The following is a 115343-nucleotide window of genomic DNA, read 5'->3' on the forward strand; positions in this document are numbered from 1 at the left end:
GGTGCCCGATGCCGGGCATATCGCATCGCTGGAGAACCCGGCCTTCGTCAATGCGCAGTTGCTTGGGTGGTTCAAACGCACCTTGTCGTGAGGTCGGAGCGGGGAGGGGGTGCGTGGAATGACGCGTGTGCCTTTACCCCCAAGGCCTCTTCGATAAGGTGAGATGGCTTATCGCTGCTTTGCGTCTCCCGTCGGGAGCTTCAGATGTGTTTCCTTCTCCCGTCGGGAGAAAGTGCCGGTAGGGCGGATGAGGGTAGGGTTTCGGCGGGATTTTTGGGTGGCCGTACCCTCACCCCAACCCCTCTCCCGGGGGAGAGGGGCTTATAAGCGCTGCAGCCGTCTACGCGCTGGGGTCGTCTAAGCGCTGCAGTCGTCTGGACGTTGCGTCGCTACGGTTGCGCGCCTAGCCAGGCTTCCAGTGCCGGGGCCGGGAGGGGCCGCGAGAACAGGTAGCCCTGCAGGACTTCGCAGCCCAGGTCGGCCAGGAACAGGCGCTGTGCTTCGTTCTCGACGCCTTCGGCGACGACGTGCTTGCGCAGGTGCTCGCCGATGCGCAGCACCGAGGTAGTGAGGGCGCGTGCGTCTTCGCTGTGTTCGATATCGCGTACGAAGCTCATGTCCAGTTTGAGTTCGTCGATCGGCAGACGGTGCAGATGGCTCAGGCTGGAATAGCCGGTGCCGAAATCGTCCAGCGATAACGAGATGCCGGCTTCGCGGATGGCATGCAGGTTTTCCAACACGCCCGGTTGCCCGGACAGCATCACGCTTTCGGTCAATTCCAGGGTGAGGTCGGAGGCTTGCACGCCGGTGTCGGCGATCAGCCCAAGCAGGTCGGGGAGCATGCGCGGGCTTTCGAAGCCGCTGGCCGACAGATTCACCGACACGCGTGTGACCGGCACGCCGCGCAGACGCCAGTCGGCCACTTGTTCGCAGGCGCGCCGCAGAACCCAGGCGTTGAGCTGGGGCATCATGCCTTGCTCTTCGGCGACCGGCAGAAACCGTGCCGGCGAAATGGCGCCGAGTTGCGGATGATTCCAGCGCAGCAACGCTTCCACGCCGTACAGCGCGTGCGGAGCGGCGCTATGTAGTTGCGGCTGGTAATGCAGCTGCAATTGATCGCGACCGATGGCCTGACGCAGTTCCGCTTCCAGCGCCACGCGCTCCTGCGCCATGCGATTCATGTCGGAGCTGAAGAAACGGAAGCGTCCGCCGCCCTCCTTCTTGGCGCGATTCATCGCCAGATCGGCATGCCGCAGCAGGATGTTGATGTCGCGCCCGTCTTCCGGAAACATCGCCACGCCGATGCTGGCCGATGGGTGCACGGTCATGTGGCCTACCGACAGCGGGCCGGCGATGGTGCCCAGCACGCGTTCGGCCGCGGCGCTGGCCTGCTCGGCGCTGCATTGCGGCAGGGCCAGTGCGAATTCGTCGCCGGCCACGCGTGCCAGCATGGCGGTGGCGGCAAGTTGGTCGCCGACGCGCAGCGCGATGTCGCGCAACAGCCCATCGCCGGCAGAATGCCCTTGACTGTCGTTGATCAGCTTGAAACGGTCGATGTTGATGAACATCAACGCGACCGGCTCGGCAGCGTATTCGGCCTGGGTCAGCGCCTGCTCGGCGCGTGCGCTGAACATGATGCGGTTGGGCAGGCCGGTCAGCGCGTCGTAGAACGCGAGCTGATGTACGCGTTGACGGATCTGCTCGCGCTCCAGTGCCAGCGTGCACAGCTGCTGGCACAGTTCGGTCAGCCGTACGTGCCAGGCATCGGCACGTTGCGGCTTGCGGTAGTACAGCGCAAAGGTGCCGAGCACGCGCGAGCTATTGGCGCGGATCGGGGTGCTCCAGCAGGCGCGCAGACCCATCGGCATCAACTGGTCGCGATAGGCGGTAAACAACGGGTCGGTGGCGATATCTTCCACCATCACCGCACGGCCGCGCCAGGCAGCGGTGCCGCAGGCACCTGCACCGGGGCCGATCTTCAGGCCGCTGACGGCGTCGGCATACTCGGGCGGCAGACTCGGCGCGGCCAGCGAATGCAGGCAGCCCTGGTTGTCGGCGCTCATGACGGTCGCCAACACTTCCGGTGCGATGCGTTCGACCTCGGTGCAGATCAGCGTCATCACCTCGATCAGCGGGCGCTCCTGCACCAGCGCTTCCAGCACGCGGTGCTGCAGCACCTCGTGCATCTTGGTGTCGGTGATGTCGGTCAGCACCGCCACGTAATGCGACGGATTGTGTTTGGCGTCGTAGATCGGATTGAAGTTGAGCGAGATCCACAACGGCGAGCCGTCCTTGCGATAGACCAGCAAGTCGGCACGGGTTTGCTGCAGGGCATCGGCGCGATCGCGGATGCGCGCAACCTCGCCCTGGTCGCTCTGCGCACGGGTCAACACATCCGACGGGCGCTGGCCGACCAGCTCGGCTTCGGTGTAGCCGAACATGCGCTGGAAGCCATCGTTGGCGTAGAGCAGGCGCGATTGCAGATCGCAGATGAGGATGGCACTACTGCTGCCATCCAGCGCTTCGGCCAGCAAGCGCGAACGACGGTCATCCGGCGCTTCGCCGGGCTTGGCCATGCCGGCCGTGAGCGGGCCGTGCTTGATCGGCGTGCGCGCATGATCGAATGCGGTAACCGAAGACGTATCGCCGACCAGTTCCGCTGTCGCCCACGCATCCGTCGCCGTGTTGGCGTCGGTGTCCGGTGCGCCGTCGTGCGGCGGCAGATCGGTCGGATGCGGGGGCAGGGCGCGCATGGGCGATCAGCGCGCTTGTGCCGACAATGCGATCAGGCGTTCGGCAACACGGTCCAGCGGTACCACTTCCTGCGCGGCGCCCAGCTTGTAGGCGGCGCCGGGCATGCCCCACACCACGCTGCTGGCTTCGTCCTGTACCAGTGTGGGGGCGCCGGCCTGCAGCATTTCCAGCAGGCCGCGCGCACCGTCGTCGCCCATGCCGGTGAGGATGGCGCCGACCGCATTCGGCCCGGCGTTGGCGGCGACCGAGCGGAACAGCACGTCCACCGCCGGCTTGTGGCGATTGACCGGCGGGCCGTCGTCGATACGGCAGCGCCAACGCGCACCGTCGCGAATGATGCGCAGGTGCTGGCCGCCCGGCGGCAGATAAGCGTGGCCGGGCAGAATGGCTTCGCCGTCGCTGGCTTCGCGCACCGACATCGCCGAGTGGCGATTGAGGCGCTCGGCGAATGCGGTGCTGAAGCTGGCCGGCAGATGCTGGGTCATCACCACCGCCGGTGCATCGGCGGGCATGTGTTCGAGCACCACGCGCAGCGCTTCGGTGCCGCCGGCAGAAGCGCCGATGGCGATCAGGCGGTCGGTGGTGCGGAAGCGCAGCGCGCTGCCCGGCACCGGTGCCGATTGCATGTCCAGGGTGAGCTTGGGCGTGCTGGGGCGATGCAGTGCACTGACCTTGGCCTTGGCGGCCATCTTGACCTTGCTGACGATTTCTTCGGCATAGCCTTCCAGTCCACGCACGACGTCGATCTTGGGCTTGGACACGAAGTCCACCGCACCCAGCGACAAGGCCTGCAAGGTGGTGTCGGCACCGCGCTCGGTGAGCGAGGAAATCATCACCACCGGCGTCGGGCGCAGGCGCATCAGGTTTTCCAGAAACACCAGGCCGTCCATGCGCGGCATTTCCACGTCCAGCGTGATCACGTCCGGATTGAGGCGTTTGATCTTTTCGCGCGCCAGGATCGGGTCGGCGGCCGAGCCGATGACTTCGATGCCCGGATCGCGCGAGAGGATTTCGGTGAGCATCTGACGGACCACCGCCGAGTCGTCGACGATGAGTACACGTACGGGAGTTTCCAGCGTCATTCGAACAACTCCACTCCACCGGTGACCGGTGCTTTGGACAGACGGGCGCGCACGGCCGATTCTGTGGCGGCGACTTCGGCTTCGTGCGCATGCGGCAAACGCTGCACGACTACCCGGCCGGTCGTCGGAAAGAACCACACCTTGCGCGGATGGATGCCGCACAGATCTTCGGCAATGATGGGGATGTGTTCGGCTTGCAGGTACTGGCGCACGAACTCGGCGTTGCGGGTGCCGACCGGGTTGCTGGTGAAGCCCTTGAGCACGTTGGCGCCGCCGAAGACCTTGGCTTCGATGCGTTTGCGATGCGCGCCGCGCTTGAGCATGTCGTTGATCAGCAACTCCATCGCATAACTGCCGTAGCGCGCCGGTGCACCGTCGCCGACCTGTCCTTCGGGCAGCAGGAAGTGATTCATGCCGCCGATCTTGAGCACCGGGTCGCGCAAGCAGGCCGCAACGCACGATCCCAAGGTGGTCGTCAACGCGGTGTCGTCGTCCACCACCAGATATTGAGTGGGCAGCAGCTTGGCGGTAATGGTCTGGAACCGCGAATCGCGGTAGCGCATCACGTCGTCGACTTGCACGGCGGTACTCATGCAGAGGCTCCCGAACGCGGAGCGCGCCGATACAGCGTGCGCCCGCACGGCTGGATCAGATCGGCTGCGTGCAGGTAATTCTCCGAGTGCCCGGTGTAGAGCAGACCGTCGTCGCCCATGTGGCTGACCAGACGTGACAGGATGCCGCGCTGGGTCGGTTTGTCGAAATAGATCATCACGTTGCGGCAAAATAGCGCCGCATACGGGCCGCCGACGTCGTAACGCGGCGACAGCAAATTCAACTGGCGGTATTCGATGAGTTGGCGCAGGGCAGGAATCACCCGGCACTTGCCTTCGTTGGGACCGCTGCCGCGCTGAAAATACTTGCGCTTGATCGCCGCATCCAGCGAGGCGACGCGGTCGATGGCGTAGATGCCGCGCGAGGCGGTTTCCAGCACCTGGGTGTCGACGTCGGTAGCGACGATGCTCACCGGCGGGGTCAGTGTGCCGAACGCCTCGCAGGCGGTGATGGCGATGGAGTAGGGCTCCTCACCGGTGGATGCGGCGCACGACCAGATCTTCAGTGGCGCCTGCGAGGCGCGCTTCTGCAGTTCTTCGCGCAATTTGTCGAAGTGATGCGGCTCGCGGAAGAACGAGGTCAGGTTGGTGGTCAGGGCGTTGGTGAACGCCTGCCATTCTTCTTCGTCGTTGCCGGCTTCCAGCTGGTCGATGTACTCGCGAAACGAGCGCAGCCCGAGCACGCGCAGGCGGCGCGACAGGCGGCCATACACCATGTCGCGCTTGGCCGGCGCCAGCGAGATACCGACGCGTTGGTAAATCAGGTCGCAAACGCGCTTGAAGTCGCGGTCGCCAAAATCGAATTCGCGCGTGTCTGAAGCGGGAGTCGTAGTCGTCATATCCATACACGTCGGGAGCTATAACGTGGTATCGGCCATGTAGCCGTGCAACTGAAGCACCAATCCATCGATCACTGCGGTTGGGCTAGGTATCGCAGTAATGCTGCGGTGCGGCGGCGTGCAGCGACGACGCGGCGGGGTGGAGGCTGCCTGTCGTTGCGAGAGGCAGAAACACAGCGCCCCGGCAGTGCCGGGGCGTTGTGGGTGACAGCGGTGACTTGGAGCGGTTACCAGAACGTAGCGAGCAGTCGTCAGGTGGGTGCGGACGGCGCGGAAGAAGCGGAGTGTACGCGTGGTACCTGCCGCATCGGCCGCGCCCACCTGGCGCCTGCACAGCCCTTACTGTTGGCTGCTCTTAGAACTCTTGCCAGTTACCGTCGGCCAGTGCGGCCTGTGGCTTGGCAGATCGCGCCGACGGCGCTGCGGCTGTCCGCGCGGCCGGCTTGGCCGCGGTCTTGACCGCAACCGGACGCGAGGCCACCGGGCGCACACGCGCTTGTGCAACCGCGGCCGATTCGTCCAGCTTGAACACCGACACCGCTTCGGCCAGATGACCGGCCTGCTCTTCCATCGAGCGGGCGGCGGCAGTGGCTTCTTCCACCAGTGCTGCGTTCTGCTGGGTGGTTTCGTCCATCTGGGTGATGGTCTGGTTGACCTGCTCGATGCCGGCCGACTGTTCCTGCGAGGCGGCAGAAATTTCGCCCATGATGTCGGTGACGCGCTGCACGCTGGCAACGATCTCGGCCATCGTCGCACCGGCCTTGCGCACCAATGCAGAGCCTTCGGCGACCTTATGCACGGAGTCGTCGATCAAGCCCTTGATCTCCTTGGCGGCGCCGGCCGAACGCTGTGCCAACGTGCGCACTTCCGAGGCGACCACCGCAAACCCGCGGCCTTGCTCACCGGCACGTGCCGCTTCCACCGCTGCATTCAAGGCCAGGATATTGGTCTGGAAGGCGATGCCGTCGATGACGCTGATGATGTCGGCGATCTTCTTGGACGAGGCTTCTATGCCGGACATGGTGGTGACCACCTGCGACACCACGTCGCCGCCCTGCGAGGCCACACCGGTGGCGCCGATGGCCAGCTGATTGGCCTGACGTGCGCTTTCGGCGTTCTGCTTGACGGTGGAGGTGAGCTCTTCCATCGAGGCAGCGGTCTCTTCCAGGTTGGCGGCCTGCTGTTCGGTGCGGTGCGATAGATCGCTGTTGCCCGAGGCGATTTCGCCAGCTGCCGAGTTGATCGCACTGGAGGAGAGCTTGATGCGACCGACGATATCGGCCAGTTGCTCGGCGGTGGCGTTGGCATCGTCACGCATCTGCGCGAACACGCCGCTGAACTGCCCTTGCATGCGCACGGTCAGGTCGCCGCGCGACAGCGCAGACAACAGCGCAGAGATCTGCTCCAGGCTGCCGGCATTGGCATCCAGCAAGCCGTTGAGCTGCTGCGCCAACTGCAGGAAGAAGCCCTGCTTGCCGTCGGTTTCGACGCGGCCACTCATGTCGCCGCTGGCAGCGGCACGCACGATGCGGGCGACTTCTTCTTCGACCTGGACTTCGATGGTGCGGTCGCGCCATTCGCAGACTTCGCCGGTGGTTTCGCCTTGCTCGTTCTTGATGCCGGTGACGGTCTGCGCCAGCACGACTTCGCCGAAGCGCTCTTCGAAGCTGGTGACACCATCGCGTTCGAGCGCAGCAACGGCCTTGCGCACGGTCGCATCGGACAGGCCCAGGTAGCTGATGTGCTGACCGATGACCTTGCTCGCATCGAACTCGGGCGATGCCAGACGGATGCTGCTTTCGTACTGCGTCACGATCTTCTTGAAGGCATCGTTGGCGTAGATCATGACGCGGTCGGGATCGGTGATGAAGGTGCCGGTGGACGACTTGTCCAGCGCGGTGCGGATGCGCAGGTTCTCGTCGGCGACTTTCTGATCGCGTTCGATACGCTCTTTCAGATCGCGCTGCATGCGCTGCATGGAGCGCATCAGTTCGCCCACTTCGTCCTTGCCGTGCGCATTGATCTGGCCATCCAGCTTGCCGCCGGCGATTTCGGTGGCGGTGCTCACTGCGCCGCGCATGCTGCGCACGATGGAGCGGGCGAACAGGAATGCCAGGCCCAGGCCACCGGCAATGCCGATCAGCAACACCACCATGGTCAGCGAGACCGAGGTTGCGTGGACCTTTTCGGCCTTGGTCTTGGCGGCCTGTGCCAGCAGATTGTCCTCGGCGATCAACGCAGCCAGCGAATCCTTGGCCTTGTTGTGCAGGGTGCGGGTCTCGCCGACAAAGGTGTCGATGGCATCGTCGGGGAGATTGAGCTCGATCATTTCATCGACGCTGGCGTACGAGGCCGAGGCCTTCTTCCAGTCGGCCACGAACACGTTGAAGAGTTTTTTCTGTTGCGGGCTTTCGATCAGGCGGGGATAGCCCTTGATCGTTGCCTCGATTTCGCCGTTGAGCTTCTTGGCGCGGACCCTGGCTTCCTGCTTGACCGCATCGCTGGCGCGCACCAGATTTTGATAAGACGCATTCCGGTATTCGCCGAGCATGCCGCGCAGATCGCCGGCTTCGCGGACGCTGGACATGGTGTTGCCGGCCAGATCGCGCGTCACGTTGTTGAGCGATGCCAGGCCCGAATACGCGATGATTCCCTGCACCAGCATGATCAGCAGCACGATGCCGAACGCCAGCATCAGCCGCGGCATCAATTTCAGATTATTAATCCATTGCATTGACACGATTCCCCCGTAGAAGTCAGTCCGCATAATCCAGATAGCAGATCGCCACGCATGGGCGTGGCGATGTGCGATGCGATTACTTGATGGTGGCGAGCTTCAGGCTTGCCGGGGAGCTGACTTCGATTTCGGCGCGCGAGCTGTCGCGCTGAATCTTGCCGAGGACGCAGACGTCCTTGCCTTCCAACGATTCCGGGGCAAAGCTGAACTTGCCGCGGTTGGCGCCGTCGATGCGGGCCGAGAAGGTGTGACGCGGGAACATGCCGCCCATGTACAGGAAGGTGGGTTCGCCTTCCGAGCTCTGCGCGTACTTGGCCTTTTCGACCTTGCCGCACACCATGCCGTCCTTGCCGACGAAGCGGGTGGCCATCTCCGGCGGAATCATTTCCTGCGACTGAGCAGACAACGTGGGGGCAACGATCACGAGAGCAGCGACGGGGAGGAGCGAGAGCAGGAACTTCATTGGGGATTCTCCAGAATCGAAAGTCGAACGGTGACCCGCTTATGAACGCGGGCTTCTATTCAGCTATCGGCTAACTGGGATTCAACTTGAAGTAAAAAAATGTGAGTTACATCGCACTTCTATCTAGCAGTGCGTCTCGTGTCGGGAAGCTCCCGACACCTGATGGTGGTATGCGCATTAGGCATAAACCACTGCGGCCGTCAGAGGGCTGCCGGGTGTTCAAACGCGGCGATGCACACCTGCTGCATCGTCGCGCTTGCCAACCACTGCATCCCTCTGACGACCGCAGGTCGCCGCACTCAACCACTGTGAATCAGGCGGCTTCTTCAGCCAGCTGCTGCTGACCCAGCTCGGTGCTGTCCAGCAGGGTTTCGATATCCAGCAGGATCAGCATGCGATCGTCCTGGGTACCGATGCCGGAGATGAAGCGGGTATCCACTGCGGCGCCGAACTCGGGCGTCGGGCGGATCTGGTCATCATTGAGCGGGATGACGTCGGAGACGCTGTCCACCACGATGCCGACCACGCGGTCTTCGACGTTGAGCACGATCATCACGGTGAACGCGTCGTAGCGCGCTTCCTTGAGGCGCAGCTTCAGGCGCAGGTCGATCACCGGCACGATGGTGCCGCGCAGGTTGATCACACCCTTGATGTAGTCGGGCGCGTCAGGCAGACGGGTGACCGAATCGTAGCCACGGATTTCCTGCACTTTCAGGATGTCCACGCCGTAGTGTTCTTCGCCCAATGCGAAGCTGAGGAATTCACCACCGGTGCCGGTGGCAGTGCTTTTGTCGTTCATGAAAACTCCGGGCGTTGCGGCTGAGTGTCAGGTTGCGGCACTAGGTTGAGAAGGCTGCCATAGCAACATCGGCGCAGCGCTCGGCAACTTTAGGTGCGTGGACCAAGTGGTACGTGCGGGTTCAGAACACGCCGCTCTTGCGCGCGTTGCGCTGGCGGTCGACCCGAAAGATGTAGCGCTGGATGGTTTCGTCGGCGCCACGCGGCAGATCGCTGAACTGCAGGCCGACGCGGAAGCCTTCGCTGCCATTGGGCAGGGTCTGCTTGTATTGGCTGCACACCGTGAGCGGCAGGGCGATCGGTGCGACGTCGGGCAGGTGCAGCGTGCAGTCGCGATAGGTGCGTTGCGGCTCCAGCAAGGGCATGCCGGCGGTGAGCGACACCGCCAGGCCGCCGCTGCTGATGTCGATCACGCGCAGCTGCAGATTGAGGTTGCCGCCCTGGGCTTCGTCCTGGCGGATGATGCACATGGGCGAGTCGGTGATCGGCGTTTCCAGCCGGTACGATTCGCGGCGTTGCATGTGGTACATCGCGTCCGGCAGCTCGGCGCGGAAGGCGACGTGGATGTCGCGCTCGATGCGCTCGGCCTTTTCCAGCCGGAAACGCACGTTGACCCGCTCCAGTTGCGCATAGCAGAGCAGGTACTTGGCATCTTCGATGGCGCGGTTGGAGGTGTCGTTGTGGCTGCCGTCCAGAATCACGCAATCGTCGTCTTCATCGATTTCGAGCACGGCGGTGGGCACGGCCATGTCGCGGCCGGCCACATGCATGGTCACCACGGCGCGTTGGTCTAGCAGCTGACGCAGCAAGCCACGGATCTGCCGCTTGTTGCGCAGCAGATAGCGTTCGTCACCTTCTGCAAGGTGATCGTCGTGGTCCAGCTCTGACTCTGAGGTATCGCCTTGGGACATGGGCACAAGCACAGTGGTAGCGGGAAGAAGCCCGGAGGGTTGTCCCGGCGTCGCCTTGATATCGGCGGCAAAGCGAAATCTTTAAGTGCTGCTGATAAAACTCGTACGCCTGGCGCTGCTCATGACCCGTCGCGATGGGCGGTGTGCAGAGCTTTTAACGCAACAACCATGACGCCAAGGGTCCTGCGACGGTGAGCGGGCAAGGGCCAGTGAAGGTGGTCGGCGCGCTGGTGCAAGCGACAGGCGACGTTCGCCCGCAGTGCCGTCGTATCACTGGCTGCTTTGGTAAAACAGCCAACCAACGTTCTGGTGCGGGGCCCTTGCCGCTGGCGGCATGGATACTGCCAACGAGCCCGCATGGAAGGGTTCATGGTGTGTCCCGCGAGCGGCGAGGGCACCGCGCGCTCGAGATCTTTGTGTTTGCTGCAGGGCCCTTGCCCGCTCACCATCGCAGGACACGCTGCAAGTACGTCCTTGTAAGCTCCGTGGCGGCATCCATGCCGCCAAGGGTCCTGCGACGGTGAGCGGACAAGGGCCAGTGAAGGTGGTCGGCGCGTTGGTGCAAGCGACAGGCGACGTTCGCCCGCGGTGCCGTCATATCACTGGCTGCTTTCATCAAACAGCCAACCAACGTTCTGGTGCGGGGCCCTGGCCGCTTGCGGGACCGTTAGCGGCATGGATGCTGCCAACTAGCCCCCAGGGACGGGTTCACGGCCTGTCCCGCGAGCGGCGAGGGCGCCGCGCCCTCGAGGTCTCTGCGTTTGCTGCAGGGCCCTTGCCCGCTCACCATCGCAGGACACGCTGCAAGTACGTCCGTGTAAGCTCCGTGGCGGCATCCATGCCGCCAAGGGTCCTGCGACGGTGAGCGGGCAAGGGCCAGTGAAGGTGGTCGGCGCGCAGTGTTTGAGCACGGCAACCAACAACGCCTGGACATCTCTCGACTCACCCAGCGTTTGCCGCATCAGTGATAGGCGTGGCGTGCGTTGGCCAGCAAGGTGCTCAGGCTGTCCTGCTGTTCGAGGCGGAACACCGCCACTGCGTCCACCAGCTGCGTGGCCTGTTCTTCCATCGAGCGCGCGGCTGCCGTGGCTTCTTCCACCAGGGCGGCGTTCTGCTGGGTGGTTTCGTCCATCTGGGTGACGGTCTGGTTGACCTGGGTGATGCCGGCGGCCTGCTCGCGCGAGGCGCTGGTGATCTCGCCCATGATCTCGGTGACGCGCTGCACCGAGCTGACGACCTGCTGCATGGTGCTGCCCGCTTCCGACGCCAGTGCGGCGCCGTTGCCGATGCGGGTCACCGAGTCTTCGATCAGGTGCTTGATCTCCTTGGCCGCACCGGCCGAGCGCTGGGCGAGGGTGCGCACTTCCGAGGCCACCACGGCAAAGCCGCGGCCCTGTTCGCCGGCACGCGCGGCTTCTACCGCAGCGTTCAAGGCCAGGATGTTGGTCTGGAAGGCGATGCCGTCGATGACGCTGATGATGTCGGCGATCTTCTTGGACGAGGCGTCGATATCGGACATGGTGGTGACCACGCGGGAAACCACGTCGCCGCCCTTGGCGGCCACGCCGGCCGCATCCAGCACCAGGCGGTTGGCCTGGTCGGCGTTGTCGGCGTTTTGCTTGACGGTGGCGGTGAGTTCTTCCATCGACGCGGCGGTTTCTTCGAGTGCGGCGGCTTGCTGTTCGGTACGACGCGACAGGTCGCCGTTACCGGTGGCGATTTCGCTGGCGGCCGAGTTGATCGCCAGCGACGCATCCTTGATGCGACGCACGATGCCGGCCAGCTGGTCGGCGGTGGCGTTGGCGTCGTCGCGGATGGTGGCGAACACGCCTCGCAGATCGCCGTCCATGCGCGCAGTGAGGTCGCCCTGCGACAACGACGACAGCAGCGCGGAGACGCGCGAGAGGCCATCGGCGTTGTTGTCCAGCAGCATGTTCAATTGCTGGGCGAGCTGCAGCAGGAAGCCCTGCTTGCCGGCGGTGTCCACGCGGCCGCTCAGGTCGCCGGCTGCGGCGGCCTGCACGATCCGGGCGACTTCTTCTTCCACCTGCACTTCCTGGGTGCGGTCGGCCCACTCGATGACAAAGCCCATGCGCTCGCCGTTGGCGTCTAAGACCGGGCTGACCACCTGGCGCACGATGCGGTCGCCAACGGTGATCTGGGCGACGTTGGTGCCGGTGAGCTGTTCAAGCATGCGCTCGTGCTCCTTCGGCGCGGCATGGAACTGATTGATGCTGGTGTCGATCAGCTTGTCCGCATCGAAGCCGGGCGCAACGCCACGCAGCTGTTCCTGCACGCCCTTGAGCAGGCGTTGCAGCGGCCGGTTGACGTAGATGATGCGCTGATGGATGTCGGCGATCATCACGTTGGTGCTGACATCGTCCAGCGCGGTACGCACACGCAGTGCTTCGCTGGCGATCAGGTGATCGCGCTCCAGCCGCGCGCGCAGGTCGTCGCGCATGGTGCGGGCGCTGAGCAGCAGACGGCCGAGTTCATCGTGTCGATCGATCTCGATGGGGTTGTCCAGACGGCCGGCGGCGACATCGCCGAGCACGCGTTCCACTGCAATCAATGGCCGGGTGACCATCTTGCGTGCGGCGATGAACACCACCGCGATGCACAGCGCCAGTACCACCAGCGAGAACAACAGCATGCTGCCCATTAGTTGGTCGAGCGGGCCATCGATGGCGCTGCGCGGCTGGGTGCCGATTACCGCCCACTGCCAAGGCGCATAGCGCTGTGCGGTGACTTCGAACGCCTGCGCGTTGCCCTTGGCATCGCGTAGCTGCAGGCTGGCGCTGGGCTGCTTGCCGTCCAGCACCGACTGCAATGCCGCTTGCTGTTCGGCCGGCACCAGTGCCGACAACGTCGCCGGAGCACCAGGCGGTGCGGCGATGATCTGGCCCTGGTGCTCGCCAGGCGCCATGTCGGCGATGACGAAATAGCCGTCCTGTCCCAGTTTGGTCGTGCTGACCTGGGCCTTGAGCGCGGCCAGGCCCTGGGTGTAGTTGCGACCGACGAACAGCGCGCCGATCACCTCGCCAGCAGCGTTACGCAGTGGCGCGTAGTACGTCATGTACTGGTCGCCGAACAACTGCGCCTGGCCGGTGAAGGGCTTGCCTTCGGACAGCGCGGCGTAGGCTTTGCCCTTGCGATCGAGCAGGGTGCCGATCACGCGCTCGTTCTGCTTGTTGCGCAGCGAGGTGGTGATGCGCACGAAGTCGTCGCCGGTGCGCGCGAAGATGGTCGCAACGCCGCCGGTGGTCTGCGCGAAGCGATCCACCGCGTCGAAGTTGAGATTCAGGGCCTGCTTGCCGGAGCGCAGCGTGGGCGTGTTCTGCTCGCCGATGCTCACGGTACTGGCGGTATCCAGCTCGCGTGCGCCGCGCGGCAGCATGTCGTCGAAGACGCTGCCCAGGCGCTCGGTGCCTTCGGTCAGGGTGACGTCGTACATCGCCACTGACTGCTGCATCAGCCGCGTGCTCGAACGCAGTTCGGCCTTGACCTGCGATTCGATGTCGCCGGCCGATTGCCGGTAGATGGTGAGGGCGAGCAGCCCCAGCGACATCGCGATGACCAGGGTCAGCAATGCGGACAACCGCGTACCAACGGAAAGTCGGTTGAAGAAATGCATGAGAGTGCCTTGCCCGGGGGAGGGCGTTACGGATGCGTGAATGCGATAACGGCCGTCTATGCGCGAAATTGATCATTTTTGTAGAAATCAGCACAACAGGGTGCGCTGTATTCAGTTTCTGCTCATTGGAAGCGTTTTCAGCTGCGCCGCCGGACATTGGCATATGTAAGGGCTATGTGAAGTTGGAGGGATGGGCGTAAAGGACGCCATCGACCCCACCTGCGCGTGCCGACGACGCGGACATAAAAACGCGGACATAAAAAAGGCCGCATCCCCTTGCACGGGATGCGGCCCACAAGATCCGCGAAGCGCGGACTCGAACGACTCTCGAACTTTCTGTAGTGCTGATGGTGGTGGTGCGCAACGCGTAGATCACTCACCGCGCAGTTACCTGCTGCAACGGTGGTACATGGCTGCATCGGTGCATGCGCTGACGGGTATCAGCGCCCTCCTTGCTGCGGCTGAATTTAGAACTCCTGCCAGCCGCTGGCGTTGGCTGTCGACGCAGACGCGCTCACTGCAGGGCGGCGCGCCATCGCTGGCGTGGCGGTGGTGCGTGCCGCCGGACGCGCTGGCAGGCGCGCATTGCGTGGCGCGCTGGCGATGGCAGATAGGTGACGCGCGACCGGCGCCTGTGCCTCGACCTTGAACACGGCCACGGCTGCAGTGAGTTGCTGCGCTTGTTCTTCCATGGCGCGCGCAGCGGCGGTGGCTTCTTCCACCAACGCTGCGTTTTGCTGGGTGGCTTCGTCCATCTGCGTCACGGTGAGATTGACCTGCTCGATGCCGGCCGACTGCTCCTGCGAGGCGGCAGAGATCTCGCTCATGATGTCGGTGACACGCTGCACCGAGGAGACGATCTCCGCCATGGTCTTGCCGGCCTGATCCACCAGTTGCGAGCCATCGGCCACGCGCTGTACCGAATCGCCGATCAGGTCCTTGATCTCCTTGGCGGCCGCCGACGAACGCTGCGCCAGCGTGCGCACTTCAGAAGCAACGACCGCAAAACCACGGCCTTGGTCGCCGGCGCGAGCGGCTTCCACCGCCGCATTCAAGGCCAGGATATTGGTCTGGAACGCGATCCCGTCGATCACGCTGATGATGTCGGAAATCTTTTTCGATGAGGCCTCGATGCCGGCCATGGTGTCGACCACTTTGCCGACCACTTCGCCACCTTGCGAGGCCACGGTGGCGGCACCGATGGCGAGCTGGTTGGCTTGGCGTGCGCCCTCCGCGTTCTGTTTGACGGTGGAGGTGAGCTCTTCCATCGATGCGGCGGTTTCTTCCAGATTGGCCGCCTGTTGCTCGGTGCGCTGCGATAGATCGTTGTTGCCGGTGGCAATCTCGCTGGCCGCGGCGTTGATCGACAACGCAGAGGTCTGGATGCGTCTGACGATGTCGGCCAACTGGCTGGCGGTGGCGTTGGCGTCGTCGCGCATCTGTGCGAACACACCCTTGAAGTCGCCATCCATGCGTGCGGTGAGATCACCCGCTGCAATGGCCTGCAACATGCCCGACAGCGATTGCAGGCTGCCATCGGCGGTGGCCATCAATTGATTGAGGCTTTCGACCATGATGCGGAAGTCGTACTGAAACTGCGCCGCATCGCCGCGTGCACTGAAGTCGCCATTGGCAGCGGCGTTTGCCAGGTGCTTGATCTGTTGGTTCATCGCAGCCAGGTTGGCCTTGACCTGCGCCATGGTGTTGGTGAGTGCGGCCTTTTCGCCGGGGAGCTGCTGCATGTCTTCGCTGAGGTCGCCGATTGCATAGCGGCCCATGATCTGCGCCAGACGTGTGGTGACCTGGATGTGGCTGTCGACCAGCGCATTGGTATCGCCTGCCATGCGGCCAAAATCGCCAGGAAATGCGCCGCCATCCATGCGGAAGCTGATCTGGCCGGCATCGTGGCGTTTGGCCATGTCCAGCTGCGCGGTGATCAGGTTGCGTACCTGCGTTTGCATCTTGTCCATCGCCTGCAACAGGCGGCCGGTCTCGTCGCCGGCATCGGTATGCACGGCATTATCCAGCTTGCCGTCTGCAATCGCTTCGGCAGCGCGGGTGGCACGGCTCAGCGGCCGAGTGAGGCTACGGGTGATCAGCAAGCCCAGCGTGCTGCTGAGCAGCACCACCAGCAGCGAACCGCCCACCAGCAGCTTGCGCGAATCGTTCATCGATTGCAGCGCAACTGCAGCGGCTTCGGCGGCGAGTTTGTCCTGCAAAACGATGTTGTCGCCGATCTTGTCCTGCCACTGCTGCAGCGCGGGCGCTGCCTTGGTGAGCAGCAGCGGCAGCGCTTCGTCGCTGTGGCCGGACGTCACCAGATCGATGACGTGGTTGTTCAAGTCGCGCACCGTGGGGGTGAGCTGATCGATGTCGTTGCGAATGGCCTTGCCTTGTTCCGAGACGGGCATGGCGTACAAGGCGTCGCGCGCTTTGGCGTAGTCGGCGCGTGCGCGTTTGATCTTTTCGATGAACGTCAGATTGTCGGCATCGCTGGTGGGCAGCACCAGGTTGCGCAGTTCCGCGGCGATGATGTAGTTCGCATTCATCATGTCGTTGGACAGGCGGATCTTGGTCATGTTCTGGCTCACCAGGTCATCGACCAACCCACGTGCCGAGGTCAGGCCGCGATAGCCGATAAAGGCAATGAAGCCCGATAGCAGGATCAACACGGCAAAGGCGCCCGCCAGGCGTGGCCCGACATTGAAACGCAGCAAAAAAGAGTTCATGGAGTCGCTCGGCTCGATAGGGATGGGGTGCATGACATCGACCGGGTGGCACGTCGCCGTGCGCTCGTGTCCGCTTTGCGGCATGCCCAGTGGTAACGGCTGCAACTGCCTCGAATTGACCGGATGCGCGGTGCCTGTACAGCGCTGGATCACACTGGTGAACAGCACGTGTGGGTCGGGTTGGCGCTGGTGAAAAACTGTGCTGAGTTGTTCGATTTCGGCGTTGGAATGTGCTGTTTATGCGCATGTGCAGCGAAGTGGCATCTGGCTGTCATCGTTGGGTTTCACGTGCGCTGCACGGGTTTTGGCGACGTGGGCTTGGTTGGAGTGAGTGCAGTTGGGGCGGTCATGGTGGTGTTGACTTGGTCGCTTGGCCGTACCCTCACCCCAACCCCTCTCCCGGGGGAGAGGGGCTTTAGCGTTGGGCGTTGGGGCTTCGTTACTACATGCGCTGCTTGGCTGATCGTTGGTGACGGGCGGTGCGATTCTGCGAGGCGTGTGGGCGCTGCTGCGATCTCTGCCAGTTGTTGCTGCGTGTCTGTCTAGCTTCCTGCACGCGAGCAAGTTGCCTGCTTGCCAAAACGCACAAAGCCGACCCGCTGAGCGGGCCGGCCTTATGTTCGATGCGGTGCGGTGTCTCGTCTGCTGCTATTGGTGCGTATAACTATCGGTGCGCGCAGAGTTGATCTTGCACATGCGCCATGTGTTGCGCGACCAGTTCGTTTACCCAGGTCGCGCGTTCCGCACGGTGTTACTGCGCTTAGAACTCCTGCCAATCACCAGTGTCGTTCGCCGACGCCGATGCCGTGGTCTGCATCGCGCCACGTCGCGGCGCTGTTGCCGCATTGGGGCGTACAACCGGACGCGGCGCGGTGCGTGCATTGGCAGGTGCGCTGGCAATGGCCGACAGACGGCGTGCAATCGGCGCGTGTTCGGCCACCTTGAACACTGCGACGGCTTCGGTGAGCTGCTGCGCTTGTTCTTCCATGGCGCGTGCGGCGGCGGTGGCTTCTTCCACCAGTGCTGCATTCTGCTGGGTGGTTTCGTCCATTTGGGTCACGGTCTGGTTGACCTGTTCGATGCCGGCGTACTGCTCCTGCGAGGCCGACGAAATTTCGCTCATGATGTTGGTGACGCGCTGCACGCTGGCCACGATGTCGGCCATGGTGGTACCGGCCTGGTCGACCAGCGTTGCACCTTGCGCCACCTTTTCCACCGAGTCGTCGATGAGGTGCTTGATCTCTTTCGCTGCGCCGGCCGACCGCTGTGCCAGCGTGCGCACCTCGGAGGCCACCACCGCAAAACCACGGCCCTGTTCGCCAGCACGTGCCGCTTCCACCGCCGCATTCAAAGCAAGAATGTTGGTCTGGAAAGCGATGCCGTCGATGACGCTGATGATCTCGGCGATCTTCTTCGAAGACGCCTGGATGTCGGACATGGTGGTGACCACGCTCGCCACCACAGCGCCACCCTGGGATGCCACTGCAGCGGCGCCGATGGCGAGCTGATTGGCCTGGCTGGCGTGTTCGGCATTCTGCTTGACGGTGGAGGTGAGTTCTTCCATCGAGGCGGCGGTTTCTTCGAGATTGGCGGCCTGTTGTTCGGTGCGCTGCGACAGATCCTGATTACCGGTGGCAATTTCGCCGGAGGCCAGGCCGATCGCGCCGGCTGCTTCCTGGATGCGGCCCACGATGTTGGCCAGCTGCTCAGCAGTGGCATTGGCGTCGTCGCGCATCTGTGCGAACACGCCCTGGTACTGGCCGGTCATGCGTGCGGTGAGGTCGCCGGCGGCGATCGACTGCAACAGGCCCGACAGCGATTGCAGGTTGCCATCGGCAGTGGCCATCAAGGTGTTGAGGCTTTCCACCATCACGCGGAAGTCGAACTGGAACTGCTCGGCATTGCCGCGTGCGGTGAAGTCGCCATTGGCTGCCGCCTGGGCAAGGTGCTTGATCTCGTGATTCATCGTGGACAGGTTGTGCTTGACCTGATTCATCGCCGTGGTGATCGCGGCTTTTTCGCCTGGCAATTGCGGCATGTCTTCGCTCAGATCGCCGATGGCGTAGCGCTCCACCAGGTGGATGGTCTGCATCTTGACCTTGATGTGCGCGGCGACCAGCTCGTTGGTGTCCTTGGCCATGCGGCCGAAGTCGCCGGGGAACGAGCCGGCATCCATGCGGAAACTGATCTGGCCTGCATCGTGGCGCTTGGCCATGTCCAGCTGCGCGCTGATCAGGTTGCGTACCTGGTCCTGCATCTTGTCCATCGCCTGCAACAGGCGGCCGGTTTCGTCGTTGCTGGTGGTGCGCACATCGTTGTCGAGATTGCCGTTGGCAATGGCTTCGGCGGCACGGGTGGCCTGCGACAACGGGCGCACCAGGCTGCGGGTGATGGCCCAGCCCAGCAGGCCACTGATGAACACCACCGCCAGGCCGCCGCCGATCAACATCGTGCGGCCGCGTGCCATCGCGGTGGTCGCCACCGCGTTGGCTTCCTGGGCGCGCTTGCGCTGCAGCGCCGTGTATTCCAGCAACGTGTCCTGCCACGCCTGTGTGGCCGGCGCCGCACGTCGCAGCATCAACGGCAAGGCTTCATCGGTTTTGCCTGCTAACCCAAGATCGAGCACCTGGCGGTTGAGCGCGGTGGCGGTCTTGTTGTTCTGATCGATCTTCTCGCGGATGGCCTGCGCCGTCGGCGTCGCCGAGAAGGCGTAGAGCTGTTCGCGCACTTTGTCGTAGGTGCTGCGCTGTTCTTCGATGATGGCGGCGAAGCGACGATTTTCTTCAGCGGTGGTCGGCAGCACGACATTGCGCAGCTGCACGGCAATCACCGAGACGGCGTCATTCATCTCTTGCAGATGCTGGACGATGACCATGTTGCGATTGGTGAGCGTATCCAGGCTCTGACGCGCTTGCGCTAGCGTGTAAAGACCAGCGGCCACCAGTGCGCACGACAGCAGGATCAGCGTGCCGAACGCGAAGGTCAGGCGCTTGCCGACGTTGTACCGTTGAAGAAGAGCGATCATGTTGAGTCTCGAAGGCGATGGGCAGGAAGGGGAAATGCGCATCGGCAGGGTCGCGTCGTCGGTACGTCGAGCGCTGCCAGAGCGGGCATGCATCCGGCCGATCCATCGGTGCGCGTGACCGGTTGTCACACTGCGCTCGATTGCAAGGCAGGTCTGCATGCTTGTGCTCGGTAACGGCGCTGGTGGCGACAGCTGAACTCGCTTGGCTGGCTGCGTATGGGCGGCCGTCACCAAGATGATGCTGGTGTGCACAAGTGACCCGGAAAACCTTGATGGGAGCGCTACCAGAACGCGACCGGTGCGGTGCGAATTCACTGTTCGATCACGGGCTGAAGCGTGACGGCGGTGTGCAGGCAGGTGGGTTGCCGGGTGAGTGCACCGGTTTTGGGAAGCGAATCGGCGCAATGCCGCATTCGCTCATGACGCAGATCAGGACGCGCGGATGACTGCGCGCCCTACGATGGAAGGTGACATCGTGGTTGCCGCAGTGCCCTCAGGGTGTCGACACCACCGTCCTGTCAGAGCATCGACACGGCGGCGGCAGCGAGTGTGTGCCACCGCCAGGCGATCAGGTCGCCGATCCCATCACCGGCCGTCTGCAGCGTGTTGCACACGCGGCAGTCATCGCGCCCGGCGGCGCTTAGGCGGCCTGCCCAAGGCGGGGCGACACCGCCGCCTGCAACTGGAACACCGATACCGCATCGCGCAACTGCTGCGCCTGTTCTTCCATCGCGCGCGCGGCGGCAGTGGCTTCTTCCACCAGCGCGGCGTTCTGCTGGGTGGCCTGATCCATCTGCGCCACGGTCTGGCCGACCTGTTCGATGCCTTGCGACTGCTGCAGCGACGCTTCGCTGATCTCGTGCATGATCGTGGTGACGTTCTGCACTGAATCGACGATCTCCTGCATGGTGCGGCCTGCCTGGCCGACCAGCTGGTTGCCGTGTTCGACCCGGCTGACCGAATCGTCGATCAAGTGTTTGATCTCTTTTGCCGCACCGGCAGACCGCTGGGCGAGGCTGCGCACTTCCGAGGCCACCACGGCAAAGCCGCGGCCCTGTTCGCCGGCACGCGCGGCTTCCACCGCAGCGTTCAAGGCCAGGATATTGGTCTGGAACGCGATGCCGTCGATCACGCCGATGATGTCGGCGATTTTTCTGGAGGCAGCCTGGATGCCGGCCATGGTGCCGACCACCTGGCCGACCACGTCGCCGCCTTGCGAGGCAACCGCGGCAGCGCCGACCACCAGCTGACTGGCGCGCTTGGCATGTTCGGCGTTGGTGCGCACGGTGGAGGTGAGTTCTTCCATCGAGGCAGCGGTTTCTTCCAGGTTGGCGGCCTGCTGCTCGGTACGTTGCGACAGGTCCTGATTGCCGGACGCAATCTCGCTGGCCGCATCGTTGATGGCATCGGTAGAGCGCTGGATGCGCCCGACGATATCGGCCAGCTGCGTTACCGTGGCATTGGCATCGTCGCGCATGCGTGCGAACACACCGTGGAAATCGCCATGCATGCGCGCGGTGAGATCGCCAGCGGCGATCGCCTGCAGCACCTTGGACAGCGATTGCAGGTTGGCGTCGGCGGTGGCCATCAGCTGATTGAGGCTGTCCACCATCGCGCGGAAGTCGTACTGGAAGCGCTGCGCATCGCCGCGCACGCTGAAGTCGCCGCTGGCTGCGGCCTGCGCCAGCAGCTTGATCTCGTTATTCATCGCCGACAGGTTGGCCTTGACCGTGTCCATGGTGTCGGTGAGCACGGCCTTTTCGCCGGGCAGGCGTTGCATGTCCTGGCTCAAGTCGCCGATGGCGTAGCGCGACATGATCTGCGCCAGCTGCATCTTTACCGCGATATGCGAGCCAACCAGCGCGTTGGTATCGCGCACCATGGTGGCGTAAGCGCCGGGGAAGCTGTCTGCGTCCATGCGGTAACTGATCTGGCCGGCATCGTGGCGCTGCGCCATCTCGCTCTGTGCGGCCAGCACGTGCTGCACCTGCTCCTGCATCCGGCGCATATTGTCGAGCAGCTGGCCGGTTTCATCGCGGCTGGGCGGCACGATGCGTTCGTCCAGCTCGCCTTGCGCGATGTTGGCAGCCACCGTCGCGGCGCGGCGCACGTTGCGGGTGAGGTTGGACAAGGTGTACCAGCCCAACGCAGCGATCAGCAGCGCGAGCAGCGACAGGCCGGCGACGGCCTGCCACATCGCGTTGCGCGCATCCACCAGGTGGCGTTCGGATTGTCGCTGCAAGGCCTGCAGCGAGGTGCTGCTGAGGTCCTGCATGGCTTGGCCAAGCGTATCGAGTGCGGCATTCCACTGCGTATCGGCCTGCGTATCGCTGCCTTCCAGCGCCGCGCCAAGAGCTTGCAGTGCGGCGTTGGCACGCGTGGCTTCGGTGTTGGCGGCATCGGCCAGGGCAGGGTCGGGCTGTTCCAGCAGGCCCATTGCCTTGTCCAGCTCATGCCGGAAACGCACGTGGTTGCGCTGCAGCTGATTGAGCTGTTCGCGCAGCATGGCGCGCTCGCCACCTGCCTGCGACGGATCGTTGGCCGCATCCAGACGGGTCAGCGATTCGGTGGCGTCGGGGCTATAGATCAAGGTCGCCACCACGAGGTGGTAGCTTTCGATATACGGGGTGTAGACCAGTTGGCTGTCGTCGCGCAGTGCATCCAGCGCAGCGAAGGCTTGTTCGCTCACGCCGCTATAGCCGCTGGCCGCAGTGGTAGCGACATGGCGCTGCTGCAGGGCGAGCAGTTGTGTCTGGCTGCGTTCGAAGCCGGGCATGGCTGCAGTGGAGGCGAGCAGTTGCTGCAGATCGCGTTCGGCGCGTTGTGCTGCGGCGTCGGCGGCGCTGCCGCTATCGACGTGTGCCGCGTGCAGATCGGTGATCAGGCCCAGCATCTGCCCAAGCGGGGCGTAGCTGCGCAATTCGTTGTTGCTGATGGTGACGCTCTCATTGAGCTTGCCGCTATAGAGCAGCACCGGGATCACCAGGCCGACCAATGCCAGCACACCGATCGCACCGAGTTTTTTGGCAATGGCCAAGTCGTCCCAGCGGCTGGTCCAGCGACGCGGGGCGGGTGAAGCGGTCTGCGGCAACAGCGCGGAAGCAGTGGTCATCGGTGCGTCTCATGGGCGTACGCAGGCTATCGGCCAATACCTGTTATGCCTTGAGCCGGCCGGCATCGCTGCCGACCGGATCCGTTCAGGCAGTTCAGTCCGCTTGCTTAGAACTCCTGCCAGCTGGTGTCGTTGCTGGAGGCGGTGACGACCGCGCGTGGCTTGGAGGCGGGAGTCCGCCCGGCGGCAGCCACCTTCGCCTTGACCGCCGAACTCACCACCGGCCGCGAGGGCGCGGCACGCACGGCCGGGGCCGCGTAGGTCGCATCGGTCTTGAACACGGCAACCGCTTCGGTCAGGCCGACTGCCTGTTCTTCCAGCGCACGTGCGGCGGCGGTGGCTTCTTCCACCAGCGCTGCGTTCTGCTGGGTGGTTTCGTCCATCTGGGTGATGGTCTGGTTGACCTGTTCGATGCCGGCCGACTGCTCCTGCGAGGCGGCGGAGATCTCGCCCATGATGTCGGTGACGCGCTGCACGCTGGCAACGACTTCGCTCATGGTCTTGCCGGCGGTGTGCACCAGCGCGGAGCCTTCGGCGACGCGCTGCACGGAGTCGTCGATGAGGTCCTTGATCTCCTTGGCCGCACCCGAGGAACGCTGGGCCAGCGTGCGCACTTCCGAGGCCACCACCGCAAATCCGCGGCCCTGCTCACCGGCACGTGCCGCTTCCACTGCTGCATTCAATGCCAGGATATTGGTCTGGAAGGCGATGCCGTCGATGACGCTGATGATGTCGGCGATCTTCTTGGACGAGGCTTCGATACCGGACATGGTGTCAACCACCTTGCCGACTACTTCGCCGCCTTGCACCGCCACGCTGGCGGCGCCGATGGCGAGCTGGTTGGCCTGGCGCGCACCCTCGGCGTTCTGCTTGACGGTGGAGGTGAGTTCTTCCATCGAGGCGGCGGTTTCTTCCAGGTTGGCCGCTTGCTGCTCGGTGCGCTGCGACAGATCCTGGTTGCCGGCGGCGATTTCGCTGGCGGCGCCCTTGATCGAGATGGCCGAGGTCTTGATGCTGCCGACGATCTCGGCCAATTGTGTGGCGGTGGCATTGGCGTCGTCGCGCATCTGCGCGAACACGCCGCGGAACTCGCCACTCATGCGTGCGGTGAGGTCCCCGGCGGCAATCGACTGCAGCAGGCCGGACAGCGATTGCAGGTTGCCATCGGCGGTGGACATCAAGGTGTTGAGGCTTTCCACCATCACCCGGAAATCGTACTGAAAACGCTCGGCGTCGCCACGTGCACTGAAGTCGCCATTGGCGGCCGCTTGAGCGAGTTGCTTGATCTCGGCGTTCATCGCGCCGAGGTTGGCCTTGACCTGCGCCATGGTGTCGGTGAACACGGCCTTTTCGCCGGGCAGCTTACTCATGTCGTCGCTGAGGTCGCCGATGGCATAGCGCCCCATGATGCGGGCCAGATCGGTCTGCACGGCCACGTGCGAGGCCACCAGCAGATTGGTGTCGTTGGCCATGCGGCCGTAGTCGCCCGGGAAGGCGGACGCATCGATGCGAAAGCTGATCTGGCCATCGTCGTGGCGCTTGGCCATCTCGGTTTGTGCGGCAATCAGGCTGCGCAACTGCTGTTGCATTTTGCTCATTGCCTTGAGCAGGCGAGCGCTTTCGTCATTGGCCCGGGTATCGACGTCGTTATCGAGCTTGCCGCCGGCAATCGATTCGGCGGCGCGAGTGGCGCGGCTGAGCGGCTGGGTCAGGCTACGGGTGATCAGCAGGCCCAACGCGCCGCTGAGCAGCACGACCAGCAGAGAGCCGCCGATCAACAGCTTGCGCGAATCGTCCATCGATTTCAGCGCGACCGCCGATGCATCGGCGGCCAGCTTGTCCTGCAGGGCGATGTTTTCGGCAATCTTGTCCTGCCATTGCTGCGTGGCTGGACTCGCCTTGTTGAACAGCAGCGGTATGGCATCGCTATCCTTTCCGGCAATCGACAATTGCATGACCTGCTCATTCAGGGCCTTTGCCGCCATGCGGAGACTGTCGATCTGCTCACGCATTGTCTGGCCCTGCGGTGACGCGGGCATGGCATACAGGGCGTCGCGGGCCTTGTTGTAGTCGGCGCGCGCCGACTTGATTGCGGCGACGAACTCGTTATTCCGTTCGTCGGCATAAGGAAGCGCCAGGTTGCGCACTTGTGTGCCAATGACGAAGTTGGCATTCATCATGTCGTTGGAGAGACGGATCTTGACCATGTTCTGGTGCACGATATCGTCTACCAATGCACGCGCCGAACTCAGGCCGCGATAGCCGACGAAGGCGATGATGCCGGACAACACGATCAGCACCGCGAATGCGGCCGCCAGGCGAGGGCCGACGTTGTAGCGTTGCAGAAGTGCGTTCATACCGATTCCCAGGAAAGTGAGCGAAGGTGCTATGTCGCGAGTGGGCCGTGGTAGTTGCCATGACCTTGCTAACGCAGTAGCGGCGCGGGAACGTCGGAGCTGAATACCTCTATGCAAAAAAAGCATAACTACGGTCACGAATGTGAGCTGACAGGACAGGACGTGTCTTGCCAAGGTGCCGATACCGATCCAGGTAAGTCGCGATGCCACTCATCACCAAGCAAGCCCTGCCGGGACGCTTGATACCGCTGAAAAATTGCGATGTCCTGCGGATGACGCGCAGTTGTCTTGTCGATCACTGAGTGTGCTTTGCGAGGAATCGGCAGGCACTGTGTCGTCATGTGTTTTGATCCGAAAGCCAAGTGCCAGGCATAAAAAAGCCGCGCCTTGAGGGGCGCGGCTGCATGACGGACTGGGCGGCAACGCTGCCAGCGCTGCCGCCGTTGGCTCAGAACTCCTGCCAGCTGGTGTCGTTGCTGGAGGCGGTGACCACCGCGCGGGGCTTGGAGGCGGGAGTCCGCCCGGCTGCAGCCACCTTCGCCTTGACCGCCGAACTCACCACCGGCCGCGCGGGCGCGGCATGCACGGCCGGGGCCGCGTAGGTCGCATCGGTCTTGAACACGGCAACCGCTTCGGTCAGGCCGACTGCCTGTTCTTCCAGCGCACGTGCGGCGGCGGTGGCTTCTTCCACCAGCGCTGCGTTCTGCTGGGTGGTTTCGTCCATCTGGGTGATGGTCTGGTTGACCTGTTCGATGCCGGCCGACTGCTCCTGCGAGGCGGCGGAGATCTCGCCCATGATGTCGGTGACGCGCTGCACGCTGGCAACGACTTCGCTCATGGTTTTGCCGGCGGTGTGCACCAGCGCGGAGCCTTCGGCGACGCGCTGCACGGAGTCGTCGATGAGGTCCTTGATCTCCTTGGCCGCACCCGAGGAACGCTGGGCCAGCGTGCGCACTTCCGAGGCCACCACCGCAAACCCGCGGCCTTGCTCACCGGCACGTGCCGCTTCCACCGCTGCATTCAAGGCCAGGATATTGGTCTGGAAGGCGATGCCGTCGATGACGCTGATGATGTCGGCGATCTTCTTGGACGAGGCTTCGATACCGGACATGGTGTCGACCACCTTGCCGACCACTTCGCCACCTTGCACCGCCACGCTGGCGGCGCCGATGGCGAGCTGGTTGGCCTGGCGTGCGCCTTCGGCGTTCTGCTTGACGGTGGAGGTGAGCTCTTCCATCGAGGCGGCGGTTTCTTCCAGGTTGGCCGCTTGCTGCTCGGTGCGCTGCGACAGGTCCTGGTTGCCGGCGGCGATTTCGCTGGCGGCGCCCTTGATCGAGATCGCCGAGGTCTTGATGCTGCCGACGATCTCGGCCAACTGGGTGGCGGTGGCATTGGCGTCGTCGCGCATCTGCGCGAACACGCCGCGGAACTCGCCACTCATGCGTGCGGTGAGGTCGCCGGCGGCAATCGACTGCAGCAGGCCGGATAGCGATTGCAGGTTGCCATCGGCGGTGGACATCAAGGTGTTGAGGCTTTCCACCATCACCCGGAAATCGTACTGAAAACGCTCGGCGTCGCCACGTGCACTGAAGTCGCCATTGGCGGCCGCTTGAGCGAGTTGCTTGATCTCGGCGTTCATCGCGCCGAGGTTGGCCTTGACCTGCGCCATGGTGTCGGTGAACACGGCCTTTTCGCCGGGCAGCTTACTCATGTCGTCGCTGAGGTCGCCGATGGCATAGCGCCCCATGATGCGGGCCAGATCGGTCTGCACGGCCACGTGCGAGGCCACCAGCAGATTGGTGTCGTTGGCCATGCGGCCGTAGTCGCCCGGGAAGGCGGACGCATCGATGCGAAAGCTGATCTGGCCATCGTCGTGGCGCTTGGCCATGTCGGTCTGCGCGGCGATCAGGTTGCGCAGCTGCTGTTGCATTTTGCTCATTGCCTTGAGCAGGCGGCCGCTTTCGTCATTGGCCTGGGTATCGACATCGTTATCCAGCTTGCCGCTGGCAATCGATTCGGCGGTGCGAGTGGCGCGGCTGAGCGGCTGGGTCAGGCTACGGGTAATCAGCAGGCCCAACGCGCCGCTGAGCAGCACGACGAGCAGAGAGCCGCCGATCAGCATCTTGCGCGAATCGTCCATCGATTTCAGCGCGACCGCCGAGGCCTCGGTGGCAAGTTTGTCCTGCAGCGCGATGTTCTCGGTAATCTTGTCCTGCCATGCTTGCACGCGTGGTGAAGCCTTGCTCAGCAGTAATGCCTGCGCCTGCTGCACCTGATTGGCCTTGATCAGCTGCATCACCTCATCGACAGCTGGCCGTGCAACGGCACGCCGTGCATCGATTTCATTGCCAAGGGCGCGCTCCTGCGGCGAAGACTGCATTGCGCGCAGCTTCTCGCGGGCCTTTGTGTAGGTCTCCCGGTTGAGCAGGATGGTCTCTGCATAGCGCTTGCTCTGCTCGGCGCTGTTAGGCAATACCAGGTTGCGCATCTGCATCGAGATGACGTAATTGGCGTTCAACATATCGTTCGATAATCGGATCTTGATCATCTTCTGGTGCACGATGTCGTCTACCAACGCATGCGCCGAACTCAAGCCGCGATAGCCGATGAAGGCGATGATGCCGGACAGCACGATCAGCACCGCGAATGCGGCCGCCAGGCGAGGGCCGACGTTGTAGCGTTGCAGAAGTGCGTTCATACCGATTCCCGTGAATGTGAGCGAAGGTGCTACGTCGCGAGTGGGCCGTGGCAGTTGCCATGACCTTGCTAACGCAGTAGCGGCGCGGGAACGTTGAAACTGAATACCTCTTTAAAGAAAAGAAGCAAACCACGGTCACGAATGTGAACTGACGGGACAGTAAGTGTCTCGCCAAAGTCGCCTAGACGGATCCAGACGAGCTCCGATGGCTGTCATGATCAAGCGAGCCCTGCTGGAGTGCTTGATGTAGCTGGAAAATTGCAATGTCTTGCGGATGACGCGCAGTTGTCTTGTCGATCATTGAGTGTTCTTTACGACGTATCGTCAGGACACTGCGTGGCGAGACGTTTTGATCCGGCTCCGAAGTGCCTGGCATAAAAAAAGCCGCGCCCACTGAGGGGGCGCGGCTGCATGACGGACTGGGCGGGCAACGTTGTCAGCGTTGCCGCCACTGGCTCAGAACTCGGCCCAGTCAGACTCGTTGGATGCGGCAACGGCCGCGGCCGGGCGCGTGGCGGGCTTGCGTACGGCCTTGGCCGGAGCGCTGGCCTTGGCGGGCACGCGCGCAGCGGCCTGCGGGCGCAGCACGGGCGTGGCGCGGGTCTGGGATTCCAGTTCGGCCGACAGACGGAACAGCGCCACCGCTTCGGTGAGCTGCTGCGCCTGATCTTCCATCGAGCGTGCGGCAGCGGTGGCTTCTTCCACCAACGCGGCGTTCTGCTGAGTGGCTTCGTCCATGTGGGTGACGGTCTGGTTGACCTGCTCGATGCCGGCCGACTGTTCCTGCGAGGCGGCGGAGATCTCGCTCATGATGTCGGTCACGCGCTGCACCGAGGAGACGATTTCGCTCATGGTGGTGCCAGCCTGATGCACCAGTGCCGAGCCTTCGGCCACCTTGCTGACCGAGTCGTCGATCAGGCTCTTGATTTCCTTGGCAGCGCCGGCCGAACGCTGTGCCAGCGTGCGTACTTCCGAGGCGACTACGGCAAACCCGCGGCCCTGTTCGCCGGCACGTGCGGCTTCCACCGCTGCGTTCAACGCCAGGATATTGGTCTGGAAGGCGATGCCATCGATGACGCTGATGATCTCGGCGATCTTCTTGGACGAGGTCTCAATGCCGGACATGGTAGTGACCACCTGGCCGACCACGCTGCCGCCATGCGAGGCCACGCCAGCCGCGCCGATCGCCAGCTGGTTGGCCTGGCGCGCGTGTTCGGCATTCTGCTTGACGGTCGAGGTGAGTTCTTCCATCGAGGCAGCGGTTTCTTCGAGATTGGCTGCTTGCTGCTCGGTACGCTGCGACAGGTCCTGATTGCCTGCAGCAATCTCGCTGGCGGCGGTATTGATGGTCAGGGTGGAGTGCTTGATGCGGCCGACGATATCGGTCAAGCGTTGTGTGGTGGCATTGGCATCGTCACGCAGGCGCGCGAACACGCCGTGGAATTCGCCGTCCATGCGTGCGGTCAGGTCGCCATCGGCCACCGCGCCGAGCAGCTGCGACAGCTTGCCCAGGTTGCGATCGCTGACTTCCATCATCGAGTTCAAGTCCGCCACCATCACCGCAAAGTCGTACTTGAAGCGGGCTGCATCGCCGCGGGCGCTGAAGTCGCCCGCCGCTGCCGCCTGCGCCAACTGCTTGATCTCGGTGTTGATCGACAACAGGCTGGCCTTGGCCGCATCCATCGCTTCGTGCAGGATCGCGCGGCTTGCCGGCAACCGGCGTGCGTCCTGGGTCAGGTCGCCCTGCGCGTACTGGTTGAGGATGCGTACCGAGTCGGTGATGGCGTCCAGATGTTCGAAAATCATCGTGTTGATGCCGCCGGCCAGGGTGCCGTAGACGCCGGGGAAATCTTCCGGCATGCGGTGGGTGATGTCTTCGGCCGCATGCAGGTGCGACATGCGTGCGGTCTCGTCGGAGAAGCGGCGCAGCATCTGGGTCATGCGGCCGGTGGCCTCGAGCATCTGGCCGATTTCGTCGTTGCTGGTCTTGCTGACCTGCACGCTCAGATCGCCGCGCGACACCGCCTGGATGGCGCCCAGTGCCTTGGACAACGGGTTGGTGATGCTGCGTGCGATCAACCAGCCGAAGGTGATCGACAGCGCGGCCATCAACAAGGTGCCCAGCAGCAGCACCGCGCTGGTGAACTTGAACGAGGTGGCGCTGGCCGCGACCATGTCGCTCAGCGCCTTGGACTGCTGCGCATACATCTTGTCGACCGAGGCGAACAGTTCCTTGCGGATCTCACCGGACTGCTTGCGCGAAAATTCCATCGCCGCAGCGCGGTCGGGGTCTGCGTACAACGTCCGCAGCTTCACGTTGGCGGCGAAGTAGCGCGTGCTGGCATCGGCCAACTTGGCGTATTCGGCTTTTAGTGCAGAATCCGGCCCGATCTTGGCGTCCAGCATCTTTTGCGTTTCCGCATACTTGGCCTGGATTTCGTCCATGCGCTTGAAGAAATACGCATAGCGTTCCGGGTCGTCCAGATTGACGAACTGGCCCACTTCATAGACGCGGAATTCGCCGGCGAAACCACGCAGCTCCGACAACTTGCTCAGCACCGGCACCACATCCTCATTGATGAGTGCGGTCTGTTGCTGCATCTGCTTCATGCGCGAAAAGCCCAAGCCACCGAGCAGGGCGGTGAGCACGGCACTGAGGCAGAACGCAAACATCAGCTTGCGGCGAATAGGCCAATCGTTGAACTTGTTCATCATGTAACTCCGGGGCGTAGCATTGCGCTGCTGTCTTGCACGCTAGCGGCCCGGAGCGATGATTCTTTATCTCTGAACGATGACCCAGACCGTTCCAGGTCTGGGATATATGCGCGAATTCACCGGGAAAAAATGCCGATCGTCCAATATCGTTCGCACAACGACAGCATCCGATACCGTCGTTGCAACGTTGCAGACACGGCTTAAAAGTCCTGCCATTGGCTGTCGTTACCGAGCGCGACCGTGGGCGCGCTCACCGATGCGCAGCGCACGGGTGTTGCCGGTTTCGGCGCGATGGACGTCGGCTTGGCCGGGCGTGCCAACGCGGCGACGTTGGGCGCATCGGCAAGCGTGAAACGCGCGACCGCCTGCGCCAGCTGTCCGGCCTGATCTTCCATCGTGCGTGCGGCCGCGGTGGCTTCTTCCACCAGCGCGGCGTTCTGCTGGGTGGCCTCGTCCATCTGGGTGATGGTGCGATTGACCTGCTCGATGCCGGACGATTGTTCCTGCGAGGCCGCGGCAATCTCACCCATGATGTCGGTGACGCGCTGCACGCTGGCGACGATGTCGGCCATGGTGGTGCCGGCCTGGTGAACCAGCTGCGAGCCCTCGGCCACCTTGCTGACCGAATCGTCGATGAGGTGCTTGATCTCTTTCGCCGCACCGGCCGAACGCTGCGCCAATGTGCGCACTTCCGAGGCAACAACCGCAAAGCCACGGCCCTGCTCGCCGGCACGCGCCGCTTCCACCGCCGCATTCAACGCCAAAATATTGGTCTGGAAGGCGATGCCATCGATGACCGAGATGATCTCGGCGATCTTCTTCGACGACACTTCGATGCCCGACATGGTGGTGACCACCTGCGCCACCACCGCGCCGCCCTGCGAAGCGACGCCGCCCGCACCGATGGCGAGTTGATTGGCCTGGCGCGCGCTTTCGGCATTTTGTTTGACGGTGGAGGTGAGCTCTTCCATCGAGGCGGCGGTTTCTTCCAGATTGGCCGCCTGTTGTTCGGTGCGCTGCGACAGATCGCTATTGCCGGCGGCGATCTCGCTGGAGGCGGTATGGATGCTGCCGGCGGCCTGCTGGATGCGTCCGATCACCTGCGCCAGCGCTTCGGCAGTGGTGTTGGCATCGTCGCGCATGGTGGCGAACACGCCGTGGAAATCGCCGTGCATGCGTGTGCTCAGGTCGCCCTCGGCCAGGGCGCTCAGTAGACGCGATACCTCACTGATGCTCACTGCGTTGGCGTCGAGCAAGGCATTGAGTTGTTGCGCCAGCTGCAGGAAAAAGCCTTGTTTTCCAGTGCTGTCGATGCGCTTGGACAGATCGCCCGCCGCAGCGCTGCGCACCACATCGGCCACGTCCACTTCTGCCCGCGCTTCGGCGGTGCGGTCGCGCCATTCGCAGACAAAGCCCAGATGCGCGCCACGCTCGTCGCGGATCGCCGAGACATTCTGCGTGATGCAGGTGGCGCGGTACTGCACTTCGCGTTGCGCTGCGCCCTGGCGGTCGAGACGTTGGTAGATTTCCGCATCCTGCGCATTGCCCACTTCCAGCAGCGAGACCGGTTGCCCGACCAGGTTGGCGGTGCGATTGAACGCCGGCGCGCAGGCCTGGATATCGTCTGCATAGGTGTGCAGCAAGGACTGCAGCGCGGTGTTGGTGTAGATGATGGTCAGGTCCGGGTCGGCGATGTACATGCCGGTGGACGCGTTATCCAGCGCAGTGCGAATGCGCAGGTTTTCTGCGGCGATGCTGCGCTCGCGCTCCAGGCGTTCGCGCAGGTCGCGCTGCATGCGCGACAGAGCCGCCATCAGGCTGCGCGCATGTTTTGCCGCAACCGGAATCGGCTGGTCCAGGCGGCCCTCGGCAATGTGTTGCGCGGCGGCCATGGCCAACTGCGGCTCGCCGCCCAGCAGGCCGAACACCGAGCGCAGAATCCAGCCGGCGGCCAGCGCCAGGCATACGAATGCAAGCACGACGGCGCCGCCTTGCTGCCACATCACGCGCTGGCTGTACTGCTCGGCCTGGCTGCGGTTGGCCTCGTTCAAGGCCAGGATGCGCTCGCTGATCGCGCCCATGCGGGTTTCGAGCTGGCCGAACTTGTCGGTGAAATCGCGGTACGCCGCAGTGCTGTCGGCATGGGTTTCGGCCAGCGTCGTGACCTGTTCGGCGGAGGCGATGTAAGCCTGCAGGGCGGGTGCCACCGCTTCCAGCTCGCTACGCAGTGCGGGGTCCAGCGGCAGCTTGCGGTTGGCTTGCACTGCATCGCGAAATTCGCCGGCATGTTCGCCCAGCGATACACGCGCGGCGGCAATGCCGGCATCGTCCTTGTGCGATGCGGCGAGCAGCCCGGCGGTGACGTCGCCGCGCAAAGCGTCGTGCATCATGTCGGCCTGCATGTGGTTACGCAGCGCATCGGAAGAGATCACCTGCGCGGCGATGGCTTCCAGCAGCCCGCGCTGACCGTTGTAGCCCACACCGCCCAGGGCGAGCAGCGCCAACGCGGCCACCAGCACCAGAGCGCCCAACATATGCATGATCTTCATTGCGCGGTCCGTGTCAGAAGCGGAAAGACAGACCGACGCCGAGGGCGTGGTCGGGTGAGCGGTCGTTGAGGCCGCGGCTGTACACCGCGTCCAGTTGCACATCGTTGTTCAACAGCCAGGCCGAGCCGACATCGAGCAGTGCCACGCTGCCGCCATCGTCGCTCTTGGCGATCTGCGGCAATGCAACTTCGACGAAGGAGCGCACGCGATCGTTCCAGGCTTTGCCCAGTACCGCACCCAAGATGCCTGCGGTGTAGCGATGGCCGTCGCCGTCGTCGTCCCAGATCACGCCGGGCATCACGCCGGCAGAGATGCTGTCGCTGAGATCCCATTCGGCCACCAGCCGGAACGACGGACGCGCACCGTGACCACGCAGGGCCTGTGCGCCGCTAGGCAGATCCACATGCAGCAACCAGGCCAGCGAGGTCTTGCCATCGTCGGAGCTGGCCAGATGATGTTTGATGCCGAGCGAGACGTCGGACATACCGCTGATGTTGGATTCGCCCGGCAGGTCGATATGCTGCCAGCCATCGGTTTCCAGTCGCAATTCCCAGGTCTGGCCGAGCCCGTAGCGGAATAGCGTCGGTGTGGAATAGCCATCGACGGAGGCATCGCGCTCCCACGCAGCGCTGGTTTCCACCTGCAGCCGATGGTTGCCGACGGTGAGGCTGGACTCGACGAAATCGGGTCGATCGGTCGCGATGGGGTCTTCGGCGCGGGCATGGCCAACGACACACAACAGCGCAAGACAGCTGGCGAGAATAGATGACTTCATGGTGACCCCTGCAACGATCAAGCCTCGGACGCATGCGTCTGCGCGTGTTGTCTGCACCAGCGCACATGCGGTGTGTGAGCGGCTGTTGCGGTGGGGCACAGGCAGCCGTTGTCACCCAGGCTAACGGCAACGTCAGATAAATCTTTAAGCATTACCGATGGGTGGAGCCAGGCGGGGCAGGGTGCGTGTGCAGTGCCGGGCGGCTAGCAGCGCTTGCGTCTGCTTGGTGCGGCTATCACGCAGATGGGTGCTGGCGTTGCGGCAACGCCATGCAGCACGAGTGATGCGTTTGAACGACGTAGCGGGCAATTGTTGGGTGCCACGTGCGTGCCGGCACTGCGCAGGCTCGTTGCGACGCGCAGTGCCGAGTGTGCGCAAGACGGCGTCTTGCACAGACGCCGTCGCTGGATCACGCGTGCTTAGAGCGGCTCGCAAAACGTAGCGAGCAGTCGTCAGGTGGTTGTGGGCGGGGCGCTCAGAACTGGAATGTACGCGTGGTGCATGCCGCACCGAACACCGGCCGCGCCCACCTGGCGGTGAGCACGGTGTTTTTGTGAGCTGCTTTTAGAAATCCTGCCACTGGCTATCGTTGCCGGCCGGGTTGGCCGATGGCTTGCCCGACTGGCGCGCAGGTGCGGCCATGCGCGTGCTGCCGGTGGATGCGCGCTTGGACGAGGGCAGGGCGCGGATAACCGGCTTGGCGGCAAACGCAGCGCTTGCGGGTGCGGCCACCTGGCTGAGTTTGAACACGGCGACCGCTTCGGTGAGCTGCCCGGCCTGTTCTTCCATCGCACGCGCGGCGGCGGTGGCTTCTTCCACCAGCGCGGCGTTCTGCTGGGTGGCTTCGTCCATCTGCGTCACGGTGAGATTGACCTGCTCGATGCCGCTGGATTGTTCCTGCGATGCCGCCGAGATCTCGCCCATGATGTCGGTGACGCGCTGCACGCTGGCCACGATTTCGCTCATGGTGGTGCCAGCCTGATGCACCAGCGAGGAGCCTTGCGCCACCTTGCTCACCGAGTCGTCGATCAGGTGTTTGATTTCCTTGGCGGCGCCGGCAGAGCGCTGTGCCAACGTGCGCACTTCCGAGGCCACCACGGCAAACCCGCGGCCTTGCTCACCGGCACGCGCCGCTTCCACTGCCGCGTTCAACGCCAGGATATTGGTCTGGAAGGCGATGCCATCGATGACACTGATGATCTCGGCAATCTTCTTGGACGAGGTTTCGATACCGGACATGGTGGTGACCACCTGCGCCACCACCGCGCCGCCATGCGAAGCGACATCGGCGGCGCCGATCGCCAGCTGGTTGGCCTGGCGCGCGTGTTCGGCATTCTGCTTGACGGTGGAGGTGAGCTCCTCCATCGAGGCGGCGGTTTCTTCCAGATTGGCCGCCTGCTGTTCGGTGCGCTGCGACAGATCGTTATTGCCGGCGGCGATCTCGCTGGCAGCCGCATTGATCTGCGTGGCCGAGGTCTGGATGCCGGAGACAATGCCGGTGAGCTGCGCCACGGTGGCGTTGGCGTCATCGCGCATGCGTGCGAATACGCCGGCAAACTGCCCATCCATGCGCACGGTGAGGTCGCCCTCGGCCAGCGCGCTGAGCAGGCTGGAAATACGCTCCAGGCCTTGCGAGGTGGTTTCCAGCAAGCCGTTGAGCTGGCGGCCGAATTCCAGATAGAACCCGTGCTTGTCGTCCAGCGCCAGACGCTGGCCGAAATCGCCCATCAACGCCGATTGCACCAGCGCCGCCACTTCCTTCTGCGTGCTGACTTCGGTGCTGACATTGCGCCACAACAGCATGCTGCCGCTGCGATGACCATCGGCCGCGTACAGCGGGGTCATGGTCAGATCCAGCGTCACAGGGCCGAAGCTGTAGCGCTCCGACGTGGTGGACTGCAATTGCTGCAGCTGCTGCGCACGCGCCTTGCCCTCGCTGTCGGTACCGAACACGTAGTCCAGCGGCTTGCCGACCACCGCGTCGGCGCTGAAGCCGGTCTGGCCCTTGGCATGGAAAGCCGGCTCGCCGTGCTTGAACGAGGTGTGCAGCGCCTCGGTAATGAACACTGCGTTGTGTTGTTCGTCGGCCAGCAACACTTCCATCTCGGAGTGTTCCAGCGCGGTGCGGATGCGCAGGTTTTCGTTGGCGATGGCGGTGTCGCGTTCGATCCGCGCACGCAGGTCGTCCTGCATGCGCTGCATGGCGCCCATCAACCGGCCCACTTCGTCCCTGCGTTGAATGACGATATGGTTGTCGAGTTTGCCCGATGCGATCGCATCGGCCACGCCCACTGCCGATTCCAACGGGCGCACCACCTGGCGACGCAGCAGCAGGAACAACGCACCGCTGAGCACCACCGCCGAGCCCAGGCCCACCAGCAGGATCGTCCACAGCAGGTGATGCGCCTGTTGCATGATGGCCGCATACGGCACCACCACGCCCAGCGCAAAACGCTCCTGTGCCTTGCCGATCTGCAGCGGCACATACGCACTCACCGTGCCGTCGGCATCGGGAGTGAAATCCACCGAATCCTTGCCGTCCTTGATCGCATCGAGCATGGCGCGGTGGCGCGCGTCGGTGAGCGGCTTGCCGATGCGCGCGGTATCGCGCGATGACAACACCACGCCGGCGGGCGACAGCAGTTCGACATATCCATTGTCCATCGGGCGCAATGCACCCAGGCGCTGCTGCAACGCAGCCAGTGCCACGTCCACGGTCACCGCACCCAGATACTTGCCGTCCTGCAGGATCGGCGTGGACAAGGTGGTCATCAGCACCGTCTTGCCGCCAATCTTGTAGTCGTAGGGTTCGGCAACGGTTTGTCGTAGCAGGGCACGCGGCTTGAGATTCCAGTCGCCAAGGCCCGGGGTTTCGTAATCGGTGAGCGGCTCACGCACCAGCGTCTGGCCATCGCGGCCCCAGTACGTCATGAACCGGCCGGTGGCGTCGTGGCCCTTGGCGTTGGCAAAGTCGCTGTCCTTGCCATCGAAGGCCTGCGCTTCCCACAGCGTGCCCATGCCCACCCACTCCGGGTGATCCTGCAGCTGGTCGTGTATTACCGCAGCCGCCGTATCGCGGCTGATGCCGCCATTGGCGCGTTGCACCAGCAAGCTGGTGGCCAGCGATTGGCCGGTGGTCAGTGCCTGACCCAGTTCGCTGCCGATCTGCTCGGCCTGATAGCGCGCGGCATTCTGCATCGTGGCCTGGGCAGACGCACTCAGTGCACGACTGCTTTGCCAATAGGTGATGGCAGCGGTCAGGCCGAAGCACAGCGAGGCGATGACCGCGGTGCCGAACATCAGGCGGTACGCAAGGCGGCCGCCGAAACGTGAGTGCGTGGAAAGCGAGGTCATGGGCGTGGCTGCAAAGGGAGGGGAGGAACCCGCTGACGCGAATTAGCAGGTAGCGCGATCAAGACCATCAGGAGCGCGGCGGTCAGGCGGGCGCGGACGATGTTCGGAATCGGCATGTACCCCCCGACACCACTTTCCTCCGCGCCCTACCGGTCTGACAGCCACGTGCGACGTGTTGCCGGCCGCTATCAGTAAGCCGCCAACGCCACGCGCTTGGGTGCGCGCACGCCTGCATTGCCATGCTGAGTAGCGGATACAGCAACCACCCGGAACGTCGACACCGCATCGTCCAGCTGCTGTGCCTGCTGCTGCATCGCGTTGGCGGCAGCGGTGGCTTCTTCCACCAGTGCGGCGTTCTGCTGGGTGCTCTCGTCCATCTGGGTGATGGTGAGATTGACCTGTTCGATGCCGGCCGACTGTTCCTGCGAGGCGGCGGAGATCTCGCTCATGATGTCGGTCACGCGCTGCACCGAGGACACGATATCGGCCATGGTCTTGCCGGCCTGATCCACCAGTGCCGACCCCTGCGCCACCTTGCCGACCGAGTCGTCGATCAGATGCTTGATCTCTTTCGCCGCACCGGCCGAGCGCTGTGCGAGCGTGCGCACCTCGGAGGCGACCACCGCGAAGCCGCGGCCTTGCTCGCCGGCACGCGCCGCTTCCACCGCCGCGTTCAATGCCAGGATGTTGGTCTGGAACGCGATGCCGTCGATGACACTGATGATCTCGGCGATTTTCTTGGACGAGGTCTGGATGCCGGACATGGTGTCCACCACCTGGCTCACCACCTGGCCGCCCTGCGATGCGACGCTGGCCGCGCCGATCGCCAACTGGTTGGCCTGACGCGCGCTTTCAGCATTCTGTTTGACGGTCGAGGTGAGCTCTTCCATCGAGGCGGCGGTTTCTTCCAGATTGGCGGCCTGTTGCTCGGTGCGCTGCGACAGATCGTTGTTGCCGGCGGCGATTTCGCTGGCCGAGCCGGTGATCGAACCGGCCGCCTGCTGGATGCGCCCGACGATGCCGGCCAGCTGCGTGGCCGTGGTGTTGGCATCGTCCCGCATACGTGCGAACACGCCGTGGAACTCGCCGTCCATGCGCGCGGTGAGGTCGCCTTCGGCCAATGCGGCCAGCAGCTCGGACAGCTTGCCCAGGTTGCGGTCGCTGACTTCCATCATCGCGTTGAGGTCGTTGATCATGCGCGCCGAATCGTGCTCGAAGCGCGTTGCATCGCCACGCTGGCTGAAATCGCCGCTGGCCGCTGCCTGCGCCAGGCGCTTGATCTCGGTGTTGATGGCCAGCAGGCTGGCCTTGGCCGCGTCGACTGCTTCGTGCAGTACCGCACGCGTGCCGGGCAGGCGGACCGCATCGCGCGACAGGTCGCCCTGTGCGTATTCGTTGAGGATGCCGATGGCATCGACGATGGCATCCAGGTGCTCGAAGAGCATGGTGTTGATGCCGGAGGCCAGCTCGCCATAGACGCCGGGGAAATCGGTCGGCATGCGGTGGGTGACGTCGTCGCCGGCATGCATGTGCATCATTACCTTGGTCTGCGCGGAGAAGCGCTCCAGGGTGTGCACCATGTCGTCGGTGGCCTTGAGCATCTGGCCGATTTCATCGTTGCCATGTTCGGCAGTGCGCACGCTCAGGTCGCCACGTGCGACGCCCTTGATCGCCGCCAATGCACGCGAGACCGGCTCCAGGATCGAGTTGCCGATCATCCAGCCGACCAGCAGGTTGAGCAGCATCAGCACGCCACCGGCCAGGGTCACGATGCCGGTAAACGCCAGCGCCTGCGACTGGGTGTCGTCCAGATACACACCGGTGCCGATTACCCAGCCCCACGGCTTGTAAAGCGCCGCATACGAGGTCTTCTGTACCGGGTCCTTCTGCCCGGGCTTGGCCCAGGTGTAATCGACATAGCCGCCGCCAGCCTGCGCGGCGGTCACGAACGCCGGAAAAATACGCTTGCCGTCCGGGCTGAGCACATCGGTCAGGGGCTTGCCATTGAGGTCCGGGCGGGTGGGATGCATCAGCATCACCGGCGCCTGGTCGGTGACGTAGATGTAGTCCACGCCACCGCGTGCGCGCATGGTGGACAAGGTGGACAGCGCTCTGCTCTTTGCAGTGGCCACGTCCATCTCGCCCTTGTCGGCGCGCTCGGCGTAGCCGTTGACCACCGCCATCGCCATTTCGATCTGGCTCTTGAGCCCGTCGCGACGCGTATCGGTGAGATCGACGTACTGCATGCGTGCCGCGATGACGGCAAGGATGATGATGCCCAATGCAACGAGCGCGGTTTGGGCGAAGAATTTGCGCTTGAGCGGCACATTGGCCAACGTCTTTGCGAGCGAGCTCTTGAACGTCATGACAGGTATCCAGCGAGAGGATTGTGACCGGGATAAGTCAAATAGCGACCCGGTAATAGAAATGTTGAGCATTGCGTGACGTCAATTGCTCCGGCACGGCGTGCAAGGCACCGACATCTGGCCGACACGCCATCGCCTGCGTCGCGACAGCGCCATCTGTTGACGCCTACACACCGAAACATGCAGGCACCGCACGGCGCGCACGATCCGCTGCAAGGCAGATCACGTGAAGCGGTACAGCGTGTTGTAGAGGGAATGGCGGTGGCCGTACTGCGGCCGATCGGCGCACGCCGGAATGCGCTTAGCGGTGCTGCGGCGTGCCGACCTTGGCCACCGAAGCCTGCAGGTTCTGCAGCTCGGTCCAGAGTATCTGGTGGGTATCGCCGGGCTGGCCAAGCGACAAGGCTTGCGCTTGGTACAGGTCACCAGCATGCAGGGCGCGATTGGCCAGACGCTGTTGCGCCAGGTACTGGCCCAGCTGCTGCTGCACCACTGCAAACTGGCGCGCCTGCTCACCCTGCGGCGCAGTGGCCTGGAAATAGCCGGCATGCCGGGCGATGCGTTGACGCAGGTTGCCCATGCGCTCGTCATAGGCCTGCACGCGGGCCGCATCGTGCGCGGCGGCGAGCTGTGCACGTTGGTCGTCGCGCAATTGCACCAGATCGATGGCAAGCGACTGCAGTGCGCTCACCGGCACGCTGTCCAGCAGCACGGAGACCGGTGCGGCCGGTGCAGCAAATGAGGGCGGCAACGACACGCCCGCTGCCAGCACGGCGACGGCGAATGCGGCGCCCAGCATGTTGCGGGCAGAGCGGATGGAATTGGCGGTGTGCATGCGGACATCCTTCGACATGGCGCGGGCGCTTCCGCCCTCATTGCTGTGTGTATCGGCCGCAGAAGCTTGCGCTTGATCACCTTTCGACCAACGGCAGCGCAGGCGGGTGAATCGTTGGTGTGGTGAAGCGCCCGATGATGCGGGTTTGTAGCGTCCGGGTAGCAGAACGCCCCGGTGGTTGGCCGGGGCGTTCTGGGGCTTTGGGTGAGGCGGATGGGGGACGATTGGCGCGGTGACGCTGAGTCGCACCCTCACCCGAATCTATCTTGTGGTGGGAGGTGGGCGAGAGCCGTGCGCTTAAAACTCGCGCCAGTTCGCCTGGCTGTCGGCGGTCGTCGCCAGGGCCGGGCGCGAGGCCACCGCGGGTTTGGTCGCAGGCTTCGCTTTCGCAGATCCAAGGTGGCGGGGCGCACCCGTCGAGGCGACGGGTGCCAGCCGCTGCGGGGCAGAGCGGGTCGCCGTTGCCGGCTGCGTCTGGCCGGGGTGGAGTTTGAAGATCGCCACCGCATCGGACAACTGGCCGGCTTGCTCTTCCATCGCCCGTGCGGCGGCGGTGGCTTCTTCCACCAGCGCGGCGTTCTGCTGAGTGGCCTGGTCCATCTGCGTGACGGTGAGGTTGACCTGCTCGATGCCGGCTGACTGCTCCTGCGAGGCGGCGGAGATCTCGCCCATGATGTCGGTGACGCGCTGCACGCTGGCCACGACCTCGGTCATGGTGGTGCCGGCCTGGTCCACCAGCCGCGAACCTTCGGCGACCTTGCTCACCGAGTCGTCGATCAGGTCCTTGATCTCTTTCGCGGCACCGGCCGAGCGTTGCGCCAGGGTGCGCACTTCGCTGGCCACCACCGCAAAACCGCGGCCCTGGTCGCCGGCACGCGCCGCTTCCACTGCCGCATTCAAGGCCAGGATATTAGTCTGGAACGCGATACCGTCGATGACGCTGATGATGTCGGCAATCTTTTTCGACGAGGCCTGGATATCGGCCATGGTCGCAACGACCTTGCTGACCACTTCGCCACCTTGCGAGGCCACGTTGGCGGCACCGATGGCGAGTTGATTGGCTTGGCGTGCACCTTCGGCGTTCTGCTTGACGGTGGAGGTGAGCTCCTCCATCGACGCGGCGGTTTCTTCCAGATTGGCGGCTTGTTGTTCGGTGCGCTGCGACAGGTCGTTGTTGCCGGCAGCGATTTCGCCGGCAGCGGTGTTGATCGAGGTGGTAGCCAGCTGGATACGCCCGACGATGCCGGACAACTGCGCGGTGGTGGCATTGGCGTTGTCACGCATCTGCGCAAACACGCCATGGAACTGGCCGTGCATGCGCTCGGTCAGGTCGCCGGCGGCAATGGCCTGCAGCACCTTGGACAACGCACCCAGATTGCCGTCGGCGGTCGCCATCAACTGGTTGAGGCTTTCCACCATCGCCAGAAAATCATGCTGAAACCGCTGCGTATCGCCACGCACGCTGAAGTCGCCATTGGCGGCGGCCTGCGCAAGCAACTGGATCTCGCTATTCATTGCCGAGAGATTGCGCTTGACCGCATCCATGGTGTCGGTGAGCACGGCCTTCTCGCCGGGCAAGCGGTCCATATCCTGACTCAGGTCGCCGATGGCATAGCGCGACATGATCTGCGCCAGCTTCATCTTTACTTCGATATGCGATGCGACCAGTGCATTGGTGTCGCGCACCATGCTGCCGTATTCGCCGGGAAACGCCGCCTGATCCATGCGGAAGCTGATCTGGCCAGCGTCGTGCCGGCGCGCCATGTCCTGCTGCGCAGCGGCCACGGCTTTGAGCTGATCCTGCATGCCGCGCATGCTGGTCAACAATTGACCAGGCTCGTCGCGCGGCTGCGGGCCGATCGGATTATCCAGCTTGCCGTGCGCGATCGCCTCGGCCACCTGCGTGGCCTGTTGCAAGGGGCGCACCAGGCTGCGCGAAATCAGCCACGCCAGTGCAGCGGCCAGGCCGGCCGACAACAGGCCGAAGGCGATCAAGGCGCGATTGGCCAGCGCCACGCTGCTCAGGATCGTGTCTGCACCGGCGGCGTTCTGCTGGTTCTGCAATTCCACCGCCGCGGCGATCGCCTTGGAGCGGCGTTCCAGCAAGGGCTGCGCTTCGCCATTCAACAGCTGCTTGGCGCCGCCGAGATTGCCATCGCGCACCATGCCGAGCAGGCGGTTGTTGGTGGCACGGGCAGCGGTGAGGCTGTCCTGGATGGCCTGGCGCGCGCGCATGCCGTCGGTGTTGGTCGGCAGCTGCTGCAGCGCGGCCCACAGTTGTGCGTAATGCGCGCGATTTTCCTTGAGCTGTGCATCGACGGCGGGCAGTTGTTGCGGTGCGGCCAGCATGAAGTCGCGCATGTAGCGCTCGCCGAGCATGTTGCTTTCGCGCATCTGGTTGAGCAGCGCGGCCTTGCGATTGTTGACCTCGATGATGATCGAGACCTGGTTTTTGACGGTCTTGAACTCGTACAGCGCCAGGGTGGTGGAGCCGGCCAACAAAACGATCAGCAACGCGAATGCCAACGCCAGGCGTCGCCCGACGGTCAGGGAGTGCAGGAATTTCATGGTGATTCTCTAAGGGAGGGTGGGAAAGAGGTACACCGGTAGCGTTCGCTCGCCAGGTTTCTTAAGCCACTCGGGCTCGCTTGGCACGCTTGCGTTCAGCGCGGTCGACGCCAGCACGACGCATTGGCGCGATGCGTAGTGCCGCTGGCGCGTGCAAGGCGATGACACAGGCACTGTGGTTTGCAAACCATTGCAAGCCTTCTATTGCGCGGTGCTGAGCGCTGTGGGCTACGTGGTTTCCCAGGGCGGCATCGTGTGCTGCTACTGGAGGCGCGCGACCACAAGCGGCTTCCTGCATGCCCTCAGAAACGCACAAGCCCCGGCATCGCTGCCAGGGCTTGGTGGTGTAGGCCGCGTAACCGCAGCCGATGTCGCGCAAGACCTCAGAACTCGTGCCAGCTGGTGTCCCCACCGGAGGCGGCTGCCAGGGTAGGGCGTGCCACGGTTTTCGTTTTGCTCGCCGGTGCGGCGGTGGCGGCAGCGCGCTTGGCCACAGGCGTTTTGAGCGGCTTGCGCGCTGTCGGGGAGGGGCGCGCCGGTGCCATCGTCACCACAGCGGTGGGCTGCAGCTTGAAGATCGCTACGGCGTCGGACAGCTGGCCGGCCTGTTCTTCCATCGACCGTGCGGCAGCGGTGGCTTCTTCCACCAGCGCGGCATTCTGCTGGGTGGCTTCGTCCATCTGCGTCACAGTGAGGTTGACCTGCTCGATGCCGCTGGATTGCTCCTGCGATGCTGCAGAGATCTCGCCCATGATGTCGGTGACGCGCTGCACGCTGGCCACGATGTCGGCCATGGTCTTGCCGGCCTGGTCCACCAGCAGCGAGCCTTCGGCGACCTTGCCGACCGAGTCGTCGATCAAGTGCTTGATCTCTTTTGCGGCACCGGCAGAGCGCTGCGCCAATGTGCGCACTTCGGAAGCAACCACGGCGAAACCACGGCCCTGTTCTCCGGCACGCGCCGCTTCCACTGCCGCGTTCAAGGCCAGGATATTGGTCTGGAAGGCGATGCCGTCGATGACGCTGATGATCTCGGCGATCTTCTTCGACGACACCTCGATGCCGGACATGGTGGTGACCACCTGCGCGACCACATCGCCGCCTTGCGAGGCCACCGTCGCTGCGCCGATGGCAAGCTGATTGGCCTGACGCGCATGCTCGGCGTTCTGCTTGACGGTGGAGGTGAGCTCCTCCATCGAGGCGGCGGTTTCTTCCAGGTTGGCCGCTTGTTGTTCGGTACGCTGCGACAGATCCTGGTTGCCGGCGGCAATCTCGCTGGCCGCGGCATTGATCGACACGGTGGCGTGCTGAATCCGCCCGACGATGCCAGACAACTGCTCGGTGGTGGCATTGGCATCGTCGCGCATCTGCGCGAACACGCCATTGAACTCGCCGTGCATCTGCGCTGTCAGGTCGCCGGCTGCAATCGCCTGCAACACCCCCGACAACGCGCGCAGGTTGGTGTCGGAGGTGGCCATCAAGGTGTTGAGGCTCGCCACCATCGCGTGGAAGTCGTACTGGAAGCGCTGCGCATCGCCGCGCACGCTGAAGTCGCCATTGGCGGCGGCCTGCGCCAGCATCTTGATCTCGCTGTTCATCGCCGACAGGTTGGCCTTGACCGTGTCCATGGTGTCGGTGAGCACGGCCTTTTCGCCGGGCAGCCGTTGCATGTCCTGGCTCAGATCGCCGACGGCATAGCGCGACATGATCTGCGCCAGCTGCATCTTTACCGCGATATGCGAGCCGACCAGCGCGTTGGTATCGCGCACCATGGTGCCGTAGTCGCCAGGAAATGCGTCTGCGTCCATGCGGTAGCTAATCTGGCCGGCGTCGTGGCGTTGCGCCATGTCCGATTGCGCGGCCAGCACGGCCTGCAGCTGGCGCTGCATGCCTTGCATGCTGTGCAGCAACTGACCGGCCTCGTCGCGGCTATCGACCTGGATGGTGTTGTCCAGTTTGCCCTGCGCAATGGCGCCGGCCACGCGGGTGGCGCGACCGAGCGGGCCAGCAATGCTGCGTGCGATGAACCAGCCGGCGAAGGCGGCCAGCAACACCACCAGCGTCATCGCCGCGATCATCACCTGCACCGAGTGCTGGTAGGTCGCTTCGGCTTTTGCGATTTCGCTGGTCATGTGCGCGCTGTTGAACTTGGTCAGCTCAACGAGTTTGGCAAACAGTTCGCGTCGCGCCGGACGTGATTGCTCGTCGGATACGGTATTGGCGGTGGCCAGATCATCTGCGCGTATGGCGGCGCTGAGCGCAGCGTTGGCCTTGTAGTAATCAGCCAGTTTCAGCTTGACCGCGTCGTACAGCTCGGCCTCTTTGCCGGGCGTGGTGGTCTTGGCGTAAGCGCTTTGTGCGACATCGATGTCGGCGCGCGCCTTGTCCATACGCTCGAAATAATTCTGCACTGCCTTCGGGTCGTCGGCATGTGCCAGCTGGGCCAGTTCGTAGGTGCGGAATTCGCCGAGCAGGGCGCGCATTTCGCTCAACTGCTGCACCGCCGGCGCCCAGACATTACCGATGTCGCGCAATAGCTGCGCGCTGGATTGCATGCGCACCAATGCGAACGCGCCAAGGCTTACGGTGATCAGTGCGGTAAACGAAAACGCCACGGCCAACTTGCGCGCGACGGCAAGATTGCGAAACCAGTTCATAGCGGTCATCTCATATTGCAGAGAGCGACTGGCCGCACGGGCGGCCGGCAAGATGCGGGCGCGCGAGATGATGGCTGAGTCGAACGATCCGGACGAAGGGCCAGATTTTCCGTCGGTCGTGTCGGGCCGGACGGGTATTGCTGATGCCGGCAGCCCCCATACTGCCGGCGATCTCTCCAACCCCGATCGCTCATCGATCGCGTTAAGAGCGTTGCGCCGCGGCATCCGTGCCGCGGTATGTTGCCTTACGCTGCCTGCGGCACCTTCAACGAGCGCACCAGTCCGCCGATATCCACGATCAGCGACACACGGCCATCGCCCAGGATGGTGGCGCCAGAGACGCCAGGAATGCGGCGGTAGTTGTTTTCGATGTTCTTGACGACAACCTGTTGCTGGCCGAGCAGTTCGTCCACTTCCAGCGCGATCTTCTGGCCGTCGCCTTCGACCACCACCACCAGCGGTTCCTTCGAGGACTGTTGCCCGCCGAATCCGTAGTAATTGGTGAGCGAGAGAATCGGCAGATACTCGCCACGCACCCGCAGCACCCGGCCTTCGCCTGCCATCGAGCGGACATCTTCGGCGGCCGGCTGCAGCGCTTCGAGCACGTAGGACAGCGGCAGGATCAGCGTTTCGCCGGCCACCGAGACGGTCATGCCGTCCAGAATGGCAAGGGTCAGCGGCAGACGGATCAGCACGCGGGTACCGCTGCCGGCGCTGCTTTCCAGCTGCACTTCGCCACCCAAGCCCTGGATGTTGCGGCGGACCACGTCCATGCCCACGCCACGACCGGAGAGATCGGTGACCGCATCGGCGGTGGAGAAGCCCGGTGCGAAGATCAGGTCCCACACCTGCGAATCGGTCGGGTTGTCCGGCACGGCGATGCCGCGTTCGGCCGCTTTTTCCAGGATCTTGGCGCGATTGAGGCCACGGCCGTCGTCGCTGACTTCGATCACGATGTGGCCACCCTGATGCGAGGCCGCCAAGGTGATCGTGCCGGTTTCGTCCTTGCCGGAGGCGCGGCGCGCATCGGGCATTTCCAGACCATGGTCGATCGAGTTGCGCACCAGATGCACGAGCGGGTCGGCGATCTTTTCGATCAAGCCCTTATCCAGTTCGGTGCTTTCGCCAATGGTGCGTAGACGCACCTGCTTGCCGAGACGGCTGGACAGGTCGCGCACCAGGCGCGGGAAGCGGCGGAATACCGCATCGACGGGCAGCATGCGCACGCCAATGACCGCTTCCTGCAGATCGCGGGTATTGCGCTCGAGCAGATCCAGACCGGCGAACAGCTGTTCGGCATGCGCCGGGTCCAGACCGGTGGAGACCTGCTTGAGCATGGCCTGCGTAATCACCAACTCGCCGACCAGGTTGATCAATGCATCGACCTTGTCGACGCTGACGCGGATGGAGCTTTCGGCTTCTGCGGCGGCGGCCTTGGCCGGCGTCGCAGCAGCAGCGGCAGGCTCAGCGGCTGCAGCAGCGGCCGGTGCAACGGCCGCCACTGGCGCTGCGGTGTCTACCGCCAGGCTCGGCGGCGGGCCGGGTACCGCCATCGGGCGGATGTCCAGCTCGCAATCGTCCACCACCCAGGCGAAGGTGTCTTCGATCTTGCTGCGCGGAATCTTGCCGATCAGGCCCAGATCCCACGCCAGGTAGGCTTCCAGCGGGTCGATGCTTTCAAAGCCCGGCATGCGCTCCAGACGGGCGGCAATCTGCAGCGGGCCAAGATGCTCCAGCTCGCGGATGATGCGCAGCGGATCGTTGCCGCTCATGAACAGCGATGGCGCCGGGGTGAAACCGATATGCCAGGCTTCGGGTTCTTCTTCCTTCGGCTTGGCGACCACCACGGCGGCCGGCGCTTCGCCGGCCAGCACCGCGTTCAAGCGCGTATGCACGGCCTTGACCGCGGCCGGGTCGGCGGGAGTGCCGTGTTCGGCTTCGCGCAGCAGGGCGCGCAGCACATCGACCGAACCGAGCATGGCATCGACCGCATTGGGTTCGAGCTGGCGCTTGTTGGAGCGCAACTCGTCCAGCAGCGTCTCCAGCACGTGGGTCAGGCCGGCGACGGCCTCGAACCCGAAAGTGGCTGCACCACCCTTGATGGAGTGTGCGGCGCGGAACACCGAGTTGATGATTTCCGGGTCGCGGTTGCCCTCTTCAAGGGACAACAGCCCGGCCTCCATCGCGTCGAGCCCTTCACGGCTTTCCTCGAAAAAGGTGGCGTGGAAACGTTGCAGGTCCATGCTCATGGGCGTGAGATCCGATGGTGAAGCGAGTAAGGATTAACCGAGAACTTTCTGCACGGTGGCGATCAGCTGTTCTGGATTGAACGGCTTGACCAGCCAACCGGTGGCACCGGCGGCCTTGCCTTCGGACTTCTTGTCGGCCGCCGATTCGGTGGTGAGCATCAGCATCGGAGTGAACTTGTAGTCCGGCAGCTGGCGCAGCTCGCGAATCAGCGAGATGCCGTCCATGTTGGGCATGTTCACGTCGGTGACCACCGCATTGAAGCGCTGGCCCTTCGCGCGGCCCAGCGCAACGGCGCCGTCTTCGGCTTCTTCGACGGCAAAGCCGGCGGAGGTGAGGGCGAAAGAGACCATCTGGCGCATTGACGCCGAATCGTCCACCACCAAGATACGTGCGCTCATGCGGCGTTCTCCACAGATTTCAGGTTGTCATTGGATGCGGAAAGTCCCAGTGCGTCGGTGACGCCGAGCAGACGTGCCGCATCTCTAAAGGTGTCGTTGCAGCCATCGAATTCGGTGTGCAGACCGGCCTGGCGGCGGGTTTGCACAAAGGCGCAGAGCAACTGCACGCTGGCGGTGTGGATACGGCGGACTTCACCGGCATCAAGCACCAGGTCGCCGCCCTGGGTTAGGAATTCGGCAAGCTTCTGCTTGAGGTCGGCGCTGGTCTCGATGCCGAGATCCTCACCCAATGTCACTGTGCTCATTGTTGCTCCGAACGGCTGGTTCTATGCGTACTAACGGCGGAAGGCGGAAAAGCTTTAACGGTGAATCGGCGACACGCCAGATTGTGCAAGCCCTGCGTTAATGCAGCAGGTGCGTGGCATCGAGCAGGATCATCGGTTGATGGCCCAGGCGGGCGACACCGCGGAACAGGTTGTTGGAAATACGGCACAGGCGTGCGTTGTCCGGCGGCTCGATCTGGTGATCGGTGAGGCTGGTGACGTCTTCCACGGCCGATACACGCAGGCCCATGGTTTCGCCGTTTTCTTCCAGCACCACCACGCGGGTGTGCAGGTCCATGTCTACCGGCGACGAGCCCAGATGGATGCCCAGGTCGATCACCGGCACCACCTGGCCACGCAGATTCATGATGCCGAGCATGGCGCTGGCGGTGCCGCGTAGCGGCAACAGCGGCACCGGCAAGACCACTTCCTGCACCTTGAGCAATTCCAGCGCATACGTTTGTTCGCCGCAGCGCAGGCGTAGCCAGCGGGTGCTGCGTTCGCTGGCGCGGCGCTCGGCATGGATCTTGTCGGCCTGACCAGGCGCAAGCAATGCCTGCAGGCCTTGCGGATACACCGGTGCCGGTGCGGCGCGTGGCGGTGCTGCACGCGGTGCGGGTGCCGGCACGGCGACCGGTGTGGCTTCAAGCCCGAACGCCGGGTCCGCATCCATTTCTGCCAGCAGATCGGCAGTCAGCAGATCTACCGCAGAGGATGCGGTCCCGAAGGCGGGATCGGCGTCCATTTCGGCCATCAGATCGGCCGTGCTCATGAACGGGCTAGGCGCGGCCGTGGCGAATGCCGGGTCGGCATCCATCTCGGCCAGGAAATCGGCAGCGATGTCGGCAGCGATGTCGGCAGCACTCGGTGCGGCGACCACGGGCGGTCCGAACGCCGGGTCGGCATCCATCTCGGCCAGGAAATCGGCGGCGATGTCGGCAGCGCTCGGTGCGGCGACCACGGGCGGCCCGAATGCCGGGTCGGCGTCCATCTCGGCCAGGAAATCGGCGGCGATATCGGCAGCACTCGGTGCGGCGACCACGGGCGGTCCGAACGCCGGGTCGGCATCCATCTCGGCCAGGAAATCGGCGGCGATATCGGCAGCACTCGGTGCGGCGATCACGGGCGCACCGAGTGCCGGGTCCGAGCGCAGGTCGGCCAGCAGATCGGCGGCGATGACTTCCGGCGTTGCGGCAAAGGCAACCGGCGCTTCGGCGACAGCGACGTCGGTCTCTTCGATCGTGGCAAGCGCGGCAGCGGGCGCAGCGGCCAGGGTTGCAGCGGCAGGCGTGCTCGCGACGGCGGCGGGCATCTCCACACCGGCATCGTGCAGCAAGCCTTCCAGATAATCGTCCAGCTCACCGTTGGCGGTGTGGTTGCTCATGCGGCTTGCTCCATACGCATCACGTCATCGGCCAGCACCCATTCCAGCGCGCGGCGATAGGCGGACAGGCCGCGGCCCTGATAATCGGCGCCGGTGGCGGGGACGGTCAGTGCGGCGGCATTGCAAATACGGGTGTCCATCGGAACGGCGTCTTCCCACACCACCGGTCCGTAGGTGGTCTGCATTTCTTTGAGCGTTTCGTTGCCGGCGCGGGTGCGGCGATCGAACAAGGTCGGCAGGATCGACACCGGCAGCTCGCGGCGACGCGAACGCTGCACCATGTCGGCGGTGCGCACCATGCTGGCCAGGCCATGCAATGCGAGCGGCTCGGCCTGGGTCGGCACCACCACGCGGTCGCAGGCGGCCAGCGCGTTGATCATCAGCAGGCCGAGCGTAGGCGGGCAGTCGAGCAGGATGTAATCGTGTTGACCGGCGTGGCGGGTCATTGCGTTCTGCAATGCCAGGCCCAGGCCGGGTTGATTGGCGCTACGGCGCTCCAGCGTGGCCAGTGCGGCTTGCGCGCACACATACGACAGGCCGGGGATGCTGCTTTCGTGCGCCAGGCTGGCCAGATCGCTCGGCGGGGTGCCGAACAGGTCCAGTACCCCGCGCGGCGGCGGGTCGACCGCCACGCCGAACGCGCGGGTGAGCGAGGAGTGCGGGTCGAGGTCGATCAACAACACCCGATGGCCGAGCGCGGCCAAGCCGCGACCCAGCGCCAGCGTCGTGGTGGTCTTGCCTACGCCGCCCTTTTGGTTGGCGATTGCCCAGATACGCATCTCACTGCACTCCTTCAATTACGGCGGGGACGGAACTTGTGCCGCTTTCGGTGGTGACGGCCGTTTGGCCGCCGTCTGACTTGGGAAGCTTTGGCGCCCCGGCGGCGGTCGCGTGCAACTGCGATGGCGGATCGGGTGCGAGTGAGCCAGCTGAGTCAGCGAGGATGATCAACACCACACGCCGGTTCGCATTCCGTCCCGCCTCGGTTGTGTTATCGGCACGTGCGCGGAATTCTCCATAGCCCACCATCGCCAATCGTTGCGGGGCGATGCCGTCGTCGGCAAACAGGTGCACCACGCTGGCCGCACGCGCCGCCGACAGCTCCCAATTGGAGGGGAACTGCAGGGTGGCGATGGGCTGGTTGTCGGTGTAGCCCTCCACGCGCACGCCGTTTGGCGCATCGCGCAGCACCGACGCCAACGTGGACAGCGTTCCGCGGGCGCCGCCGGCCAGGGTGGCCGAGCCGGTACCGAACAGGATGTCGCTGTTGATCTCCACTTCGATCCACAGATCGTTGCGGCGGATGGTGATGAGTTTCTTGTCGATCAGCGGCGACAGCGTCTTGCTCAGCTGTTCGGCAACCGCGTCCATCTGCCGCTGCGCACGCGCCAGCTGCGTCTGATTACGCAACGACACCGGCATGCGCATTTGCGCGGCCATCGACGGCAGCAGGGTGGGGTCGGTGGGGCCGTTGGAGGCGGCCATCGGCGCGCCGGCCTTGATCACCGACGGGCGGTCGTAATCGGCGCCCAGGCTCTGGGTCTTGCCCAGTTGCACCGGGCTGGCGTTGGTGGACGAGCCGCCGAACGCGCTGGTCAGCGCCTGCGCCATGACCTTGTATTTGCCCTCGTTGAGCGAGGAGATGGCGTACATCACCACAAAAAACGCGAGCAGCAAGGTCATCAGGTCGGCGTACGGAATCGCCCACGCTTCGTGGTTGCCATGTTCTTCGTGGTGTTTGCGACGACGGGCCATAGCAAGCTCTAATGCAAGTAGCCTGCCAATTTCGACTCGATGTTGCGCGGGTTCTCGCCCTGAGCGATCGCAATCAGCCCTTCGATCGCCATTTCGCGCTCGTTGGTGCTGCAATGGATCACGCTCTTGAGCTTGGCCGCCACCGGCAGAAACAGCAGATTGGCCGAGGCAATGCCGTAAATGGTGGCGGTAAACGCCGCCGCGATGCCGTGGCCGAGCATGGCCGGGTCGGCCAGATTCTTCATCACCGCCATCAGGCCGAGCACTGCGCCGATGATGCCCAGCGTGGGCGCATAGATGCCCATGCCCTCGAATACCTTGGCCGCGGCAAGATCCTGACGCTCCTGGTTATCGACTTCGATTTCCAGCATATGCCGCATGGATTCGGGTTCCACGCCGTCGACCAGCATCTGCAGGCCCTTGCGCAGGAAGGCATCGCTCTGGCGCGGCAGCTGATCTTCCAGGCCCAGCAGGCCCTGACGACGCGCGATGTTGCTCCATTCCACGATACGCGCCAGCAGCTGCGGGCGATCGCTGGACGGCGGCTGGATCACCCAGCGCAGGATCTTGAACGCGCGCCGGAAAACCGCCGGGGAGGTATGCAGCAGGATCGCCGCCACGGTGCCCACGATCACGATGAGGAAGGCAGCCGGCGACCACAGCGACGAAATGCCGGCGCCTTTCAACACGCTGCCGCCCACGATCGCCACGATCGCCAGCACCAGTCCGATAATGCTCAGTCTGTCCATGGAAGCGGTATCGGCCCAGGCGCGGCGGACTTGATAGATGTGGCTGGTTGGCGCGCCAGAAACTTGTCGTTCTGGGGTATGGGTCTTCGAATTGCCAACTGCGCTGAGAGCGGTAGCGCGGCCGGGGACCGGTTCCTCGGTCGTAAAAGGTCTCGATGAACTCGGTGGCGCCTCAGGTCAGCCCTTGCGTTACCGCGGCGGACATGGAAGACACGACCGACGAGGCACTCAAGCCCCTCTCCTGCGGGAGAGGGGTTGGGGTGAGGGTACGTCCAGGCGCGGACTGTCGATTGTAGGCTTCGGTGAGGGCGCCAGCGCGGCCGGGAATCGTCTCTTCCAGCTTCACAGACATCCTGTGTGAGTCGCCGTCGCGGCACATCTGTGCGATGGCGACGGCAGCCAGGCGGCGTGGGGTGGCCAGGTCCTGGAGTATGCCAACACGCATGTCGAGCCTGCTTTTTTGCTGAGCTCGGTTGCAGTGATGAGGAGCGTGCAGGCGCTTCGGTAAACCGCTTGCGCCTGGTTTCGGGCGAGGGCGTGTTGCGGGTCGCGATGAAGCTGCTGCGGCAAGCAGGCTGTGCCGTGCCGTGCTGCATGCAAGCGTGGCGAGCCCGACCGCGCATCGTGGCGCTTGTATTGCTGCGGCCTGCTGCGAGGCAGAATGCGCTGGCGCATGGGCTGTGATACTTAGCTTTCCGTTGCATTAGAACGATCTAATCGCATCCGCGCAGAAGGGGAGAGAAGAGGAGGGAAACCGGGTCGCCGCAACGGCGCCGGATATTTTTGCGTCACTGGCGCGGTGTTCTTGTCCGATCGTTGGATCGATACAAAGCCGCCGAAGCCGATCACTACTGGGAGAACATGATCGAAATGAACTGCATGCCATTTGCACGCAACCGCAGCACGCTGTCCGCCGGTATCGCCATCGCCTTGTTCGCGAGCGCCGCCTCCGCCACCGTCTCCGCCCAGCAGGCCGACGGCACGCCGGCGCCCACAGGCCAGGCCGAGGTGCAGGCCACGGAGCTGGACGCTGTGACGGTGACCGGCTACCGCTACGCGATCGAAAAAAGCCTGGAGCAGAAGCGCAACGCCAACGCCGTGGTCGATGTGATCACCGCCGAGGACGTGGGCAAGTTCCCCGACAAGAACGTGGCCGATGCGCTGCAGCGCGTGCCCGGCGTGGTCATTAGCCGCGACGGCGGCGAAGGCAAGAACGTCAGCGTGCGCGGTCTGTCCTCGGAGCTGGTGCTGACCGAATTGAACGGCAACTACATCGCCACCGCCGAGTCCAACGGCGACCCGACGCGCTCGTTCAACTACACGCTGCTGCCGTCGAACCTGCTGGGCAGCGCGGAGTTGTACAAGACCCCGGAAGCACGCATCGACGAAGGCGGCATCGGCGGCACGGTGATCCTGCAGACGCGGCGCCCGCTGGAACTGGAAGCACATTCCGGCTTCGTCTCCGCCGAGGGCACCTGGTCCGATACCAGCAAGAAGACCGACGGCCAGTTCTCCGGTTCGTACTCGTGGCACGACAAGGACAACCGCTTCGGTGTCTTCGTTGGCTACACGCAGCAGAAGCGCACCGCACGCACGCTCAATGCCAGTACCGAGAGCTGGCAGTGGTACGGACGCGACGAAGTCGGCCCGGCGGTCGACGTAAACGGAAATCCGTCGGACTTCAATGCCAACTGGTGGGGCGGCACCGGTTTCTGGAACCAGAACGGCAATTACTCCACCGGTTTCATGATGCCGACGGCGGTCAGCCTGGATGCCAAACGCGAGGAGCGCGAGCGCAAGGGTGGGCAGCTGACCTTGCAGTTCAAGCCAACCGACGACCTGACCCTGACCGCGAACTACTTCCGCTTCGACCTGTCGCAGAACTCGCAGACCAACACCATCAAGATCCCCGAGTGGAACATTGCCCGCTTTAACGGCGACGGCAACTGGCGCGGTGGCCGTCTGCTCGACGGGCTGCAGTTCGATCCCAGCGGCACGATTGTCACTGGCGCCGCCTACAGCCTGCGTCCGGGCAAGACCTATTACTGCAGCGAGGCGCAGGCTGCCGCGGCCGGCCTGCCTCCGGGCGGCTGGGGCTCGGACGACTGCACGGTGCCGACGCCGCAGATCACCGGCAGCTACAACATCGAGAAATCGCAGTCGCAGACGGTGGACCTGGGCGGCGAATGGCGTGGCGAGCAGGTGGACGTGTCGTTCAAGGCTGGCCGCACCTGGGCCAAGGGCGGGCCGGAGCTGCAGTTCTCCCTGCCAATCAAGCCGCGCCTGCAGAACGCCGACGGCAGCTGGACCAACGGCAACTTCGCCAGCGCCTGGGACCTGACTGGCACACCGAGCATGACCTTCTCGCCGGAGCTGATGCAGAACCTGCGCAACGGCATCCTGCAGGTCGACCTGGGCTCGACCGGCTCGTCCTGGACCCGCAATACCAATCAGCAGCAGTACGCGCAGATCGATACCACCTGGCATTTCGACGGCGAGGTCTTCGACTCGCTGCAGTTCGGCCTCAAGCGTCGCGACGGCGGCATTCACCGCAGTACCGGCAACAACTACTGGGTGTGCCCGGGCACCGATCCGGGCGACTACGACAACCGCTACTGGAACGGGCGCTGCAATGCCATCGCCACGCAGTTCTCGCCGGGCCTACTGTTCGCGCAGGACAACCTGGCCGGTGGCGTCAACGCCAGCGCGTTCCCGGCGATCAACTTCCCGGGCTACATCGGCTACTTGAACCAAACCTACGGCGCGATGCAGACCCGCAGCGAAGACAACTTCGTCTACAACGTCGACGAAGAGATCTATTCCACCTACCTGCAGCTCAACTTCCACACCGAGCGGCTGCGTGGCAACGTCGGCGTGCGGGTAGCGCGCACCGGCCAGCGTGCCGATTCCACCGACAAGGTGACCGCCTACAACGACTATTTCTTCGACGGCGCCGACGGCAGTCCGCTGGCCTGCCAGCAGGGCGCTGCCATGCCCAGCGGCGCCCCGGCCGACACCTATTGCGGGACCGAAGGCTACTGGCGTTTGTCCGACAGCGTGCAGCGCACCGAGTCGTTCGTAATCAGCGGGCTGGATCGCAACTACACCGACGTGCTGCCGAGTTTCAACCTGGCCTACGACCTGACCGAGAACCTGCTGCTGCGCGCGGCAGCCGCGAAGGTGATTGCGCGTCCCAGCTACAACGACATCGCCGCGCCTGGCAGCCTGGAGTTCTACAGCCCCGAGTACGTGGCCGACCGGCGCCTGACCGGCGGTGCCAGCGAGCAGGGCTGGTACGGCTCGGGCAGCAACAAGAACCTGGAGCCGTACAAGGCCAACCAGTTCGACCTGGGGCTGGAATGGTATTTCCACCCGGGTTCGGTGGCGGGTGTGGGGCTGTTCCGCAAGAACGTGGAGAACTTCGCGGTCGACGTGATCAGCGACGTCAACATGATGGTCGACGGGCAACCGGTCACCGTGCAGAACTACAGCACCCAGGCCGGCGGCCAGGACGCGGTCTCGCAAGGTGTGGAGCTCTACGCGCAGCACACGCTGCCGTTTGGCCTCGGCGTGCAGGTCAACTACACCTACAACGATGCCAGCAAGGCGGCGGTGCGGCTGGAAGACGGCACCGAAGCCGGCAAGACGTCCATGCCGGGCAGCGCCAGGAACCAGACCAACCTCACCGTGTTCTACGAAGCCGATAGCCTGCTGCTGCGCGCCTCGTACAACCGTCGCGGCGAGCTGGTGCAAGGCCTGGTCAACGGGTTGAACGTCTTTGAGGAGCCGTACTACCAGATCGATGTGAACGCGGCGTACAACATCACCCCGGCGCTCAGCCTCACCGCCTCGGTGCTGAACCTCACCAAGCAGGAGTCGCGCTCGCACCTGGGCGAGGACACCCAAGCCCGCTTCTATAGCGGCGGATACGCAGGCCGGCTGGCTTACCTGGGGCTGACCTACAAGTTCTAGATCCCAGCGTGTCGCGCCCATGCTGCCGCGTGGCGGTATGGGCGCGACGGTAAAGAAGTGGACCTGGAACTGTTATTTGAACTGTTATTTGAACTGTTATTTGAACTGTTATTTGCGGTTATTTGCGAGGCTACCCCAAGGCTCTAGTATTGAGATAGGTCCCTGCAAGCTCGACCCGCAAGGCGCAAAGATTTGACGGCGCGCCTACTACTTCGAGGTTTATTTTCGTCATGGCTTTGGATCGCTCCGCAATTCTCAGGACGTTCTTCGATCTCCCCAACGAATACAGTGACGATCCGGAGAGGGCTGATTTCCTAGCTGGCTTCACGGGTCGCGGCAAGGTCGACTGGCCCACGCTTCTCGAGTCCGATCGGGTCCTCATCGTGTCCGAAGCAGGGATGGGCAAGACCTACGAGTGCCAGCAGATGCAAGAGCAGCTTTGGGGTGAGGGTCGCCCCGCTTTCTTCGCCGAACTTGCCGCTCTTGGCGATGCTTCGATCGAGGAAGGCTTTGACCCGGACGAGCGGGTGCGCTTCGATGCCTGGAAATCTGCGCATACCGAGCGCGCAATCTTCTTCCTCGACTCGATCGACGAAGCGAAGCTTTCACCGAGATTGTTCGAGCGCGCCGTGCGCTCCATCGCGCGCTCGTTGCACGGCCATCTCGACCGCGCGTCGATCGTCATCACCACGCGCCCGATCGCCATTGACCGGCAGATCATCGAGAAGCATCTACCGCTGTCCTCGCCCGAGACCGTGGAGGATTCCGAGACCGAGTTCGCTAACTTTGCAATGCGCGTCGAGACGCGAAAGCGCGAGGAGCAGAGGCCCATTCGGTGGCGCGAGGTCGCCCTCTCGCCGCTGCGAAGGCAAGAGATGCACGCCTTGGCGCAAGAAGCCAAGGTTAAAGATGTCGACGCGCTTTTTGCGGCGATTGAGGTCCGCAACGCGCATGACTTCGCGTGAAGGCCACTCGATTTCCTAGCCCTCTGTGGCGACTGGAAGGAGCACGGCCGCATCCAGCGCCATCGCGATCAGATCCACTCCGCAATAGACATCAGGCTTAGGAAGAACCCCAAGCATGCCGAACGCCTAGACCTGAGTAGCGCGCGTGCGCGGGAGGCTGCCGCCCGGCTCGCGTTCGCTATGCTGATGAGGGGGCGGTTCGCGCTCTGGTTTGGCGATGATGCTGACCGGGCGTCTGGCGATGGATCCATCGATCCGTCTAAGGTGCTGGGAGACTTCACTTGGGACGAGATTGACACCCTGTTGCAGCGCGCACTGTTCGGCTTTGCCAACTACGGCCGCGTGCGCTTTTACCACCGATCAGTAATTGAGTTCCTCGCAGCGGAGCACATCAAGGGCTTCGTCGACCGGGGCATGTCGCATGCCGCGCTAGGGGGACTGCTGTTTGCAACGCTGCCGGACGGAGAGCGCCTGGTGCGCCCGGCGATGCGATCTGTCGTGGCGTGGCTCGCCGCCGACAATGAGTATGTGCGCAATGAGGCGTTGAAGCATGAGCCAGCGCTCCTGCTTCACTACGGCGATCCTGAGTCGCTCGACCTTCCGCTGCGACAGGCCGCACTGGCCGCCTATGTTGTCCAGCAGGGCAAGGGAACATGGCGCGGGCAGGCCGTCTCGAAGGTACAGGTCGAGCGCTTCGCCTCGAAGGACCTGACTGCGGACATCGCCCGCCTCTGGTCGAACTGCATCGAAAATCCTGAGGTCAAGGAGACGCTGCTCGGCCTGGTTGGCGCCGGGTGCATGACAGACAACGCCGACATTGCCCACGCAGTCGCGATCAACCCGAAGGAACACCCCCCCACCCGTGTCAATGCGCTGATGGCCCTAGCGCGCCTGTCAGACCCGCGCCTCCCATTGCTTCTGGACGAAATGGCTACGCCCGACAAAAGGTGGACGATGCCACTCCGCCGGCGCGCTATCTTGGAGTTCTTCCCGCGGACGATGACCGTTCGGCAGCTGGTAAACGTTCTGAACGTCCTTCCAGCCGAGAAGAAGTCCGTCTATGGGCAGGCCACACATCTGGCCAATGTCGCCGAGCAACCAGATCTTCCCCAGGATCAAGTCGATCTTCTCGATCAAGAGCTGTCCAACTTGGTCGCTTCCGGGGTCCACTGGCATGAGGAGCATTACCGGCTTCGCACGAGCCGGAAAAATTTGGTCCCGGCCCTTCTCGCCAGTAGCGTGCGGCGCCTTCGGGAGGGCCGCACTGACGCCACGCTTATGCGCGACATTGCGATGTCGCTTCTCCTCGCACGCGGGGACTACGACTCGGACGAGGATGCCAAGGCGCTCCACGCAGCCCTTCGCGACGCATCCCCAGAGGTGCGCGCAGGCGTCTACTGGGCGCAGGATGCCATGGCCCACAAGCACCACCCCAAGGGCGACCGAAATGCGCAAGCACGCCTGATCCGCGTCCATAGCGACGGCGGGCTCCGGCTCGATCCTGTCAAGGATGAGACGTGGGTGCTGTCAGCAATCTCTGACCCAGCGCGCAGCGCGGAAGAGCAGGCACTTGCATTCGAAACGGCAAAGTCCTTCACGCATGGCAAGCCTGATCCGGAAGCCTGGGCGCGCGAGTTGAAATCAGCCGCCAATGGCAATGCGGAACTTGAAGCAGAGGCGGACTTTTTCGCCAAGCGCATCTCTGAGCCGCGGGAAGAGCCAGCCTGGATGAAACGGGATGCGAAGCGCCGAGAAGCCAACCGCCGCAAGCATGCGCGCGGACTGTCGGACTGGCGCCTGCGCTTTCGTGAGATTGCGGAACGCCCCGACGACGTATTCGCTCCCGCGCGCGTCGAGAGGACGATCTGGGAGATCTGGCGCGCAACGGATACCGACCGAGGCGCCAGCGACCATGCGGGTTGGAACCGCGGCTATCTCGAACGGATGTTCGGTAAGGAGATCGCCGATCGCTTCCGGGCGGCGTTCGCGGCCAGCTGGCGGACCAGGACGCCAACGGTTCGTTCAGAGCGCTCGAAAGACGAGAAGAGCACTTATCTCGTTATCTGGCGCATGGGCCTTGCAGGCATTTACGCCGAAGCGGAAGACCCACTCTGGGCGGACAAGCTCACCGCGGACGAAGCGAAGCTAGCCTGTCGATATGCGCTGATCGAACTGAACCGCTTGCCGCGTTGGGTGGAGCAGTTGGCAGTGCGGCACCCGAAGGCGGTTGATGACATCATCGGCAGCGAGCTGGACGACGCTCTGCGGAGCGGCGATGATCTGCACGGGATGCTCCTGAAATATGTCCAGCGTGGTGCTCCCGTGGTGGCGAGACTACTCCTGCCCCGCGTCCAAGCCTGGGTCCACAACTCTATGGTGGCAGGCCCACTCTCCGGGCCTGACCAGAAAACGATAGAGCATGCGGCCTCCTATTTGTTCGAGTTCGGCACGGCCAGCGATACAGCGATGCTCGAAGCCGCTGCGCTGGCGGCAATCGAGAATGGAGCCAGCGAGCCTACGCTTGGCCTCTGGCTCCCCATCCTTGCCCGCATCAATCACAGAGCGCTAGCCGATGCCTTGGAGCGCCTCGGCAAGTCCGTGGAGCCCGCCAAGAAGTCAGAGATTGTCCGGTGGATTGGCGCGCTCTTTGGCCATCACGCCGCGATCGACATCGCTAAACTCAGCGGGCAGCCCGAACTTCTCCTACGATTTGTTCGCCTTGCCAATCGCCATGTGCGTAGCGAGCACGACGACGCCCGACAGGGCATGCGAGAGAGTGGTTTTCGCGACGATGCTGAGTATGCGCGCAGCATGCTCTCCAACTCGTTCATGGATGCTCCAGGCACCGAAGCCTGGAAATTGAAGCTCAGCCTGGCCGATGATCCCGATGTGGCGCACTACCGCGACCGGTTGATTGCGATTAGACGTGAGAAGCTCGCGCAGGAGCTGGATGCAGTGCCGATGACTGAGCGGGAAGTGATTGCGTTTGAGGAGAACTTCGAGGTCGCGCCCCGAAGCAGAGCACAGATGGCTCAGATCCTTGCGTCGAGACTTGATGATGTCGATGACCTGCTTCGCCAGGATGAGTCGCCGCGTGAACTCTGGGAGAAGATCACTGAGGAGAAGCTGCTACGACGCGAACTTGCATCGCAGTTCCGTCAGCGGTCGTTGAACTCCTACACCACCACTCAGGAGTCGGCTACGGCCGAAGAGAAAGAGACGGATATCCGACTGATCTCCACCGCGCCTGGAAATTTGCAGGCTTCGATTGAATTGAAGATCGGCGAGAACGGCTACACATACAAGGATCTGAGCGACGCGCTGCGATTCCAGTTGGTCGGGCAATACATGGCGCCGGAGTATCGACGTGTAGGAGTCCTCTGGATCTCCTGGCGCGGCGAGAAGACTTGGGAGGATTCGGACACCGGCTTGAAGATAACCTTCGACGAGGTGATCAGTCGCCTCAACACCGAAGCTGAAGTCTTGTTAGCAAGTTTGGGGGCCGATGCGTTTCTGGTGGCTCGCGGCCTTTATCTCGGCGGCGTGAAGCTCGGTGTCAAAAAGAAACGCGCACGCAAGTCCACAACGAGGAAGCCGGTGTGAATCCGGGCTTCGATCTATTCTAGCTAACCAAACGTGCTTCTTGCCGCTTGGTCCTCAAATAATGTTTCCAGGTTCAGTTCCACGGCACCCTGACCGTCGCCAAGCCATCGCGCCCATGCCTGCGCGCGTAGCGATATAGATCAGCAGCGATGCTGGTAGTGAAACGACAACGGCCGCAGTACGCGGCCGTTGTCGTTAGATCAGGCAACCAGGATCGTCTTGACGATTCCCGATTCCCGAAAATCAATGATCGCTGGAGCGCAAGCCATCCACATCCAGGATCAGCGCCATGCGGCTGTCGCCGATCAAGGTGGCGCCGGCATAGCCGGGCAGGCCGCGCAGGGCGTGGGGTAGGGGTTTGATCACGAAAGAAGTGAATCTGGAACCGTTATTTGAATACATAGGCATGCAGCTTGCAGCCCGTGGCCTGTAGGGCCTCGGGCCGTGATGGGGTCAGGTGCACTTATCAGGCGACGGCATTCGGCTTGCGTGGCCGGTATGGAACTGCGCCAGCGACACACACAGCCGCGCGAGACCCGCCAGCGTGTATTGACACGCCAGACCGTGCACTTGCAATCTAGGCCCAAGGAGCGTCGAAACTCCTCACACAGCGGTACCCACCTCCGTCAAACCGGTGGGTTTTTTGTGCCTGCATCCTGCAGGCACAAGCCGACGCAATGCCTGCGTCGGGAGGGCGGCTAATACAACACCCGCAAGGGGAATACGCCCGCCGGCTGTGTGCGGTTTCGAACCTCCCGACATCCCGTCGCCGTTGGCGACGGTTCTTGGGTTGTTCCAGGAGGGCGTTGCCATGTCTACCGCACCATCCATGCCGGCACCTGTACCGGTTGATCTGTTGCCAGCTTCCGCTCACCGCCTGCGGTGGGATGTGGGTGAGGTGCTGTGCCGGCTCGTCGCACGCGCAGCTGTTGAGCAGGCGAGCGACGATCCCGCGCATTCGCTGAGTCGACAGCTCGTTGTGTTGCCGCGCACCTCGCGTGGCCAGTTCGCACGCAGTACCGTGGCGTTGCAGCAGCGTGTCGCCGCATCCACCAACCACCACCCGGAGGCGCCATGACGCCCCGTCGCCCACCCACCGCATCTGCCAGTGCACGGCCCACCCGCAAACGTGCACGTCCTACGCCGCCTAAGCGGGTGCAGTGGGTTGTTGTGGAACCCGACCGCACCACGCTGCCACCGATGCTGCCGCCCGACCCGGACGCCTCCCCGCAAGGCCCCGGCACGCTGGGCGCTCCCCGCCGCGCCCGCCGCCCGCGCCAATGCACCGTTAGCTACACCCATTACCCCGGCGCCCACAATCACGGCGGCGACCAGCACGTACCCCATGTGCGCCTCAGTGGCCTATGGCTGGAACAACTGGGCTTTGCCATCGGCACCAAGCTGCGCATCACCGCCAGCGCGGGGCAGCTGTTGATGGAGGTGTTGCCGCCAGTGGAGGTGCCCGCCAAGGCGCAAAGCGTGCGGCGATGATGGTGCGGTTGCCAGACCCCTTGCGATTGACCTCAGTGCCGCATGCCACTAGCGTCGCAGCCACACCAGCGCACAACGGACGCTTCATGATCGCGCGCCCCCTTTACGCCTTGCTCGCCACCCTAGCTTTGGGCGCATGCGCCCACACCTCGGCCACCCCAGCCCCGGCAACCGTCACGGAGACATCTGCCATGAGTTCCTCAGCCGATCACGTACCTGCAGATCCTTCCAAAAGTGGACCGCGTTCCGCGAAGGAAGCATTGGAACGGGTGCTGGAGCTGATCCGCACAAGCGCCAGCATTGAGTCGTTCACTGCCGATCATGTGTCTCGAGCAATGGGCCAGCCGGTGCAGTATCGCGATGATGGTTCCGGGCGGTTCGGGGCTAGCGGAGTGCTAACCCGAGACTGGAACTACGGGTTTGGTGTCAACAAAACCGAAGTGAAGGGGGCATGGTTCGAGTTCCTGTTCCTGCCTAACCCGCCAGAAGCGTCTCCCTCTATGTCGGATATCTGCCAGATCGACTTCGAGACGTATGCGGCACACCTAGAGGAAATGGGGTTTTCGCGGAAGCGCAACTTTGTCGAGGATGGACGATGGATGAGTGAGATCTTCCAGCGCCCAGGGATGCGCGTAGAGCTCTTTCCGCGTGGTGAAGCTGACGCACCCCCAGAGCGCGCCACTCATCAGTGCGTCGAATGGGTCCAAATTCGCTAGTCCAAGGAGCGGACATGTTGAGCCAAGAAGCAAGTGCCGTGGTGGCATCATTTAGTCAGCAACCAGGTGTCACGCGTGAGCACCTGGACAACTTCAATCGGGTTCTGAACGATTCGCCCGAGTTGACCCGCCAGATCAACGAGGCGGTGCAGAAAAGGGTGTTGAAAGGCTTCGCACCGTTAAACGACCCGCATGCAGGAGGCATCTATGATCCACGCGATCAGGAAATTCATTTGCCGCTCGCAGCGCTGGCGAATGATGCCAACGGCAAGCATGCCGCGGCAGGCGACTTGACCTTTGTCTTGGGACACGAAATTCAGCATAGCCTTTACAGCCCTACTGCCGCACTTGCGCGGGAGCAATTCAAGACAGAAGCCATAAAAATTGCCCGTAGCACACACGATCACACTGCTGCTGGTGAAAAAGTGCTGGCTAGTAACCGTACGGACGAATCAACGGCCGAGATAGCCGGATGGAACGCTATCGTGAGCGCGGTCAAGACTCGTAACCCTAATCCCACGCTTGAAGATGTTTACCTATTTGCGGATGGTCGGGCGAGAGATTTCGTCACGCGCAGCGGCTATCCAAGCGTCTATACACCCAAGCCAAACCTGACGTTCAATAGCGACCTAACGTTATTGCCCACGGCAAGTAACGTCGAGGCGATGGGGGTGAACTACTTCGACAAGTCGGTCAAAGATACGCGTATCGGTCATGCGGGCCAGTCCGACTACGTCAACCATTACGGTCCGTGGGTGGTCGGCACAGCCGCCATCTACGAGCGTCACTACAACAAGTCAAAGCCCGGCGAGCCAGAGCAGCCGATGATCCTGAACATGCAGCGTCTGGGATTCAATGAAGAAATCCTGGAACGCAACGGCATCGATCTAGGCAGTGACACCCGTCCCATGCCGTACCTCGACAGTAGTAAGCAGCCGCCAACACCTGGGCTCTTCCAGCACAGCAAGGACAATCATCTGCACGTCTCGCCGATTTCTGCCCAGGCGCTGGAGCAGGAGTTGCGCGAGCGCGACCCGCAATCGCCACCTTCCCCGGCCCAGATGCCTTCACAGCCAGGCCACCCAGACCACGCGCTGTACCAGCAGATCAAAGGTGGTGTGATGCAGCTCGACGCCCAGCACGGCAAAGGGTGGGATGTGTCGAGCCAACGCATGACGGCCAGCCTGCTTGCGCTGGCAAAAGAGGAAGGGCTGTCGCGGGTGGACCATGTCGTGCTCAACAATCCGACACCTCAATTAGCTGGCGGCGAGAAGGTCTTCATTGTCCAGGGTGCACTCAATGACCCGGCACACCAGCGTGCCCATATGCCAACCTTGGATGCCGTGCAGACACCAGAGGCCCAGTCATTCGATCGCCTGCAGGCAATCAACCAGACTCAGGCCCAGGCGCGCGAACAGCAGCGGGCGCTGGAGCAATCGCAACAAGCCGTTACCCAGGCCGGTCCGTCGATGACGCGTTGAGGTTCAACAAAACAGAATGAAGCCTGGGTGCTCATATGCCACTCGCTACGCACGCCAATGCACCGTCAGCTACACCCATTACCCCGGCGCCCACAATCACGGCGGCGACCAGCACGTACCCCACGTCCGCCTCAGCGGCCTATGGCTGGAACAACTGGGCTTTGCCATCGGCACCAAGCTGTGCATCACCGCCAGCGCGGGGCAGCTGTTGATGGAGGTGTTGCCGCCAGTGGAGGTGCCGGCCAAGGCGCGCAGCGTGCGGCGATGATGGTGCGGGTGACAGAGACCTGCGATTGACCTCAGTGCCGCATGCTACTAGCGTCGCAGCGACATCAGCGCACAACGGACGCTTCATGATCGCGCGCCCCCTCTACGCCTTGCTCGCCACCCTTGCTCTGGGAGCTTGCGCCCACACGGCGGCCGGCGCAGCTCCGGCAACCGTCACGGAGACATCCGCCTTGAGCTCGTCCAGCCCTGCCACTGTGCCGCCTGACAAGCCCACTGCGGAGGGTTTGCTTGGCCACCTGCTTGCGTTGATCAAAGGCAGCCAGACCATTTCCGACTTCACTCCCGAGCGTTTGAAGTCAGCAATGGGGCAGGTCGTTCAATTCGTAAAAGACGATGAACCCCTATACCGTGCTTTTGGCCGGCTCACCAAAGAGTGGAGCTACGGCTTTGGTGTTGATGAAGCCAAACTCGATGGACGCTGGTTTGAATTCCGTTTTGATCGCAATGTGGCCGGTGCATCGCCTTCAATGACCGAGATCTGTCGTCTGGACTTCGACCGCTTCACCCAGCAGCTTGAGCTAATGGGATTTGCGCGCGAGCGCAATATCGTCGAGGACGGCCGCTGGATGAGTGATTTCTTCACGCGCCCAGGGATGCGTATAGAGGTTTTTCCACGAGGCGAGGCTGTGGAGCCGCAAGATTTGGTGGCGCACAAATGCGTCGAATGGGTCTATATCCGATAAGCCGAGGGAGCGGACATGTCACTCAGTCCTGGAGTTGTCAGGCCTCATAAAGCAATGCGTGCATAGGGCATTGGAGGTAGTTGAGAGGCGTGCATGACACGATGAGATTGAAAAACTGTCAAAATTCCCCCTGCAGCACCAACACCCATTGGAGAAAGGCCGTGCCCCTTGCAAACGATCGAATGCGCTTTGCACTCACGGCATTGATTACCTGCCTGATCGCAGGCTGCAGCCTGCAACCGCCGCCTGCAAACGTGCCTATCGCAAAGGAGCAGATAGAGATGAGAACGGTCGTCCCGTTGGTACGGAGTTTGACCCCACATGATCGTGGGCCTACAGAGCTGGAATTCGATGTGCCCGCACTGCCCGACGACGCGACTCCGCCCGTTTTCATCGGTGTGCGGATCACCGGTGTCGATCCAACTGCCGTCTCCCAAAGTGCTGACAGGCTGATTAGCGCTGGTGTTTCGGCCGAGCTCCACTTGGAGCGTATTGAACCATCCGGTCCGGTCGCCGTGGAATTGCAGCGTAGTCAGCGTGTGGGAGTAGGTCAGCAGGCGTCCATTCCCTTGTCAGCTGATGGTATGGCGCCTGGTCTGTTCGCTTTTGATGCGGACGGTACGACGCTGCAGGACGCCGGTTTGTCTACTGAGCAGACCGCGTCCAGGGAGTTGGCGTTCGGCTATAGCAATGCTGTCCAGCCAGGCCGTTATCGGCTCAAACTGCGCTTTGATCAGAACGCCGAGGCGCTGGTTGCGGCTAATGCGCAACTTCTTGTCGCTTACACCTACAAAGGAAAGTGAGGGGAATGAGCATGGATGATCATGAAAAGCGCTATGCAGTCACTGTCTACGTCGCTGCCGCAGGTACGCCGTTGATGGCCGGAGGCACATCCTTTGGTGGTCATATGTACTACTCGATTGACGACGGAGCGACTGTCAAAAGTTATGGGTTCTCGCCTATCAAGCATGGCGAGGCTAGCGGGCCAGGAAAAGTTTCGTTCAATGACGTCGACACCTATCAAAAACCTTATTACTCACGCACGATGGAGATCGATAAGGCACAGTATGAAAAGCTGGAGGCCTTCGGCGCGGCCCCTGCTAAGCACGGATTCAATATGGAATATCACGGCGCTAAAAACAGTTGCATCGACTTCACATGGGATGCGCTCAATCATGCTGGACTGCACCGGAAGACAAAAGATGGAGTTGATAAAGGATTTGAGGGGGATATCAGACCCGTAGAAAACGTAGATGATATCAAGAGCATTCCTGCTCCTATGCCTAAAAGTGAGTTGAATAAGGAGCACAACAATCCGAAGCCTAAGCAGGAACTTTGGCAGAAGGTGATTGGCGAGGCGCGGTCGCCCGGTGAGCAGGTATCTCCGCTACAGGAAGCAGCGCAGGTTGCGAGACTTCCAACAGATCCGCTGTATCGCCAAGCAGAAGAGGCCGTTCGCCGCCTTGAGCAGGGTCTCGGTCGGGAGTACGACGACAACAGCGCCCGGCTGGCAGCAAGCAGCGCACATCTAGCCAAAGAAAACGGACTGTCGCGGATCGATCATGTCGTGCTGAGCGAGAACACCAAGTCCGTGCAGCAGGGCGAGAATGTTTTCGTTGTCGAAGGCGCGTTGAACGACCCCGCTCACAAGATGGCGCATATGAAGACGAGTGATGCGATTGCGCAGCCCGTCGAGCAATCCTTGGCGCAATTGCAGGCCTTGGGCGAAACGCAGCGCCAACAGCAATCCCAGCAGCAGGAGCAACAGAGAGAGCAGTCGATTGCGCCTCAACACCGGATGGTGTGAGGGCTAGTGAAGTAACGGTTCTGTAATAACGGTTCCAGATTCAGTTCCACGGCAGCCTGGCCGTCGCCAAACCATCGCGCCCATGCCTGCGCGCGTATTGGCATAGATCGGCAGCGATGCTGGTAGTGAAACGACAACGGCCGCAGTACGCGGCCGTTGTCGTCAAATCAGGTAGCTAGGATCGTCTTGACGATTCCCGATTCCCGAAAATCAATGATCGCTGGAACGCAGCCCATCCACATCCAGGATCAGCGCCATGCGGCCGTCGCCGATCAGGGTGGCGCCGGCGTAGCCGGGCAGGCCGCGCAGGGCGCGGGGGAGGGGTTTGATCACCACTTCCTCGCGGCCGCGGACCTGATCCACCACCAGGCCGAAGCGGGTTTCGCCGGCCTGCAGCAGCACCACGGTCAGCAGCGGCGGTTGATCGGCGGGCACGCCCAGCCAGCGGCGCAGGTCGATCAGCGGCAAGGTGTGCGAGCGACGGTCGAGCACGGCGCGGCCGTCGAACCAGCCCAGCGAGGTCTGCGGTGCGTGCAGCACTTCGACCACGCGTGCCAGCGGCAGTGCATACACCGCTTCGCCGGCCTGCACCAATAGCGTGGGCAGGATGGCCAGGGTCAACGGCACGCGAATCATGAAGCGGCTGCCGCGGCCCAGTTCGGACTGGATCTGGATCTGCCCGCTCAACTCGCGGATACGCGACTGCACCACGTCCATGCCGACGCCGCGGCCGGAGATATCGGTGACTTCGGCCTTGGTCGAAAAGCCCGGCATGAAGATCAGATGCAGGCATTCGTCGGTGCTCAGACGGGCAGCGGCTTCGGCGTCGATCAGGCCCTTGTTGCGGGCGATTTCGCGCAGACGTTCCGGGTCGATGCCGGCGCCGTCGTCCTGGATTTCGATGCTGACGTAGTCGCCTTCCTGCTGCGCGGACAGGCGCACATGGCCACTGCGTGGTTTGCCGGTGGCTTCGCGCAATGCCGGCGATTCGATGCCGTGGTCGATCGCATTGCGCACCAGGTGCACTAGCGGGTCGGCCAGGGCTTCGACCAGATTACGATCGAGCTCGGTTTCGGCGCCGACCAGTTCCAGTTCAACTTCCTTGGACAGGGTGCGCGCAACGTCGCGGGCCACCTTGGGGAAGCGCGCGAACACCTTGCTCACCGGCTGCATGCGGGTGCGCATGACCGCGGTCTGCAGGCGGGCGGTGGCGATATCCAGCACGCTGACCGCGCGGTCGAGTTCTTCGTCGCGCAGACGGGTGCGCAAGGTCTTCAACCGGTTGCGCGAGAGCACCAGTTCGCCAATCAGATTGACGATGGCGTCCAGGCGCTTGGTATCCACGCGCACGGTCTGTTCGGCTTCGGCGCCGCCCTTGGCGCCAGCTTTCGGTGCGGCCTTGGCGCCCGGCGCCGGCGCGGCATGGCCGTCGTCGTGCGCAGCTGCGGCAGCTGCCGCCTTGGGTGCGGCCTTGACCGCCGGCGGTCCGCTCTTGGCATCGAACTGTGCGATCAGCGACGGCGGTGCATGCGGCACGGGTTCGCCCGAGCCCATCGCATCCAGCATGGCCTGCAGATAATCCAGCGACTGCTGCGCGGCATCGAAGTGATGCGCCTGCAGCACCGCCTGGCCCGAGCGCGCCATGCCGAGGGTTTCTTCGGCGGCGTGGCACAGCTCCACCATGGGCTTGATCGCCAGAAAGCCGGCGCCGCCCTTGAGCGTGTGGAAGCCGCGGAACACCGCGTTGAGCTGGTCGGCTTCGTCTGGCGCCTGTTCCAGCGACACCAGCTGTTCGCCGAGGCGATCCAGGATTTCCTGGGCCTCGACGATGAAATCGGCAGCAATATCGTCTGGAACAGCACTCATGGTTACAACCCCAATCCGGACAGCAAATCGTCGGCGTCGTCTTGCGACACCGCGTGACGGTCCAGGCCCTTGACCGCAGGACCGGCAAGACCGCCGTCGTCTTTCTTCGGCTCGGTGCTCTTGGGCGGCAGGCCCAGCGCGCCGAAGCCTTCATGCACGCGGCGCACGATCCCGGCCACGCGGCGAATGATCTGCCCGCTGAGGTCCTGATAGCTCTGCGCCAGCGACAGCTCGGTGAGGTTGTGGCGCATCTGGTCCATCAGCGCGCCCTGGTCCTGATTCAGACCGCCGTCGCGCAGCTTGTTGGCCAGCTCGCGGCATTCTTCGACCAGATCCAGGGTGCGATGGCTGGCCTTTTCGGTCATTTCCACCACGTGGTCCAGGCGCGAGCAGGCATCGTCCAGTTCGCCGGCTTCTTCGGGCACGGTGGGCAGCTCGCCCAGCGCCTGCCCAAGTTCGCGTGCGAGCCGGCTCAGGCCCTGCATCATCGGACGCGTGCGCAGGGCGGCGAGGTGATCGACCTCGCGCTTCCAGGCAGCTTCGTCACCGCTTTCCAGTGCATCAAGCGCACCTTGCAGACGCTCGATCAACGCAGCGCGTTCGGCATTGGTCTCCACGGTGGCGTTCATCAGGCGGTCGCCGCCAGACGTTCGAATACCTTGCCCAGCTTTTCTTCCAGCGTCTGCGCGGTGAACGGCTTGATGATGTAGCCATTGACGCCGCACTGCGCCGCTTCGATGATCTGCTCGCGCTTGGCTTCGGCGGTCACCATCATCACCGGCAGGTGCTTGAGCTTAGCGTCGGCGCGGATGTTGCGCAGCAGGTCGATGCCGGTCATGCCGGGCATGTTCCAGTCCGTCACCACAAAATCGAACGGGCCCGAGCGCAATGCAGCCAGCGCGCTGTTGCCGTCTTCGGCCTCTGCGGTATTGGTGAAGCCGAGATCTGCCAACAGATTCTTGACGATACGTCGCATCGTCGAGAAGTCGTCCACGATCAGGATCCGCATGTTCTTATTCACATCAAGCTCCTAACACGAAAAAATACGCGAAAAATTAGTCGTCAATTTCGACACCGGCGTCGGCCAGTTCGAAGACTTTGAGGCGGCCGCGCAAACGCACCACGGCCTGGCCATGGATCTGGCAGACGCGCGACTCGCTGACACCGAGCACAGCGCCGATTTCCTTCAGGTTCAATTCCTGTTCGTAGTACAGCGACAGCACCAGCTGCTCGCGCTCGGGCAACTGGCCGATGGCCTTGCCCAGCTCGCGGCCGAATTCGCCACGCTCCATCATCTGCTGCGGGTTGGGGCCACCCTTGGCGGTGGTGTCCAGCTCGCCGTGATCTTCGATGCGCGATTCCAGGCTCAGCACCTGGCCGCGTGCGGCGTCTTCCATCAGGCGCAGGTAATCGGGCAGCGGCATTTCCATCGCGGCGGCCACTTCGGTGGCGGCGGCGGCGCGGCCGGTGTTCTGCTCGATCTTGCGCACTGCGGCGGCGGCGTCGCGGGCACGGCGGTGTACCGAACGCGGCACCCAGTCGCCACGGCGAATTTCGTCGATCATCGAGCCGCGGATACGGATCGAGGCGTAGGTTTCGAACGAGGCGCCCTGGTCGGAGTCGTAACTGCGCGAGGCTTCGATCAGGCCGATCATGCCGGCCTGGATCAGGTCGTCCACTTCCACGCTGGCCGGCAGACGCGCCGCCAGATGGTGGGCGATGCGGCGGACCAGATCGGCGTGCTGGGTCACCACGTCGTTGGCGTTATTGCGCTGCACGGCGCGGTACTGCGCGGTGGCCGTGGTTGCGGTAGCAGTGCTCATGCGGCCACTCCCCGTTGGATGATGCGTTCGACAAAGAACTCGACGTTGCCGCGCGGCACGGTGGGAGCCTGCCAGCGCGAGGTACGGCGTGCGATTTCGGCAATGGCCTGCGCCGACGGACTGGCGGGATACGCCTTGATGACGGGTTGCTGACGCTGCACCGACAGGCGCAACCAGTCGTCCTGCGGCACGTGGCCGAGATAGTTCAGCGACACATCGCCAAGGAACTTTTCGCAGACGCGCGAGAGCTTGTCGTACAGCAGGCGGCCTTCGTTGGGGTCGCGCACCATGTTGGCGATGATCTGCAGGCGGTCCACGCCGCGTTCGCGCGAGAGCACCTTGATCAGCGCGTAGGCGTCGGTGATCGAGGCCGGCTCGTCGCAGACCACCACCACGGTGTCCTGGGCGGCCTGGCAGAAGGTCAGCACGCTGTCGGTGATGCCGGCGGCGGTGTCGATGACCATCACGTCCAGGTCGCGTTCCAGTTCGGAGAACACATTGACCAGGCCGATGTGCTGGGCCGGAGCCAGTTCCGCCATGTGGCGGCGACCGGAGGCGGCCGGCACCACCAACACGCCGCCCGGGCCTTCGATGATCACTTCATCGAGCGTGCAGCGGCCGGCGATCAGGTCGGCCAGGGTGAACTTGGGCGAGAGTCCCAAGACCACATCCAGGTTGGCCAGGCCAAGGTCGGCGTCCAGCAGCAGGGTGCGTTTGCCCATGTCGGCAAGCGCCACGGCCAGGTTGGCGGAGATGTTGGTTTTGCCCACGCCGCCCTTGCCACCGGTCACGGCAATCGTGCGCACCGGGCCCAAGGGCTCGGGACGGGTCGCCGTCAGGGGGAAGGCGTTGGTCAGCTTTGCGTATTCACGCGACTGCATGGTTGTGCTCCGGAGTACAGGGCTTATCGGCAGCGCGCCGTAAATCTTCAAGACGAAGAACGAGACTGGCGGCATTGGCGCGGTGCAGGTCGTCTGGGACCCGCTGTCCGTCAGTCACCCAGGTGATGGGCAGTTGGTGGTCGACCACCACCGACAAGGCGCTGCCGAAGCGGCCGGTCTCGTCGAGTTTGGTCAGCACCACGCCTTGGGGTTTGGCGTGGGCGAAGCGGCGCACGACCTCGTCGAGGTCGGCAAAATGAGAGTTGGCGGGCAGCACCAGCAGCGAGGTGACCTGCTGGGCGGCGCGCAGCCAGTTCAGCTGGGCGGCCAGGGCGCGGTCGCGCTGGCCCATGCCGGCGGTGTCGATCAGCACCAGCTTGTAGTCGCGCAGGCGATCCAGCAGCGCGAGCAGGCTTTCGGCGCTGTCGGCCTCGTGCACGGCGATGCCGAGCTGGCGGCCGTAGCTGTGCAGCTGCTCGCGGCCACCGACGCGCAAGGTATCGGTGGTGACCAGGGCCACGTCGCGCGGGGCGTGCTGGGCGGCGAAGCGCTGCGCCAGCTTGGCGATGGTGGTGGTCTTGCCGGCACCGGTCGGGCCGACCAGGGCGATCACGCCGCCGCGTTCCAGCGGGTCGATCGGAGCCACCGGCAGACGCTTGGACAGCAGGCCCAGCATCAGCCCGCGGCCGCGGTGCAATTCGGTATCGGCCGGGATCTGCATGGCGACATCGCGGGTCAGGCCGGCATCGAAGCCGTAGTCGTCCATCAGCTCCAGCGCCTGCGCACGCACCGGGGAGCCACGCAGGCGCTCGTCGGTGAGGCGGTTCATTTCGCGCTCGATCATCTGACGCATCAGCGCCAGTTCGCCACGCAGCTGCTTGAGTTCTTCGTCGTTCTGCGGGAGCGGCGCGGCGGCCACCGGCACCGCGGCCAGCGCGGCGGGGGCGACGACGATCGGCGGCAACGCGGCTGGCGGCAGGATCTGCGGCAGCGCGTCGTCCAGGCCGAAGTCGGCCTCGTCGTCGAATGCATCGTCGTCCTGCCCATGCGCGGCGTAAGCCGGGGCGGCGAGGGCTGCGGCAACGACCGGGGTCGGTGCCTGCACCGGAGCGGCCTGCACGGCGGGGCGCTGCACCGGGGCGGTAGTCAAAAAGTCGGCGAACAGCTGTTCCGGCACGGCCGACAGCGCGTGTTCCTGACGCTGCACAACCGGGGCGGCGACATCCTGCACGGCCGGCATCGGCACCACGCTGCGGATCGGGGCGGCCACCGGGGCCTGACGCGGCACGCTGACCGGCTGACGCAGGGCCATCGCAGCAATCATTTCTTCGGCGGCGCTGGCAACGCGCTGGCGGTGGCTCATGCCGTTCTCGGCGGCCGGCTTGAGCGGGGCATGCACCGGAGCGGCCGGGCGGGTAGCGGCCTGCGCCGGAGCCTGCTGCACGGGCGCCTGCTGCAGCGGAGCGGTGTGGGTGATCGGCGCATCGGAGCGTGCGGTTTCCAGCGCACGCTGCACGAGTTCTTCGTCGTAGTTGCTGGCAGCGACGATCTCGATGCCTTCAGCGGTACGACGGTTGGACAGGATCACTGCATCCGGGCCGTGCTCTTCACGCACCATGCGGAATGCGGTGCGCATGTCCGGGGCGACAAAGCGTTTGATCTTCATGCCACGTGCCTCCAGGAACGGGACCCGCCGGACGCCGGACGGGTGCGCGATGAATGTGGGTGTGTTGCCAGCGTCATGAGTTGCCTGTCCCGTTCGGTTGTTCCAAGTCCTGCCATCCGCCCCGCAGCGGTGGTGCTGTCTGCGGTCTCGCCAGAGCTAATGCACGCGGCGTGCCAAAACGGCGGTGCTGGGTTTTTGGCGAGTGGGTGCGGGGTGCGCGCGGAGGAGACTAGGTACTGACGCCGAGCCGGGCTTGCTGCGCTAAGTGGATGTTCTGATTGAATTTTTCGACGGCATTGGGTGCCGGTGCGGCGGCGTCCCTGTGTTGGACGGCTGCGCAGATCGCGTCTGTTGGAGCGCATTGAACGCCCGCGCGAACCGCAGCAGCGCCGTGCTCGTCGTGCTTCCCAGGGTCGGTGGCATGCAATCGATTGGGATTTTGCCGAGTGGCGGATTTCCGGCGCCTGGCGTTGGCGGTTGGTGGCCGCCCTGCGGCGATTGCTGGAGGACGCGATAGAGGCTGTCGGGCTATACCGGAGCGCCGATGCAGTCGTAGGAGCGCACCTGGGCGCGATGGGCTGTATCGGTGAAGCCCGTCGCGCCCGCGTGCGCTCCTACGGAAAGGGGGCCACGATGTTGCTTAGTGGTAGGTCGTCGTCCAAGACATCGCGCGTTGCCGCGGTTGAGCATGCAGAGCGGGGTCAACTGCGCCTGGTCAGGGTGCACGCTGCATCTTAGGAGCGCACCTGGGCGCGACGGGGCTGTCCCGGTAAATCCCTCGCGCCCGGTTGCGCTCCTACACAAGCGGTGTCGGCGACGTTGTCCAGTCCGAGCTGTGCTGTCTTCTTGGGATCTCGCATCCCAGCGGTTAACCCTTCTGGATCAAAGCTCACCCGCGTTGTCGGATGACCCAGTACGCCGTAGGAGCGCACCTGGGCGCGATGGGGCTTTCCCGGTAAAGCCCTCGCGCCCGGGTGCGCTCCTACACACGCGGTGTCGGCGACGTTGTCCAGTCCGAGCTGTGCTGTCTTCTTGGGATCTCGCATCCCAGCGGTTGACCCTTCTGGATCAAAGCTCACCCGCGTTGTCGGATTACCCGGTACGTCGTAGGAGCGCACCTGGGCGCGATGGGGCTGTCCCGGTAAGGCTGTCGCGCCCGGGTGCGCGCCTACGGAATGGGGGCGATGACGGTGTGCGTTCGTCTTAGCTAATGGTGCCGACCAGCTTCAGGCGTTTGTCTTCCGGCACTTCGCTATACGCCAGCACCGACAGGCTCGGGACGCTGTGGCGGACCAGGCGGGCCAGGGCGGCGCGGACGGTGCCGGGCACCAGGACCACGGCCGGTTCGTTGCGGGCTTCCTGCTTGCCGACGCAATCGGCCAGGCTCTGGTGCAGGCGCTCGGCCAGACCGGGCTCCAGCGCCACACCGTTACCGTGGGTGGATTCCTGCAACACGCGCTCCAGCTGCGGGGCCAGGGTGAATACCGGCAGTTCGGCGGACATGCCGGCGATCTCCTGCACGATGAAGCGGCCCAGCGAGGTGCGTACCGCGGCGGTGAGGGTGGCCGGGTCCTGGCTCTGCGGGGCGTGCTCGACCAGCGCTTCGACGATCTTGCGCAGTTGACGCACCGGGATCCGCTCGATCAGCAGGTTCTGCAGCACGCGCACCACCACCGACAGCGGCAGCGCCTTCGGGGTGAGGTCTTCGACCATCTTCGGCGCGGTCTTGGCCAGGGTGGCCAGCAACTGCTGCACTTCTTCGTGGCCGAGCAGCTCCGGGGCGTGTTCGCGGATCAGGTGCGACAGATGCGTGGCCACCACGGTGGCCGGGTCGACCACGGTGTAGCCCATCGATTCGGCGTAGGAGCGCTGATGCGGTTGGATCCAGGTGGCATCCAGGCCGAACGCCGGATCCTTGCCGGGGATGCCGTCCAGCTGGCCGAGCGCACCGCCCGGGTCCAGCGCCAGCTCGCGGTCGGGGTAGATCTCGGCGGTGGCCACCGGCACACCATGCACCAGCAGGCGATAGGCGTTGGCCGACAGTTCCAGGTTGTCGCGGATATGCACCGGCGGCACCAGGAAACCGATGTCCTGGGTGAGCTTGCGGCGCACGCCCTTGATACGCGCCATCAATTCGCCGCCCTGGTGCTTGTCCACCAGCGGGATCAGCCGGTAGCCCACTTCCAGGCCCAGCGGGTCGATCGGGCGCAGTTCGTCCCAGCTCAGTTCGGCGCTGGCCTGCGCGGTGGCGGCTGCGGCGGCGGCCTTGGGATCGCTGGCGGGGTCGCCGGTCGGGGCGACCACCAGGCTGCGCTTGTACATTTTCCAGGCGATCACGCCCAGGATCAGGCCGAGCGTCAAAAACGCGACGTTCGGCATGCCCGGCACCAAGCCGACCAGGCCCAGGATGGCGGCGGCCACCGCGAGTGCGCGGTGCTGGCCGAACACCTGGCTGATCATGGCGCCGCGCATGTCCTGCGCCCGCGAGGCGCGGGTCACCAGCAAGGCGACCGAAGACGACACCAGCAGGGCTGGCAGCTGCGCCACCAGACCGTCGCCGATCGACAGCAGGGTGTAGGTGGACGCGGCATCCACGAAGCTCATGTCGTGCTGGAACATGCCCACCGCCATGCCGCCGATGAGGTTGATGAACAGGATCATGATGGCGGCGATGGCGTCGCCGCGGATGAACTTGTTGGCACCGTCCATTGCGCCGTAGAAGTCGGCTTCTTCGCGGACCTCTTCGCGGCGGGCCTTGGCTTCTTCACGCGTCAGCAAACCGGCGTTGAGGTCGGCGTCGATGGCCATCTGCTTGCCGGGCATGGCGTCCAGGATGAAGCGGGCGGTCACTTCCGACACGCGCCCGGCACCCTTGGTGATGACCACGAAGTTGATGATGGTCAGGATCGCGAACACCACGATACCCACGGCGTAGTTGCCGCCGATCACGAACTGGCCGAAGGCCTCGATCACCTTGCCGGCTGCGGCGTGGCCGTCCTGGCCGTTGATCAGGATCACGCGGCTGGAGGCGACGTTCAGCGCCAGCCGCAGCATCGTGGTCATCAGCAGCACGATCGGGAAAATGGTGAATTCCAGCGGGCGCTGCACATAGATCACCGCCAGCAGCACCATCAGCGAGATGGCGATGTTGAAGGTGAACAGCGCATCCAGCACTGGTGCGGCCAGCGGCACCATCAGCATGGCCAGCATGGCCATCAGCGCCAGCGGCGCACCCAGGCCGTTGCGCAGCAACTCCATGACGCGACGGGCATTCAGCGGGGTAGGTTGGGCGCTCATGCGCTGGCTCCCTTGCCGAACTCATCCACGTCCAGCGAGGGCAATTCCGGCATCGGGCCGCCGTTCCAGCCGCGTAACTGGTAGACGTAAGAGAGTACCTGGGCCACGACCGAATAGAGTCTCACGGGAATTTCCTTGCCGATTTGAGCTTCCCTATACAAGGCGCGTGCCAAAGGCGGTGCGGTGACGATCGCCACCCGGTGTTGTTCGCAGGCTTCGCGGATGCGGAAGGCCATTTCGTCCACGCCTTTGGCCACCACGATCGGGGCGCGCATCTTGCCGCCTTCGTATTTGAGCGCCACCGCGTAGTGGGTCGGGTTCATCAGCACCACGTCGGCCTTGGGCACCGCTTCCATCATCTGGCGCTGCGACATCTGCATCTGCATCTGGCGGATGCGGCCCTTCACTTCGGGGCTGCCCTCGCTTTCTTTCATCTCGCGCTTGATCTCTTCGCGCGTCATCTTGAGCTTCCGCATCCAATTCCACTTCTGGTACGGCGCGTCGATGGCGGCCAGCAGCACCAGCGCGCCGGCGGTGTAGAACAGCAGGCTCTTGGTGAAATGCAGGCCGTTGCTGATGGCCTGTTCCAGCGGCTGATTCACCAGCGAGCGCAGGCCGTGCAGGTTCTTGGAGATGCACAGCCAGGCCGCCAGACCGACGAACAGCAGGCGCAGGATCGACTTGACCAGCTCGGCCAGGCTGTTGCTGCCCCACATGCGCTTGATCCCGCTGGCCGGGTTGAGCTTGGTGAGGTCGGGCATGATGGCCTTGCTGGAAAAATGCAGGCCGCTCATCAGCAGCGGGCCGGCCAGCCCGGCCAGCAGGCAGATCCCGATCAGCGGCAGCATCACCCACAGCAGCTGCATCAGCAGGTCGCCGAAGTGGCCGAACAGCGCCATCGGGTTCTCGCGCATCCTCGGGTCGGGGCTGAGCGCGGTCTTCATCCACACCGCCGCGCCATCGCCGATGCCGCCGGCCAGTGCCATCAACCCGAACACGCCAGCGCCGAACACCGCCGCGGTGGACAACTCTCGCGATTGCGGGATGTTGCCCTGCTCACGTGCTTCGCGCAGGCGTTTTTCGGTGGGAAGCTCTGTACGCTCGCCGCCGTCGTCGGACTCGGACATGAAGGTGCCGGTGGGGGATCAGCCTGGTCTCATGCAAGCGGCGTTCCAGTTTCGGAGCGGGAATCGGGATTGGGGAATCGGAAAAGCAGTGGCCGCGCGTTGAGCTGCTGGAGGGGTGTGGCGACGGTGAGGGGCGAGGGCAGCCCGTCGGTCTACAAAAGCGCGGCGAACAAAACTGCGTGACGTCACTCTCGTGCAGGCCGGCTGATCTGCTACTTGGCTGCAGTGTCCTTGCTTGCCCACTATCGCAGGACACGCTGCAAGTACGTCCATGTAAGCGCGGCAAACAAAACGTAGCGAGCAGTCGTCAGGTGGGTGTGGACGGCGCGGAGGAACCGGAGTGTACGGGTGGTACATGCCGATTCCGAGCACCGGCCGCGCCCGCCTGGCGGCTGCACAGTAGTTTTGTTAGCTGCTCCAAGCTCCTTGGTAGCATCCATGCCGCAAAGGGTCCCGCGACGGTGAGCGGGCAAGGACCAGTCACGCTAGTCGCTGTGCTGAGCTTTCACCACGCAACCAGCAGCGGTCTGGCGCAGTGCCTTCTATTCTTCAAAGTCACCAGCCGGCTGTCTGGCGCGGTGTCCTCGCCGCTTGCGGGACCGTTGGCGGCATGGATGCCGCCATCGAGCCCCCAGGGACGGGTTCACGGCGTGTCCCGCGAACGGCGAGGGCACCGCGCACTCGACCTACTCGGCGCTTGGCCTGGGCCTGTGACCGCAGGATGCGGCCGACAAAGCCACTGCGCTCACTGCCCGGCAAACGCTCGCTACGTGCTGTCAGCCGCTCCACGTCCAGGCTGGTGCTCGGCCTGGCTGGGAGTCGTTGAGCATGACGGCTGGGCCGGGAGTCGTTCGACGTCGTTTGTTGCTCAGCTGGCCAGGCGACGCGGGCCGTCGCGTTGGGCGACGACCACTGCAATGAAGCGGTCGGCTTCCATCGGCCGGCCCAGCAGATAGCCCTGCAGCTGGTCGCAGCCCAGCCGTTCCAGGGTGTTGCGCTGGGCGGCGGTTTCTACGCCCTCGGCCACCACCTGCAAGCGCATGGTGTGGGCCAGCGCCACGACGGCGGCGACGATGGCGATATCTTCGGCGCCGCTGTCCATGGCCTGCACGAAGCTGCGATCAATCTTGAGCTCGTGCGCGGGCAGCTTGCGCAGGTAGAGCAGGTTGGAATAGCCGGTGCCGAAATCGTCGATGGCAATGCGCACGCCCAGTGCATTGAGCTGGCCAAGCGTGCGCAGGCAGGCCTCGGCATCGCGCATGGCCATGGTTTCGGTGATTTCCAGGGTGAGCTGGCCGGGGGCGATCGTATGCTCGGCCAGGGTGGTGGCCACTTCGTCGAGCAGGCTGGGCGAGGCGAGCTGGGTGGCCGACAGGTTCACCGCCACTCGCCAGTCGCCGTGGCCGTCGTCGCGCCACGCGCGCATCTGCCGGCACGCCTGCTGCAGCACCCAGCTGCCGAGCGGGCCGATCATGCCGCTGCGTTCGGCCAGCGGAATGAAGCTGTCCGGCGGCACCAGGCCGCGTTCTGGATGCTGCCAGCGGATCAGCGCCTCGGCGCCGATCGGGCGGCCGTCGTCGGCGCAGTATTTGGGCTGGTAGTGCAGCACGAACTGGCCCGATTCCAGGGCGCGCGGCAGATCCTGCAGCAGTTGCAGGCGCTCGCGGGTGGTGTCGGTCATCGCGCGCTCGAAGAAGCGGTAGCGATTGCGCCCGGCCTGCTTGGCATGGCCCATCGCCGCATCGGCGTGCGTCATCAGCTGGTGCTCGCTGCCGGCATCTTCCGGATACAGTGCAATCCCGATGCTGCTGCTCAGGCGCAGCTCTTGATCGCCGACCAGAAACGGCACCGCCAACGCCTGCACCAGATGCCCGGCGATGGCCGCCGCATCTTCCGGGTCGGCGATATCGGCCACCAGCACGAACTCATCCGCGCCCAGCCGCGCCAGGCTGCCGTGCGCACGCCGATGCGCGCTCAGGCGTTCGGCCACCACCACCAGCAATTGATCGCCGACCCGGTGGCCGTAGCCGTCGTTGACCACCTTGAAGCCGTCCAGGTTGATCAGCATCACCGCAAAGCGCTGCCCATCGCGTTGCGCGCGCTCGATGTTCTGCAGCACGTGCTCGTGCAGCAGCACCCGGTTGGGCAGGCGGGTGAGCGGGTCGTGCAGGGCGGCCAGCGCCAGATCGGCGTTGGCCTGCGCCAGCGATTGCGCCAGCACTTCGGTGTGCTGCTGATGGCGGCGCGACAGCACCGAAATCACCAGCGCCAGGATCAGCAGGCCCAACGTGACCGCTACCACCACCGCGGTCAGCCACGACAACGGCAGGTGCGCTCCGGCGGCCGCGCCGCAGATGCTGCCAGGTGCGAATTGCGCGGCAGCCATGCCGGTGTAATGCATGCCGACGATCGCCACGCCCATGATAAAGGCGGCAATCATGCGCAGGCTGTAGCGGCGGCCATCGTGACGCAACCGGAACGCGATCCACAGCGCGGCGGCAGACGCACCGATGGCGATCGCCACCGACAGCGCGAACAGCGCCGGGTCATAGGTGATGGCAGGCGACATGCGCAGCGCGCTCATGCCGATGTAGTGCATCAGCGCGATGCCCAACCCCATCAGCACCGCGCCCAGGCCCAGCCGCGGCCAGGGCAGTTGCGGTTGCGAGGTCAGCCACAGCGCCAGCGCCGAGGCCAGGATGGCCGCCAGCATCGAGTAGGCGGTCAGCGCCACGTCGTAGCCCAGCGGAATCGGCAGCTGGAAGGCCAGCATGCCGACGAAGTGCATCGACCAGATGCCGATGCCCATCGCGATGGCGCCGCCCACCAGCCATGCGGCGGCGATGCCGCCACGGCTGGCGGTCATGCGGGCGGCCAGATGCAGCGCGGTATAGGAGGCCAACACGGCCACCACCAGCGACAACAGCACCATGCCAAGGTTGTAGGTTGCGACCACCCATCCAGTTCCGACGTCGAAAGACGCGCTTGCTCAAGGAGCTAGCGACCCGCTGCGCGCGTTCTTGAGCACGCAATGGCGCAGCGCAGTGGATCAGGCGACCGAAACCTCGGGTTCTTCCGGTTCGATGCGATTGCGGCCGTGGCCCTTGGCCCGATACAAGGCCTCGTCCGCACGTGCCAGCAGCGTGGCGGCGGTGTCGCCGATGCGAAACCACGCCACGCCGATCGAGCAGGTCACCTGCAGTGGCCGCGCGGCACCGACGTCGTACAGCGGCAGGCTGATCGCTTCGTGGATGGCGCGCAGCCGGTGCTGGCTCTGACGGGTCATGCCGGGCAGCAGCAACAACAGTTCTTCGCCACCGTAGCGGCCCACCTTGTCCGAGTCGCGCAGGCAGGCGGTGAGCCGTGCGCCCACCTTGGCCAGCACCGCGTCGCCAGCCAGATGGCCGTGTTCGTCGTTGACTTGCTTGAAGTGATCCAGATCGATCAGCACCACCGCCAACGCGTGCTCGGCATGCGCGCAGGCCTGCAGCTCTTCGGTCATGGCGTCGAGAATGCCGGAGCGGTTGAGCAGGCCGGTGAGCGCGTCGTGGCTGGCCTTCAAAGCCAACGCCGCGCGGGCGCTTTCCAGGTCGCGTTTTTCGCGCTCCAGTTGATAGGTGCGTTCGGCTACCAGCTCGGCCAGCATGCGCTCGCGCGCCACCAGATGGCGGTGCCGCCAGCTCCACAGGCCGATCAGCAAGCCGCCGCCGATCAAGACATACAGCGCAATCGCCGGCGGGCTGCGCCACCACAACGGCGCTACTGCAAATGCCAGATCCACCACCGGCGATGCGGTGCGCCGATAGCGGTCCAGCAGCTGCACCTGCAGGCGGAAATGCCCGGACGGCAGCGGCGGTTGGTCGATCGACAGATCGTCGCTCTCGATCCATTCGTTGTGCAGGCCACGCACGCGATAGCGCACGGTCAGCCGGCTGGGGTCGTCGTAGACCTCCATCGTCGACAACTCGATATGCAACGGCGTGTCGCTCCAGGCCAGCAGTTGCCCGGCGCGTATCGGCACGCCGCCGCGACTGACGCTGTCGATGCGCACGCTGGGCTGGCGCTCGTCGAACAGGCGCGCCGGATCCGCCAGGTGGCTGACACCGCGCGCGGTGCCGATCCACACCGAGCCGTCGGGATCTTCAAAGAATGCGGCTTCGGAGATGTCGTCCCAGATCAGGCCCTGCGACTGCGACAGATGCGCCCAGCGCTCGCCGTTATAGACCTCCACGCCGCGTGCGTGGCCCACCCACACCCGGCCCAGGCTGTCGCTGCGCATCAGGTACACACCCGCGTCGCGCAGCGCTTCGTCGTTGATCGCCTGCAGGTCCAGACCATCGCCGAGCAACATGCCGTGCCACAGGCCGGGGCGATAGAACGCCAGCCACACCTCGCCGCTGTCGCTGATATGGAACTTGCTGATCCACGGATCAGAGTCGCCGCCGTTGACCTTGACCTTGACCTTGGACCAGCGCTCGCCCTGCAGGCGAAACAGCCCGTTGGCACTGGAGACCCACAGAGTGCCGTCTGCGGTCTGCTGGATATCGGTGTAGGCGATCGCAGGCATGTCGGCGACAGGCTGCAAGGTGCCGCCGTCCAGCGGGCGCTCGATCACGAACAGTCCGCCGAGGGTGAGAATCCACAGGCGCCCTTGACGGTCGTTATAAAGGCGCCGTCCGGTACGCGGAAGTTTGCCGGCCTCGGCGCTGCGTCCGTCCGGCCAGTTGCGGCGCACGAAGCCGGCAGAATTGAGCGTCCACACGCTGCCGTCGGTAGTGCGCGCCAAGCCGACGATCTGGATGCCCGCCTGCGGCAGGGCCGGCACAAACCGCTCGCCAGGTCGGGCCTGACGGCCTACGCCGTGCTCGTTGCCGACCAGCAGTGCGTTCTGCGCATCGCGTGCGATGGACCAGGTGGATGGGGCCGGCATCCCTTGCGAGGCGTCCCAGTTTTCGATCCATTCGTAGCCGGCCCAGCGCACCAGGCCTTCGCCATCCACGGTCATCCAGACGTCGCCGTCGCGGTCCACCACGATCGCGTCGCTGCTGCCGGGCGGCAGCCCGTTCTCGGTGCCGAAGCTGCGCCATGCGCCATTTTCCCAGCGCGCCAGACCGTCGTTGCGGCGCACCAGCACACGCCCTTCGCGGTCCATCACCAACGGCGCCTGTTGCCCGACCGTGTTGCTGTCGAGCAGCGGCAACGGCCGCACGCTGAACCGGCTCGCACCTGGTGCGCGGTAGAGCAGGGTGCCGGCACCACGCGCCCACAGCCCGCCGTCGTTGTCGCGCAACACGCTGTACCAGCGATCGACCGGCACGCCCTCGTCGGGCCCGTAGACCTGTACCTTGCGTTGCGCATCGATGGCGCACAGCTTGCGTCCGCAGCCGACCCACAACGTGTCGCCTTCCACCGACAGGCTCAGTACTTTGGAGAGATCGGGCAGGCGCACGCGCGTGGCGGTGTCCAGCAGATACTCGCTATGCCAACGGCCGTTGCTGCGTGCGCGCAGCACTTCCAGTTCGCCGCCATTGGCGATCACCGTGCCCCATGCAGGGCTGGCAAGCAGCAGGCCTTCCTGCAGGTGCTCGGCTTCATCGCGCGCGAGTTTGCGAAAGCCATGCTCGTCGCCGACGAACAACGCCTGGAAGCCGGCGACCCACAGACGCCCATCGGGCGCTTCGCTGATCGAAGTAATCGGTTCGTTGCGCAGGCCGTCCAGCATCACCTGTTGAAAGATGCGGCCGTTGTAGCGATACAGCCCGCTCTCGGTGCACACCCACATCAAGGTGCTGCGGGTCTGCAACAGGCAAGTACCGGCAAGACCGAGCAGGCCCTGGTCGTGGGCATAGCGACGGATGCTGGCGCTCTGTGCGCTGGCCAGATCGGCAAACGACAGCAACGCCAGCAGCAGCATCGCAGCAAACGATGCCCCTCGGCCTGACGACCTCCCTTGGCGGTGCAAGAACCCCACGAGCGTTGCAATCTCCCACGCATCGGTGCGTGCGGTCCGCGCCCCTCGCGCGGTGTCTCACGCTTGCCATTGGCAGCCCCCATAGCAGGCCGCGTTATATCGACTAGCGGCTGTTCACGCGCTTTACTTTAGGACACCACCCTTGCGCATTGTGCAGCTGCCAGCAAGCACGACTGCAGTCTGGGAGGGGCGTGTGGCATGCAAAGACTACGGTTTGGTGTTATCGACAGGTTGAGTGTTGCGCGCTACGCGTGCTCGCCAGCGTGCGTCACGTGGCAATCGATGCTGGCACGATCGAGCGGGCGCGACTGCTGCACTGCCACACATGGATGCGCTGGATCGGCCGAGACTGCGACCAACACCGGTGTTCGATCCAGAGAGTGCGGCGGCCGCGACCGCGCTTATCTGCAGGTAGTGCTGGCATTCGCTGCTGCATTCGCTGGATGGGTGCGGATGCTTTGCCACCGCCAACATCGCTGTATCTACGTGCGGTGGTGGCCCGCGCGCGGCGATCAGTCGGCGCGATTGTCGGGTACTGCAAGCGCAATGAGGTGGCCAGCGTCGTAATCGATGCAATTGCGTCCGCGGCGTTTGGCGCTATACAGCGCGGCATCGGCGCGCGCCAACAATTGCTCGAGGGTTTCGCCGGGCATAAACCACGCCACGCCGATCGAACAGGTGACGTGCAGCCAGCCGCCATCGATGGGGTAATCGCCGCAGATACCACGATGCAGCGCGTCCAGTCGGTGCGTGGCTTCGTGCGTCAGCCCCGGCAGCAGCGCCAGCAATTCTTCGCCGCCGTAACGGCCGATACGGTCGTCGCCACGCACCAGCGTATCCAGCCGGCGACCGACCCCGGCCAGCACCGCATCGCCGGCCAGATGCCCGTGCTGATCGTTGACCAGTTTGAAATGATCCAGATCGATCAACACCACCGCCAGCGGTCGCGCCGTCGCATCGGCCCGCAGCAGCATGTTGCGTAACGCGGCAAGGATGCCGGCGCGATTGAGCAGGCCGGTGAGTTCGTCGTGGGTGGCCTTGAGGGCAAGTTCGGCACGTGCCGATTCCAGGTCGCGCTTGTCCTGTTCCAGCTCGGCAGTGCGCTCGGCAACCAGTTGTTCCAGCTCGCGCTTGCGCCGCAGCAGTTTGGCGGTGCGCCAGCGCAACAGCGCAATCACCGCGGCGATCGCCAGCAACACATAGGCGATCAAGGCGGGAATGCTGCGCCACCAGGGCGGACTGAGCGCAAAGGCGAACCGTGTGATCGGGCTGGCACTGCGCTGGCCGGCGTCCACTGCCTGCACCTCCAGCGCATAGCGGCCGGGCGGCAGCAGCGGATAGGTGATGTGGCTGAGCGAGGTGCTGGTCCAGCTGGCCTGGTGGCCTTCCACGCGGTAGCGGAAGCTGATGCGGTCCGGGCCGCCTTCGGCGCCGGGCGTGCTCAGATCCACGTCCAGCGGAACCTGCGACCAGGGCACCTGCGCACCGGCGGCAAGGGTCTGTTCGCCACGCCGCACGCGCAGCACTTCCACCCGGAGCGGCGGCGACGCGAACACACGTGACGGATCGATCAGGTGGGTCAACCCGCGGCTGCTGCCGAGCCACACGCTGCCATCGACGTCCTCGAACAGCGCATTGGCAGACACGTCGTCCCACAACAGGCCCTCGCTGCGCGTGGTGCGCGACCAGTGCCCATTCTCCAGCAGGTCCAGGCCCTGGCTGCTGCCCAGCCACAAGCGCCCCTTGCTGTCGTGAGAGAGGATGAACGGCATCACGCGCGACACCAGCGGGTCGTTGACTGCGGTCAGCGTGACCGTCGCCGCGTTCTGCACGGCGCCATGCCAGAGCCCGGTGTCGCGCAAGGACAGCCAGAGCTGGCCGTCGGCCGAAAAATCCAGCAGGAAGTAATCGTGGCTGGGCAGGTTGCCGTGCACCTCCACCTGCAGCCAGCGGCCATTTTTTTCCTGGCGATACAGCCCTTTGCGGGTACTGGCCCACAGTCGCCCCTGACGATCCACATCGATATCGCCCACGAACGCCGCCGGCACGGCCTCTTCGCGCTTGGCCTGCAACGGCAGCTCGGGCGGGACGGAGTACAAGCCACGCGGCGTGGTGACCCACAGCACGCCACCCGAATCGAACAACAGCTTGTTGGTGGGCAGCCCAAGCTGCAGCACGTCGAAGGTCTTGCCCGTCTGCGGGTCGCGACGGGAGAGGGCGCCCGACGAGCGCGCCACCCAGGCCGCGCCATCCTTCGGCGACAGCGCGATGGAGATCGATTGCAGCAATGGCTCGCCGTTGGCGAGTGTCCACGGCTGCATGCGCCCGGTCCGTGGATCCAGCACATTGGAGCCGGCATCGCCGCCTACCAGCAGCTCACCACTTGGCAGCCGCTGGATGGCCCAGGTCGGCGATTCGGCCAGGCCCTGGCTTTCGTCCCAATGCTCGATGTTGCCGTAGCCCAGCCAGCGCTGCACCCCCAGCCCGCGCGTGCCGATCCATAGCTGGCCGGTGCTTTGCATCATCAACGGGCCCACCATCGGGCTGATCGACAGCCCCTGGTCGTGCCCGAAATAGTGCCAGTGATCGCCTTCCCAGCGCACCATTCCGCGGTCGGAGCGGGTAATGAGGCGGCCCTGCGCATCCTCCGACAAGGTGGTTGCGCCAGCCAAGGTGTCGAACCTGCTGCCGGCTGGAGGCGCATGGTCGCGGAACACGCGCTCGCCTGCTGCGCGCGACATCACCATGCCGCCACCGCGCAGCCACAGGTCGCCTCGATGGTCGCGGAACACCGCGCGCCATTGCCGTTCCGGCACACCGTCGGCATCGCCCAACTGCGTGATGCGTCCGTCGGCATCGATGCGGCAGACGCGTTTTCCGCAACTGGCCCACAGCGCGCTGCCATCGGCAAGCAAGGCTTTCCCGGCGGGCAGGGTGGTGCCGTCGTCCAGGCGCAACGGCAGCACCCGGGCGCTCCAGCCGCCTGGCTTGGTCGGCGTCAGGTGCAACAGCTGATTTTCGCTGACCACCACCACGCCACCCGCGTACGCGGCGATCACATTGCCGCTGTCGGCACGGATCGGTGCGCCGTCATGCAGCACCGGGCTGAAGGTCGTGCCATTGCGCACGAACACGCCATTGGCGCTGGCCACCCACAAGCGCCCGCGCGCATCCAGCGTCAACGCGCGGATGTAGCGCGCGTCCAGGCCGCTTTCCTGGCCGACCGGGATGAATTGTTCGCGTTCGAAGCGATGCAATGCCAGTTCGGTGCCGACCCAGACCACACCCTGTCGATCTTCGAGCAGGCTGTTGACGGTCATACCCTGCAGGCCATCGGCCTGTGCGTAATCGCGAAAGCTATAGGTTTTCGCCCATGCGCTGCCTGCGATCAGCCATCCGAGCAGACACAGCGTTGCCAGACGACGCAGCGCCTTGCCGTGCGTACCAGGTGAAACGAACAGCGCAGACACGTTGGGCATCGGCTTTCGCGGAAAGGGGGGCGTGCGATTGAACGGGCCAATCGTCCTCAGCGTTGACGGCGAACAGGTGCAAAACTTGAGCGTCCGTACGCTTAACCCGTCAGTTCTCTGGCGGAGTCAAAGGCGGTATCGAACATGCGCTGCACCGGTGGCGCGAACTCGCTTGCAAAGCTGGACAGCAGGAACAGCCCCAGTAAGACCGTCAACGGCAAGCCAAGTTGCATCGGGTTCAATGCCGGCGCCGCCTTGGCCAAGGCACCGAAAGCCAGGTTGACCGCCAGCATCGCCACCATCATCGGCAAGGCCAGGGTCAGCCCGCCGCGCATGATCTGCAGGAACAAGGTGGGCGCCACCTCCGCGAACGCGCGGGCGTCGGGAATGGCTGTGCCGATCGGCAGCGCCTTGTAGCTGTCCACCAGCAGCGAAATCACTGCCAGGTGCCCGTTGGCCGCAAAGAACAGCAAGCCGAATCCGATATAGAACCACTGCGCGATCACGCCGGAGGTCACCCCGCGCATCGGGTCGGACATCTGCGCAAACGACAGGCCGGTGGACTGCGACACCAACTCGCCGGCCAGCGCGCCCGCCTCGAAGATCAGCTTCAGCATGAAGCCCATGCTTGCGCCCACGGCCAGCTCACGCGCGATGCTCAGCACCGCCTGCGCCGTAAAGCCATCCCATTCCGGTACCGGCGGCAGGATCGGCGCCAGCACCATCGACAAGGTCCCGGCCAGCATCACCCGCACCCGCCCGGGCACCGCACGCGTGCCGATCAACGGCATGGCCGTGAGCAGCGCGCCGGTGCGCAGCATGGTCCACATGATCGCCCCGACCATCGCAAACGCGCGCTGGCCGTCGATCACCATCTGGGTAGCGGAATCCATCCGGTCTGGTCCGCTAGCCGATCAAATGCGGAATGCGCTGGAACAGCGCAATGGTGAACTCCACCAGATGCCCCAGCAGCATGCTGCCGGTGGCAAACAGGGTCGCGGTCAACGCCACGGCCTTGGCCACGAAGCCGATGGTGGGCTCATTCAATTGGGTGGCGGCCTGCACCACGCCAATGACGACACCGACGACCAACACTGCCAGCAACATCGGTCCGGCAATCCACAGGACGGTGACCAGGCCACCACGTAATTCAGTCAGGGCGATTTCAGGGCTCATGGGGAGTGCTGATGCAAGTGCGGTGCCAAAGGGCGGGATTGGGGATTAGGGAGTGGGGATTCGTTGGTGAACGGGGATGTGAGTTGCCTCGTGTTGCACTGTCTGTCGCTGTCGCTGTCGCTGTCGCTGTCGCTGTCGCTGTCGCTGTCGCTGTCGCTGTCGCTGTCGCTGTCGCTGTCGCTGTCGCTGTCGCTGTCGCTGTCGCTGTCGCTGTCGCTGTCGCTGTGGACGTTGGCTTGGCTTGGTTTTGGCTATGGTTTTGAGCTTCGCCTTCGCCTTCGCCTTTTGCCGTTGGCTTCCTATCCCCCATACCGCAGCGGCAAGCCGGGTAGATACAACCCGCAGGGCGGCGCGCATGGATGCGCGACGTTTTTGTAAGGGACATGGATGTCCCTTACAAAAATTTCTACCCGGCTTGCTTACCCGCAGCGCCTTGGCGCGGAGGGGCGCGAGGACGGGGGTGTGTTTCTTTGGTTACTTTCTTTGCACAAGCAAAGAAAGTAACTCGACCCCCGAAGGGGGCCGAAAGCTCTGCACTTGCTTGTGCTTGTGCGCTTGCTTTGATATCGGAACAGTAGATCAAATGCTTTCACGCCTTACGGGCGCGAGTCACTTTTCTTTGCTTGTGCAAAGAAAAGTAACCAAAAGAAAGCACACCCCGTCCTCGCGCCTTCCGCGCTACGCGCTCCAGGTCCGCATGCCATCCGGGAATTTTTCAAAGGGACGTCCATGTCCCTTTGAAAAACGTCGCGCATCCATGCGCGCCGCCCCTGCGGGGTTTGCCCCGGATGGCCTGCCGCTGCGGTATGGGGCCCCGGAGAAGCTGGAAGCCGGAGCGAAATACAAAGCAAAAGGCAAAAGGCGGAAAGCGGAAAGAGGAAAGCGGCGCAGATGCTTGAGTGATACAGCTGTGCTGTGCCGACGCTTTAACAAAACTCAGTCAGCTGGGGGGAGTGCTACCGCGCGCGCAACGCGCGCCTACACCTACGACGCATTAAAGCTCGCAGCCAGCGTCCCCACCACCAACACCCACCCATCCACCAGCACGAACAACAGAATCTTGAACGGCGCAGAGATCAACATCGGCGACAGCATCATCATGCCCATCGACATCAACACGCTCGCCACCACCAGATCGATGATCACGAACGGAATGAAGATCAAGAACCCGATCTCGAATGCCGTCTTCAGCTCGCTGGTCACAAACGACGCCACCAGCACCGGGAACGGCACCGCGTCCGGGCCGGCGTACTTGCCGTCGCCGGCCATGCCCGCGAAGGTCATCAGATCGGTTTCGCGGATCTGCGCCAGCATGAAGGCGCGCAGCGGCTGGGTGGTCAGGGTCCAGGCAGTGGAAAAGTCGATCTGGTTGTTGAGGTACGGCTGCAGGCCGGCGCCCCACATCTTTTGCCACACCGGCATCATCACCAGGGCGGTCAGAAACATCGCCAGGCCCAGCAGCACCTGATTGGACGGAGTCTGGCCGGTGCCCAGTGCCTGGCGCAGCAGGCCCAGCACGATGGTGATGCGGGTAAAGGCGGTGAGCACCAGCAGCATCGACGGCAGCAGGGTGATCGCCGTCATCAGCAGCAAGGTTTGCAGCGGCAGGCTCACCGGCTGGTCGCCGATGCGGCCGACGCTCACGTTCGGCAGGGTCGGTAACTGGTTGGAGCCGGGTGGCACCGCGGCCGGTGCGGCAGCGGGCGCGGCGGCCTGCGCCATCGACGGCAACGCGGCTGGCGTGGCGGCGGCCAGCAGCGGGCAGCTCATCACCAGCAGGATCAAGATCAGGCGGAGGCTGCGCCCCCAGCGATTCCAACAACTGAACATGTCACGGATCCTTGCGCAGCTTCTGAGCGAGCAGCTGGGCGAAATTGGGGAGTTGCTTGAAATTGGGCAGGGTGGGTGCAGGCGTGGGCGGCAGCGGTTCGGACAAGGTGTGCAAGGTGCTGATGCCGCCGGCGGTGACGCCCAGCAGCAGCTGCTGGCCGTTCACCTCCACCACCACCACGCGTTCCTTGGCACCCACCGCCAAGCTGGTCACCACGCGCAGGCCCTCGCTGTTGCGAAAACCGCTGCCGGGCATGCGCTTGAGCAACCAGCCCAGGCCGACGATCAGCGCGAGCACCAACAGCAATGCAAAGACCGCGCCAAACAGGCTGGGCGAGGATGGCGCGTGCGCGCCGACCTGGGTGGCCTTGGCCGCGACAGGCGCGGCGGCAGCCAGCAGGCCGATCACCGCAGCCTCCGGATCCGTTCGCTGGGGCTGACCACGTCGGTCAGGCGGATGCCGAAGCGGTCGTTGATCACCACTACTTCGCCATGCGCGATCAGGGTGCCGTTGACGTACACGTCCAGCGGTTCGCCGGCGCCGCGTTCCAGTTCCACCACCGAGCCCTGATTGAGCTGCAGCAGGTTGCGGATCGGGATGCGGGCGCGGCCCACTTCCAGCGACAGCGTCACCGGCACGTCCAGGATGACGTCCAGATTGAGGTCGGTGGCGTTGTGGTCGTGCTCGGCCTGCAGGTTGTCGAAGGTGGCGGGCGCGGCGTCGAGGATGTCGGAGTTCATCATTTGCTGGAGTCCTGGGATGGAACGGCACGCGGGGCTTGCACGCCGGGCGGGCGGACGGCGGTGATCTTCACGGCGTTGTTGCCGTTGGAGACCCCGAATTCGCCGGTGAACATGGGGATTTCTTCCACGCACAGCGGCACCTGTGCGGGCAGGTCGATCGGCAGGATGTCGCCAACCTTCAAGCCGGTGAGCTGGCGCAGGCTCATGCGCTTGCTGGCCAGCACGCTCGACAGCGTCACCTCGGCGGTGTTGAGCTGCTCGCGCAGCATCACGTTCCAGGAGTCGTCGCGGTCGTTGCGGTCGCTCTGGATGCCGGCATCGAGCAGCTCGCGGATCGGTTCCAGCATCGAATACGGCAGGGTGATGTGGATCTCGCCACCGCCGCCTTCCAGCTCCACATGGAAGCGGCACACCACCACGTACTCGCGCGGGGTGACGATGTTGGCGAAGTGCGGGTTGATCTCGGAGTTGATGTACTCGAAGTCCACCTCCATCACCGGCGCCCAGGCTTCCTTCAGATCGGCAAAGGTCTGCTTGAGCATCAGCTGGATCACGCGCATCTCGGTGGCGGTGAATTCGCGGCCTTCGATGCGGGTGTGGTAGCGGCCATCGCCACCGAAGAAGTTATCCACCACGGTGAACACCAGCGTGGGTTCGAACACGATCAGGCCGGTGCCGCGCAGCGGTTTGAAGCGGATCAGGTTGAGGTTGGTCGGCACGTACAGCGAGTGCATGTACTCGTTGAACTTGACCAGGTCGATGCCGCGCACCGACAGGTCGGCCGAGCGCCGGATCAGGTTGAACAGGCCGATGCGCCACAGCCGCGCAAAGCGCTCATTGACCATCTCCAGGGTCGGCATGCGCCCACGGATGATGCGGTCCTGGCTGGACAGATCGTATTGCCGCGCCTCGCCAGGCAACGGCTCCGGCTCGGTATTGACCGCACCGGAATCCACGCCATGCAGCAGGGCATCGATCTCGTCCTGGGAAAGCAGATCACTGACGCTCATGGGCAGGCCTTACTGGGTAACGAAACTGGTGAACAGCAATTCTTCGACGCACTTCTTGCCGGTTTCGCTGGTCATGACCTTTTGCGCTTCGGTCAGCGCGGCCTTCTGCAGCTTCTGCTTGCCGGGCAGATCGGCCACATCGGTGGCCTTGGTCTGCGACAGCAGCATCAACAGGTGTGCGCGGATGGCCGGCGCGTTTTCGGTGATGAGCTTGAGTTCTTCCGGGTCGCGGGTAACCAGCTGCACTTCGACCTGCAGGTACTGCGGGCCGTCGCCGGGGTCGGCCAGGTTGACCACGATCGCCGGGTCCATCGGAAAATACTGCGCCGGCTTGGGCACTTCGGCGACCTTGGGCGCGGCGTGCTTGCCGCCTTTTTCATCGCCCTTGTGGCCCAGAAAGAACCACGCGCCGCCGCCGGCCGCTGCCAGCACGACCACGCCGATGGCGATCAGCAGAAGAGGCTTTTTGCCGCCTTTCTTCTTCTCGTCTTTCTCTTCGGTCTTTTCGGTCTTTTCAGGTTTCTTGGCCGCTGCCACGTTCTGCTCCAGGAGAATGCTCATCCAATGGATGCAATTGGCATGCCAAAACCGCGACGGTTTCCTGGCACTGCAGGCGCGCATGCACAAAAACCCCCACGAGCCTTGCGCCGCGTGGGGGTTGGGATGGCCGCAGCGTCGGTGCGGCGCGCGTTTGTGCAGCGCGCCGGGTGAATCCGGCGCGCTGGCTTAGGCGTAGGCGTCCAGCAATCCACGCTGGCGTAACACCACCGACGGAATTCCGACGGGCGGGCTGTCGTCCAGGGTGAGGCCGTTGCCATCGCGCCCACCGCCGTTGCGGTTGCCGGTCTGGCTCTGCTGTTGCTGGCTGACATCGGCCTGGCCCAGCTGGAAACCGTTCTGGCCAAGCATTTCGCGTAACCGCGGCAGGCTCTGTTCCAAGGCCTGACGGGTGTCGGCGTTGGCGGCGGTGAAGCTGGCGTTGACCTTGTCGCCGTCCAGATGCAGACGCACTTCGACAGGGCCCATCTCGTTCGGGGTGACCTTGATGTGCGCGTGGCCGATCTTTTGGTCGGCCAGCCAGCTCAGGCGGGCGCCGATGGCATCGTCGAAGGTGTCGCTGCCCATCTCCGGGGTCGGGGTGGGCGAGGCGGCGAAGATCGGCGCCGGGTCCTGCAGGCGGGTAAGCGTAGGCGCGGCGGTCGGCAACACAAACGCCGGGGCATCCGGCGCGTCTGTTGCGGCGGTGTCGTCGGCCGGGTCCAGCGCCTTGACCGCCATGCTCATCAGCGCGGCGGCTTGCGCATCGCCGCTGACTGCAGTGGTCGAGGTGGGCTTGGCGCCTGCGGCAGCAGCCGGCGCGAGCGCACCCAGGGCGGGCAGGGCGCTCGTGGCGGTTGCGGCAGCAGTGGCTGTGGGTGCGGTGGCGTCGGTCGGCAGTGCGGTTGCGGTCGGCGTGGCGCCGGCCGCATTGGCCATACTGGCGGCCAGTGCGGCGGCAGCGGCGGCGAGCACATCGCCGCCCGGTACCGCCTGGGTCAGCAGGCTCATGCCAAAACCGCCGAGCCCCGCTGGCGGCCAGCCGGCCTCGGTCGGCGCGGCGGCATCGGTGGGGGCGTCCTTGCTGTCCTTGCTGGCGGTTGCGCTCTTGCCGGTTGCGGTGGCGGTAGTGCTGTCCTTGGCCGTCGGTTCCTTGGCGGGCTGCGCAGACTTGGTATCGCCGTCCTGGGCGCGCGGGCGCTTGGTCGCATCGCCGGGCGCGTCATCGTTCTGCTCGTCGTCGCCGCGGTTCTTGTCGGGCTGGCTGGATTTGGCAGCGGGCTGCTTGGCCGGCACGCGCTCGGGCGCCTGCTGCGGGGCGTGGTTAGGCGTATTGGCCGGATTGAGCATGCGCGCAAACTGGTCCTGCGCCGGGTCCTGTTCGGACGACGGGTCGCTGTAGCTGGACTTCTTGCCAGTGCTGGCAAGCGCGCCAAGGCCGGCCGCAAACGCGGACAGGGGGTTCATACGGATTCTCCGTGAGTATCTTCGGCCCGCGCCAGGCGCGAGCGGCGTGCGCCAAGATCGTCCATCTCGCGCTGGTCGCGACGTTCGATCACCTTGTTTTCCTGGGCGCGGTAGCTGGCGGCCAGTTGCTCCAGCACCTGCTTCTCGCGGCTGGCCAGCAGCAGGCGGGTGCGCTCGGATTCGACCTTGGCGATATTGCTTTCCACGGTCTGAGCCTGCTGCAGCACGGCGCTGTCGAGCCGATCCAGAAAGGCGCGGCGGTTGCTCAGCGCCACCGCACTGGTGCCAGCCATCTGGCTGTTGGCGTATTCCTCGGCGTAGCGGCGCAGTTCTTCCAGGCGCGACTGATGGGTCTCCAGGGTGCGCTGGCGCTCGGCCAGATCGCGGGCGACCTTGTCTTCCTGTTCCTGTGCCCGCCGTAGCAGGGGATCGATTCGCTTGGACTGCATCATGGATTAGTTCTCGGGTTCCACCAGCTGCTGCAGCGCGGACAGGCTATCGCTCAGCAGCGATGCCTTGTGGACGTCCTGGCCAAGGAATTCGACGATCTCCGGCCAGCGCGCCAATGCTTCGTCGGTGGCCGGGTCGCTGCCGCGCTGGTAGGCGCCGATGGCGATCAGGTCGCGGTTGGCGGTGTAGGCAGAGAGCAGGCGCTTGAGCTTGCGGATACGCAGGCGCCAGGGTTCGTCGGCGATGTCCTGCACCACGCGGCTGACCGACGACTCCAGGTCGATGGCCGGGTACAGGCCGCTGTCGGCAACCCGACGCGACAACAAGATATGGCCGTCCAGAATGGCGCGGGCGGCGTCGGCAATCGGGTCCTGCGGGTCGTCGCCTTCGGTCAGCACGGTGTAGAAGGCGGTGATCGAGCCGCGGCCCTTGGCGCCGTTGCCGGCACGTTCCACCAGCGCCGGCAATTTGGCGAACACCGACGGCGGGTAGCCGCGGGTGGTGGGCGGCTCGCCGACCGACAGGCCGATCTCGCGCTGCGCCTGGGCGAAGCGGGTCAGCGAATCCATCAGCAACAACACGTTCAAACCCTGGTCGCGGAACCATTCGGCAATCGCCGTGGCGCGGTAGGCGCCATGCAGGCGCGCCAGCGGCGGGCGGTCGGCCGGGGCGGCCACGACCACGGCGCGGCGCAGGCCTTCTTCGCCCAGGGTGGTTTCGACGAAATCGCGCACTTCGCGGCCACGTTCGCCGATCAGGCCGACCACGATGACGTCGGCGGAGGTGAAGCGGGTCATCATGCCCAGCAGCGTCGATTTACCGACACCGGAGCCGGCGAACAGGCCCACGCGCTGACCACGGCCGATCGGCAGCATGGCGTTGATGGCGCGCACGCCCACATCCAGCGAGGTGGTGATGGGCTCGCGAGCCAGCGGGTTGATCGACATGCCGGCCATGCTGACGCTGCCTTCGCCGCGGATCGGGCCCTTGCCGTCCAGCGGGGTGCCATCGCTGTCGATAACGCGGCCGAGCAGGCCTTCGCCCACTTCCACGCCGCCGCGGCGCCGCGAGGGCACCACGCGGGCATTGGGCAGCAGGCCGTGCAGTTCGGCGCTGGGCATCAGATAGGTACGTTCGCCGGCAAAGCCGACCACTTCGGCATCCACCCAGCCGCCATCGACTTCGACCTTGCAGGTGGCGCCCATCGGCGCTTCGCAGCCGGTGGCTTCCAGGGTCAGGCCGACGGCGCGGCGCAGGATGCCTTCGCGGATCAGGGTGCGGCCGGCGGTGGGTTCCAGGCCAAGCGTGCCCAGGCGGGTGGCCAGGCGCAGATTGCGTGCATCCAGCCAATCGGCCGGGGTGGCACCGAACAGGGCGCTCACAGGCCCGCTCCGGATTTGCGCATGACTGTCTCCAGCGCGGCCCGCAGGCGCGCTTCCAGGGTGCCGTCCACGCGTACGCTTTCGGCATGTACGCGCAGGTCGCCGCGGCTCAGGCTCATGTCCGGGGCCACGCGGGTGGTGCTGCTGGGCGCCAGATGCGGCAGCAGCGCGGTGATGTCGTCCGGGTGCAGGCGCACTTCGACCTCGCGGCCGGCGCCGCCGACCGCATCCACGGCCTCGCCGACCAGGTCGGCCAGCAGTTGCGGTTCGACCTGGTAGGCACGCCCGACCAGCTGGCCGGCGATGCGCACGGCCAGCTCGCCGAGCGCGCCGACCACTTCGTTTTCCAGTCGCGCCAGCGGGCGGGTGAAGTTGTCCAGGATGCCGTCGATCTGCGCGGTCAAACGGCGCACTTCGGACTGGCCCTGGGCAAAGCCTTCGGCATGGCCGCGGGCAAAGCCTTCCTGCTGGGCGGCGTCTTCGATGGCCTGGATTTCTTCCAGGGTCGGCGGGCGCAGCACCGGCTCGTATACGGCAGGTTCGTCGAACTCCGGTTCCGGCGCGGCCAGGGCCATGTGCAGGTCGGGGGCCAGCCAGCGGGTGACCACGTCGTTCATACCATGGCCTCCGCACCGGCGCCGCCGAGGCTGATTGCGCCTTCGTCAGCCAGGCGGCGGACGATGGTGAGGATTTCCTTCTGCGCCGCTTCCACGTCGGCCAGGCGCACCGGGCCACGCGCTTCCATATCTTCGATCAGGATCTCGGCAGCGCGCTGGGACATGTTGCGGGTGATCTTTTCGCGCACCTTGGTGTCGGCACCGCGCAGGGCCAGGCCCAGGCGCTCGCCGGAGACTTCGCGCAGCAGCGTCTGCAGGCCGCGGTCGTCCAGGTCCACCAGGTTGTCGAATACGAACATCAGGTCCTGGATCTTGCTGGCCAGGTCGGCGTCGATCTTGCCGATCTCGCCCAGCACGCCTTGTTCCGGGCCGGTGTCCAGGAAGTTGAGGATGTTGGCCGCCACCTTGATGCCGCCCACGTTGGACGACTTCAGGTTCTGGTTGCCGGCAAATTGGCGCTCCATGATGTCGTTGAGCTCGCTCAGCGCATTCGGCGGGATGCCGTCCAGGGTGGCGATGCGCAGCAGTACGTCGGCGCGGGTGCGCTCGGGCAGCAGCTTCAGCGCCTCTGCGGCCTGGTCGCTATCCAGATGCGCCATCACGATGGCGATGATCTGCGGGTGTTCGTTGCGCACCAGGTCGGCGACCGCGCGCGGGTCCATCCATTTCAGGGTATCCAGGCCGGTGGTGTTGCGGCCCAGCAGGATGCGGTCGATCAGGCCGCCGGCCTTGTCGGCGCCCAGCGCCTGGATCAGCACGTTACGGATGTAGTCGTCGGCGCCCACGCCCAGCGAGGTCTTGCCGGCCAGTTCGCCGTTGAAGTCGTCCATCACCTTTTCGACCTGATCGCGCGAGATGCCGGTCATGGTGGCCATGGCGATGCCGATCTTCTGCACTTCCTTGGGGTCCATATGCTTGAGCACTTCGGCAGCATCGCTTTCACCCAGCGACAGCAACAGCACCGCGGCGCGCTGCACTCCAGTCATCGGTTGTGTTTCAGGCTTCACTGGCGACCCATCCCTTTACGACTTGTGCGACACGTTTTGAATCGGCTTTGACTGCTTCGCGCGCAACGCGCATGCGCTCTTCGTAGGCGTCCGGCAGGGCGATCGGGGTCTTGCGTTCCTGACCGATCTGCGCGGTGTCTTCTTCCAGGCCGGGCATCAGGTCGTTGTCGTCGTTGACCATCCGCACGTCGGCGCTCTGTGGAGTGCCATCGTTGCCGCCCTTGCGGTGTTTTTCCTTGATCGCGGTCACGCCGGTGAGTTGACGCAGGGTGGGGCGTACCACGCCGAACAGCAGCGCCAGCACCACCACCGCACCGACCAGCAGGCGCAGACCGTTCTGCACGCGCGGGTCTTCCCACCACTTGGGGCCTTCCTCGCCCGCAACCGCTTCCCGCACAAACGGGGCATTCATCACCGACACCGTGTCGCCACGTGCCGCATCAAAGCCTACCGCCTGCTTGACCAGGCCCTCGATGCGGGTGAGCTCGGCGGCGGTGAGCGGCTGCTCGACCATCTTGCCCTTGGCACCGGGGCGCGGGACGTTGTCCAGCAGCACCGCCACCGACACCCGCTTGATGCGGCCGGCCGGCTGACGGGTGTGTTGCAAGGTTCGGTCCAATTCGTAATTGCGGGTGGCGCTCTTGGAACTTTCGGTCGGCGCGGCCGGGGCGGCGGCCTGGCCGTTGGCGGCAGCCGGGGTGCCCGGCGCACCGGCGACGGCCGGAGCCGGCGGCTGGCCGGGGCTGTTGCTGGTGGCGCCCGGAGGGCCCTGCGGGCCGGTGGCGCTGGTGCTGCTGTCGCTGACCTGCTCGCTGCGCAGCTTGGCCGGCTCGCCGTTATAGAGCTCGCGGGCTTCTTCGACTACCGAGAAGTCCATGTCCACGCTGACTTCCGGGTTGACCCGGCCGGGGCCGGTCATCGGTTCCAGCAACTCGCGGATGCGCTGGTTATAGGAGCTTTCCTGGCGGCGCACCTGTTCGAACTGGGCGGCGTGCTGGGCGGCGTCGCTGTTGGGATCGGCGATGGAGAGCATGCGGCCGCTCTGGTCGACCACGGTCACACGCTCCGGGGTCATGTCCGGAATGCTGGACGCCACCAGATTGACGATGGCATCCACCTGATTGCGCTCCAGGCCCTGGCCACCGCGCAACTCCAGCACCACCGAGGCGCTGGCGACGTCACGCTGGCGGGTGAAGGCGCTGGGCTTGGGAATGGCCAGATGCACCCGCGCCTCGCGCACCGGGCGCAGGGTACTGATGGTGCGAGAGAGTTCAGTTTCCAGCGCGTGCTGGTAACGAGCGTTTTCCACGAACTGGCTGACGCCGAAGCCCGGGTCCTTTTCCATCAGCTCGAAACCGCCGCCGGTCTCCTTACCGGTCAGGCCGGAGCCGGCCAGCTTCAGGCGCGCGTCGTACAGACGGTCCTGCGGTACCGAGATGGCGCCGGTGCCCTGGTCGATCTTGAACGGGATCTGCGCGGTGCGCAGCAGGTCGGCCGCCTCGGCATTGCCCTTTTCGTCCAGGCCGGTGTACAGCGACTGATAGCCCGGCTGCTGCGACCAGAAGAACACCGCCAGGCCGGCACCCACCGCCAGGGCGATCATCGCCATCATGGTCAGCTTGCGGGTGATCTGCAGGCTACGGACACGGTCGAACCACTGGCCCGCCTTTTCGGCGTTCTGGTTCATGTTTTCTCTGCTGATTGCGAGTGCCATGGGTGTTCGACCTTTACAGCGGCATGTTCATGACGTCCTGATAAGCCTGGACGAGACGGTTGCGGACTTCGACAGTGGCGCGGAAGGCCACCTGGGATTGCTGGGAGGCGACCATGACCCGTGCCAGATCGGCACTGGGGTCGCCCATTTCGAATGCTTTGGCCAGTGCGCCGGACTTCTGCTGGGCCTCGTTGACGCCGCCGATGGCGCCGCGCAAGGTCTCGCTGAAGCTGGGCGCCTGGGTTGCCGGCGTTCCCTGTGCGCCAGCCAATCCCTGGATCTGATTGCCCCGCGCCGCATCGCCCACCGCACCCATCGGGCCTTGGCCCATCTGAGTCTGGTAGCTGCGGATCTGCGAAAGAATCGAGGTAACGGAGTCGCTCATGGGTGCGGTCAGCCAGGGAGGCATCCACACCGATGCAAGCGGCGTGCCGAAATCGCGCCGGGATTCCGGCACCGGGCATTCCTGTCGCGCCTGTCGGCGGGAACGTTGCAGCGAGATCGCCCCCATCCGCCCTTCGGGCACCTTCCCCCGCAAGCGAGGGAAGGGAGCCGATGGGTGACTAGTTGCAGTGCAACCGACCAGTCGCGCGCAGCCAACCAGTTACGTACAGCCAACCAATCGCGTGCAATCGACCAGTTGCGTGCAGCCAGACTTTCCCTTCTCCCGCTGGCGGGAGAAGGTGGCGCGCAGCGCCGGATGAGGGTGCGACGGTAATTGCCACGCGGCTGCAGGCAGAGCAACGCGCGGCGCCGGAGTGTAGAAGCACGCCCCCATCCGCCCTTCGGGCACCTTCCCCCGCAAGCGAGGGAAGGGAGTCGGTGGGCGACCAGTTGCAGTGCAACCGACCAGTTGCGTGTAGCCAACCAGTTACATACAGCCAACCAGTCGCGCGCAGCCAGGCTTTCCCTTCTCCCGCTGGCGGGAGAAGGTGGCGCGCAGCGCCGGATGAGGGCACCACCGTCAATTCACACACAGCCACGCATCCGTTCTACCGCAAGCGGGAGAACGCTGAAGCAGCGTCCCCGCGCTAGTCCGGCAACCAGGCGGCTCGCCAGGTGTCCAGATGGCTGCCGCTCAACATCCAGTCGCGGCGCACTGCCTCGCGCAACGCTGCGCCTTTCGCTGCTGAAGCGGCCGGGTCGGCCAGGTGATCGCGGATGGCACCGATCCAGTCGCGGTAGCGGTTTTTCACCAGCGTCACCGGCAGGTTGCCCTGGTAGCAACGCACGTCGCTGGCGATCAGCGGATAACCGCAGGCGCCATATTCCAAGAGTCGCAGATTGCTTTTGCATTCGTTGAACAGGTTTTGCTCCACCGGTGCCAGCGCCAGATCGAGATCCAGCGCGGCCAGCGCGGCCGGGTAGTGATCGATCGGCACGCCGGGCTGGAACTGGTGCACGTGCTGGCGCAGCGCGAACGGGTACATCCCCATGAACACCCATTCGACCTCGTCGGCCAGCTCGCGCACCACGTCTGCGATCAGTTCCAGGTCGCCCGTATGACTGGCGCCGCCGGCCCAACCGATCCGCGGCTTGCCGCCGTGGCGGACGTTGCGCTCCGGCAACGCCGCCCACCAATGCGGCGGCAGGCGGTTCTCGGCCACGCGGATATCGCTGTGCAGCCCGGCAAACGCTTCGGCCAACGCAGGCGTGGACACCACAAAGCGGTCCACCAGGCCCAGCCCGCGCCGCACGGTCTTGAGAATGTCCTTGGGCATCTGCGCGCGATGGGTGTTTTTCAGCGGCAGGTTGGGCAGGTAATCGTCCAGTTCATAGACCTTGAACGCGCGCGACAACGCCTTCATGCGCCGCATCGCCTCCAGCCGCGCTTCGCCGACCTGGCGTTGCAGGATCACCACGTCGGGATCCTGACGCGCCAGCTCGCTGATCTCCAGATAGCCATTGAACAGCACGCCCTCGGCCAGCCCGGCCTCTCGCAGGGCGCGCAGCGGCTGGATCACCCGGTAGTGTCCGCAGCCTTCGATATCGGCCGGCAGTGCGATCACGCTCGGTAGCGGCCGCCACGACTGCAACGGCCGCCAGCTGGCGCGCGGGTCGGCCAGCGCAAAGCCGGCGCCGGGGTCCAGCGAAAACCCCGGGTTGTAGGCCGGGTCGTTGGCCATCACCGGCAGCCAGCGCGCGTACATCGCCTCTTCGTCCAACGCAGTGGCAGGCGTCTGCTCGGGTGGGTCGATCAACAGCTGTGCGCGCGCGGCAAACACATTCAAGTACCCGGCCTGGTGCAGGCGCAGGCACAGGTCGACATCGCTCCACTGCGCCAGTGCCGGCTCCAGCGCAAAGCCGCCTGCGTCGATAAATAGCTGGCGCGGCAGCATCAAGCACTCGCCGCTCAAGGCGGTGTAGTTCTGATCCAGCTGCAGGCGCTGCAGATAGCCGGATTCGTCAAACGCACTGCCTTCGAACGCGCGCGCCACCGGTGCTCCCAAGCCCAGCAGCAGACCGGCGTGATGCACGGTGCCGTCGCCGCGCAACAACTTGCCGGCTACCGCCCCCACTTCCGGACGGAGTGCATGGTTGAGCAGTTGCTCCAGCCAATCGGCCTTCATCACCGCAGCGCCGGCCGACAGCCACAGCAGCACGTCCCCACGTGCATGCTCGGCGGCCGCGTTGCAGACCGCCTCGCGCGCAGGCTCCGCGGCAAAGCGCAGCACGCGGATCTGCTGCATGCCCAGCGCTTCGATGCCGGCCAGCCAATCGCGCAGGTCCGGGGCAGTGCTGTTGCGATCCAGCAGCAGCACTTCGTAATGCGGGTAGGTCGTGTTGGCCAGGATGCTTTCCAGACAGCGCTGCACCTGCGGCAAACGGCCATCGACCAGCACCAGGATGCTGACCAGCGGCTGCTGGGCATGTTGGTAATCCACCGCATGCCGACCAGGGCCGGCACTGTGCACGCGCGCGTCCGCATACCCGCGCGCGGCCAGATGGCGGGCAATGGCATGTTGCTCGTCCGCATCGGTGTGCCGGGTCTGGGCCGCGGCCACCAACAAGGGCTCGGCGATGTGCTGCACGCAGGCCAGACCGTAACGCTCGACCAGGCCAAGCTGATAGCCGAGTTCGAAGGCCTGCCCAAGGTCTGCCGGAAAACCGCCGTCGGCCACCAGACTGCTGCGGCGGAACAGCCAGTGCCGCGACAGCATGGACGGCGCACTCAACAGCGCATCCAGATACAGCGCCGGCCGCAACGCCAGCCCAAGTTGTGCGGTGTCCAGCGCGACCACTTCGTCCGCATAGACCGCCTGGCACTGCTCGGGCAGCTCGATCATGCCCAGCGCCAGCATCGTCAGGCCGCTGGTCGTAAAGACACTGCCGGCATCCACCAGCACCACCCAATCGACCTCCTGTTGCCTTGCAATGGCCTGGTTGAGTGCGGCCACCAGACCCGCGTCGTCAATCAGTACTCCGTGCTCGCCGTGCTCGGCCACCTGCTGCGCTGCGCTGCTGACCACCCAGATCTGCTGATTTTGGTAGCAGGCCACCGCATCGATGCTGGCCTGGGTTGCGGCCACTGCGGCAGCATCGCCATCGCGGTCGATCAGCATCACCGCAATGCGTGGCCCGCCGGCATGCACCTGCAGGCGGGCATCGATCAACGCGCGCTGCACATCACTGGGATGGCGCACGCCCAGCCAAGTGGCCGGCGACACCCGCTCGGCCATGCCGGCGCTTTGCATCAGCGCATTGACCAGATCCACCGACTTGAACACCCGCGCCTTGTGCGGGCTGAGCGGCGCAACCCGCACCTGCCGGTTGTCGCCGGTCTCGCGCCGCCAACCCAGCTGGCGGATGCCCTGGCGTAGATCCTCGTGGCCCTGGTCGCCGATGCCGGGTTGATTACGACCTGCCTGGCTGAACTGCGCGTTGGACACCCGAAAGTGCGTGAGCGGCCTGGACAGCAGCGCCAGGTTGCCGTGGCGCAGCAGCTTGACGTAGATCGCCAGATCGCCGACCCAATGGATCGGCTTACCGTTCAACGACATCAAGTCAGCGCCCATAGCCAGCAGATCGGCGCGCCGACACAGCACGCAGCTCGGCTCGCCGATGAAGTTGATGGTGTGGTCCGCCAGGAACGACACCAGCTCCGGCCCGTCGATCAACGCATCGTCGGCAAACGGAAAGCAGGTGGCCAGGATGTCCGGCAAGGGCGCACCGTTGTCGTCGATGCGCAACCGACGCGACGATGCCATCGCCGTGCCCGGATTGCGCTCGATCGCCGCCACCAACTGCTCAATGCAGTCCGGCGCCAGCACATCGTCGTCATGCAGAAACTTGACGTACTCGCCCTGTGCTAGCCCTATGCCTTTAACGGTGCTGCCCAGCTCGCCTAACCGTGGTGCGTTGAGGTGATAGCGGATCGGGAAGGGTGCGTCTGCCAGCCTGGGTTCCAGCAAGGCCGCAATCGCGCCATCTCCGTTGTCGTCGCAGATCACTAGCTCCAACGCTGCGTAGGTCTGTGCCAGCACGCTATCCAGCGCCTGCTCAAAGTAGCGCGGCTTGTAGGTCGGCATGACGATGCTGACCAGAGTGGTAGAAGTCATGCAGAGCGGGCCGTGTTCGAGGTTTAGAAGACTGGGAATCATCGCATTGTCGGGGATTCGGCAACTATGCGTATACAGGCAGCGGCGTAAGCGCGGTCCGTTGATTGAAATATTCGTACTTTGATCACCCTGGGTGAGGTGCTGAGTTCAGCCAAGCCTGCAGTGCTCATAGGCACGGATGGCTGTGCCGAGGCGGATCTTCAACTGAGGGCTGGTTCTCAATAATCTATTGATGTCAATGGTAAATTGGAGGGGACATAATTTTTTGTCAAATTTCTTATTTTAAATACAGTATCCAATCATGGGTATTAATCTTAAAAATCCCGCGCTTTAATTAAAATGAAAGTGGCGCAACTTTCCAATATAATTTAATTTGAAATATAAATTAAAGGGGCTTAACATCATGTCCGATGCAATCTCAGGTGCCAATATTTATGTGAAGCGCGGGACGCGTGCGCAGTTTGATACTGCTGCGACAGCTGGTGAACTCGCTGCCAGTGAGCCATATTTCATCAGTGATGAAGGTCGATTCGCGATGGGTACTAGCGCGAATAGCTACGTTACTTACGCCGTTGCCTTGACTCAGGATTTGTCTTTGTACGTCTCAAATACGGGCAGTGATTCCAATGATGGGCTAAGCGCTGTGACGGCATTCCAAACTATCCAGCGTGCTGTAACTGTGCTGCGAACACGCTATTCATTATGCGGCTATACGGTAGTTGTCAATGTCGCAGACGGGAGTTATGTGGAAAATGTCTCGATGGGCAACGTGACAGGTGGCGTCGTTCGGTTTGTAGGTAGCTCATCTGCTATCTGGCGCAATACCACGGGATGGGTTCTCGTGGTGGATGCTGGCAGTACGGTTCAGATTTCCGGTTTCACTTTTGGGGGAGGGGCTACAGCAAACGGCATAGTGATCAGTTATAGAGCGTCGTGTACTTTCCAAGGTGGGCATGTGTTCGCAGCGATGACGGGCTCCCAAATCGTCGTCACGGGCAATAGCGTCTGCTACGTCGCAGGCAACTACAGTATCACCGGAGGTGGTGTTTGCCATTATGGGGTATTCGATGGTGGTCAACTCGTTCTCCGTAGCATCACCGTCACCTTGACAGGTACGCCAGCCTTTACCAATGCCTTCGCTAACACTGGCCGCGTGGGTAGCATCAATGGTGGCGACGCAACATTTATATTCTCCGGAGCGGCCACAGGTCCGCGGTATGGAATCAATGCGAACGGGGTGATCTGGGTGAATGGAAAGGGTCCGAATTCTTTCCCAGGAAGCGTGGCTGGATACGTGAATACCGGCGGGAGTTATTCTTGATATTGGACCTCATGAAGGCTGTTCGTTCGTGAAAACCGGCATTTCTCATTCAGAACGGCGATTTGTCAAACTGGTGCACTGCCAGCCTAGTTCGCGCACGCCGTGTTGGAAATCGATATAGCCCTATAGCCAATGCATGGCTGGTTGCTGGTAGCGAGCGATGAAGGGCGCTACCAGCAACATGGACGCCAGCACCGCCTCAATGGCGTCATCAGTGTTGTCGTCGCAGATCACCAGCTCCAACGCGGTGTAGGTCTGCGCCAGCAGGCTGTTCAAGGCCTGCGCAAAGTGCCGGGGTTGTAGGTCGGCATGACTATGCTGACCAAGGCGTTGGACGTCATCGGCGATCGATTGTCTTGAACAGTCAAAGGTGCATCCACGGCGCGAAAACGGGGGAAGGCGGAGCGCCCCATCGTGCACCAGCACATGGCACACCTGGGTGTTGTTCAGCCTAGCCGAAGATGCAACAAACGTGCCGTTGTCGTTTGTGCTGGCAACCTACCCGGCGGCGGCACGCAGTCGCCCTTATGGCTGAGGCAGATCTCGCGGTTGTGCCGAGTCTTTGCGATATACGACCTCGATCCAATCAGTGCGCAAGCTCTTTGGGTTCTTCGACAGTTTGGCAATGTCCCACAACGAAAAGCGGGCCGCCTGCATCAGGTTGATCACCTCGACGAAGCTGTTGGTCTTGCCGTAGAAATCGTATAGGCCGATCTCGATCACCGCGCAGTCGGTGTGCTGCAGGATCGCAGTCGCGCCTTCCAGCACCTGACGCTCAAACCCCTGCACATCGATCTTGAGAATATGTACCTGTGCGATTCCCAGCGTGGCGCAGGCGTTGTCGAGGGTGGTCTTGCTGACCACAATTTCCTCGTTCGACGCCTGCCGCGCATAGCCAAGCGAGTCGGTGGAATCCGCATTGATCGGCAGCAACCCGCCCAGGTGCGAGATGCTCTGCCGGTAGTAGTGACCGACCTCTTCCTTCTCGCCCAGTGCAACGCACATGGCGGTCGCGCCGAACCGCGCAGCCACTTTTTCCAGCTCGGCAAAATTCTGCGGGTCCGGTTCGAACGAATACAGCTGGCAATTCGGATAGATCGACTTGAAGTACTGGATCGACTCGCCGCGATGCGCGCCCACGTCCACTATCAGCGGGGCATTGGTCGTCAGTAACTGGTCGAAAAAGCGGCGTGGCGAATAAGCCTGCGCATGTTCTTCGTTTCTGAGATCGGAAGTGCCACAGATGGGCGAATGCATGCCGGGCTGCGTGTGGGGCATCTTATCCTGCGTCATGGTGCGTTCTGCTCGCCGAGCTGCATCATGCGCAGTGCTGCTTCCACCCGCACGACATCAGCCGGCGTATCCACCGCGATCGACTGGTTGCTCATCTGCACCATGCGCACTTCAAAGCCAAGTTCCAGAAAACGCAAGATCTCGATGTCCTCGATTTCTTCCAACATGGTCTTGCAAGATACCGATGCAAATGCCTGCAAAGCCTGTTTGGGAAACGCATATGCACACACCTGCCGCCAGGCACGCCGGAACTCGCCTTGCCTGGTGATCGGGATCGACGCGCGCGACATGTACAACAGGCGCCCGTCCGGGCGCACTACCACCTTGGGCACGCTCGGGTTACGGAACTCGTCGATGTTGGCGACAGGGCAGTAACCGTTGATCACATCATTCGGCGCCGCTACCGCCGCATCGATCAGCAGGCGCACGTCTTGCGGATTGAATAGCGGGTCATCGCCTTGCACATTGATGTAGGTGTCTACATCGAGCTGCTGCGCGACCTCGGCAACACGATCGGTGCCGGTCAGGCAGTCGCTGGAGGTCATCAGGGTGCGGATGCCGGCCTGCTCGCAGGTATGTTGAATCACATCGCAATCGGTGGCGACCAGAATCTGCTCGGCCGGCGCGGCCTTGGCGCATTGCTGATAGGTACGCACGATCATGGGCACACCGCCCAGTTCGATCAGCGGTTTTCCGGGCAGGCGCGAGGAGTCGCGCCGCGCGGGGATGATGATGGCGTAAGTCATAGAAGCCTCCTGGCAACCGATGGCGTTGAGTGGCGAGGGCGGCTCAGCCGACTCTACCTTGCCAAAAATCGGTGGAGTTGAGATCCAGCCGGCTTACTGCCTCGGCAGCCTCCAGCACCGCATCGCTGTCGGTGAACAGCCGATTCCACCAGTCCATCGAGAAACCGTAGCTGTTGTCGCGCGCCACATTGAACAACGGGACGAACTTCAACGACGACCAGCTCAGATGCGGTTCCAGTGCCAGTAGCCGTGATTGTGCAAACCGGTAGCTATCGATCAGGGTTTCGGCCGGGAATCCAAGCCGGCGTGCATAGTCCTTCCACAATGACGACTCGAAGGCGTATTGGCTGAGTTCTTGAAAATGCCGATTTGGCGCAAGTTCGTTCATTGGAGAGAATTCGTCATCCGCATAGCTTGCCGGTCGCGGATCTTCTGGCATCGACCACAATGCCTTCATGTCCTGCGTCCTACCAAGCATGGCTTTTTCGGTGAAAAGGAACGGGATGTTTCGACACCCTCCCGACAAAGAAATTGCGATCTTTCCTTGATTGCGCTTGCCTCTAAAATGCACATTGATGGCGTCGTGGGTTGAGCCGGTCAGTACATTGTCGCTACGGCAACGCACCGCAAACTCGATACCTTGCTCAGCCAGATGCTCCACGCCCAGGCGTGCGGAGCGCAGCACCGCATTACGGTATTGCAAACCCAGGTTGTCCGGCTGAGGCACCAAAATCAGCTTATCCAGCCAGGGCCTGCAGCGGTCCAGCAGCGCGCTTGGTTGGTGGTCCCAGGTCACCATGCACTGGTACGCCCAAGGGAAATGCAGGCGATTCCAGGCCAGTACCAAGGGTGTAAAGTCGAATGCGAGCCCCTGCACGAAGATGCCGGTATCCGCCTTAGTCAGTTGGCGCGAAAGTTGCAGCCCAGGCAACAAGCGCGAGAAACTCTGCAATTCCTGCAGTAGTGCAATGCTGCCCTGGTCGTAATCGACGGCACGTACCGTGCGGAAACGACCATGTGCCTTCGCAATCTGGTTCATCACCTCTGCCGCGTGATTGGAGAAGATGACGATCAGTACATCATCGACCGATTCGTCCTCCAGCGCCGAAGGTGATCTGACCGGCAGGCCATGGACAGTCGTGCCCTGATTCTCTGGCCGTGGGCAGATGGTGTACTGCAGGTTCAACTGCTGAGCGATGGCTGGATAGAAATCGCGGAAAAACTGTCCCGCACCCCAGCCGATCAACTTGGTGTTGCGCGGATTCAGTCCTGGATATTTGATAGTGGCTCGCTCGATCGAGCCGATTGCTAACGCCATGACAAGGCTTCCTTGTGTGCTTTGCTAGTCTTGCTGTGTAATCGAATTCGGAAATGCGTTTGTTTTTCGTCGAGCAGCATCGTGCCGATTGCAATGGCGATCATCCAGCGCCATGTCGCGATCGAGTCAGCGACATTGCGCTGGGCGCCTGACGGGTGCGCTGCATTGGCGGTCATCTTCGGGTTAAGGCACGTCGCGCGCATCGTGATTTTTTCTTTGATGAGCCCCGCGCCAACGTTCGGCCACAAGGAACCCATAGGCCGCGATGTGGAGCGTGACATGATGGTGGAAACCCCGCCAACCATGCCCTCGTGTTGGTCCAGGCCGAACTCCTGTTTCAACTCCTGGTCATCTCCGCCAGCGGGCCTTGACCGCGTTCACCAGTCCCTTGCGCCGCGTGTCTGCAGGAAGATTGGACAAAAAGTACAAAGAAAAATATTGCGGGCGTCAGTCATCGCTCTATCTTTTCCAAGTCGTGAATTTTCCTGACCTCACTCCGCCCATGGCGGCGGTGCGGCACCGGCGACGGGCGATGCATACAAAACGAGGTCGTAGTAGTGGCCGGGAGAGTGCTGGCGTAGACGGAAGTGATAGCCCTCCACCAATTTGTCCAGTTGTTCCACGATATCCAGTAAATCCTGGGCGTAGTGGTACACACAAATAGCCATACGGGGGCGCTGGGTACGGATAAGGTGAGATGCGCCTTCGAGTGCCCTGGCTTCAAACCCTTCGATGTCCAACTTCAGTAGCGTCAGCTTTTCCAACTCGTCGTCCAGGCGCGTAGTGGCCACGGAGATTCCGCCATCCGGCGAGACATGGCTGGAAACTGTGCCGGTCTCCTCGAAGCGTAGCGTCGTATGTTCGTTGGAGATCGCTTTTTTGATGGCCCTGAAATTGTGCGGGGGAAGGGGGATGGCGCTCGCGATGCCCTCCAATTTCTGGAAGTTGATGTTATCGGGTTCGAAGGCGGTGATGCTTTCGTAGCGATAGCGGGATGCTTTTAGAAACTTATCGACGATGGGGCCCTGGAAGGCACCGCCATCGCAGAAATGTTCACGCGTGCCCAGCTGGAATGTGCTGGTATCGGCGTATTCTGAAAAGTATTCGTTGATCGGCGTAGCCCAGCAGTCCAGCAGGAGGCTGGAATCGTAGGTCAGGCGGAACAACAGGTTGCTGTAGAGCGTGAAAACGCTCAAATCGTCGTCCAGTCGCTCTGCAAGGCGCAGAAACTCATCAAGGCGCAGAAGCGTGCGCTGACGGTATACCTGGGCAGGCTCGTATACGGCGGGCAGCCCACAGTGCGCAACGGCCAGGCAGGCGTCTACTCTTTCAATGCCTGCTTGCTCGCAGAGCTTGCGGGCCAAGCCCGATCCTCCCGGGCTGTAAGAAAAATCGATGGCCAATGCCTGAGGATGCTGGGCCGCTTGCTCGATGAACTGACGGGAACTCCAACGCGGCACCCCATGAACGGTATCGTTGTCGCTTGGCTGGTCATCAACGGCGCCAATGACATGGCTGAGGCGCTGGACGATCTGTGGGCCATAAATGTTGCCGATGTCCGAGCGCGGCTGGAGCAGAAAGACGGGGCGCTGCTCGAAACTTGGGATCAGCGGATCCAAGCAAGGCGCAACGCTTAGTTGCTCAATGCCCGCGCTGGTGCAGAGGTCATTTGCAAACGTTCGTCCGCGCGGGCTGCAAGAGAAATCGATAGCGATCGCATCGGGATACTGCCCCGCCTTGGCAAGAAACTCCTGACTGCTCCAGCGCGGCGCGCCATGAATGCGGTCCAGGTGGATGCTTTGGTCATCAATTGCGGCAACAACATGGTGCAGGTCGGCAACGACCCTGGGACCATGCACCATGCCTGCGTAGGACTCAGGAGCGACTAGAAATACAGGGCGGTTGGCAATTGCGGGTAGGCGCGCAATGACCTCATCGAGTGCAGGGCGCTCCTGCTCCGCAATACGTAGAATCTGTTGGCGAAGCTGCTCATTTCTTGAGTTCATGAACGTCATCTCTCGTAGGTATGAATGGGAGCGTCGTAGCGGGCGTCGAAATAGGTCTTGGCAGGCACGTCCTCGCGGTAGACACGCGGCCAGCCAAGTTCGCAGCTTCGTCCCACCTTGACGCCCCCGTGCACGATGGCGCCGGTCCGCAGAATGCTATTGCTGCCGATCTCGACGCCGGCGCCGATTTGCACACCATTCTCTACCCAGCATGAAGATTTGACGCGGCATGCCGGTCCGAGGTGCGTGCCGGCGTGGATGACGGTGTTGTAGTCGATCCTGCAGCCGTGCCCGACGACAGCATTGACTCCCACGAATGCGTTGAGCCCGATGACCGTGTCAGAGCCGACGGCTGCGCTGGAATGGATGAAGGGCTCCAGCTTGAAGCCACGTTCCATCGCTGCCTGCACCAGTTCTAAGCGCTTGAAGTTGCCGAAGCGTTCGTCGAACGCCACGAACATGGCCCCGTCGGTCGGATTCAGTCCATCCAGCACGCCAAGATCGAATTCGTGTTCCGAGTCTTGTGGCACTTCGATCCGAATGACCGTCTCGTCCTGACTCGCCTGTTTCCAGGCGTGAAACGCCAGATCGAGGTATGCGCTGTGGCCGATGATCCACCTAGATCTCATGTTCGGTCTCCATCAGCGTCGTGTACCAGCGTTCGACCAGACGATTCATGGATTCATAGGCTCCCTGAGTGGGCAGAGGCGCGTCTGTGTGCAACGCGGACTGCACCCGCTCCATGATGTCCACGTCTTCGCCCACCACTACCTTGCTGCCGTGCATCTGTGTCAGCAGTACTTGGCTGGAAGAACCGTAAGGCTGTTTCCTGCGCGCACTAAACCAATAGATTTCCAAATCGGTCGTGTCCGGCGCAACGGGGATATGGTGTTCCAGGGTGAAGGAATAGCCGCCGTTGGAACTGGCGATATGCATGTTCGGGAAGGCTAACCAGTTGAAGTAGGCATCCTGCTCGCCCCAGCGTTCCACTTTATCGTGCCAGCCGAAGTGCTTAAGGTCGGGTATGGGTGCGTCCGGGCCACCGAAACTGAAGCGGCGCATTTCGCGCCTCAAGGCAGCGGGCGAGCTGTCTTGCAAAGCGTCCATCGACTCTTTGGCTTGTTCTTCGTTTACCTCTGCAACGAAGCTGACACTCTTGGCTAGGGTCTTCGGGTGGACGAAGCGCGGATGATTGGCATCCCGAAGATTTTCGTAAGCGAGTTTCCAGTTGTACCGGCCACGCCATGTGGTCACCATGACCTCAGTGTCATAGGCGTTGGAACTACTTTCCAGCAAGGCGATGAAGTCTGCCGAAAACTGTTCCTCGATTGGCATTGGGTTGGGGTCGAGGTTGACGAACAGCAGGTTGCCGATGGCGCGCAGTGAGAATTCGCGCAGCTTCAAGTTGTCCTTTTCACTAGTGTCGAGGCGATAGATCGCGTCGCAGTCCGGGATGTTCTTTACCCGGCCTTGTTCGTCGTAACTCCAGGCGTGGTAGGGGCACACCAAAGGCCGGCAACCGATAGCACCGGTTTGAATCAGTGCACTGCGGTGGAGGCAGACGTTCTCGAACGCACGGGTTTGGCCGTGGAAGTTCTGGATCACGACAGGAATCCCCGCGATCTTGCGGGTGATGAAGCAGTTGTTTTCCCGCAGCAGTGTCTTGAGCCCTGCAAACAACCAAACCCGACGGAAGATCTTGCGCTGCTCGCGCTCGAAGATTTCCTGCGACAGATAATACTTGGGGTGCATTCGCGATCTCATCGGCGCGGCTTCCTCAGGAATGCTTGTGGAAGATGATCCGGGCCGGGTTGCCGAACACGCTGGCGCCAGCCGGCACGTCCTTAACCACGACCGCACCGGCACCGACCACGGCGCCGTCGCCGATGTGGATACCGGGCAGGATGGTGGCGTGCGGGTGAATCGTCACCTCGTTGCCAACCACTGCGCCGCCACCGATGAAAACGAAACTGCCGATCTGCACGTAATCGCCGATTCTGACTTCGTGCGCAATGATGGACGTAGAGAGCACGGTGACGAACTCGCCGAGCCGGCTACCCGACCCAATGGAAACGCGCGAATCGAACACGCCTCCGCGCCCGATGTAGCCGGCAGCGGCCTCACGCGATGGCGGCGGATGGAACACGATGAAGTCCGCACCCTTGTCGATCAGCGCCCTCGAATAGCGCCGCCGCGCGGCGGGATCTCCGATTGCGCAGATGAAGATATCGCCTTCGACGGGGTGATAGGTGGAAGGGTTTCCTACGATCGGCCAACGCGATGTGCCTTGCAGATGCGTTCGGTCATCCAGAAATCCCTTGATGTCCCACTCCACCCCGCATGCTGGATCTTCGTGAAGCGCCAACGATGCGATATCCCGCCCATAACCACCGGCGTTGACGATCACCAGGTGGTAGGGCAGGGCAGGTGTATCGGCTGTCATGCGAATTCCACTCCTCCATCCATGCTGAAAGCCTGTCCGGTGACCTTGCTGCTCGCGTCAGACAGGAAGTACAGGCACGCCAGTGCCACATCTTCCGGCTGGCCGATACCAAGCGGATAGCGCTTGCGACTTTCCTCGAACCAGGCTTTGTCTTCGTTGATCAATGAGGTTTCGACCAAGCCGGGGCACAACGCGTTTGCGCGAATCTTGCGGCGTGCAAGTTCCAGCGCCAGCGGACGCAAGGTGCCGATCAGTGCGGCCTTCGAACCTGCATAAGGGCCGACGCCAACGGTGCCGGTGAGCGCGGCGATCGACGATAGAAAGATCACCGACGCGCCCGGCCGAAGTGATTGGCGCGCCAGCAGGTGTCGGGTCAGCATCACCGGTGCGAGGTAATTGATGTCCAGGACCTCGCGCAGAAACTTTTCGCTGACCAGTTTCATCGGCGCAAGCCCACGAATGCCGGCGCTATGGACCACTCCGTCGAGCGGGCCGGAGTTGGTGGCTAGCTGTTGCAGCACGGTTGCATCGCTCAGGTCGCCAACGAAAAGACTGTGACCATCGCCAGACAACGATGCCAGCACGGCTTGCAGGCGCTGTTCATCGCGTCCGGCGACGATCAGGCGCGCACCGGCACCGGCACAGGCCTGGGCGACGGCCTCTCCAATGCCTTTGGACGCACCGGTTACCAGAATCGTCTTGTCGGCCAGTCCAAACAGTGTTTGCAGCAGCACTGAGGTAGCGTCCGTAGAGGGCATGATGGTCTGGCTGCTCATAAGCGAATCGGCAAAGAAATCCCGCCGTCGATGGTCAAGGTGCTTCGTGTGATCCAGCGGCTCGCGGCGGACAATAGATAGGCCACGCCGTTTGCGATGTCATTCGGGTCGATGCGGCCCAGTGGCGTCAGCCCGATCTTGTCGTCCATATCCGCAGCGGTGCCCAGTTTTTTCAGCATCGGCGTGTCGACGTAGCCGGGTGCGATGCAGTTCGCACGAATACCGTGCTTGGCCTGCTCGAGCGCAAGCGTGCGTACGGCCGCTTCCAGCGCGGCCTTGGAGGCGGCGTAGCCGGCTGCGGCCTGTGGTGCGGCACGCGCAGACAGTGCCGACACGTAGACGAGCGATGCGCCTTCGGCCAGCCGGCGCTTGAAGAGCAATTGCTGCGTCAAGATGATCGGCGCTAGATAATTTACCGACAGCATTTGCTGCAGATGCTTTTCTGCCGCCATTCGGAACGGCACCAGCGCGGCAACACCCGCGCAAGAGGCGACGCCGTGGTAGCGCTCGGATGCCTCCAGTAAGCGGGTGCGGGTTTGCTCGTCGGTGAGGTCGCCGGCGATGACGCTATGACTGCTGCCAGCCAGATCGGCAGCCACTGCCTCCAAACGCTGCGTATCGCGGCCATTGAGTACGATGGTGGCTCCCAACCGCGCACACAGCGTGGCGACAGCTGCGCCGATACCCGATGACGCACCAGTGACCAGGATTGTTTTATCGATCAACCCGAATGCATCGGTCGTGGCGATTGAAGCCATGCTCACGACTCGATCAAATCAGGAAACACCGCGCCTTCGATATCCATCAGGCAGCTACCCCAAGACAGCCCGATGCCGAAGCCGCACAGCAGCACACGCTTGCGGCCGGATTCAAGTTCCTTATTGATGCGTACTGTCATGGTCACTGGCAACGAGGCGCCACTGGTGTTGCCGAAATCACGCAACGTGGAGGGCACCTTTTCCACCGGAAGGCCGAGCTTCTTGCGAATGGTCTCGTTGATCATCCGGTTGGCCTGATGGAACACGAAGTAATCGATCTCATCCTTGGAAACGCCGGTGTAGTCGAGCAGCTTCTGCACCGCCGGTGGAATACGTTGAGTGGAGAAGCTCAACACCGCCACGCCATCCAGGATCAGGTCGGTTGCGCGGCGCCAGGGGCCATCGGGTTCTTCGCGGAACGGAATCAGGTGCTGCATGGCAACCGGTTCGCGTTGACCGCCCACCGGCAGGATGATCGCTTTATAGCCGCTGCCATCGCTGTTGAGGTCGAAATACATCGGCGGCGCATCGGCGCTGAACTCCAGCGCGGTGGCGGTGCCGGAGTCGGAGAAGATCGGGTCTTCCAGGTTCGCGCTACGGTCGCCCACCAGCAGCAGACCCTTTTTGACGCCGCCGGCGGCGATCATCGAGCCGAGC

General features: G+C 63.7%; 77 protein-coding genes, 3 other RNA genes and 6 pseudogenes (2 of these 86 running past the window's edge). 14 read left to right on the plus strand and 72 right to left on the minus strand.

The genetic code is table 11. The features are described from left to right. Positions 1-91: the end of an alpha/beta fold hydrolase gene (locus ACZZ0O_RS16030; protein WP_463591253.1), read on the plus strand. It extends 725 nt beyond the left edge of the window; 91 of the gene's 816 nt are visible here — the last part of the coding sequence; its start codon lies beyond the left edge, outside the window; its stop codon occupies positions 89-91. A gap of 298 nt (positions 92-389) precedes the next feature. Here ACZZ0O_RS16030 and ACZZ0O_RS16035 read toward each other — a convergent pair whose 3' ends face one another. The 32 genes and pseudogenes from ACZZ0O_RS16035 to ACZZ0O_RS16190 all read right to left on the minus strand — a co-directional run bounded on the left by ACZZ0O_RS16035 (position 390) and on the right by ACZZ0O_RS16190 (position 53100). After that, positions 390-2576: a sensor domain-containing protein gene (locus ACZZ0O_RS16035; protein WP_463592471.1), complete on the minus strand. Its 2187-nt coding sequence runs from the start codon at positions 2574-2576 to the stop codon at positions 390-392. 183 nt (positions 2577-2759) lie between these two features. Continuing rightward, positions 2760-3836 (minus strand): protein-glutamate methylesterase/protein-glutamine glutaminase, encoded by a 1077-nt coding sequence (locus ACZZ0O_RS16040; protein WP_115553662.1) that lies wholly within the window; start codon positions 3834-3836, stop codon positions 2760-2762. Further along, a complete protein-coding gene (gene cheD, locus ACZZ0O_RS16045; RefSeq protein ID WP_005993860.1) occupies positions 3833-4429 on the minus strand; it encodes a chemoreceptor glutamine deamidase CheD in 597 nt (198 codons plus the stop codon). The genes ACZZ0O_RS16040 and cheD overlap by 4 nt, the downstream gene beginning before the upstream one ends. Next, a complete protein-coding gene (locus ACZZ0O_RS16050; protein ID WP_463591254.1) occupies positions 4426-5292 on the minus strand; it encodes a CheR family methyltransferase in 867 nt (288 codons plus the stop codon). The genes cheD and ACZZ0O_RS16050 overlap by 4 nt, the downstream gene beginning before the upstream one ends. 219 nt (positions 5293-5511) lie before the next feature. Continuing rightward, positions 5512-5587, minus strand: a non-coding RNA gene (locus ACZZ0O_RS16055) — sX9 sRNA. A gap of 54 nt (positions 5588-5641) precedes the next feature. Next, the gene (locus ACZZ0O_RS16060) at positions 5642-8020 is read right to left on the minus strand and encodes a methyl-accepting chemotaxis protein (protein ID WP_463591255.1); all 2379 of its coding nucleotides are present in this window, start codon (positions 8018-8020) and stop codon (positions 5642-5644) included. A gap of 82 nt (positions 8021-8102) precedes the next feature. Beyond that, positions 8103-8486 (minus strand): hypothetical protein, encoded by a 384-nt coding sequence (locus ACZZ0O_RS16065; protein WP_005993867.1) that lies wholly within the window; start codon positions 8484-8486, stop codon positions 8103-8105. 313 nt (positions 8487-8799) lie between these two features. Then, entirely contained in the window at positions 8800-9285 is a 486-nt protein-coding gene (locus ACZZ0O_RS16070) for a chemotaxis protein CheW (protein WP_011037040.1), read from the minus strand. Between the two features lie 121 nt (positions 9286-9406). Continuing rightward, complete coding sequence (locus tag ACZZ0O_RS16075) at positions 9407-10195, minus strand: flagellar brake protein (protein WP_161961609.1); 789 nt, start codon at positions 10193-10195, stop codon at positions 9407-9409. 961 nt (positions 10196-11156) lie between these two features. Further along, entirely contained in the window at positions 11157-13829 is a 2673-nt protein-coding gene (locus ACZZ0O_RS16080; RefSeq protein WP_463591256.1) for a methyl-accepting chemotaxis protein, read from the minus strand. A 467-nt stretch (positions 13830-14296) separates the two neighbouring features. Continuing rightward, entirely contained in the window at positions 14297-16558 is a 2262-nt protein-coding gene (locus tag ACZZ0O_RS16085) for a methyl-accepting chemotaxis protein (RefSeq protein ID WP_463591257.1), read from the minus strand. 760 nt (positions 16559-17318) lie between these two features. Continuing rightward, positions 17319-19583, minus strand: coding sequence for a methyl-accepting chemotaxis protein (locus ACZZ0O_RS16090; RefSeq protein ID WP_463591258.1), 2265 nt, complete (start codon positions 19581-19583; stop codon positions 17319-17321). 640 nt (positions 19584-20223) lie between these two features. After that, the gene (locus ACZZ0O_RS16095; RefSeq protein ID WP_463591259.1) at positions 20224-22695 is read right to left on the minus strand and encodes a methyl-accepting chemotaxis protein; all 2472 of its coding nucleotides are present in this window, start codon (positions 22693-22695) and stop codon (positions 20224-20226) included. Between the two features lie 107 nt (positions 22696-22802). Beyond that, positions 22803-25052 carry a methyl-accepting chemotaxis protein gene (locus ACZZ0O_RS16100; protein WP_463591260.1) on the minus strand — a complete coding sequence of 750 codons (2250 nt, stop codon included), beginning with the start codon at positions 25050-25052 and terminating at the stop codon, positions 22803-22805. Positions 25053-25500: 448 nt separating this feature from the next. Beyond that, positions 25501-27750 (minus strand): methyl-accepting chemotaxis protein, encoded by a 2250-nt coding sequence (locus tag ACZZ0O_RS16105; RefSeq protein WP_463591261.1) that lies wholly within the window; start codon positions 27748-27750, stop codon positions 25501-25503. 456 nt (positions 27751-28206) lie between these two features. Then, positions 28207-30462, minus strand: a complete 2256-nt coding sequence (locus ACZZ0O_RS16110) for a methyl-accepting chemotaxis protein (RefSeq protein WP_463591262.1) — start codon at positions 30460-30462, stop codon at positions 28207-28209. 203 nt (positions 30463-30665) lie between these two features. Continuing rightward, positions 30666-31829: pseudogene (locus tag ACZZ0O_RS16115) on the minus strand (methyl-accepting chemotaxis protein); the annotation flags it as partial. 1198 nt (positions 31830-33027) lie between these two features. Beyond that, positions 33028-33789, minus strand: coding sequence for a transporter (locus ACZZ0O_RS16120; protein ID WP_463591263.1), 762 nt, complete (start codon positions 33787-33789; stop codon positions 33028-33030). Between the two features lie 426 nt (positions 33790-34215). Next, positions 34216-34292, minus strand: a non-coding RNA gene (locus ACZZ0O_RS16125) — sX9 sRNA. A gap of 61 nt (positions 34293-34353) precedes the next feature. Continuing rightward, on the minus strand, positions 34354-37143 hold the full coding sequence (locus ACZZ0O_RS16130; protein ID WP_463591264.1) for a methyl-accepting chemotaxis protein: 2790 nt from the start codon (positions 37141-37143) through the stop codon (positions 34354-34356). A 188-nt stretch (positions 37144-37331) separates the two neighbouring features. Then, positions 37332-39509 (minus strand): methyl-accepting chemotaxis protein, encoded by a 2178-nt coding sequence (locus ACZZ0O_RS16135; protein ID WP_463591265.1) that lies wholly within the window; start codon positions 39507-39509, stop codon positions 37332-37334. A gap of 301 nt (positions 39510-39810) precedes the next feature. Further along, on the minus strand, positions 39811-40344 hold the full coding sequence (locus tag ACZZ0O_RS16140) for a hypothetical protein (RefSeq protein WP_115514501.1): 534 nt from the start codon (positions 40342-40344) through the stop codon (positions 39811-39813). A gap of 297 nt (positions 40345-40641) precedes the next feature. Beyond that, the gene (locus ACZZ0O_RS16145; RefSeq protein ID WP_463591266.1) at positions 40642-42912 is read right to left on the minus strand and encodes a methyl-accepting chemotaxis protein; all 2271 of its coding nucleotides are present in this window, start codon (positions 42910-42912) and stop codon (positions 40642-40644) included. Between the two features lie 383 nt (positions 42913-43295). After that, the gene (locus tag ACZZ0O_RS16150; protein WP_463591267.1) at positions 43296-45566 is read right to left on the minus strand and encodes a methyl-accepting chemotaxis protein; all 2271 of its coding nucleotides are present in this window, start codon (positions 45564-45566) and stop codon (positions 43296-43298) included. A gap of 245 nt (positions 45567-45811) precedes the next feature. After that, on the minus strand, positions 45812-47815 hold the full coding sequence (locus ACZZ0O_RS16155) for a chemotaxis protein CheA (protein ID WP_463602846.1): 2004 nt from the start codon (positions 47813-47815) through the stop codon (positions 45812-45814). Positions 47816-47848: 33 nt separating this feature from the next. Continuing rightward, entirely contained in the window at positions 47849-48214 is a 366-nt protein-coding gene (locus ACZZ0O_RS16160) for a response regulator (RefSeq protein ID WP_002806565.1), read from the minus strand. Next, positions 48211-48519, minus strand: a complete 309-nt coding sequence (locus ACZZ0O_RS16165) for an STAS domain-containing protein (protein ID WP_055846598.1) — start codon at positions 48517-48519, stop codon at positions 48211-48213. The genes ACZZ0O_RS16160 and ACZZ0O_RS16165 overlap by 4 nt, the downstream gene beginning before the upstream one ends. Before the next feature lie 97 nt (positions 48520-48616). Then, positions 48617-49921, minus strand: a complete 1305-nt coding sequence (locus tag ACZZ0O_RS16170) for a chemotaxis protein CheW (protein ID WP_463591268.1) — start codon at positions 49919-49921, stop codon at positions 48617-48619. Next, positions 49918-50700, minus strand: a complete 783-nt coding sequence (locus ACZZ0O_RS16175; protein WP_115527716.1) for a ParA family protein — start codon at positions 50698-50700, stop codon at positions 49918-49920. Before ACZZ0O_RS16175 ends, ACZZ0O_RS16170 begins: the two co-directional genes overlap by 4 nt. A gap of 1 nt (position 50701) precedes the next feature. After that, the gene (gene motD, locus ACZZ0O_RS16180) at positions 50702-51676 is read right to left on the minus strand and encodes a flagellar motor protein MotD (RefSeq protein WP_055846606.1); all 975 of its coding nucleotides are present in this window, start codon (positions 51674-51676) and stop codon (positions 50702-50704) included. Positions 51677-51684: 8 nt separating this feature from the next. Next, complete coding sequence (locus ACZZ0O_RS16185) at positions 51685-52425, minus strand: flagellar motor protein (RefSeq protein WP_115512904.1); 741 nt, start codon at positions 52423-52425, stop codon at positions 51685-51687. A gap of 342 nt (positions 52426-52767) precedes the next feature. Further along, entirely contained in the window at positions 52768-53100 is a 333-nt protein-coding gene (locus ACZZ0O_RS16190) for a phytanoyl-CoA dioxygenase family protein (RefSeq protein WP_463591269.1), read from the minus strand. Between the two features lie 141 nt (positions 53101-53241). Here ACZZ0O_RS16190 and ACZZ0O_RS16195 point away from each other — a divergent pair, with 141 nt between their 5' ends. From ACZZ0O_RS16195 to ACZZ0O_RS16205, 3 genes are all read left to right on the plus strand, one after another. After that, complete coding sequence (locus ACZZ0O_RS16195) at positions 53242-56397, plus strand: TonB-dependent receptor (protein WP_463591270.1); 3156 nt, start codon at positions 53242-53244, stop codon at positions 56395-56397. Between the two features lie 230 nt (positions 56398-56627). Continuing rightward, a complete protein-coding gene (locus ACZZ0O_RS16200) occupies positions 56628-57362 on the plus strand; it encodes a hypothetical protein (RefSeq protein WP_463591271.1) in 735 nt (244 codons plus the stop codon). 186 nt (positions 57363-57548) lie between these two features. Further along, positions 57549-60965 carry a hypothetical protein gene (locus ACZZ0O_RS16205; protein ID WP_463591272.1) on the plus strand — a complete coding sequence of 1139 codons (3417 nt, stop codon included), beginning with the start codon at positions 57549-57551 and terminating at the stop codon, positions 60963-60965. Positions 60966-61208: 243 nt separating this feature from the next. Here the strand turns inward: ACZZ0O_RS16205 and ACZZ0O_RS16210 are convergent. Next, positions 61209-61331: pseudogene (locus ACZZ0O_RS16210) on the minus strand (hypothetical protein); the annotation flags it as partial. Positions 61332-62039: 708 nt separating this feature from the next. On the opposite strand from ACZZ0O_RS16210, the gene ACZZ0O_RS16215 reads away from it, so the two are divergent. The 7 genes and pseudogenes from ACZZ0O_RS16215 to ACZZ0O_RS16245 all read left to right on the plus strand — a co-directional run bounded on the left by ACZZ0O_RS16215 (position 62040) and on the right by ACZZ0O_RS16245 (position 67431). Then, positions 62040-62456 carry a SymE family type I addiction module toxin gene (locus ACZZ0O_RS16215; RefSeq protein WP_463591273.1) on the plus strand — a complete coding sequence of 139 codons (417 nt, stop codon included), beginning with the start codon at positions 62040-62042 and terminating at the stop codon, positions 62454-62456. 86 nt (positions 62457-62542) lie between these two features. Further along, positions 62543-63172, plus strand: coding sequence for a hypothetical protein (locus ACZZ0O_RS16220; RefSeq protein ID WP_463591274.1), 630 nt, complete (start codon positions 62543-62545; stop codon positions 63170-63172). Positions 63173-63186: 14 nt separating this feature from the next. Then, positions 63187-64653, plus strand: coding sequence for an XVIPCD domain-containing protein (locus tag ACZZ0O_RS16225; RefSeq protein WP_463591275.1), 1467 nt, complete (start codon positions 63187-63189; stop codon positions 64651-64653). 49 nt (positions 64654-64702) lie between these two features. After that, positions 64703-64921, plus strand: a pseudogene (locus tag ACZZ0O_RS16230) (SymE family type I addiction module toxin); the annotation flags it as partial. An 85-nt stretch (positions 64922-65006) separates the two neighbouring features. Continuing rightward, positions 65007-65624, plus strand: a complete 618-nt coding sequence (locus tag ACZZ0O_RS16235; RefSeq protein ID WP_463591276.1) for a hypothetical protein — start codon at positions 65007-65009, stop codon at positions 65622-65624. Positions 65625-65878: 254 nt separating this feature from the next. After that, a complete protein-coding gene (locus tag ACZZ0O_RS16240; RefSeq protein ID WP_164497836.1) occupies positions 65879-66427 on the plus strand; it encodes a hypothetical protein in 549 nt (182 codons plus the stop codon). Between the two features lie 104 nt (positions 66428-66531). After that, positions 66532-67431 (plus strand): XVIPCD domain-containing protein, encoded by a 900-nt coding sequence (locus ACZZ0O_RS16245; RefSeq protein WP_463592472.1) that lies wholly within the window; start codon positions 66532-66534, stop codon positions 67429-67431. A gap of 210 nt (positions 67432-67641) precedes the next feature. On the opposite strand, the gene ACZZ0O_RS16250 is transcribed toward ACZZ0O_RS16245, so the two are convergent. The 9 genes from ACZZ0O_RS16250 to ACZZ0O_RS16290 form a co-directional block, all read right to left on the minus strand. Beyond that, complete coding sequence (locus tag ACZZ0O_RS16250; RefSeq protein ID WP_115512910.1) at positions 67642-69297, minus strand: chemotaxis protein CheA; 1656 nt, start codon at positions 69295-69297, stop codon at positions 67642-67644. A 2-nt stretch (positions 69298-69299) separates the two neighbouring features. Then, positions 69300-69926: a protein phosphatase CheZ gene (locus ACZZ0O_RS16255; protein WP_055854552.1), complete on the minus strand. Its 627-nt coding sequence runs from the start codon at positions 69924-69926 to the stop codon at positions 69300-69302. After that, positions 69926-70318, minus strand: coding sequence for a chemotaxis response regulator CheY (gene cheY / locus ACZZ0O_RS16260; protein ID WP_055854550.1), 393 nt, complete (start codon positions 70316-70318; stop codon positions 69926-69928). Before cheY ends, ACZZ0O_RS16255 begins: the two co-directional genes overlap by 1 nt. Before the next feature lie 34 nt (positions 70319-70352). After that, positions 70353-71120, minus strand: a complete 768-nt coding sequence (locus ACZZ0O_RS16265; protein WP_011037072.1) for an RNA polymerase sigma factor FliA — start codon at positions 71118-71120, stop codon at positions 70353-70355. Then, complete coding sequence (locus tag ACZZ0O_RS16270) at positions 71117-72001, minus strand: MinD/ParA family protein (RefSeq protein ID WP_055854547.1); 885 nt, start codon at positions 71999-72001, stop codon at positions 71117-71119. Before ACZZ0O_RS16270 ends, ACZZ0O_RS16265 begins: the two co-directional genes overlap by 4 nt. Continuing rightward, on the minus strand, positions 71988-73667 hold the full coding sequence (gene flhF / locus ACZZ0O_RS16275; RefSeq protein ID WP_463591277.1) for a flagellar biosynthesis protein FlhF: 1680 nt from the start codon (positions 73665-73667) through the stop codon (positions 71988-71990). Before flhF ends, ACZZ0O_RS16270 begins: the two co-directional genes overlap by 14 nt. Before the next feature lie 1203 nt (positions 73668-74870). Then, the gene (flhA, locus tag ACZZ0O_RS16280; RefSeq protein ID WP_055854540.1) at positions 74871-76964 is read right to left on the minus strand and encodes a flagellar biosynthesis protein FlhA; all 2094 of its coding nucleotides are present in this window, start codon (positions 76962-76964) and stop codon (positions 74871-74873) included. Then, positions 76961-78091 (minus strand): flagellar biosynthesis protein FlhB, encoded by a 1131-nt coding sequence (gene flhB, locus ACZZ0O_RS16285; RefSeq protein WP_055854538.1) that lies wholly within the window; start codon positions 78089-78091, stop codon positions 76961-76963. Before flhB ends, flhA begins: the two co-directional genes overlap by 4 nt. Positions 78092-78372: 281 nt before the next feature. Then, positions 78373-78448: non-coding RNA, sX9 sRNA (locus ACZZ0O_RS16290), on the minus strand. Between the two features lie 35 nt (positions 78449-78483). Here ACZZ0O_RS16290 and ACZZ0O_RS16295 point away from each other — a divergent pair. Further along, positions 78484-78777: pseudogene (locus tag ACZZ0O_RS16295) on the plus strand (hypothetical protein); the annotation flags it as partial. Between the two features lie 182 nt (positions 78778-78959). Here ACZZ0O_RS16295 and ACZZ0O_RS16300 read toward each other — a convergent pair. The 5 genes from ACZZ0O_RS16300 to ACZZ0O_RS16320 form a co-directional block, all read right to left on the minus strand. After that, positions 78960-81047: a putative bifunctional diguanylate cyclase/phosphodiesterase gene (locus ACZZ0O_RS16300; protein WP_463591278.1), complete on the minus strand. Its 2088-nt coding sequence runs from the start codon at positions 81045-81047 to the stop codon at positions 78960-78962. Positions 81048-81140: 93 nt separating this feature from the next. Continuing rightward, complete coding sequence (locus tag ACZZ0O_RS16305; RefSeq protein ID WP_463591279.1) at positions 81141-84062, minus strand: diguanylate cyclase domain-containing protein; 2922 nt, start codon at positions 84060-84062, stop codon at positions 81141-81143. 512 nt (positions 84063-84574) lie between these two features. Continuing rightward, positions 84575-87541 (minus strand): ligand-binding sensor domain-containing diguanylate cyclase, encoded by a 2967-nt coding sequence (locus ACZZ0O_RS16310; protein ID WP_463591280.1) that lies wholly within the window; start codon positions 87539-87541, stop codon positions 84575-84577. Between the two features lie 92 nt (positions 87542-87633). Continuing rightward, the gene (gene fliR, locus ACZZ0O_RS16315) at positions 87634-88425 is read right to left on the minus strand and encodes a flagellar biosynthetic protein FliR (protein ID WP_005996206.1); all 792 of its coding nucleotides are present in this window, start codon (positions 88423-88425) and stop codon (positions 87634-87636) included. A 13-nt stretch (positions 88426-88438) separates the two neighbouring features. Beyond that, positions 88439-88708 carry a flagellar biosynthetic protein FliQ gene (locus ACZZ0O_RS16320; RefSeq protein ID WP_055854528.1) on the minus strand — a complete coding sequence of 90 codons (270 nt, stop codon included), beginning with the start codon at positions 88706-88708 and terminating at the stop codon, positions 88439-88441. Between the two features lie 66 nt (positions 88709-88774). On the opposite strand from ACZZ0O_RS16320, the gene ACZZ0O_RS16325 reads away from it, so the two are divergent. Continuing rightward, on the plus strand, positions 88775-89086 hold the full coding sequence (locus tag ACZZ0O_RS16325; protein WP_463602894.1) for a hypothetical protein: 312 nt from the start codon (positions 88775-88777) through the stop codon (positions 89084-89086). Positions 89087-89692: 606 nt separating this feature from the next. On the opposite strand, the gene fliP is transcribed toward ACZZ0O_RS16325, so the two are convergent. The 13 genes from fliP to ACZZ0O_RS16390 form a co-directional block, all read right to left on the minus strand. Continuing rightward, positions 89693-90538, minus strand: a complete 846-nt coding sequence (fliP, locus tag ACZZ0O_RS16330) for a flagellar type III secretion system pore protein FliP (RefSeq protein ID WP_055854522.1) — start codon at positions 90536-90538, stop codon at positions 89693-89695. 1 nt (position 90539) lies between these two features. Then, a complete protein-coding gene (gene fliO / locus ACZZ0O_RS16335; RefSeq protein ID WP_323522988.1) occupies positions 90540-90947 on the minus strand; it encodes a flagellar biosynthetic protein FliO in 408 nt (135 codons plus the stop codon). After that, the gene (gene fliN / locus ACZZ0O_RS16340) at positions 90944-91282 is read right to left on the minus strand and encodes a flagellar motor switch protein FliN (RefSeq protein WP_055854516.1); all 339 of its coding nucleotides are present in this window, start codon (positions 91280-91282) and stop codon (positions 90944-90946) included. The genes fliO and fliN overlap by 4 nt, the downstream gene beginning before the upstream one ends. Further along, positions 91279-92292 carry a flagellar motor switch protein FliM gene (fliM, locus tag ACZZ0O_RS16345; RefSeq protein ID WP_463591281.1) on the minus strand — a complete coding sequence of 338 codons (1014 nt, stop codon included), beginning with the start codon at positions 92290-92292 and terminating at the stop codon, positions 91279-91281. The genes fliN and fliM overlap by 4 nt, the downstream gene beginning before the upstream one ends. Before the next feature lie 9 nt (positions 92293-92301). Then, entirely contained in the window at positions 92302-92853 is a 552-nt protein-coding gene (locus ACZZ0O_RS16350; RefSeq protein WP_193552442.1) for a flagellar basal body-associated FliL family protein, read from the minus strand. A 165-nt stretch (positions 92854-93018) separates the two neighbouring features. Next, positions 93019-94296, minus strand: a complete 1278-nt coding sequence (locus tag ACZZ0O_RS16355) for a flagellar hook-length control protein FliK (RefSeq protein ID WP_463591282.1) — start codon at positions 94294-94296, stop codon at positions 93019-93021. After that, on the minus strand, positions 94293-94748 hold the full coding sequence (fliJ, locus tag ACZZ0O_RS16360; RefSeq protein ID WP_115512919.1) for a flagellar export protein FliJ: 456 nt from the start codon (positions 94746-94748) through the stop codon (positions 94293-94295). Before fliJ ends, ACZZ0O_RS16355 begins: the two co-directional genes overlap by 4 nt. 3 nt (positions 94749-94751) lie before the next feature. Next, positions 94752-96128, minus strand: a complete 1377-nt coding sequence (fliI, locus tag ACZZ0O_RS16365; RefSeq protein WP_005997126.1) for a flagellar protein export ATPase FliI — start codon at positions 96126-96128, stop codon at positions 94752-94754. Next, on the minus strand, positions 96125-96745 hold the full coding sequence (locus ACZZ0O_RS16370; protein ID WP_055854509.1) for a FliH/SctL family protein: 621 nt from the start codon (positions 96743-96745) through the stop codon (positions 96125-96127). The genes fliI and ACZZ0O_RS16370 overlap by 4 nt, the downstream gene beginning before the upstream one ends. After that, positions 96742-97731, minus strand: a complete 990-nt coding sequence (gene fliG / locus ACZZ0O_RS16375) for a flagellar motor switch protein FliG (protein WP_055854507.1) — start codon at positions 97729-97731, stop codon at positions 96742-96744. The genes ACZZ0O_RS16370 and fliG overlap by 4 nt, the downstream gene beginning before the upstream one ends. Positions 97732-97741: 10 nt before the next feature. Then, positions 97742-99466, minus strand: coding sequence for a flagellar basal-body MS-ring/collar protein FliF (gene fliF, locus ACZZ0O_RS16380; RefSeq protein WP_115553762.1), 1725 nt, complete (start codon positions 99464-99466; stop codon positions 97742-97744). A 13-nt stretch (positions 99467-99479) separates the two neighbouring features. Then, entirely contained in the window at positions 99480-99851 is a 372-nt protein-coding gene (gene fliE, locus ACZZ0O_RS16385) for a flagellar hook-basal body complex protein FliE (RefSeq protein WP_055854604.1), read from the minus strand. A gap of 646 nt (positions 99852-100497) precedes the next feature. After that, positions 100498-103995 (minus strand): glycosyltransferase, encoded by a 3498-nt coding sequence (locus tag ACZZ0O_RS16390; RefSeq protein WP_463592473.1) that lies wholly within the window; start codon positions 103993-103995, stop codon positions 100498-100500. A gap of 403 nt (positions 103996-104398) precedes the next feature. Here ACZZ0O_RS16390 and ACZZ0O_RS16395 point away from each other — a divergent pair, with 403 nt between their 5' ends. Continuing rightward, a complete protein-coding gene (locus tag ACZZ0O_RS16395) occupies positions 104399-105346 on the plus strand; it encodes a hypothetical protein (protein WP_463591283.1) in 948 nt (315 codons plus the stop codon). Positions 105347-105490: 144 nt separating this feature from the next. Here the strand turns inward: ACZZ0O_RS16395 and ACZZ0O_RS16400 are convergent. The 12 genes and pseudogenes from ACZZ0O_RS16400 to ACZZ0O_RS16455 all read right to left on the minus strand — a co-directional run. Then, positions 105491-105657: pseudogene (locus ACZZ0O_RS16400) on the minus strand (glycosyltransferase family A protein); the annotation flags it as partial. 214 nt (positions 105658-105871) lie between these two features. Continuing rightward, positions 105872-106603 (minus strand): FkbM family methyltransferase, encoded by a 732-nt coding sequence (locus tag ACZZ0O_RS16405; RefSeq protein ID WP_463591284.1) that lies wholly within the window; start codon positions 106601-106603, stop codon positions 105872-105874. Between the two features lie 32 nt (positions 106604-106635). Then, positions 106636-107385: a 3-deoxy-manno-octulosonate cytidylyltransferase gene (locus ACZZ0O_RS16410; RefSeq protein ID WP_463591285.1), complete on the minus strand. Its 750-nt coding sequence runs from the start codon at positions 107383-107385 to the stop codon at positions 106636-106638. Positions 107386-107428: 43 nt separating this feature from the next. Continuing rightward, positions 107429-108703 carry a hypothetical protein gene (locus ACZZ0O_RS16415; protein ID WP_463591286.1) on the minus strand — a complete coding sequence of 425 codons (1275 nt, stop codon included), beginning with the start codon at positions 108701-108703 and terminating at the stop codon, positions 107429-107431. 228 nt (positions 108704-108931) lie between these two features. After that, positions 108932-109135: pseudogene (locus ACZZ0O_RS16420) on the minus strand (IS701 family transposase); the annotation flags it as partial. A 59-nt stretch (positions 109136-109194) separates the two neighbouring features. Further along, entirely contained in the window at positions 109195-110718 is a 1524-nt protein-coding gene (locus ACZZ0O_RS16425; protein ID WP_463591288.1) for an FkbM family methyltransferase, read from the minus strand. Further along, positions 110715-111338, minus strand: a complete 624-nt coding sequence (locus ACZZ0O_RS16430; RefSeq protein WP_463591289.1) for an LbetaH domain-containing protein — start codon at positions 111336-111338, stop codon at positions 110715-110717. The genes ACZZ0O_RS16425 and ACZZ0O_RS16430 overlap by 4 nt, the downstream gene beginning before the upstream one ends. After that, the gene (locus ACZZ0O_RS16435) at positions 111328-112473 is read right to left on the minus strand and encodes an aromatic ring-hydroxylating oxygenase subunit alpha (RefSeq protein ID WP_463591290.1); all 1146 of its coding nucleotides are present in this window, start codon (positions 112471-112473) and stop codon (positions 111328-111330) included. Before ACZZ0O_RS16435 ends, ACZZ0O_RS16430 begins: the two co-directional genes overlap by 11 nt. Positions 112474-112486: 13 nt before the next feature. Then, entirely contained in the window at positions 112487-113152 is a 666-nt protein-coding gene (locus tag ACZZ0O_RS16440; protein ID WP_463591291.1) for a PglD-related sugar-binding protein, read from the minus strand. Then, positions 113149-113928 carry an SDR family NAD(P)-dependent oxidoreductase gene (locus tag ACZZ0O_RS16445; RefSeq protein ID WP_463591292.1) on the minus strand — a complete coding sequence of 260 codons (780 nt, stop codon included), beginning with the start codon at positions 113926-113928 and terminating at the stop codon, positions 113149-113151. The genes ACZZ0O_RS16440 and ACZZ0O_RS16445 overlap by 4 nt, the downstream gene beginning before the upstream one ends. Beyond that, positions 113925-114686 (minus strand): SDR family NAD(P)-dependent oxidoreductase, encoded by a 762-nt coding sequence (locus ACZZ0O_RS16450; RefSeq protein ID WP_115512927.1) that lies wholly within the window; start codon positions 114684-114686, stop codon positions 113925-113927. Before ACZZ0O_RS16450 ends, ACZZ0O_RS16445 begins: the two co-directional genes overlap by 4 nt. A 2-nt stretch (positions 114687-114688) precedes the next feature. Continuing rightward, positions 114689-115343, minus strand: partial view of a ketoacyl-ACP synthase III gene (locus tag ACZZ0O_RS16455; RefSeq protein ID WP_463591293.1) — the 3' portion only. 386 nt of this gene lie beyond the right edge of the window; only the last 655 of its 1041 coding nucleotides appear in the window; its start codon lies beyond the right edge, outside the window; its stop codon occupies positions 114689-114691.

The organism is Xanthomonas sp. AC360 (assembly GCF_979258225.1).

What these genes read in the sequence shown, in the direction of transcription:
- fliF (WP_115553762.1), bottom strand. Translation starts at nt 99,466, where the DNA reads ATGGCACTCGCAATCAGCAGAGAAAACATGAACCAGAACGCCGAAAAG.
- ACZZ0O_RS16145 (WP_463591266.1), bottom strand. Translation starts at nt 42,912, where the DNA reads ATGAAATTCCTGCACTCCCTGACCGTCGGGCGACGCCTGGCGTTGGCA.
- ACZZ0O_RS16450 (WP_115512927.1), bottom strand. Translation starts at nt 114,686, where the DNA reads ATGGCTTCAATCGCCACGACCGATGCATTCGGGTTGATCGATAAAACA.
- ACZZ0O_RS16190 (WP_463591269.1), bottom strand. Translation starts at nt 53,100, where the DNA reads ATGCGCCAGCGCATTCTGCCTCGCAGCAGGCCGCAGCAATACAAGCGC.
- ACZZ0O_RS16035 (WP_463592471.1), bottom strand. Translation starts at nt 2,576, where the DNA reads ATGGCCAAGCCCGGCGAAGCGCCGGATGACCGTCGTTCGCGCTTGCTG.
- ACZZ0O_RS16425 (WP_463591288.1), bottom strand. Translation starts at nt 110,718, where the DNA reads ATGACGTTCATGAACTCAAGAAATGAGCAGCTTCGCCAACAGATTCTA.
- ACZZ0O_RS16245 (WP_463592472.1), top strand. Translation starts at nt 66,532, where the DNA reads ATGTACTACTCGATTGACGACGGAGCGACTGTCAAAAGTTATGGGTTC.
- ACZZ0O_RS16075 (WP_161961609.1), bottom strand. Translation starts at nt 10,195, where the DNA reads ATGTCCCAAGGCGATACCTCAGAGTCAGAGCTGGACCACGACGATCAC.
- ACZZ0O_RS16205 (WP_463591272.1), top strand. Translation starts at nt 57,549, where the DNA reads ATGAGGGGGCGGTTCGCGCTCTGGTTTGGCGATGATGCTGACCGGGCG.
- ACZZ0O_RS16065 (WP_005993867.1), bottom strand. Translation starts at nt 8,486, where the DNA reads ATGAAGTTCCTGCTCTCGCTCCTCCCCGTCGCTGCTCTCGTGATCGTT.
- ACZZ0O_RS16265 (WP_011037072.1), bottom strand. Translation starts at nt 71,120, where the DNA reads ATGAGCACTGCTACCGCAACCACGGCCACCGCGCAGTACCGCGCCGTG.
- ACZZ0O_RS16435 (WP_463591290.1), bottom strand. Translation starts at nt 112,473, where the DNA reads ATGAGATCGCGAATGCACCCCAAGTATTATCTGTCGCAGGAAATCTTC.
- fliG (WP_055854507.1), bottom strand. Translation starts at nt 97,731, where the DNA reads ATGACTGGAGTGCAGCGCGCCGCGGTGCTGTTGCTGTCGCTGGGTGAA.
- ACZZ0O_RS16100 (WP_463591260.1), bottom strand. Translation starts at nt 25,052, where the DNA reads ATGAACGCACTTCTGCAACGCTACAACGTCGGCCCTCGCCTGGCGGCC.
- ACZZ0O_RS16255 (WP_055854552.1), bottom strand. Translation starts at nt 69,926, where the DNA reads ATGAACGCCACCGTGGAGACCAATGCCGAACGCGCTGCGTTGATCGAG.
- ACZZ0O_RS16050 (WP_463591254.1), bottom strand. Translation starts at nt 5,292, where the DNA reads ATGGATATGACGACTACGACTCCCGCTTCAGACACGCGCGAATTCGAT.
- ACZZ0O_RS16310 (WP_463591280.1), bottom strand. Translation starts at nt 87,541, where the DNA reads ATGCCCAACGTGTCTGCGCTGTTCGTTTCACCTGGTACGCACGGCAAG.
- ACZZ0O_RS16200 (WP_463591271.1), top strand. Translation starts at nt 56,628, where the DNA reads ATGGCTTTGGATCGCTCCGCAATTCTCAGGACGTTCTTCGATCTCCCC.
- ACZZ0O_RS16070 (WP_011037040.1), bottom strand. Translation starts at nt 9,285, where the DNA reads ATGAACGACAAAAGCACTGCCACCGGCACCGGTGGTGAATTCCTCAGC.
- flhB (WP_055854538.1), bottom strand. Translation starts at nt 78,091, where the DNA reads ATGTCCGAGTCCGACGACGGCGGCGAGCGTACAGAGCTTCCCACCGAA.
- ACZZ0O_RS16135 (WP_463591265.1), bottom strand. Translation starts at nt 39,509, where the DNA reads ATGACGTTCAAGAGCTCGCTCGCAAAGACGTTGGCCAATGTGCCGCTC.
- ACZZ0O_RS16440 (WP_463591291.1), bottom strand. Translation starts at nt 113,152, where the DNA reads ATGACAGCCGATACACCTGCCCTGCCCTACCACCTGGTGATCGTCAAC.
- ACZZ0O_RS16235 (WP_463591276.1), top strand. Translation starts at nt 65,007, where the DNA reads ATGATCGCGCGCCCCCTCTACGCCTTGCTCGCCACCCTTGCTCTGGGA.
- ACZZ0O_RS16250 (WP_115512910.1), bottom strand. Translation starts at nt 69,297, where the DNA reads ATGAGTGCTGTTCCAGACGATATTGCTGCCGATTTCATCGTCGAGGCC.
- ACZZ0O_RS16390 (WP_463592473.1), bottom strand. Translation starts at nt 103,995, where the DNA reads ATGCCGACCTACAAGCCGCGCTACTTTGAGCAGGCGCTGGATAGCGTG.
- ACZZ0O_RS16355 (WP_463591282.1), bottom strand. Translation starts at nt 94,296, where the DNA reads ATGAACCCCCTGTCCGCGTTTGCGGCCGGCCTTGGCGCGCTTGCCAGC.
- flhF (WP_463591277.1), bottom strand. Translation starts at nt 73,667, where the DNA reads ATGAAGATCAAACGCTTTGTCGCCCCGGACATGCGCACCGCATTCCGC.
- fliE (WP_055854604.1), bottom strand. Translation starts at nt 99,851, where the DNA reads ATGAGCGACTCCGTTACCTCGATTCTTTCGCAGATCCGCAGCTACCAG.
- cheD (WP_005993860.1), bottom strand. Translation starts at nt 4,429, where the DNA reads ATGAGTACCGCCGTGCAAGTCGACGACGTGATGCGCTACCGCGATTCG.
- ACZZ0O_RS16185 (WP_115512904.1), bottom strand. Translation starts at nt 52,425, where the DNA reads ATGGACAGACTGAGCATTATCGGACTGGTGCTGGCGATCGTGGCGATC.
- ACZZ0O_RS16165 (WP_055846598.1), bottom strand. Translation starts at nt 48,519, where the DNA reads ATGAGCACAGTGACATTGGGTGAGGATCTCGGCATCGAGACCAGCGCC.
- ACZZ0O_RS16155 (WP_463602846.1), bottom strand. Translation starts at nt 47,815, where the DNA reads ATGAGCATGGACCTGCAACGTTTCCACGCCACCTTTTTCGAGGAAAGC.
- fliJ (WP_115512919.1), bottom strand. Translation starts at nt 94,748, where the DNA reads ATGATGCAGTCCAAGCGAATCGATCCCCTGCTACGGCGGGCACAGGAA.
- ACZZ0O_RS16120 (WP_463591263.1), bottom strand. Translation starts at nt 33,789, where the DNA reads ATGAAGTCATCTATTCTCGCCAGCTGTCTTGCGCTGTTGTGTGTCGTT.
- ACZZ0O_RS16215 (WP_463591273.1), top strand. Translation starts at nt 62,040, where the DNA reads ATGACGCCCCGTCGCCCACCCACCGCATCTGCCAGTGCACGGCCCACC.
- ACZZ0O_RS16430 (WP_463591289.1), bottom strand. Translation starts at nt 111,338, where the DNA reads ATGAGATCTAGGTGGATCATCGGCCACAGCGCATACCTCGATCTGGCG.
- ACZZ0O_RS16410 (WP_463591285.1), bottom strand. Translation starts at nt 107,385, where the DNA reads ATGACTTACGCCATCATCATCCCCGCGCGGCGCGACTCCTCGCGCCTG.
- motD (WP_055846606.1), bottom strand. Translation starts at nt 51,676, where the DNA reads ATGGCCCGTCGTCGCAAACACCACGAAGAACATGGCAACCACGAAGCG.
- ACZZ0O_RS16350 (WP_193552442.1), bottom strand. Translation starts at nt 92,853, where the DNA reads ATGAGCATTCTCCTGGAGCAGAACGTGGCAGCGGCCAAGAAACCTGAA.
- ACZZ0O_RS16160 (WP_002806565.1), bottom strand. Translation starts at nt 48,214, where the DNA reads ATGAGCGCACGTATCTTGGTGGTGGACGATTCGGCGTCAATGCGCCAG.
- ACZZ0O_RS16040 (WP_115553662.1), bottom strand. Translation starts at nt 3,836, where the DNA reads ATGACGCTGGAAACTCCCGTACGTGTACTCATCGTCGACGACTCGGCG.
- ACZZ0O_RS16095 (WP_463591259.1), bottom strand. Translation starts at nt 22,695, where the DNA reads ATGACCACTGCTTCCGCGCTGTTGCCGCAGACCGCTTCACCCGCCCCG.
- ACZZ0O_RS16445 (WP_463591292.1), bottom strand. Translation starts at nt 113,928, where the DNA reads ATGAGCAGCCAGACCATCATGCCCTCTACGGACGCTACCTCAGTGCTG.
- ACZZ0O_RS16415 (WP_463591286.1), bottom strand. Translation starts at nt 108,703, where the DNA reads ATGGCGTTAGCAATCGGCTCGATCGAGCGAGCCACTATCAAATATCCA.
- ACZZ0O_RS16175 (WP_115527716.1), bottom strand. Translation starts at nt 50,700, where the DNA reads ATGCGTATCTGGGCAATCGCCAACCAAAAGGGCGGCGTAGGCAAGACC.
- fliP (WP_055854522.1), bottom strand. Translation starts at nt 90,538, where the DNA reads ATGTTCAGTTGTTGGAATCGCTGGGGGCGCAGCCTCCGCCTGATCTTG.
- fliM (WP_463591281.1), bottom strand. Translation starts at nt 92,292, where the DNA reads ATGAGCGTCAGTGATCTGCTTTCCCAGGACGAGATCGATGCCCTGCTG.
- fliR (WP_005996206.1), bottom strand. Translation starts at nt 88,425, where the DNA reads ATGGATTCCGCTACCCAGATGGTGATCGACGGCCAGCGCGCGTTTGCG.
- ACZZ0O_RS16170 (WP_463591268.1), bottom strand. Translation starts at nt 49,921, where the DNA reads ATGAGCAACCACACCGCCAACGGTGAGCTGGACGATTATCTGGAAGGC.
- ACZZ0O_RS16130 (WP_463591264.1), bottom strand. Translation starts at nt 37,143, where the DNA reads ATGACCTCGCTTTCCACGCACTCACGTTTCGGCGGCCGCCTTGCGTAC.
- ACZZ0O_RS16220 (WP_463591274.1), top strand. Translation starts at nt 62,543, where the DNA reads ATGATCGCGCGCCCCCTTTACGCCTTGCTCGCCACCCTAGCTTTGGGC.
- ACZZ0O_RS16105 (WP_463591261.1), bottom strand. Translation starts at nt 27,750, where the DNA reads ATGAACGCACTTCTGCAACGCTACAACGTCGGCCCTCGCCTGGCGGCC.
- ACZZ0O_RS16060 (WP_463591255.1), bottom strand. Translation starts at nt 8,020, where the DNA reads ATGCAATGGATTAATAATCTGAAATTGATGCCGCGGCTGATGCTGGCG.
- ACZZ0O_RS16090 (WP_463591258.1), bottom strand. Translation starts at nt 19,583, where the DNA reads ATGATCGCTCTTCTTCAACGGTACAACGTCGGCAAGCGCCTGACCTTC.
- ACZZ0O_RS16085 (WP_463591257.1), bottom strand. Translation starts at nt 16,558, where the DNA reads ATGAACTCTTTTTTGCTGCGTTTCAATGTCGGGCCACGCCTGGCGGGC.
- flhA (WP_055854540.1), bottom strand. Translation starts at nt 76,964, where the DNA reads ATGAGCGCCCAACCTACCCCGCTGAATGCCCGTCGCGTCATGGAGTTG.
- ACZZ0O_RS16270 (WP_055854547.1), bottom strand. Translation starts at nt 72,001, where the DNA reads ATGCAGTCGCGTGAATACGCAAAGCTGACCAACGCCTTCCCCCTGACG.
- fliN (WP_055854516.1), bottom strand. Translation starts at nt 91,282, where the DNA reads ATGATGAACTCCGACATCCTCGACGCCGCGCCCGCCACCTTCGACAAC.
- ACZZ0O_RS16225 (WP_463591275.1), top strand. Translation starts at nt 63,187, where the DNA reads ATGTTGAGCCAAGAAGCAAGTGCCGTGGTGGCATCATTTAGTCAGCAA.
- ACZZ0O_RS16140 (WP_115514501.1), bottom strand. Translation starts at nt 40,344, where the DNA reads ATGCACACCGCCAATTCCATCCGCTCTGCCCGCAACATGCTGGGCGCC.
- ACZZ0O_RS16405 (WP_463591284.1), bottom strand. Translation starts at nt 106,603, where the DNA reads ATGCATTCGCCCATCTGTGGCACTTCCGATCTCAGAAACGAAGAACAT.
- ACZZ0O_RS16370 (WP_055854509.1), bottom strand. Translation starts at nt 96,745, where the DNA reads ATGAACGACGTGGTCACCCGCTGGCTGGCCCCCGACCTGCACATGGCC.
- ACZZ0O_RS16110 (WP_463591262.1), bottom strand. Translation starts at nt 30,462, where the DNA reads ATGAACAAGTTCAACGATTGGCCTATTCGCCGCAAGCTGATGTTTGCG.
- ACZZ0O_RS16080 (WP_463591256.1), bottom strand. Translation starts at nt 13,829, where the DNA reads ATGCATTTCTTCAACCGACTTTCCGTTGGTACGCGGTTGTCCGCATTG.
- ACZZ0O_RS16320 (WP_055854528.1), bottom strand. Translation starts at nt 88,708, where the DNA reads ATGAGCCCTGAAATCGCCCTGACTGAATTACGTGGTGGCCTGGTCACC.
- ACZZ0O_RS16150 (WP_463591267.1), bottom strand. Translation starts at nt 45,566, where the DNA reads ATGAACTGGTTTCGCAATCTTGCCGTCGCGCGCAAGTTGGCCGTGGCG.